Annotated in this window: 109 protein-coding genes and 3 pseudogenes (1 of these 112 running past the window's edge); 42 read left to right on the top strand and 70 right to left on the bottom strand. The window is 56.6% G+C overall.

The window, feature by feature from the left end:
• Nucleotides 1–857 (bottom strand): annotated as a pseudogene (locus ACY65G_RS28330) (hypothetical protein); its annotated part reaches 142 nt to the left of the window's first position; the annotation flags it as partial.
• 75 nt (nt 858–932) lie between these two features.
• Here ACY65G_RS28330 and ACY65G_RS28325 point away from each other — a divergent pair.
• The 8 genes from ACY65G_RS28325 to ACY65G_RS28290 all read left to right on the top strand — a co-directional run bounded on the left by ACY65G_RS28325 (nt 933) and on the right by ACY65G_RS28290 (nt 5,462).
• On the top strand, nt 933–1,166 hold the full coding sequence (locus tag ACY65G_RS28325; RefSeq protein ID WP_465000622.1) for a hypothetical protein: 234 nt from the start codon (nt 933–935) through the stop codon (nt 1,164–1,166).
• Nucleotides 1,167–1,400: 234 nt separating this feature from the next.
• Entirely contained in the window at nt 1,401–1,952 is a 552-nt protein-coding gene (locus ACY65G_RS28320) for a hypothetical protein (protein WP_465000621.1), read from the top strand.
• 200 nt (nt 1,953–2,152) lie between these two features.
• Entirely contained in the window at nt 2,153–2,551 is a 399-nt protein-coding gene (locus ACY65G_RS28315; RefSeq protein ID WP_465000620.1) for a hypothetical protein, read from the top strand.
• A 107-nt stretch (nt 2,552–2,658) separates the two neighbouring features.
• Nucleotides 2,659–3,141 (top strand): hypothetical protein, encoded by a 483-nt coding sequence (locus tag ACY65G_RS28310; RefSeq protein WP_465000619.1) that lies wholly within the window; start codon nt 2,659–2,661, stop codon nt 3,139–3,141.
• A 96-nt stretch (nt 3,142–3,237) separates the two neighbouring features.
• Complete coding sequence (locus tag ACY65G_RS28305) at nt 3,238–3,600, top strand: hypothetical protein (RefSeq protein ID WP_465000618.1); 363 nt, start codon at nt 3,238–3,240, stop codon at nt 3,598–3,600.
• Between the two features lie 870 nt (nt 3,601–4,470).
• A complete protein-coding gene (locus ACY65G_RS28300; protein ID WP_465000617.1) occupies nt 4,471–4,788 on the top strand; it encodes a hypothetical protein in 318 nt (105 codons plus the stop codon).
• A 107-nt stretch (nt 4,789–4,895) separates the two neighbouring features.
• Complete coding sequence (locus tag ACY65G_RS28295; RefSeq protein ID WP_465000616.1) at nt 4,896–5,231, top strand: hypothetical protein; 336 nt, start codon at nt 4,896–4,898, stop codon at nt 5,229–5,231.
• 15 nt (nt 5,232–5,246) lie between these two features.
• The gene (locus ACY65G_RS28290) at nt 5,247–5,462 is read left to right on the top strand and encodes a hypothetical protein (RefSeq protein ID WP_465000615.1); all 216 of its coding nucleotides are present in this window, start codon (nt 5,247–5,249) and stop codon (nt 5,460–5,462) included.
• 628 nt (nt 5,463–6,090) lie between these two features.
• Here the strand turns inward: ACY65G_RS28290 and ACY65G_RS28285 are convergent.
• Nucleotides 6,091–6,507, bottom strand: a complete 417-nt coding sequence (locus ACY65G_RS28285; protein ID WP_465000614.1) for a hypothetical protein — start codon at nt 6,505–6,507, stop codon at nt 6,091–6,093.
• Between the two features lies 1 nt (nt 6,508).
• Between ACY65G_RS28285 and ACY65G_RS28280 the strand changes: the two genes are divergently transcribed.
• From ACY65G_RS28280 to ACY65G_RS28245, 8 genes are all read left to right on the top strand, one after another.
• On the top strand, nt 6,509–6,847 hold the full coding sequence (locus tag ACY65G_RS28280; protein WP_465000613.1) for a hypothetical protein: 339 nt from the start codon (nt 6,509–6,511) through the stop codon (nt 6,845–6,847).
• Nucleotides 6,848–7,541: 694 nt separating this feature from the next.
• On the top strand, nt 7,542–8,219 hold the full coding sequence (locus ACY65G_RS28275) for an STY4526/YPO1902 family pathogenicity island replication protein (protein ID WP_465000612.1): 678 nt from the start codon (nt 7,542–7,544) through the stop codon (nt 8,217–8,219).
• A gap of 36 nt (nt 8,220–8,255) precedes the next feature.
• On the top strand, nt 8,256–9,419 hold the full coding sequence (locus ACY65G_RS28270) for a PFL_4669 family integrating conjugative element protein (RefSeq protein ID WP_465000611.1): 1,164 nt from the start codon (nt 8,256–8,258) through the stop codon (nt 9,417–9,419).
• A gap of 41 nt (nt 9,420–9,460) precedes the next feature.
• Nucleotides 9,461–10,066, top strand: a complete 606-nt coding sequence (locus ACY65G_RS28265; RefSeq protein ID WP_465000610.1) for a hypothetical protein — start codon at nt 9,461–9,463, stop codon at nt 10,064–10,066.
• A gap of 75 nt (nt 10,067–10,141) precedes the next feature.
• The gene (locus ACY65G_RS28260) at nt 10,142–10,588 is read left to right on the top strand and encodes a single-stranded DNA-binding protein (protein ID WP_465000609.1); all 447 of its coding nucleotides are present in this window, start codon (nt 10,142–10,144) and stop codon (nt 10,586–10,588) included.
• Between the two features lie 51 nt (nt 10,589–10,639).
• Nucleotides 10,640–11,212 carry a hypothetical protein gene (locus ACY65G_RS28255; protein ID WP_465000608.1) on the top strand — a complete coding sequence of 191 codons (573 nt, stop codon included), beginning with the start codon at nt 10,640–10,642 and terminating at the stop codon, nt 11,210–11,212.
• Between the two features lie 5 nt (nt 11,213–11,217).
• The gene (locus tag ACY65G_RS28250; protein ID WP_465000607.1) at nt 11,218–13,188 is read left to right on the top strand and encodes a DEAD/DEAH box helicase; all 1,971 of its coding nucleotides are present in this window, start codon (nt 11,218–11,220) and stop codon (nt 13,186–13,188) included.
• Nucleotides 13,189–13,447: 259 nt separating this feature from the next.
• The gene (locus ACY65G_RS28245) at nt 13,448–14,122 is read left to right on the top strand and encodes a hypothetical protein (protein WP_465000606.1); all 675 of its coding nucleotides are present in this window, start codon (nt 13,448–13,450) and stop codon (nt 14,120–14,122) included.
• Nucleotides 14,123–14,140: 18 nt separating this feature from the next.
• Here the strand turns inward: ACY65G_RS28245 and ACY65G_RS28240 are convergent, their stop codons facing one another.
• The gene (locus ACY65G_RS28240; RefSeq protein ID WP_465000605.1) at nt 14,141–15,628 is read right to left on the bottom strand and encodes an ATP-dependent nuclease; all 1,488 of its coding nucleotides are present in this window, start codon (nt 15,626–15,628) and stop codon (nt 14,141–14,143) included.
• A gap of 956 nt (nt 15,629–16,584) precedes the next feature.
• On the opposite strand from ACY65G_RS28240, the gene ACY65G_RS28235 reads away from it, so the two are divergent.
• Nucleotides 16,585–17,013: a hypothetical protein gene (locus tag ACY65G_RS28235; protein WP_465000604.1), complete on the top strand. Its 429-nt coding sequence runs from the start codon at nt 16,585–16,587 to the stop codon at nt 17,011–17,013.
• A gap of 517 nt (nt 17,014–17,530) precedes the next feature.
• On the opposite strand, the gene ACY65G_RS28230 is transcribed toward ACY65G_RS28235, so the two are convergent.
• The 13 genes and pseudogenes from ACY65G_RS28230 to imuA all read right to left on the bottom strand — a co-directional run bounded on the left by ACY65G_RS28230 (nt 17,531) and on the right by imuA (nt 30,217).
• A complete protein-coding gene (locus tag ACY65G_RS28230; protein ID WP_465000603.1) occupies nt 17,531–18,016 on the bottom strand; it encodes a hypothetical protein in 486 nt (161 codons plus the stop codon).
• Nucleotides 18,013–18,609 carry a hypothetical protein gene (locus ACY65G_RS28225; protein WP_465000602.1) on the bottom strand — a complete coding sequence of 199 codons (597 nt, stop codon included), beginning with the start codon at nt 18,607–18,609 and terminating at the stop codon, nt 18,013–18,015. The genes ACY65G_RS28230 and ACY65G_RS28225 overlap by 4 nt, the downstream gene beginning before the upstream one ends.
• Nucleotides 18,610–18,628: 19 nt before the next feature.
• Nucleotides 18,629–20,266: a hypothetical protein gene (locus ACY65G_RS28220; RefSeq protein WP_465000601.1), complete on the bottom strand. Its 1,638-nt coding sequence runs from the start codon at nt 20,264–20,266 to the stop codon at nt 18,629–18,631.
• Between the two features lie 154 nt (nt 20,267–20,420).
• On the bottom strand, nt 20,421–20,936 hold the full coding sequence (locus ACY65G_RS28215; RefSeq protein WP_465000600.1) for a hypothetical protein: 516 nt from the start codon (nt 20,934–20,936) through the stop codon (nt 20,421–20,423).
• Nucleotides 20,937–20,965: 29 nt separating this feature from the next.
• Nucleotides 20,966–22,350 (bottom strand): annotated as a pseudogene (locus ACY65G_RS28210) (replicative DNA helicase).
• A gap of 19 nt (nt 22,351–22,369) precedes the next feature.
• Nucleotides 22,370–22,768: a hypothetical protein gene (locus ACY65G_RS28205; RefSeq protein ID WP_465000599.1), complete on the bottom strand. Its 399-nt coding sequence runs from the start codon at nt 22,766–22,768 to the stop codon at nt 22,370–22,372.
• A 328-nt stretch (nt 22,769–23,096) separates the two neighbouring features.
• Complete coding sequence (locus tag ACY65G_RS28200; protein ID WP_465000598.1) at nt 23,097–23,336, bottom strand: hypothetical protein; 240 nt, start codon at nt 23,334–23,336, stop codon at nt 23,097–23,099.
• Nucleotides 23,333–23,608, bottom strand: a complete 276-nt coding sequence (locus ACY65G_RS28195) for a hypothetical protein (RefSeq protein WP_465000597.1) — start codon at nt 23,606–23,608, stop codon at nt 23,333–23,335. The genes ACY65G_RS28200 and ACY65G_RS28195 overlap by 4 nt, the downstream gene beginning before the upstream one ends.
• 11 nt (nt 23,609–23,619) lie before the next feature.
• A complete protein-coding gene (locus ACY65G_RS28190; RefSeq protein WP_465000596.1) occupies nt 23,620–23,859 on the bottom strand; it encodes a hypothetical protein in 240 nt (79 codons plus the stop codon).
• Between the two features lie 558 nt (nt 23,860–24,417).
• Nucleotides 24,418–24,729 carry a hypothetical protein gene (locus ACY65G_RS28185; RefSeq protein WP_465000595.1) on the bottom strand — a complete coding sequence of 104 codons (312 nt, stop codon included), beginning with the start codon at nt 24,727–24,729 and terminating at the stop codon, nt 24,418–24,420.
• A gap of 178 nt (nt 24,730–24,907) precedes the next feature.
• A complete protein-coding gene (locus ACY65G_RS28180; RefSeq protein ID WP_465000594.1) occupies nt 24,908–28,057 on the bottom strand; it encodes an error-prone DNA polymerase in 3,150 nt (1,049 codons plus the stop codon).
• Nucleotides 28,054–29,523 carry a Y-family DNA polymerase gene (locus ACY65G_RS28175; RefSeq protein ID WP_465000593.1) on the bottom strand — a complete coding sequence of 490 codons (1,470 nt, stop codon included), beginning with the start codon at nt 29,521–29,523 and terminating at the stop codon, nt 28,054–28,056. Before ACY65G_RS28175 ends, ACY65G_RS28180 begins: the two co-directional genes overlap by 4 nt.
• Nucleotides 29,456–30,217: a translesion DNA synthesis-associated protein ImuA gene (gene imuA / locus ACY65G_RS28170; RefSeq protein WP_465000592.1), complete on the bottom strand. Its 762-nt coding sequence runs from the start codon at nt 30,215–30,217 to the stop codon at nt 29,456–29,458. The genes ACY65G_RS28175 and imuA overlap by 68 nt, the downstream gene beginning before the upstream one ends.
• Before the next feature lie 673 nt (nt 30,218–30,890).
• On the opposite strand from imuA, the gene ACY65G_RS28165 reads away from it, so the two are divergent.
• The 5 genes from ACY65G_RS28165 to ACY65G_RS28145 all read left to right on the top strand — a co-directional run bounded on the left by ACY65G_RS28165 (nt 30,891) and on the right by ACY65G_RS28145 (nt 36,030).
• Nucleotides 30,891–31,676 carry a DUF3800 domain-containing protein gene (locus ACY65G_RS28165; RefSeq protein ID WP_465000591.1) on the top strand — a complete coding sequence of 262 codons (786 nt, stop codon included), beginning with the start codon at nt 30,891–30,893 and terminating at the stop codon, nt 31,674–31,676.
• Between the two features lie 218 nt (nt 31,677–31,894).
• Nucleotides 31,895–32,218, top strand: a complete 324-nt coding sequence (locus ACY65G_RS28160; RefSeq protein WP_465000590.1) for a GIY-YIG nuclease family protein — start codon at nt 31,895–31,897, stop codon at nt 32,216–32,218.
• Entirely contained in the window at nt 32,211–33,164 is a 954-nt protein-coding gene (locus tag ACY65G_RS28155; protein WP_465000589.1) for a tyrosine-type recombinase/integrase, read from the top strand. Before ACY65G_RS28160 ends, ACY65G_RS28155 begins: the two co-directional genes overlap by 8 nt.
• Nucleotides 33,165–33,284: 120 nt before the next feature.
• Complete coding sequence (locus ACY65G_RS28150; RefSeq protein ID WP_465000588.1) at nt 33,285–34,250, top strand: hypothetical protein; 966 nt, start codon at nt 33,285–33,287, stop codon at nt 34,248–34,250.
• 691 nt (nt 34,251–34,941) lie between these two features.
• The gene (locus ACY65G_RS28145; protein WP_465000587.1) at nt 34,942–36,030 is read left to right on the top strand and encodes a ComEC/Rec2 family competence protein; all 1,089 of its coding nucleotides are present in this window, start codon (nt 34,942–34,944) and stop codon (nt 36,028–36,030) included.
• Nucleotides 36,031–36,037: 7 nt separating this feature from the next.
• On the opposite strand, the gene ACY65G_RS28140 is transcribed toward ACY65G_RS28145, so the two are convergent.
• The 3 genes from ACY65G_RS28140 to ACY65G_RS28130 form a co-directional block, all read right to left on the bottom strand.
• Nucleotides 36,038–36,811, bottom strand: coding sequence for a DUF2971 domain-containing protein (locus ACY65G_RS28140; protein ID WP_465000586.1), 774 nt, complete (start codon nt 36,809–36,811; stop codon nt 36,038–36,040).
• A gap of 57 nt (nt 36,812–36,868) precedes the next feature.
• Nucleotides 36,869–37,309, bottom strand: a complete 441-nt coding sequence (locus ACY65G_RS28135) for a hypothetical protein (RefSeq protein ID WP_465000585.1) — start codon at nt 37,307–37,309, stop codon at nt 36,869–36,871.
• A gap of 498 nt (nt 37,310–37,807) precedes the next feature.
• The gene (locus ACY65G_RS28130) at nt 37,808–38,701 is read right to left on the bottom strand and encodes a LysR family transcriptional regulator (protein WP_465000584.1); all 894 of its coding nucleotides are present in this window, start codon (nt 38,699–38,701) and stop codon (nt 37,808–37,810) included.
• Nucleotides 38,702–38,830: 129 nt separating this feature from the next.
• On the opposite strand from ACY65G_RS28130, the gene ACY65G_RS28125 reads away from it, so the two are divergent.
• From ACY65G_RS28125 to ACY65G_RS28090, 8 genes are all read left to right on the top strand, one after another.
• Nucleotides 38,831–39,811, top strand: a complete 981-nt coding sequence (locus ACY65G_RS28125; protein WP_465000583.1) for an aldo/keto reductase — start codon at nt 38,831–38,833, stop codon at nt 39,809–39,811.
• A gap of 75 nt (nt 39,812–39,886) precedes the next feature.
• Nucleotides 39,887–40,660 carry an SDR family NAD(P)-dependent oxidoreductase gene (locus tag ACY65G_RS28120; protein ID WP_465000582.1) on the top strand — a complete coding sequence of 258 codons (774 nt, stop codon included), beginning with the start codon at nt 39,887–39,889 and terminating at the stop codon, nt 40,658–40,660.
• A gap of 10 nt (nt 40,661–40,670) precedes the next feature.
• A complete protein-coding gene (locus ACY65G_RS28115) occupies nt 40,671–40,982 on the top strand; it encodes a putative quinol monooxygenase (protein ID WP_465000581.1) in 312 nt (103 codons plus the stop codon).
• Nucleotides 40,983–41,135: 153 nt separating this feature from the next.
• Nucleotides 41,136–43,343: an aldehyde oxidoreductase molybdenum-binding subunit PaoC gene (gene paoC / locus ACY65G_RS28110; protein ID WP_465000624.1), complete on the top strand. Its 2,208-nt coding sequence runs from the start codon at nt 41,136–41,138 to the stop codon at nt 43,341–43,343.
• Nucleotides 43,344–43,379: 36 nt separating this feature from the next.
• Nucleotides 43,380–44,045, top strand: coding sequence for an aldehyde dehydrogenase iron-sulfur subunit PaoA (paoA, locus tag ACY65G_RS28105; RefSeq protein ID WP_465000580.1), 666 nt, complete (start codon nt 43,380–43,382; stop codon nt 44,043–44,045).
• Nucleotides 44,042–44,995 carry an FAD binding domain-containing protein gene (locus ACY65G_RS28100; RefSeq protein WP_465000579.1) on the top strand — a complete coding sequence of 318 codons (954 nt, stop codon included), beginning with the start codon at nt 44,042–44,044 and terminating at the stop codon, nt 44,993–44,995. The genes paoA and ACY65G_RS28100 overlap by 4 nt, the downstream gene beginning before the upstream one ends.
• Before the next feature lie 50 nt (nt 44,996–45,045).
• Nucleotides 45,046–45,759, top strand: a complete 714-nt coding sequence (locus tag ACY65G_RS28095) for an isochorismatase family protein (RefSeq protein WP_465000578.1) — start codon at nt 45,046–45,048, stop codon at nt 45,757–45,759.
• A gap of 227 nt (nt 45,760–45,986) precedes the next feature.
• Entirely contained in the window at nt 45,987–46,652 is a 666-nt protein-coding gene (locus ACY65G_RS28090; RefSeq protein WP_465000623.1) for a carboxymuconolactone decarboxylase family protein, read from the top strand.
• A 552-nt stretch (nt 46,653–47,204) separates the two neighbouring features.
• On the opposite strand, the gene ACY65G_RS28085 is transcribed toward ACY65G_RS28090, so the two are convergent.
• The 7 genes from ACY65G_RS28085 to ACY65G_RS28055 all read right to left on the bottom strand — a co-directional run bounded on the left by ACY65G_RS28085 (nt 47,205) and on the right by ACY65G_RS28055 (nt 54,919).
• Entirely contained in the window at nt 47,205–48,491 is a 1,287-nt protein-coding gene (locus ACY65G_RS28085; RefSeq protein WP_465000577.1) for a hypothetical protein, read from the bottom strand.
• A 368-nt stretch (nt 48,492–48,859) separates the two neighbouring features.
• Nucleotides 48,860–49,153: an H-NS histone family protein gene (locus ACY65G_RS28080; RefSeq protein WP_465000576.1), complete on the bottom strand. Its 294-nt coding sequence runs from the start codon at nt 49,151–49,153 to the stop codon at nt 48,860–48,862.
• Between the two features lie 893 nt (nt 49,154–50,046).
• A complete protein-coding gene (locus ACY65G_RS28075; protein WP_465000575.1) occupies nt 50,047–51,723 on the bottom strand; it encodes a DUF2326 domain-containing protein in 1,677 nt (558 codons plus the stop codon).
• Between the two features lie 4 nt (nt 51,724–51,727).
• Complete coding sequence (locus tag ACY65G_RS28070; RefSeq protein ID WP_465000574.1) at nt 51,728–51,952, bottom strand: ABC-three component system middle component 6; 225 nt, start codon at nt 51,950–51,952, stop codon at nt 51,728–51,730.
• On the bottom strand, nt 51,942–52,499 hold the full coding sequence (locus tag ACY65G_RS28065) for a hypothetical protein (protein WP_465000573.1): 558 nt from the start codon (nt 52,497–52,499) through the stop codon (nt 51,942–51,944). Before ACY65G_RS28065 ends, ACY65G_RS28070 begins: the two co-directional genes overlap by 11 nt.
• A 12-nt stretch (nt 52,500–52,511) precedes the next feature.
• Nucleotides 52,512–52,769: a hypothetical protein gene (locus ACY65G_RS28060; protein ID WP_465000572.1), complete on the bottom strand. Its 258-nt coding sequence runs from the start codon at nt 52,767–52,769 to the stop codon at nt 52,512–52,514.
• Nucleotides 52,770–53,911: 1,142 nt separating this feature from the next.
• Nucleotides 53,912–54,919 carry a hypothetical protein gene (locus ACY65G_RS28055; protein ID WP_465000571.1) on the bottom strand — a complete coding sequence of 336 codons (1,008 nt, stop codon included), beginning with the start codon at nt 54,917–54,919 and terminating at the stop codon, nt 53,912–53,914.
• Between the two features lie 102 nt (nt 54,920–55,021).
• Between ACY65G_RS28055 and ACY65G_RS28050 the strand changes: the two genes are divergently transcribed.
• The 5 genes from ACY65G_RS28050 to ACY65G_RS28030 all read left to right on the top strand — a co-directional run bounded on the left by ACY65G_RS28050 (nt 55,022) and on the right by ACY65G_RS28030 (nt 59,716).
• Nucleotides 55,022–55,465, top strand: coding sequence for a hypothetical protein (locus ACY65G_RS28050; RefSeq protein ID WP_465000570.1), 444 nt, complete (start codon nt 55,022–55,024; stop codon nt 55,463–55,465).
• 495 nt (nt 55,466–55,960) lie between these two features.
• Nucleotides 55,961–56,101, top strand: coding sequence for a hypothetical protein (locus tag ACY65G_RS28045; RefSeq protein ID WP_465000569.1), 141 nt, complete (start codon nt 55,961–55,963; stop codon nt 56,099–56,101).
• A 67-nt stretch (nt 56,102–56,168) separates the two neighbouring features.
• Nucleotides 56,169–57,080 (top strand): TraB/GumN family protein, encoded by a 912-nt coding sequence (locus tag ACY65G_RS28040; protein WP_465000568.1) that lies wholly within the window; start codon nt 56,169–56,171, stop codon nt 57,078–57,080.
• Between the two features lie 433 nt (nt 57,081–57,513).
• Nucleotides 57,514–59,004 (top strand): zinc-ribbon domain-containing protein, encoded by a 1,491-nt coding sequence (locus tag ACY65G_RS28035; protein ID WP_465000567.1) that lies wholly within the window; start codon nt 57,514–57,516, stop codon nt 59,002–59,004.
• A 142-nt stretch (nt 59,005–59,146) separates the two neighbouring features.
• Entirely contained in the window at nt 59,147–59,716 is a 570-nt protein-coding gene (locus ACY65G_RS28030) for a hypothetical protein (RefSeq protein WP_465000566.1), read from the top strand.
• A gap of 100 nt (nt 59,717–59,816) precedes the next feature.
• Here ACY65G_RS28030 and ACY65G_RS28025 read toward each other — a convergent pair whose 3' ends face one another.
• The 4 genes from ACY65G_RS28025 to ACY65G_RS28010 all read right to left on the bottom strand — a co-directional run bounded on the left by ACY65G_RS28025 (nt 59,817) and on the right by ACY65G_RS28010 (nt 64,593).
• On the bottom strand, nt 59,817–61,610 hold the full coding sequence (locus ACY65G_RS28025; protein WP_465000565.1) for a phage integrase family protein: 1,794 nt from the start codon (nt 61,608–61,610) through the stop codon (nt 59,817–59,819).
• Nucleotides 61,611–61,614: 4 nt separating this feature from the next.
• Complete coding sequence (locus ACY65G_RS28020) at nt 61,615–62,148, bottom strand: hypothetical protein (protein ID WP_465000564.1); 534 nt, start codon at nt 62,146–62,148, stop codon at nt 61,615–61,617.
• The gene (locus tag ACY65G_RS28015) at nt 62,145–63,968 is read right to left on the bottom strand and encodes a DUF4209 domain-containing protein (protein ID WP_465000563.1); all 1,824 of its coding nucleotides are present in this window, start codon (nt 63,966–63,968) and stop codon (nt 62,145–62,147) included. The genes ACY65G_RS28020 and ACY65G_RS28015 overlap by 4 nt, the downstream gene beginning before the upstream one ends.
• Before the next feature lie 307 nt (nt 63,969–64,275).
• A complete protein-coding gene (locus tag ACY65G_RS28010; protein ID WP_465000562.1) occupies nt 64,276–64,593 on the bottom strand; it encodes a hypothetical protein in 318 nt (105 codons plus the stop codon).
• A 303-nt stretch (nt 64,594–64,896) separates the two neighbouring features.
• Here ACY65G_RS28010 and ACY65G_RS28005 point away from each other — a divergent pair, with 303 nt between their 5' ends.
• Nucleotides 64,897–65,316 (top strand): hypothetical protein, encoded by a 420-nt coding sequence (locus ACY65G_RS28005; protein WP_465000561.1) that lies wholly within the window; start codon nt 64,897–64,899, stop codon nt 65,314–65,316.
• A gap of 721 nt (nt 65,317–66,037) precedes the next feature.
• On the opposite strand, the gene ACY65G_RS28000 is transcribed toward ACY65G_RS28005, so the two are convergent.
• Both ACY65G_RS28000 and ACY65G_RS27995 read right to left on the bottom strand, forming a co-directional pair.
• Nucleotides 66,038–66,574 carry a hypothetical protein gene (locus ACY65G_RS28000; protein ID WP_465000560.1) on the bottom strand — a complete coding sequence of 179 codons (537 nt, stop codon included), beginning with the start codon at nt 66,572–66,574 and terminating at the stop codon, nt 66,038–66,040.
• 40 nt (nt 66,575–66,614) lie between these two features.
• Nucleotides 66,615–67,034, bottom strand: a complete 420-nt coding sequence (locus ACY65G_RS27995) for a hypothetical protein (RefSeq protein ID WP_465000559.1) — start codon at nt 67,032–67,034, stop codon at nt 66,615–66,617.
• 1,870 nt (nt 67,035–68,904) lie between these two features.
• On the opposite strand from ACY65G_RS27995, the gene ACY65G_RS27990 reads away from it, so the two are divergent.
• A complete protein-coding gene (locus ACY65G_RS27990; RefSeq protein WP_465000558.1) occupies nt 68,905–70,152 on the top strand; it encodes a hypothetical protein in 1,248 nt (415 codons plus the stop codon).
• A gap of 91 nt (nt 70,153–70,243) precedes the next feature.
• Here the strand turns inward: ACY65G_RS27990 and ACY65G_RS27985 are convergent, their stop codons facing one another.
• The 14 genes from ACY65G_RS27985 to ACY65G_RS27920 form a co-directional block, all read right to left on the bottom strand.
• Complete coding sequence (locus tag ACY65G_RS27985; protein ID WP_465000557.1) at nt 70,244–71,332, bottom strand: ParB/RepB/Spo0J family partition protein; 1,089 nt, start codon at nt 71,330–71,332, stop codon at nt 70,244–70,246.
• On the bottom strand, nt 71,329–72,036 hold the full coding sequence (locus tag ACY65G_RS27980; protein WP_465000556.1) for a nucleotide-binding protein: 708 nt from the start codon (nt 72,034–72,036) through the stop codon (nt 71,329–71,331). The genes ACY65G_RS27985 and ACY65G_RS27980 overlap by 4 nt, the downstream gene beginning before the upstream one ends.
• A 235-nt stretch (nt 72,037–72,271) precedes the next feature.
• The gene (locus ACY65G_RS27975; RefSeq protein ID WP_465000555.1) at nt 72,272–73,033 is read right to left on the bottom strand and encodes a hypothetical protein; all 762 of its coding nucleotides are present in this window, start codon (nt 73,031–73,033) and stop codon (nt 72,272–72,274) included.
• A gap of 147 nt (nt 73,034–73,180) precedes the next feature.
• On the bottom strand, nt 73,181–73,939 hold the full coding sequence (locus ACY65G_RS27970) for a DNA methyltransferase (RefSeq protein ID WP_465000554.1): 759 nt from the start codon (nt 73,937–73,939) through the stop codon (nt 73,181–73,183).
• Nucleotides 73,940–75,797: 1,858 nt separating this feature from the next.
• Nucleotides 75,798–77,381 (bottom strand): UvrD-helicase domain-containing protein, encoded by a 1,584-nt coding sequence (locus ACY65G_RS27965; protein ID WP_465000553.1) that lies wholly within the window; start codon nt 77,379–77,381, stop codon nt 75,798–75,800.
• 95 nt (nt 77,382–77,476) lie between these two features.
• On the bottom strand, nt 77,477–77,878 hold the full coding sequence (locus ACY65G_RS27960; RefSeq protein ID WP_465000552.1) for a hypothetical protein: 402 nt from the start codon (nt 77,876–77,878) through the stop codon (nt 77,477–77,479).
• A 181-nt stretch (nt 77,879–78,059) separates the two neighbouring features.
• Complete coding sequence (locus tag ACY65G_RS27955; RefSeq protein ID WP_465000551.1) at nt 78,060–78,353, bottom strand: hypothetical protein; 294 nt, start codon at nt 78,351–78,353, stop codon at nt 78,060–78,062.
• A gap of 400 nt (nt 78,354–78,753) precedes the next feature.
• On the bottom strand, nt 78,754–79,248 hold the full coding sequence (locus ACY65G_RS27950; protein ID WP_465000550.1) for a hypothetical protein: 495 nt from the start codon (nt 79,246–79,248) through the stop codon (nt 78,754–78,756).
• A 423-nt stretch (nt 79,249–79,671) separates the two neighbouring features.
• On the bottom strand, nt 79,672–80,946 hold the full coding sequence (locus ACY65G_RS27945) for a replication initiation protein (protein WP_465000549.1): 1,275 nt from the start codon (nt 80,944–80,946) through the stop codon (nt 79,672–79,674).
• A 205-nt stretch (nt 80,947–81,151) separates the two neighbouring features.
• Nucleotides 81,152–81,481 carry a hypothetical protein gene (locus ACY65G_RS27940; protein WP_465000548.1) on the bottom strand — a complete coding sequence of 110 codons (330 nt, stop codon included), beginning with the start codon at nt 81,479–81,481 and terminating at the stop codon, nt 81,152–81,154.
• An 884-nt stretch (nt 81,482–82,365) separates the two neighbouring features.
• Nucleotides 82,366–82,725 carry a hypothetical protein gene (locus ACY65G_RS27935; RefSeq protein ID WP_465000547.1) on the bottom strand — a complete coding sequence of 120 codons (360 nt, stop codon included), beginning with the start codon at nt 82,723–82,725 and terminating at the stop codon, nt 82,366–82,368.
• Between the two features lie 18 nt (nt 82,726–82,743).
• Nucleotides 82,744–83,466 (bottom strand): DUF3577 domain-containing protein, encoded by a 723-nt coding sequence (locus ACY65G_RS27930; protein WP_465000546.1) that lies wholly within the window; start codon nt 83,464–83,466, stop codon nt 82,744–82,746.
• Between the two features lie 230 nt (nt 83,467–83,696).
• Nucleotides 83,697–84,665 carry an ArdC family protein gene (locus tag ACY65G_RS27925; RefSeq protein WP_465000545.1) on the bottom strand — a complete coding sequence of 323 codons (969 nt, stop codon included), beginning with the start codon at nt 84,663–84,665 and terminating at the stop codon, nt 83,697–83,699.
• Nucleotides 84,666–85,576: 911 nt separating this feature from the next.
• Nucleotides 85,577–85,966: a hypothetical protein gene (locus tag ACY65G_RS27920; protein WP_465000544.1), complete on the bottom strand. Its 390-nt coding sequence runs from the start codon at nt 85,964–85,966 to the stop codon at nt 85,577–85,579.
• A 474-nt stretch (nt 85,967–86,440) separates the two neighbouring features.
• On the opposite strand from ACY65G_RS27920, the gene ACY65G_RS27915 reads away from it, so the two are divergent.
• The gene (locus ACY65G_RS27915; RefSeq protein WP_465000543.1) at nt 86,441–86,728 is read left to right on the top strand and encodes a hypothetical protein; all 288 of its coding nucleotides are present in this window, start codon (nt 86,441–86,443) and stop codon (nt 86,726–86,728) included.
• Between the two features lie 186 nt (nt 86,729–86,914).
• On the opposite strand, the gene ACY65G_RS27910 is transcribed toward ACY65G_RS27915, so the two are convergent.
• The 24 genes and pseudogenes from ACY65G_RS27910 to pilL2 form a co-directional block, all read right to left on the bottom strand.
• A complete protein-coding gene (locus ACY65G_RS27910; RefSeq protein WP_465000542.1) occupies nt 86,915–87,844 on the bottom strand; it encodes a hypothetical protein in 930 nt (309 codons plus the stop codon).
• Between the two features lie 508 nt (nt 87,845–88,352).
• Nucleotides 88,353–89,093 (bottom strand): DsbC family protein, encoded by a 741-nt coding sequence (locus ACY65G_RS27905; RefSeq protein WP_465000541.1) that lies wholly within the window; start codon nt 89,091–89,093, stop codon nt 88,353–88,355.
• Between the two features lie 16 nt (nt 89,094–89,109).
• A complete protein-coding gene (locus ACY65G_RS27900) occupies nt 89,110–89,595 on the bottom strand; it encodes a PH domain-containing protein (RefSeq protein WP_465000540.1) in 486 nt (161 codons plus the stop codon).
• 287 nt (nt 89,596–89,882) lie between these two features.
• Nucleotides 89,883–91,472 (bottom strand): conjugal transfer protein TraG N-terminal domain-containing protein, encoded by a 1,590-nt coding sequence (locus tag ACY65G_RS27895; RefSeq protein ID WP_465000539.1) that lies wholly within the window; start codon nt 91,470–91,472, stop codon nt 89,883–89,885.
• A gap of 16 nt (nt 91,473–91,488) precedes the next feature.
• On the bottom strand, nt 91,489–91,869 hold the full coding sequence (locus ACY65G_RS27890; protein ID WP_465000538.1) for a hypothetical protein: 381 nt from the start codon (nt 91,867–91,869) through the stop codon (nt 91,489–91,491).
• 12 nt (nt 91,870–91,881) lie between these two features.
• Complete coding sequence (locus tag ACY65G_RS27885) at nt 91,882–93,225, bottom strand: integrating conjugative element protein (RefSeq protein ID WP_465000537.1); 1,344 nt, start codon at nt 93,223–93,225, stop codon at nt 91,882–91,884.
• 10 nt (nt 93,226–93,235) lie between these two features.
• Nucleotides 93,236–94,453 (bottom strand): TraU family protein, encoded by a 1,218-nt coding sequence (locus tag ACY65G_RS27880; protein WP_465000536.1) that lies wholly within the window; start codon nt 94,451–94,453, stop codon nt 93,236–93,238.
• Nucleotides 94,454–94,491: 38 nt separating this feature from the next.
• Nucleotides 94,492–95,010: a TIGR03757 family integrating conjugative element protein gene (locus ACY65G_RS27875; protein WP_465000535.1), complete on the bottom strand. Its 519-nt coding sequence runs from the start codon at nt 95,008–95,010 to the stop codon at nt 94,492–94,494.
• Between the two features lie 604 nt (nt 95,011–95,614).
• Entirely contained in the window at nt 95,615–98,515 is a 2,901-nt protein-coding gene (locus ACY65G_RS27870) for a conjugative transfer ATPase (protein WP_465000534.1), read from the bottom strand.
• Between the two features lie 304 nt (nt 98,516–98,819).
• A pseudogene (locus ACY65G_RS27865) lies at nt 98,820–99,200 on the bottom strand (TIGR03751 family conjugal transfer lipoprotein); the annotation flags it as partial.
• A gap of 21 nt (nt 99,201–99,221) precedes the next feature.
• Nucleotides 99,222–100,835, bottom strand: coding sequence for a TIGR03752 family integrating conjugative element protein (locus ACY65G_RS27860; RefSeq protein ID WP_465000533.1), 1,614 nt, complete (start codon nt 100,833–100,835; stop codon nt 99,222–99,224).
• A 9-nt stretch (nt 100,836–100,844) separates the two neighbouring features.
• Nucleotides 100,845–101,591: a TIGR03749 family integrating conjugative element protein gene (locus ACY65G_RS27855; protein WP_465000532.1), complete on the bottom strand. Its 747-nt coding sequence runs from the start codon at nt 101,589–101,591 to the stop codon at nt 100,845–100,847.
• 301 nt (nt 101,592–101,892) lie between these two features.
• Nucleotides 101,893–102,741: a PFL_4703 family integrating conjugative element protein gene (locus tag ACY65G_RS27850; RefSeq protein WP_465000531.1), complete on the bottom strand. Its 849-nt coding sequence runs from the start codon at nt 102,739–102,741 to the stop codon at nt 101,893–101,895.
• Between the two features lie 29 nt (nt 102,742–102,770).
• Entirely contained in the window at nt 102,771–103,175 is a 405-nt protein-coding gene (locus tag ACY65G_RS27845) for a TIGR03750 family conjugal transfer protein (protein ID WP_465000530.1), read from the bottom strand.
• A 28-nt stretch (nt 103,176–103,203) separates the two neighbouring features.
• A complete protein-coding gene (locus tag ACY65G_RS27840; protein WP_465000529.1) occupies nt 103,204–103,593 on the bottom strand; it encodes a TIGR03745 family integrating conjugative element membrane protein in 390 nt (129 codons plus the stop codon).
• 113 nt (nt 103,594–103,706) lie between these two features.
• On the bottom strand, nt 103,707–103,937 hold the full coding sequence (locus ACY65G_RS27835; RefSeq protein WP_465000528.1) for a hypothetical protein: 231 nt from the start codon (nt 103,935–103,937) through the stop codon (nt 103,707–103,709).
• 18 nt (nt 103,938–103,955) lie between these two features.
• Nucleotides 103,956–104,285: an integrative conjugative element protein, RAQPRD family gene (locus tag ACY65G_RS27830; RefSeq protein ID WP_465000527.1), complete on the bottom strand. Its 330-nt coding sequence runs from the start codon at nt 104,283–104,285 to the stop codon at nt 103,956–103,958.
• A gap of 11 nt (nt 104,286–104,296) precedes the next feature.
• Nucleotides 104,297–105,046, bottom strand: coding sequence for a TIGR03747 family integrating conjugative element membrane protein (locus ACY65G_RS27825; RefSeq protein ID WP_465000526.1), 750 nt, complete (start codon nt 105,044–105,046; stop codon nt 104,297–104,299).
• Complete coding sequence (gene traD, locus ACY65G_RS27820) at nt 105,043–107,376, bottom strand: type IV conjugative transfer system coupling protein TraD (protein WP_465000525.1); 2,334 nt, start codon at nt 107,374–107,376, stop codon at nt 105,043–105,045. The genes ACY65G_RS27825 and traD overlap by 4 nt, the downstream gene beginning before the upstream one ends.
• On the bottom strand, nt 107,373–107,927 hold the full coding sequence (locus ACY65G_RS27815; RefSeq protein WP_465000524.1) for a PFL_4695 family integrating conjugative element protein: 555 nt from the start codon (nt 107,925–107,927) through the stop codon (nt 107,373–107,375). Before ACY65G_RS27815 ends, traD begins: the two co-directional genes overlap by 4 nt.
• On the bottom strand, nt 107,920–108,309 hold the full coding sequence (locus tag ACY65G_RS27810) for a transglycosylase SLT domain-containing protein (protein ID WP_465000523.1): 390 nt from the start codon (nt 108,307–108,309) through the stop codon (nt 107,920–107,922). Before ACY65G_RS27810 ends, ACY65G_RS27815 begins: the two co-directional genes overlap by 8 nt.
• Before the next feature lie 185 nt (nt 108,310–108,494).
• Nucleotides 108,495–108,878, bottom strand: coding sequence for an integrating conjugative element protein (locus ACY65G_RS27805; protein WP_465000522.1), 384 nt, complete (start codon nt 108,876–108,878; stop codon nt 108,495–108,497).
• A 143-nt stretch (nt 108,879–109,021) separates the two neighbouring features.
• A complete protein-coding gene (locus tag ACY65G_RS27800) occupies nt 109,022–109,804 on the bottom strand; it encodes a hypothetical protein (protein ID WP_465000521.1) in 783 nt (260 codons plus the stop codon).
• 37 nt (nt 109,805–109,841) lie between these two features.
• A complete protein-coding gene (gene pilL2, locus ACY65G_RS27795) occupies nt 109,842–110,396 on the bottom strand; it encodes a PFGI-1 class ICE element type IV pilus protein PilL2 (RefSeq protein ID WP_465000520.1) in 555 nt (184 codons plus the stop codon).
• A 587-nt stretch (nt 110,397–110,983) separates the two neighbouring features.
• On the opposite strand from pilL2, the gene ACY65G_RS27790 reads away from it, so the two are divergent.
• The 4 genes from ACY65G_RS27790 to ACY65G_RS27775 all read left to right on the top strand — a co-directional run.
• Complete coding sequence (locus ACY65G_RS27790) at nt 110,984–111,496, top strand: hypothetical protein (protein ID WP_465000519.1); 513 nt, start codon at nt 110,984–110,986, stop codon at nt 111,494–111,496.
• Between the two features lie 20 nt (nt 111,497–111,516).
• Nucleotides 111,517–113,799, top strand: a complete 2,283-nt coding sequence (mobH, locus tag ACY65G_RS27785) for a MobH family relaxase (RefSeq protein WP_465000518.1) — start codon at nt 111,517–111,519, stop codon at nt 113,797–113,799.
• Nucleotides 113,800–113,925: 126 nt separating this feature from the next.
• Nucleotides 113,926–114,207, top strand: a complete 282-nt coding sequence (locus ACY65G_RS27780) for an H-NS histone family protein (protein WP_465000517.1) — start codon at nt 113,926–113,928, stop codon at nt 114,205–114,207.
• 502 nt (nt 114,208–114,709) lie between these two features.
• Nucleotides 114,710–115,343: hypothetical protein (locus ACY65G_RS27775; protein WP_465000516.1), on the top strand; the 634-nt coding region annotated here is incomplete at its 3' end.

Below are 115,343 nucleotides of genomic sequence, written 5' to 3'. Positions count from 1 at the left end.
TCCTTCCAGCTGCTCGATGCTGCTTTGCCGGCGCCGCGGCACCACCAGGTGCTGGCAACGGCACGCGCGGGCCGCGCAGCTAGCGACGGCGGCGCCGATCGTCGGCGCCCGGGCATGGCCTGCAGCACAGCGCGCGGCGCCGGCCGCGCCCTTCCAGCTGCTCGATGCTGCTTTCGCGCCACCGCGTGCCACCAGATGCTGGCCACGGCACGCCGGCCGCGCAACTGGTCGACACCGTGCGCGGTCGCCGGCGCCCGGGCCTGGCCTGCAGCACACCGCGCGGCGCCCGCCGCGTCCTTCCAGCTGCTCGATGCTGCTTTGCCGGCGCCGCGGCACCACCAGGTGCTGGCAACGGCACGCGCGGGCCGCGCAGCTGGCGACGGCGGCGCCGATCGCCGGCGCCCGGGCATGGCCTGCAGCACAGCGCGCGGCGCCGGCCGCGCCCTTCCAGCTGCTCGATGCTGCTTTCGCGCCACCGCGTGCCACCAGGTGCTGGCCACGGCACGCCGGCCCGGCAGCTGGTCGACGCCGCGCGTGATCGCCGGCGCCCGGGCCTGGCCTGCAGCACACCGCGCGGCGCCCGCCGCGCCCTTCCAGCTGCTCGATGCTGCTTTCGCGCCACCGCGTGCCACCAGGTGCTGGCCACGGCACGCCGGCCCGGCAGCTGGTCGACGCCGCGCGCGATCGCCGGCGCCCGGGCCTGGCCTGCAGCACACCGCGCGGCGCCCGCCGCGTCCTTCCAGCTGCTCGATGCTGCTTTGCCGGCGCCGCGGCACCACTAGGTGCTGGGCACGGCACGCGCGGACCGCGCAGCTGGCGACGGCGGCGCCGATCACTGGCGGCCTGGCCTGCAGCATATATTTCCGACCGTACCTTGATGTAGGTCAAAAGCGGTTACTGGACATGTATGCTACCGTGCTACGATGGTGCACATGAACACCAATAACGACCCGAACAATGACCGCTTGCGTGCCCTCATCGAAGATGCAGGGTTGGCCCAAGCCGCTGCACTCGCTCTCTTTAATCGTGGCCTCATCAAACCCTATTCACTATCTGCATGGAAGGCTTTCCTGGCGGATCCAAATGCGGCCAGATGGCGCCGGTTCGATGATGTTCTCCTTTCGCACGCAGAAAAAGTACTCGGGAAGTTGAAAAAGACTGTTTGACATGGTGCACAAGTGCACCTACGATGTAGTTAAGGTAGTGCCTGACGGCGCGGTGGATAGCCTGCAGGGACAATGCGGTGCCGCCGGCGTCCCGTCGGCGTGGCAACACGTTCCACTGTGAGTCGGCAGGGGCAGAGGTATGTCCGCAGCCGCGATCGCAGCATATAGGGCCGCTGAAATGCGTTGCGGCGATTCGCCGATAACGTGTACGTCCGATAAGCGGCTACAGCAAAAGTGATCGACGTCGACGCCCAGCTCGGCCCGCACAACCGAACGAACCGCGCCCAGGCGGCGCTCGCAGCTGGCCGGTGCCGGCGCAAGGAAAAGCCTACGCCGAGCGAACTGCATGACGAGCTGGCCAAGATCGGCGCGGCCTGGTTGAAGCGCAACGGGTTCGCCGTTGTCGCCACCGATCTGACCGCGCTGGGATGCCGGGAGCGTGCCGACGTGGTCGGGTTTCGCTCGCAGTGTTCCGCGACCATCGAGTCTAAGGTAAGCCGGGCCGACTTCTTGGCCGACCGGAAGAAGTCACATCGAGAGTCGGGCGGGGTCGGGCTGTACCGCTTCTACATCTGCCCGGCCGGCCTGATCGCCGCTCACGAACTGCCGGCGCGGTGGGGGTTGCTACACGTCGACGGGAACCGCGTTACCGAAATCGCCAGGCCGCACGGGAACATCTGGCCGGGCCCGAAAGCAAACATCGCCGGCCGGGCAGAATGGCAGCACGAGACGGACAACGATGCGGAGCGCAGCGTGTTGCCCTTCATGGCGCAACTGTTGATCTAGGAGAATTTTATGAATGAGCTGGTACTGCTGATTGCTGGCACTCTACTTTCGATTGCCATCCCTACATTGGTATATCCCCGTTCGAGTTCGCGGTCTGCGTCTCCCCCAGTCGCGATGATGGGTGTTTGTGCGCTGTTCGCCATAGCTTGCGTAGTTCGCATTGCAATCCTGCTTATCGATTAAGAGTCATCGGAAAACGCATGGCCGCCACCGCGAAAGATAGCACTGCGTGCAAATGCGAGAGCAGCAGCAGCCCGCGCGTAGAGGCCTGCATCGCGGAGGTTATGGCGTGTCATCCTGGCACCACGCCAGCGGCGCAGGCCCGTTACTTCGAGGCCGTGCACCAGGAGTTGGCGCCGATGGCGCGCCAACTGGAGTTGGAACTGAACACGAAGATGGGTCACGCGGGTGCCGTGCTAGAGCGGCTGCAAGCGCAGGTGGACGAATGGCGCAATCGCGCGCTGGCTGCCGAGCGGCGCACGAACTGGCTGCTTGATCACCCGCTTGTGGTTCTCGACGTCACGAGGCGCTGGGACCCGGCGCAGGGCACTCTGATGGCATATCTGGAACACCGCGTGCGCCTGGAGCTTGGGGAATAGGAAAAAAAGGAAGCCAGATGCTGGCTGCGGCACGCCGGCCGCGCAGCTGGTCGGCCTCGGCACCGATCGCCGGCGCCCGTATCAAGGAACCAATATAGGAGAACGACATGGCACAAACGGCTTACGCCACAGGCGAATTTCGGGCGAGCCTGCTCATCGTGTCGCTGGTAGCGGCAGTGCTCTGCCTATGCATTACCGCAGCGATGTATGGCCTCAAGGAAGGATTCACGAGCTTGCGGATGCTGTCTACCAATGAGCATCTCGCGCTGGTGCTCGCAGACGAAGCACAGCGTGCCGGTGTGCTTGATCCGAACATGAGAGCAGTGTCGTGTGAGGCTGCAAGGCCAAATGGTTCGAGACTGTGCGGCGTGACTTTCAGCGACAGCCTGCCAGGGCTCCCTGTGGAGGTTGCTGTACTAAAGGATGTACCTATGTTTCCAGAACGGTTCACTCTATCGAAAAGCTGGTGGTCGGGGCGCTATGTGTTGAATACCGAGTATGACGGTTCTAGTTTTTCGATCATGGACTCCAACATTGGTTTGAATAGAACAGTACGCGAGGCGTTCTATCTCGCGGCCAGTCAAAGGTGACGGAAAGCACACCGCAGTGTTCACGGCCCGCGCGACGGGCCTGGCGCATTGGGAGGCCTGGCATGGTGCTTGGCCAAGTACAGAAAGGGAATCACCATGTTGAAGTGGATTTTCATAATCGCTATGGCTGTCGGGATGGTGAGTTGTGCTGTATCGCAGCATAGTGAGGCTGAGCGACAGCTTGCGCGAAACAAGGAACAAAGCATCCTGCTCGAAGGGCTAGAAAGCGCTAATACTCCAGTTGTCTCTCAGCTTGTCGATGACTGGCGAATGGCCTATCCAGAGCCGTCGGAGGAGAAGCTGACAGAATTGCGTGTCATCTCTCAGCGCGTCAAAGCCAACCCTACTTCTGCCGCTGAATTCACTCATAAAGCCAAACAGAAGAGTGCTGACAGGATAAACGAACATTTCACGCCACTTTTTGGCGGCAAGTTCAAGGCGGACGGGCCTGGCATCTGACGCCGGCAGCACCGCGGCCACCAATACAGCCCCAAGGCGCGTCGTGTTTCTGTTCGATGTGACCAGGAGACAGGGATGAACTACAAACGCGTACAACCTATCGCATATTGCATCGGCTGTGGTTGCCATGATTTCCATGCATGCGATGGCGGTTGTTGGTGGATTCGCGTCGACTACGCCGCGTTGGTTGGTGTCTGCAGCGAGTGTGAAAACGACGCGGCCCGATGGGATGCTGGTGACAGAAACGTGGCCCGAAACGTGTCCCCCGAGGACGAAGTGGTCAGCGAAGCTAGAGACTGCTTTCATTCCCTCGGCTAGTCGCACAAGCTTGAGCGAGGAAGGAAACCACATATTTCCTTGTCACTGGCGTACATGGCGAAGAGCACGCGCGCCTCTACTGGTAAGACCTGGCCGACTTGAGCAGGACATGCGTACCAAGAATCATCCATGGGCTACAACGATGCTACGCGTGAAGCAGATGCCTGGGACAACAGATGAGCGCAAACACGGGGGAACGCATGTGCAAAGATCGGCCAATTTTGTTTTCGGCACCCATGGTTCAGGCGCTCCTAGGCGGCACGAAGACGCAGACGCGGCGTGCACTGCGCGATCAGCCGATAGATGGCCGGCGGGTTTTCATGAAGGACGGTATGAGCTACATCAAGAACCCACATGGCACCGACATCCCACACTGCCATTGCCCTTACGGCCGGCCCGGCGACAGACTGTGGGTTCGGGAGACGCACCGGGCGATCTGGGGCCAGACCAGGTTACCTGATCGGGGTTGACTACCAGGCGGACCCGCGCGAGAAGTGGGCAAGGCTGGGCGACGAGATCGGCACGCCCACCAGATGGACACCCAGCATCCACATGAAGCGCGAGTACAGCCGAATCCTGTTAGAGGTCGTCAGCGTGCGGGTGGAGCGCTTGAACGAGATCAGCGAGAGCGATGCTGTTGCCGAAGGGGTTGGGATTGTGCAGGATCGATTGAAATCGGACCATGTCTACGGCTTGTATTGCTGCGGAATGCCCGATGGGAAATTGCACTACCGCGACAGCGCCTACGAGCTGTATCGTCAGTTGTGGGAGCAGATCAACGGCCCTGGAAGTTGGGATGCTAACCCATTTGTATGGGCAGTCGGATTCAAACGGGTTGAGATAGCGGCAGAGGTCGCGCTCACGGCATAAGGGGCACCAGAGCATCAGCCCGGTATAAGAGGAAAAGAAGATACGACTATCGTTATCTTCGAGACGTTCGCACATTGCGGGCAGATACACGAGAGGGAGGGGACGTGATGAAGTGGCTGAAGAGCTGGTACGACGGTGAAGGCCTGCTTGGCATGAAAGCCCGAAGAGCAATCTGGAGCGCATTAAAGCTACCAGAATCGGACTGGGTCAACGAGATTCTCGACCAACAGGATCAGATACACAACAGCCTGGCCCGGAAAACCGAGCGAGCAAACTATCGTAGACAATTCGTCGGCACGACATTGCCGCTCATACTGGCGGCTGCCGCTGGCCTGAGCTTTGCGATAACGGAGTGTGCCCCTAATTTGATCGGGCTTCCTGTCGCGATGGCGATTTTTCTGGTACTTGGCTTGGTTCTTTCGGCCTTATTCTGGCCAAATTAATCGAAAAGGAAAACGATGCTCTGGAAAAAGCTAGTTTCAAACAATTCATATCCAACCTATGTTGCTGTTCTGGAAGCTCATGAGGTGAACTCAGAAAAGCAAGCATACGGGCGCCGTGAGTTCCGTCTAAAGCTCGCCGACGGCACGCATGTTTATCATACCTTCGAGGCCGAGGAATATCGAAAATGGTGGTCATCCTTCCTCAAAGGCGGTCAGGTAGTCAATCCATAGTAACAACATGCCTGAGTCGTCGATGTAAGACATCATGGTCTAACGGACAACCATGCACCCTTTTTCGAGGACTACCGCCTTTGCGCTCTGCGCTGCCGCCGGTCTCGCTTGCGCGGCCCCTGGCCGTGACAAATTTCAGGTGCTTCCAAACGGAGACGCGGTGGTGGGGGTGGTGGTCGTGAACGAGCGGTATTGCGCCCGCGACGGAGCCTGTGCGTTGAAGTTCACTGTCGGTGGCAAAATGGGTGCGGTAGTTTATGCGCATGGCGACGTGGAAGCAGTGAAGCCCTGCGGGCGGGAGATGTTTAACATTGCGTGGAGCATTCAGGACGGGAAGCGGATCGAAGCACGCGGGCGATATCGCGATACTGGCGCCTTGCACGAAATCGACATATGCGCGACCGCAGATGCGTTCCTTCGGCCAATGCCTTGAACATTAGAGGCAGGAGAATGCATCATGAGGATCAAACCGAAAAGATAGCCTCACCGGCGGGGACCACTGGACCGTGATTACCACGTCGAAGCGGATCGCGACAGGCAATGGCCCTTGGGACGGGTATCGCTCAGCGGCTGCGCAGTTAGACGAAACGTTCCAGCTGCTCGATGCTGCTTTGCCGGCACCGCGGCACTACCAGGTGCTGGCCACGGCACGCCGGTCGCGCGGCCGGTCGGCGCCGATCGCCGGCGCCCGGCCTGACCTGCAGCACACCGCGCGGCGCCGGCCGCGCCCTTCCAGCTGCTCGATGCTGCTTTGCCAGCACCGCGCCACCACCAGGTGCTGGCCACGGCACGCCGGCCGCACAGCTGGCCGACGCCAGCGCCGATCGCCGGCGCCCAGGCCTGCAGCACACCGCGCGGCGACAGCCGCGCCCTTCCAGCTGCTCGATGCTGCTTTGCCAGCACCGCGCCACCACCAGGTGCTGGCCACGGCACGCCGGCCGCACAGCTGGCCGACGCCAGCGCCGATCGCCGGCGCCCAGGCCTGCAGCACACCGCGCGGCGCCCGCCGCGCCCTTCCAGCTGCTCGATGCTGCTTTGCCAGCACCGTGCCACCACCAGGTGCTGGCCACGGCACGCCGGCCGCACAGCTGGCCGACACCACCGCCGATCGCCGGCGCCCGGGCCTGGCCTGCAGCACACCGCGCGGCGCCGGCCGCGCCCTTCCAGCTGCTCGATGCTGCTTTGGCGCCACCGCGTGCCACCAGGTGCTGACCATGGCACGCCGGCCACGCAGCTGGTCGACGCCGTGCGCGATCGCCGGCGCCCGGGCCTGGCCTGCAGCACACCGCGCGGCGCCGGCCGCGCCCTTCCAGCTGCTCGACGCTGCTTTCCCGGCACCGCGCCACCACCAGGTGCTGGCCACGGCACGCCGGCCACGCAGCTAGTCGACGTCTGACAACGGTATGTCAACAGTTTTTCTTGCAAATCACTGACGGCTACGTGTCGCACTCCAGCGACGCTTTCATCTCACTATCCGCTCGCGATAACCTGAGTTCGTTCGTGCAAAGCGCGGGCCACTAGTCGGATACTCTCTGTTCGCACTCGGCCCGGTAACCATCATCAATTTCCATTATGTAATAAGTGTAAAACCACCGAATATATCTTTGCGTTAACTCAGTAACTTCATGTGACAAAAATATGTTGACATGACAAAGATTGTGCTAAATTGACCGTGCGGGGTTGGTCGGTGATTTACTCTTTTTGGCTTGCGATAAGCACGTTACGTTATCGCGCCTTCACATTTTCGTATACTGCGGCCAACTCCTCATGTTCATGAGGAGTTACGATGCTCAACATTAACCGCAATAGCTTACCGTGTGGCAGTCGGGCACACCCCGTGCCTGGTCACCATATTGCTGGGCTAACCCATCCCATCTCATCGCATTTCCGATCTGCTTTGCCCGGATGCTCCACGCATGCCGCGTACGAGCATTATCCATGCCGCCTGTCCCCGCCAAATCTTGTGCCTACAGCCATCGCTGACTCACAAGGCCAAATGCCACTTAATGCTCCTGCCATCAACGCTGCATGCGTTCTGGGGTTTAATTCCAATGTAATTCCCAGGAAGGGAGAACCAACATGATAAAGCTCGAGATAAAAGACCCGATAATCAAAACGCTAATCATGGAGGAACTTCTTCATCAGGCGGAGATCAACTCTCATGCACTCGTTCAAGGTGGCATCAATGGAGAGTGGTTGCGCACTAACCTCGGCCAAGAATCCCGAGATCTAATTCGTGCGAACTTGCGTTCCACGCAATACTCGGACGTCGAGTTCACGGTTACGATCAGCGAAGCGCAAATCAGCCATGCGATGACTCGAGCGGCCGACGAGAAACGGGTCAAACACATGATGGAGTATTTCGTCCGCCACGGCGCATCCATTAATTTACTGCGGAAAATGTTCAAGATGGGCAAGCACGAAGTCCAGGCCGCAAAAAACCTTCTCTCTTCCGAACACAAACTGGGCCGGCCCCAAATGCCTGCACCCATCGTTAGGGAGTCGATTCACCAAGAAATGCACAAGATTTGCAAGGCAAACCCGAGCGCACACATTCGCGAGCATTTGTACATGCTGCATCAGGCATTTTCGCAGTACAGCTTAGCTACGCTGTGGCAGGTCATCAACGAGTTCGGGCCTGTAGACGGCACCCTGATACCAACTAACGCCGGTACCCCTTCCCAACATACGACGTGGCAAGGCGGTAGCTGCGTGCATAAACAGTCACGAGCAAAAACTAAAATTACGAATGTGTAATCATACTCATAGTGAGAAATCCTGGGGGAGCTAAAAATGAAACGTACCGAAAAACAGCAGTTTGACTCAGGCGGTAGCAAAAATCTCTCGTCGCAGAATCTGCCAACAATAGCGGACGTGTATTCATCGATACCAGCGCCTTTCTCAACATCGAAGGCAGTGCATTTTGAAACAGACGATGATTCTCCGTTCCCTGACAGATATGCAATAGAAAAGGAACGTGCCGCTCTTGAGGATCTGATTGCTTCAGTCGATCCTGATCCTTCGGATCCGCGTTATCCGAGGTATATGCTTTACCTGGACCGTAGTTCCGAGATCCAGGCAATGCAGGATGAATACAATAACCGCGGTGGAGCGGAAAGTGTGGTCACTAGTCAAGAAGCGACCGGGATGAAATCGTTGGGATCCCTGATCAACTCAGGGGAGGACACGATGACACTCCACACAAAGGAAGCATTTCGTCTATTTATGGGTCGAGCAAAAGACCCGAACGGCCAATATCCGCATATCGTTGGCGGAAAGCGAGTAGCCGCGGCCTTGAAGACTCTATGGCTCTTATCGGGCGCGGACAATCCGTATGCAGACTGGGCGCTATTAAGGCATGAGGAACTCATGGCCGATATCGATCGAAAACTTGGGCACGAGGTAGGTAGACTGAAACAGAAGTTGGACGCCCAACGTGCCAAAGGCCTGGAGTATTCAATACTGCGTTCCGCGGATCCCAAAATTTTGCTACTCGGCTTCAAGAGTCCGTATGGGTACGCCATTAGTGATCTGGTCGTTCAGTTTGACTATTATGTACGAACAGTCAAGACGCTTGTCCGGAAAGATCAAATGAGTGATGACCAAGGGCGACAAAGTATCCGGGAGCTGACACGATCGATACGCGCGGCCTTCATCGAAACCGCTCGGTTTGAGCGCCTACTCGTGCGCCCAGAATTGCGAGACCTCTGTCGTGCCGATTTCGTTCCTGGCGCTTCAGGCGAAGCCGCAAGTCGTCAAGCAGCAGTATTAGAACTTCTTGGCCCCATTCCCCCCGATATTTATAGCGGGCGCCTACAGCCGCGACATTCGCGTAGGCGCATCAATCTCGGGCCGCAAGAGAAGGCCCTGTTGGCACATGTCAGTGCTGAATTGGGACGCCAGCAGTCATCGAAAATGGACCACGATGACGATGCCTCAATGCGCGGTCTTTTATAACACGTCATTATTTGGCAGTATCCCCAAGTTTGGAGTGATCAATGCTACTCAAACGGAACAAGGATGCACGGCAATCCCAGCATGCTGCTGAGCCACTAAATGGCGCGTTTCCCCTTGCTCCAGTGCCTATCAAGCTTAAACGGGGTGGTCCAAAAGCCCGCGCGAACGGTCTGGCGGATGGCACAACTGTCATGTCAACGTCGGGGGATGGGGCAGGGATCGGGGCTCGTCAACATCGGGTTGACCGAAAGGCCTTTAAGGGTAGGGGCGCAGCGCGCGAGCTGATGAAGGCCAGACAGGCTGTTGACAAGGTCCATGAGGACATGCGCAACCTGGCTGAAGCAACGAAGTCCATCAAAGGGCGAACCTTCTACCTCTCGCTACACGCCCGGGCCGCGACAGGTCAGCTGTCGCTGCGGTGGCGCAAGGCTGGCGCCACTGATACTAGCCATATCCCTTGGGACACCCTAGAGGAATACTTCAGCAAATTGCCCGATGAGCTTGTGCATTGGTATCAAACCGTTAATCAGGTCGCCATATCGTTAAATGCGCAAGAAAAGCTCAATCGGTCAGTTTTCAAGTATGCCGCTGAAACAGCACAAATCAATTCGCCGACCAATCACCCGGCCCCCAAATCTACAAGTTAGCCATTCGATTTCTCGCGAAGGCTGGCCGGCGCGCAGCCTTATGCGATCAGATCAATCGCGCCATTGGAGATTGTCATGCCAAATAAGTTTGAAGGTGTCGGCAACTTGGCCGACGCGCCGGCTATCAAAAACTGCATTGCCGGCAATGGCCGTAAGTTCAAAGCGGCCGAAATGCGAATTTTCTTTGACGACTACGCGCGCGACGACGATGGGAATTACTCCCAGACCGGTGGTATCTGGATGAGAGTTACCGCCTACGATCATAATGCCGAAAGCTGCGCTCGGCTTTTGCAGAAAGGTGCACGCGTCAAAGTCGAAGGCCGCCTCGTTCAGTTTCCGGCGCGAGATGAAGGTGGTAACGAGGTTGACGTTTCCGCCGTTGAAGCAAGCCATGTTTATCTATCCATGGCGCGGGTGGGCAATATTGAATTTGCGGCGCCCAGGGGGCGAGCAGCAGGATCGAACGCTGACGATCAGTCTCGCCAACATCCTGAGTATCACGAGCCTGAACCACAATTCTAATTGGCGTTCGCCGGGCCTGTTCGTCAGGCTCGGCGAAAGAGAGGAAATACCATGCGCAGAATCATACTCATTTTTTCATCATGCCTGGCAGCCGGCACGTTTGCCGGGTGCACAACGGTTGATCCCACTCTGGGCGGTATTCTAAAAATCGAATCCAACGGTGAGCAGATAAGCAAGGGGGGCGCCAACCAACGTCAACCTGTGGAATACACTTCCACTAGTAGCAAAAGAACCGCAGAGGCTGGTTGCTACTTCGTTGATGGTTTGAAAAAGTCTGTCGATGTTGATACGTTGTATGGCCGCGCTATGCGCACTTTCGCTTTCAAGTCTCCGGAACAAGTTGCTATCCATAAGAAAACAATCGACCGTACCTACACGCTCGACAACGGATATAAGCACGAGAAACAAGCGGGATCGTATTACCATCTCGCGCAGACGGTTCGATACGAGCTTTCGCCAGGACAAGCACGGCCCATTTGGCTTGAACTTCAGTTTACGAAGAATGGTACCGGCGCTGATGTGGTGGCAGAGTACTGTGTGAATCCGGCAGACTCAACGGTCAATAACACGACAGTTCGGCAAAAAATCCAAGAGAAGATCAGAAGTGCATTGTTTACTGGCTAATCGCAATGTTCACTCCTACGCCAGTTTCGCTCGCAAAACAACAGGTCCTGCAACGATGCGTTTCTGATGGTATGCGGATTGGCTTAGGGCTGCCGTTTGTAGAAGGATTGACCGGGAAATTGAAACACGCAGGTGCGAGCTGGTGTGCATCACGTAGGCTTTGGGTTTTGCCCATACAGCCGGTCTTCGCAATCTCTCGCATAATCAAATCCGTCTATGCCGAATACTCTTCATTTTTTGAATTGGATGACCTCGATCACCGCATCGCGCTGCTCTCAAAAGATACTGTTCCAACCTATTTCGTTGAAGTGCTAGACGTCCAGATATTTCCGCTGACGGACGGTGGTTTTGCCGTCGGATCCCGGTTTGATTCCTTGATGGTCCAAGCAATGCGGCGGATCGGCGCTATTTTTCAGAAGCATGCTAACGCTTGGTCAACCTCAGCAAATCTTGAGAAGATCAAGTCTGCATTGGCACAGATCGCAGGCGTTAACGCTGAACATATTTTTGTCCATGAGCAGGTCTTGCTGCTTGAAGATCTCGGGGCAGTAAGATCAGGCCCGTCACCGATCCAAATTCCGGCCGCTCCACCGCCGGTTTTCGGTCAAGCGGCTGATGATGATTCGAGCGGCGATGGCTTTCTGTCTTCTGTGCTCGCGGACAGTGCGAGAGTAACAATCGACGAAGCATTGCTGAGGCGTATTGCTGTTTCGACTGGATTGCGTGATTATCAGATCGAGGGTGTGCGATTTTTAGTTTCGCGCGTTGGCGCGCTGCTGGGTGACGATATGGGCCTTGGCAAAACCCGCCAGTCGATAGTGGCTGCTCGATTCGCCGCCGGATTCGATAAACCGCCTCGTATTCTCGTGCTCTGCCCGGCTTCCTTACGCCTGAACTGGGAACGTGAGATCCATGCGGTGTTCCGCGACGAAGTAGTGGGACTGGTTGGAGAGGACAGAATTGCAACGCTTTACGGCTGTCACTGGGTCATTGCAAACTATGAGAGGCTTGGCGGGCTGGTCAAAGAGCAAAATCTTCAGTTCGACGTGATGTTGGTCGACGAAGCTCATAATTTGAAGGAACACCATGCGGGCCGGACGCGCAATGCCTTCATTTTAGCGGCCCGGATAAATCGACGATATCTAATCTCCGGTACGCCGCTGCTCAATCGAACAGTTGAATTGCACACGCTACTTCGCCTGACGGGCCATGCTCTTGGTCGGATGACACTCAACGATTTCCGAAAGGAATTCACCGGAACAAAGGAACGTAGCGGCGCGCTGGCGAAACGACTGTCGAATTGGATGATTCGACGTCGCAAAGATGTGCTCACTGGACTAGGGGTCAAGCACCGGCAGCTTCGCTACCTATCGCCCCCAGAAGGCTTAAGTAATTACAATGCCATTCTTCGGGACAATACGCTTACGGTGATGCCCAAGATAGTGAAGCTGCGGCAGAGCTTGGAAGAGGTAAAACTGGATTTCGTTATCGAAACTATTTTTTCGCTGGGGCCAGACGACAAAGTCATTGTGTTCGCCGAATATATGTCAACCGTTGAGGCCTTGAAGTCGGCACTCGTGGCGGCCGGAATTCATCATGTATCGCTGGTTGGCTCGGACAGTGTTCGCAACCGTCAGCGTGCAGTTGACGAATTCGAGGGTAATCGTGAATGTCGGGCCTTCATCACCACTCGCGCAGCAGGCGGCGTGGGGATTACCCTAGTTTCGGCCAATTATGTCCTCTTCGCCTCAATGCCATGGAATCCCGCTTTACTTCGCCAGGCGGAGGATCGAGCCTATCGGCTCGGCCAGACGCGCGATGTGTATGTAATCATTCCGATCATTCCTCATACGATTGATGAACAGGTTTGGGAGCTTCTTGGATCGAAACAAGTGCTTGAAGAGGATGTCATTGAGGCGTCGATCCACGAAGAAGAAGTTGTCGAGTCCGTGGCCGCGGTGCTTCAGGCCGCGTGATCAAACCGGTGCAGGACAAGTCCGCGATTTTCGTCAAAACCGGGTGCTGATTACAAAGGATTTTTCACTATCCTCGACACTCCGGAGGTGGTGAAATGACCAAGAAAGTGAAAATTTTCGGCTGAATTGACCTAGATACTGAAGAATTCGGATGGATTGCCATAAATATCGGCAGACTGCTTACGTATCAATGCTAAATTGCTTCCTGCACACTTCTAGCCTCGCATAAAATGGCAAATCGATTGCATATAGGACAATCATGGAAAATATCCCACAACAAACGCCAAACGTTCAAACGCTGTTGTCCAAACTTGATACTGATGGAGAGGTCTTACTCGATTACTACAAGTCAGGCCATGCCCAGACCGGTGGCAAGCTTTACGCGATGGACATGTTCGTCCTCGGCGTGGTGAAGCGGACCCTTAGCTCGAACCAGGCGATGCAGCTTTTGGTTCGGAATTGGAACCTCGTTACGGCACGGACATTACTGCGAACTCACATCGACACTGGATTGAGGTTGTCAGCTGCATGGCTGGTTGATGACCCTCAGGACTTTGCGAAGAAAGTATTGAGCGGCACTCAAATTAACCGAATGAACCACGGTAGAGAACAGATGAATGACAATTATCTCATCGGTAGACTTTCGGGCGATTATCCGTGGCTCAAAGAGGTATATGACAACCTCTCAGGGTACATACACTTCTCTAGTTCCCACATTACATTATCGTTACATAACACACGAGACGATGGAAAATTTGTTTCTCGTATTTCTGCGTATGATTTCGATTATCCAGAATCCAGTTGGATCGAAGTGTTGGAGTGCTTCCGCGAAATTACCGGAATGTTAATCCTACGTCTTGCGGGATACTCCATGACAAAAAGCATGAGTGCGGCTGAACTGATGGCCGCTCACAATTCGTCTACGGTCGTTTAAATAAAGTTGGGACAAGGTTTATGCAGCTTCCGGCCCCTGAATTAGCTCACGTATGCGTATCGCCAAAGCGTTGCAAAAATCAGGATTATTTCTCACCCAGATGGCGAAGAACGCCCCTCTGACGATTACTTCAGATACAAAACCAATCTTCAGACCTAACTGAACGTAAAGTAAGTGCGGGTCTCTATTTGTTCTCACAATTTCCTCCATGGCCGCCCTGACTTCCGTTTGCGCTTCCGGAGGACGCTGGCAAGATACGGTTAGGACCGCGATATCTCGTTCAATGTTGGACAAAATACTGTCGTAAACACTTATCTCAGGTTGATCGCCAGGCAGTCGGATAATGCCACTTTCGGGGTCATTATCACCTTGCTGCTCAGAGTCGCCATCGATGACGCAAAGTGACTTGAAGGAAATTGCAGGGTTACGGATATGGCTCCTGTGCGTACTGACTGCGGTACCGTCACCAGCAACTGCATGAATTTCCACTTGCTCAAACTCAGCGCCGAGCTTTTCTCGAAGAATAGCTTCTACCCAATGTTTTGCAAAATCATCCTCGACAAAAATAGCAAGTTTTCTATCAACACGGCCCGATACAGCTCTCAAGGCCTGCACCGATAATTTTCCCTGCTTTAGTTTGCCTGAGATGCATGCCCAAATTGCCTCATTGGGCAGAGGAGAAAGCGCATAATCGCTATGCGTTGTGAAAACCGTTTGCACCGATTTTCGCTCAGCAACATCTATTAAATACTCCACCATGCGGCGTGTAGCGACTGGATGCAGACCGTTTTCAATTTCCTCAATTATAATGAGGGAGTTTGAGGGAGCTTGTTCGATCTCACTAATCATTCTAATAATCGAGGACTCGCCAGCGCCGAAATGAAACTCCGAGTACTGCTGATCGCCATTTTTCCCGATTAAGAACAGTTCGTCTTGCCCAACATCTGTGATACGAAAATCAGTTACGTCTTTTCCAAGAACGTGCTCGACTTGAGTCGCGACTTCTGCGTCCAGGGCGAGGAGTTCGGCTTTGTGTACATAAGATGACTTAGTCAGCTTTTTAAATCGGTTTTTTTCTCCCGCAGGTACGGTGCGCTCAATTCCGAAAAAAAGAACAACTCGATCCGCAACCTCCGCTCTAACCCATTTGGCTTGCCTGAAATTGCTGTTCCGTTTGACCAATTGTCGTGGATTGAGTGCTTTGTCTACGAGTTCGTATTCGGCTCGCCAGCCAGACATAGATTCATCACCGACGGCGCTTTTAGGAAAGAAATAGCTCGGCTTAATCGGTTTGTATGCGCAACCTGCGACCCCCAAAACGGAAGACTTTCCGCTACCGTTAGGCCCAATGAGTGCTGTGACTGGAAATTCAAATGTAATATCCTCACCGGAAAACCCTCTGATCCGCTGGATGCTTGCTTTATACAAGTACTTTCCATAGTCGTGTTCACGAACTTTCTTTAGCAAAGCGAGCTTTCTTGATTCTCTTATTTCACTGCGTTCCATTGTATAGCCTCATTGTGTTTCCTAATGGTCGTCTACCTAGTCCGCTTTGGCAAAAAGCGAAAGTTCGACCAGTGTACGGTAGCTATTGCGTGCTTGGCAATAAATTACTCTGCGTGAACGATTCTTCCAGTTAGTGCATTAGGCGGATTTCATTAACTTGACGCATTTTCAGGTTCTGTGTCACCCGACACTGGCCACGGCACGTGCTGGCCGCGTCGGCGATCGACGCCGGCGCCGATCGCCGACGCGCGGGCCTGGCCCGCAGCACGTTGCGCGGCGTTCACCGCGCCCTTTCAGCCCCCACTATGCTGCTTTCCCGGCGCCGCGGCACCGCCAGGTGCTGCCACGGCACGCCGGCCGCGCAGATGGTCGACGTCGGCGTCGGCGCCGATCGCCGGCCCCGGAGCCTGGCCGTCAGCACACGTGCGGCGCCGGCCGCGCCCTCCCGGATGCTCGATGCTGCTTTCGCGCCACCGCGCACCACCAGCTGCTGGCCACGGCACGCGCGGGCCGCGCATATGGTCGACGCTAGCGGCGATCGCCGGCGCCCGGGCAGGGCCTAGCCTCCAGCACACCCCACGGCGCCGACGACGCCCTTCCAGCTCCGCGATGCTGCAATCACGCCGGAGCGCACCACCAGCTGCTGGTCGGCCCGCCCCGGCGGCGCAGCCAGTCGGCGCCCTGCGCGGTCGACGGGACCTTGGCCCAGCCGGCACCACAACGCGGCGCCGGCCCGCGGCCCAGCCGGTGTCGTCGTCGCGGCAATCCGTGTGCGATCGCCGGCGCTTGGCTGAGGTCATCCTGTCGCGCCCCTGTACGCGTGCGGGAGGTGGGCATGCCGCCGGCCAGCAACGTGAGCTCACCGGCCTGCCGACCCTCCATTCGCCGGTCCGGTAGGGCTACCGGCCGGCACGCTTCCTGGCACGGTCATCAGAACTGGCTTAACCGGGGTTGGCATGGGCGCCACATTGTTTGGTCCGATGATTCCCCAGGTACCAACGTTATTGACAGTGGACGAACCGTTCGCGTCTGGTGACGTCGAGCAGCCGCGGGAATTGGTGATACTGGTAGTGCCAAGACTCATTGCCGGGGCCCAGTTGTCGATCGTCCCCTGCTGCGTCGTTGTGCCGGACCTACCGATCGTGGCGCTCGGCTTGCAATGCGGCACGACGAGCGGTAATGCCATGCCTCTGGTGCTGCTGATGTCGGGCACGCTTAGCGTGCCTGCACTTCCAGTATTGAATTGGTTGTTGAGCTGGGAATTGGGCTGGCCATCCAAGTGCGGGCTTGCCGGTTGCGTAGGGTTGGAAGCCGATCCGCACGCAAGGGCGGCAAGCAGCAGGCAGGTTGCGTTCGTATGCATGACGAAGTCCGTAGGCAGATGAAGGCCTGAGGCACGCTGCGAGGCAAGTCTGTGATTTGCGGCACGAGCCCAGTTGCCCGACTGTGCTGGTACCTGCGGTAAGCTGCCTACCGCGTGCGATCGCCGACATCCGGACACAACTGCTGCGCGTCCGCGTTACCAGACGCGGCCTTCCCGCTGTAAGGAGAACGCATCATGACGATATCGCGAAACCGGTCTTCGACGCCACCGTCATCTACGACGGCTAGGAACTGTTCAAGGGGCAGAGCGCCGCCAGCCTATGGGCCGAGAAGGCGGCCGCGGAACTGGAAACGCCCGTCACGGTCGAGAAGATCGGCACGGGAGGGGCGCTGTGCGGGACCGTCGATGGTGTCGCGGTCAGATCAGGGATTCTAAGGCAGCGGCTGAAGCGGCTGGAGTGACGGAAGCTGATTTATCGTCGTCCCGGATTGTTTGGCCGGGCCGTGGCGCCGCCGTCGGCGCAGTGGCAGGGCGCATCAATATGCGTGCCCGTCTGGGCGCGCGGTCGTTCCGATCGCTCATGTGCGATGCGACAGCATCCGTGTAAACACAAGCCCCAACAGGAAAACGCCCAGCAGCAGGCCGTAGTACTGGATGGCGAGGGCGGCGCCGAGCCGCGACTGGAACGGGTCGAAGACGCCTTCGATCGTCATCTGCAGCACGGTAATATGGCCCAGGTAGACGCCGTACAACGAGGCCGCCGCGGCGAGCAGCGCGCCAACGATGGCCGCGGCGTCGTACGGGCCCCAATGCACGCTCCACTCGCGGCCCTTGATGACGAGCGCGCCGCAGCCGCCGACGAGGGCCGTGGCCAGCCCGCCGACCACCTTGCTGATCTCGGCGAAATAGTCGAGCGACGCCTTGACGCCGTCGGGCAGCGTATACGTTCCATCCGTGGCGCCTTCCGGCACGAAGCGCGATGCGCAGTACAGCACCGCCGTGCCGAGTAAATACAGCACGGTAGGGGATTGCAACGCACGCCACACGCGGCGCAGCCGGGTCACGGGCGCCCCGCCGCGCACGTATAACGGTGCTCCCGGCCGGCGAGCAGCGTGAGGTTATCGCTGCACACCGGCTTGCCGTTCCGGATACCCTGCACCACCACCTGCCCTGGCGGCACGAAGAGCACCCCCCGCTTCGGGAACGTGTCGGCGCCGACCTGGAACGCATCCACTTCCTGCTCGTAACGGATGACGAGCCGCGCTCCGCGCTTGAGTACGGGCCGCGACAAGCCCGCCGCGCCCAGCTCCGCACGCAACAGGGCCCCGGCCGTCGGCCGCTGGTTTGTCTCGTCCGCCTCCTTATCCAGGATCTTGCGCAGCACCTTGCCACTGAGCTGGTCGACCTGTTCGTTCGACAGCCCCTTTTCCTTGGCCACCTTAACCGCCTCCGCACAGTATTCGGTTAGTATGCCGCGCAAGAAGCCGGGCGATGCGGCGAATGCGGCACTCCGCCATGCTTCGGCCGCCGCGGCGGCCTCCGGATACGGATAGCGGGCCGGATCGGTACACGCCGCGGCGGGCGTGTCCGCGGACGCCGCGCGGCTGCTCAGCGCGACAAGGAAGGTGGCCGCCACGAGGTGGTATGGGCGTGTCATGGTTTCCTCTTCAGGTGGCTCAACGTGTGGGCGCCGGCGAGCGGTTGCGCATGGGTCGCCGCAAGCCCTTGCCTTCGCGGACGCGGTATCCCCAGCGCATGTCGGCCGCGTTATTGAGCATCATCAGGCTGACGCCGGAAACGCAAGGCCGGCCCGCGCCATAGGTCTCGGCCATGATGTCCGGGCCTGGCAAGCCCGTCGTCTCGAAGTGAGGGACGCCGAACCAGTGCCCGACTTCGTGCAGGATGACAGCACGCAGATCGATGGCCAGCGCCGCATCGGCGCTGCCGAGCGTCAGCGGTGGCTGCGCGCCGCTCAGTTCGAAGCGGTCCATGGCGATCGAGATCTCGATGTCGCGGTCGGGCAGGCCGCATGCGAGGAAGTCGCTGGCCGGGCCGCACTGGGTGGGACCCGGGAGCAGCCGCAGCACGGGCTGGATGCGCGGCACGCCCCCCCATGAGCGACCGCAGACGCCCGCCTGCAGCGCAGCCACCCACGGGGCACCGTTCTCGAGACCGGGCGCGCACGCGCCACGGGTCAACGCGGTATCGCCGGTGACCTGTTCGAAGCCGAAGATCGCACTGCGGGGTATGACGATGGAGGGCGGCGTGCGGCGTGCCATTTCGTCCGGCACCTTCCGGTTCAGGTCGAGGGGAGGGTTGCCGGCGGCGGCGCGCAGCCGGCTGGCGATGCGGCTATCGACCCACGTCATCGTGCCGACCGTCAGTACGGACATCGCATTCTGGTCGCAGCGTTCGCACCCGGCCTTCCACGTGGTGATGGCTTCCGCGAACGCGATCCCCAGGGAACGGGCGCAGGTGGCCCCGCAAACGCCCGCGCGGTCTTCCAGCCGGACGGAAACGGCCGGTACGGTCGCTGTCGCGGCCAGCGCGGCTTGTTTCGTGGCGTCCGGCTCGACGAATGTCGCACGCCCCCAGTTGAACATGCCCACGGGCCCGTCGAAGCGGATTTCGCCGCTGTTGAAACAGAACGACGCGTCCGGTGGATCGAGCCTGCCGAACGACGCGTGCGCGGCAGCGCTGCCGGACAATGCCAGCGGTACCCGGCTTCCCCGGGCGACGGTCACGGTGCCGCCGCGCTCGGTGGTGCCCTCTACGACACTGATCCGGTAGGTGCCGGGCAGCAGGATCACCGTTCCCGCCGCGCGTCCGATCCTGGCCTTGCCCGCCGCACTGGAGAGCAGGACCGTGCCGGCGCGCGCGTCATCGGGCAGCAGGACGACGCCCGTGTCGTTCGGCAAGTCCGACAGATCGCCGGCGCTGGCGAGGTCCTGGCCGATCGCGAGCGCCAGGCTTGCGGCGACACGCCGCAGGGTGGGGCTGCCTTGCTGGAGTTGACCCAGGTGCCGTGCCACGTCGGCACGGACGCGGGACGCCGTGAGCCCTTCGCGGCACTGGCGCAGCTGCTCCGGGCTGACGCAGAACACGCTCATCATCGTGTCTCCTTCGCCGACGATGCGCTTGCGCAGCGCGGGGTCGAGGGCCAGCGCTCGTTCCCCGGCCACCTGGTCCACCGCCGCCGCGAGGGAGCGATGCAGCCAGCGCTCATCATCCGTCTGCGCACGGAATGGCGTGCCGTACAACGCGGCCAGCAAAGTCGCCATCGCGGCCAATATCCGGATGAGAATCGCATTCATCGCAATCGCCCCCAGCTGATCCGGGCTCGTCGACCCGGTACTGGACAGTGTGCGCCCATTTGCCGCGATCATGTATGCATGCGCCGACCTATTTCGCCGCCTGTCGCGGCCCGCCAACATGGCGCCGCGGGCAAGCGGGCGACGCACGGCGAAATCAATCGTCGGGTCCGGAGCCACAGCCTGCCGGGCAGCAGCCCAACTGGATTCCATGGTTGCAATAGCCATCATAGCTGTCCCAGCGACCGGCTTCTGCGCGAGCATCAACTGTCTCATAGCCGTAATGGATGGCAATATCTATCGCCTCTGCATGATGTATCGGCGCCAGTCTCTCTAAAGCGTAATCAACCGCGTTACATAGTCGTTCGCTGAAAAGATCATAGGACAGCCCGCAGCCATGGTTCGCCGATGTTGCCCACTTATCGCAATTCTCAGCCCATTTCTCAGCGTCGAAGTGCGTGTAGCGATGGTGTCCCTCTATCCATTTTTGCACAAGGCTAGGCTCGTCCGCAAACATCAGCGGTACCGTGTGATAGCCGTTTGCGGCATCAATCCAGCCGTCAGCCTCCGCCTGCTTCCTTACCCGGTCCATCTGCTCGTTCGCTGCTGCGGCATCCACCAAGAACAGGATTCGCGTTCGTGCCAACAATACCCGTGTGTCGAGTCCGCGCATTGCCTCTCCCGAAAAAGCTCATCTGACAGTCAATCACCCTGGTAAATCGGCAGGTTGCCAGTGTAGTTTCCGAATTTCGTGTACATCCCCATCCACGTAAGGCGCATCGCACCGATCGGGCCGTTACGCTGTTTGCCGATGATGACTTCTGCCGTGCCCTTGTCCGGCGAATCAGGGTTGTAGACCTCATCGCGGTACAAGAAAATGATCACGTCTGCATCCTGTTCGATAGCGCCGGATTCACGCAGGTCGGACATCACTGGTCGCTTGTTCGACCGTTGTTCAAGCGAACGATTCAGTTGGGATAATGCGATAACAGGACACTGCAACTCCTTCGCAAGTCCTTTCAGAGAACGAGAAATCTCCGACACCTCTGCGGCTCGGTTGTCACTCGGCTGCGATCCCTGCATCAGCTGGAGATAGTCGACGATGATTAGCCCCAGCTTGCCGCATGTGCGGGCGAGGCGCCGAGCACGCGCGCGCATCTCGATCGGGTTCAGTGCCGGTGTCTCGTCAATGTACAGTTGGGCGTCGTTCATCTTCTGGATTGCGTGCGTCAGCCGCGGCCAGTCTGCGTCGTTCAGCCTCCCTGTACGCAACCGATGCTGATCGAGTTGACCAACGGAGCCAAGCATACGCATCGCAAGCTGTGTTCCGCCCATCTCCATAGAATAAATCGCCACCGGCAGGCCAGCTTCTATCGCGACATGCTCGCCAATATTCACTGCGAATGCTGTCTTGCCCATGGAGGGTCGACCGGCCACGATAATGAGATCACCCGGTTGAAGACCAGATGTCATACGGTCCAAGTCAGCGAAACCGGTGGGCACGCCTGTAATGTCGCTTCTGCCCTCACGGCTGTACAGCTCGTCCACGCGCTCGATGACCTGCGTGAGCAGCGGCTGAACTGCGGTCCAACCGGCGGAACCTCGAGCGCCCTGCTCCGCGATGGCGAAGATCTTCGACTCTGCTTCGTCAAGCATCTGCTTGACTTCCTTGCCTTGTGGGCTGAACGCATTACCGGAGATTTCGTCGGCCACCGTGATCAGCTTGCGCAGTACGCCACGGTCCCGCACGATTTCCGCGTAGCGCCGGATATTCGCTGCGGACGGCGTATTTTGCGCCATGGCGTTCAGGTATTGGAGGCCTCCGACATCATCAGCTTGGCCCAGCGTGGTGAGCGCTTCATATACTGTGATCACGTCCGCCGGTTTGCCAGCGTTGATGAGACGGACCACCTGTTCGAAGATGGTCCGGTGATCATACCGATAGAAATCGTCCGCATGAATGAAGTCGGCAATCCGATCCCACGCGGCGTTGTCGCGGAGCAGACCTCCAATCACTGACTGTTCTGCTTCGATCGAATGGGGGGGACACGAAGAGAATCGACCTGGAGATCCGCTAGAGCATTCATGGTATGCCATCCTCGCTGGTCACCGAGACGTTGTGTGCAACGTATGGTCTCTTACAGCTTTCCAAACAGCGGCATCAGACTGGACATGTGCTCTGTCCACGCGATCGAGTTCTGCCAGGATGAATGCTCCTGCAATCACTAGCGCTTGGCGGCGGTCTGCCGGTTTCCACCACTTGCCGTCCCATGGCCAGTGGATTTGAATCTGCTCTGGCGCAGCCGCGGCTGCGGTCAGCGCGTAGCACGCGGCTGCTTCCGCTAGTTCAGCTCCATCATGCGCATCTTCAAATTCGGGGCTGCAGCCATCTTCCTCGATCTGCCGATGCCTTTCGGCCAAAACATCACGTATGCCTTTGCTCATTTCCGAATGCACCGGCACTGTCGTCGCTTCGTGACGGCGGTTACGTTCCAAAGCTCCCATTGCTAGTCTCCTGGTACGAGTCAGCTTCCGGCCGACACGGGCGCCTCAAGCGCGATGTGATTCGTCGATTTCGATTACACGCATACGAGCTGCCGGACCATGCCGTGGGTGCGCGTTCTCGCCCGCGATAGGTCACTGAGCGAAGTCGTTTCACGGTCGAAGTAGTACATCTCGCCGCAGCATTGGCACTTTCGCTGTTCGATTTCGACACCGGCGAGCGAAACGGGGTCTCCAACTATCGCGTCAGGTGAATCGCAAGCGGGGCATCCAGGTATCGTGGTCATCGCATTCTCCCTTCATCCGAAATGTGTACTGGTCAGTAATGCTGTCAATGAAGCGTGTAAAACTGCGGTGCGGCGCCATATTTCAGCCCTTTCGTCAGGTACTTGGTGGCTTGCTCCAGGCAGGCGTATTCGGGATCGTTGCCGTCGTCGGACGCCTGCATCGCGAGCGTCTTGCTGGCCATACCGAGGGCAGTTACAGCCTCGTCCCACGTCAGGCCCGAGGCATCCACCAGGGTCATCACCTCATCAACAAACGTTTCCATGCTGCTGGTTGTTGCGTTCATTTCTCTGCTCCGTTATCAAACTGTTTGGGATAGATCCAGGATGGGTCAGTGGCGAACATTGCCAACTGCCTCTTCGCATCGCCGTCGTCAATCCGGCGCTTGAGTTTGGCGGCTGCTTCACACAGCCGGTTGTACGCCTCGACGGTCCCCAACTGCTGCTCCAACTCGTACACCGCGCGATTGAGCGTTTGGTCACACGGGCGAATGATCCTATTTGGGACGGGCCGGCTCGAGCTCGTCTCTACCTGAAGCTGATGAACGTTGGACATCACGAGGCCCCTCCTTATGCCAGCTTCGGCAGTGCATCGACCGCTTGCCGAATGCGTTCAGCTGCGGCCACGCTTACATTTGCGCTGGTGCCTGGTTCCACCAGCCACCAGACCTGAGCAGCGAGGCCATCCTCACCATCTGATTGAAGTACGCCTGCTAGAGAGGCGATGAATGCCCGTGCGCGTTCGCGCGATTTGCGCAGATGCGCGACTTGGGCGAACGCACGTTGGATTTGCCGTTCAGATCCGTTCATGATCTTCTCCCTGTCACCAACCACCCCCCAGTATAGTATGTTAAACAGTACATTCAAGCGGTATTTGTACTGTTTAATATACTACGGCGCACTTGCGTCAACCTGGGTGCTTCGTCACCTCGATCGTGGGCTGTACGCCAATGAACAGCGCCAATTCGGCGCGTTAAAAAGGTAGGGCAAGCCTGTACGGGACGGATGCTGGTCGAATGGACGTGCTTGCACCGGCCAGTCCAATAGAGGCTCGTTTTATCGGTGCAATGGGGAAGTGCCTGGCGAAGTAGACCGGAACCCAGCGTAGCCGGTCAGCCCAAAGAGGGCGGAAAATTACAGGAGCTCTGACCTGGTGTGTGCAGGTCCTACGAGGTTTCGAGAGCGTGCCTCGCTAGCCAGCCGAACCAACTGATGGCGGCATGATGAACTTTAGTCTGTAAGACATCATCCGTCAAATTACCCTGTCGGCTTGGTCCAACATCGTCAATGTCTGTCCGCCGCAGTACTCGGTATCAGTGCGTTTCCGCGCAGCGGTCGTAGCGCAACCACTTGAGAACGCTCCGCCGTCTAGTCACGATGAAGAAGCTCGTCGATATGGGCGTGTAACGCTGCCTTCTTCAGCACCCCCCAAGAAGCAAGATGGAATGCCGGGCCGCGCCGCTCAAGGAGCACGCCAAACTCGCCGCACAGTTTGTCGACTGCATGTTGGACTTCGGACCTCGCGCATCCAGCCTGCTCTGCCACGCGATGCAGCGTAGCCTCACCCTTTGGCATGCTTGCGATCGCCAATAGAATAACAAAATAGCGCCGCGCGTCTCCTTTGGGAAAATCCTTGTACTGCTTCCTGGGACCGTTTTCGATATGTGGGGCTGGTGACATGCGTTATGGTCCTGTTCGTATCTTCTGCATTATTTACAACCTCGACGTTACGCTCGAATGTTAGAGACGGCAAGGTGATCGCCCAGCGATCATAGCCAGCAGCACCCGTGGATCATGTTACTTGGTGCCCGTCCTTCGAACAATTTCGGGAACAATCGAGGCATCGTATATGCCGCGTTCAGTGGAAATCCCGGCTCTTCGTTTCCAACTCTCCCAACAGGTGGGACAAATCGACGAGACGCTTGGCGACCAAGTGGCGAACGTTGTTCTGACACTGCCACTGGCCATACACCCCGAGCAGCGCGGCGCTCATCACCTCGCGCCGCTGTTGCTCCACTAGTCCGGACCAGACAATCACGTTGACGTTGCCGGTCTCATCCTCCAACGTGAGGAACACGACCCCCTTGGCGGTTTCCGGTCGCTGACGCACCGTAACGATGCCGCACCCGCGGGCCAGTTGCCCGTCTTCAAAATGCCGCAAATTTTCGGCCGTGATGAAACGCTGGCGATGCAGCCGATCGCGAAGAAACGTCAACGGATGCGCACCCAGCGTCAGACCTATATGACGGTAGTCGGCGAGAACCCCCTCGGCTTCGCTCGGTGCCGGCAACTGCAACTGCTGTTCTTCGATCGCGGCGGACCGTAAAATCCCTTTGCCTGGTGCACCGCCAGCAGCGCTCCATAGCGCCTCACGCCGATTGCCAGTTAATGATGCCAGTGCATCGGCGCTGGCCAGCAACGTGAGTTCGCGTTGCGCCAGGTTCGCGCGCAGGGCCAGGTCGTGCATGTCGCTGAATGACTGAACTGAACGCGCTTCCTCGATACGCCATGCAGCCTCCCGCTCGAGGCCGCGGACTTGGTTCAGCCCGAGACGGACGACCGGACTAGCGTCCCGCGGCGGCTCCAGGGTCGCCTCCCAGCTGCTGACAGCAACGTCGACCGGCAGCACGACAACGCCATGGCGCCGGCTGTCCTGCACCAGCTGCGACGCGCTGTAGAACCCCATTGGCTGACTGTTTAGGAGCGCCGCCAGGAATGCCGCCGGCTCGTGGCACTTCAACCAGCTCGATGCATATGCCAGCAGGGCGAAGCTGGCTGCATGCGATTCGGGAAATCCATACTCGGCGAATCCACGAATCTGTCCGACGATCGAGGTGGCAAACTCCTCGTCATAACCGCGTGCCGCCATGCCGGCCTTGAGCTGCTCTTCGAATTGTTCCAGCCCCCCTTTGCGTTTCCATGCTGCCATCGCGCGGCGCAACGCGTCGGCCTGGCCTGCCGAAAAGCCAGCGGCCACCATTGCGATCTGCATGACCTGCTCCTGGAAAATCGGAATGCCCAGCGTCCGGCTCAACACGCTTTCCATAGCCGTGCTCGGATAAATGACGGGATCGGTACCCTCGCGCCGGCGCAGGTAGGGGTGAATCATGCCCCCCTGGATCGGGCCCGGGCGGATGATTGCCACCTCGATCACCAGATCGTAGAACGTCCGTGGCCGCAGCCGGGGCAGCATCGACATCTGCGCACGGCTCTCGATCTGGAAAACGCCGACCGTATCGGCCTGGCAGATCATCTCGTAGGTAGCCGGATCCTCGTGGGGCACGTCGGCCAGTTCAAACGGCCGGCCGCGGCGCTCGGCGACCAGGGCCAGCGTGCGCCGGATCGCCGACAGCATACCGAGCGCCAGAATGTCGATCTTCAGCAGCCCCACGGCGTCCAGATCGTCCTTGTCCCACTGGACAATTGTTCGATCGGCCATCGAGGCGTTTTCGACCGGTACGAGCCGCGAGAGCTTTGAATGCGAAATGACGAAACCGCCCGGGTGCTGGGACATATGCCGCGGGAAGCTCATCATACGTTCGGCCAACATCGCCCACTTGTCAGCGATCGGCGAGTCCGGCGCTAGGCCGCAGCTGATCATGCGCGCGCGTAACTCGGCGCGCGGTGCCCAGCTACTGCCGGCCTTCGCCACCGCGTCGACGATCGACAGGTCGACGCCCAGCGCGGTACCAACGTCGCGCAGCACGCTTTTGGCGCGGTAGCTGATCACCACCGCCGTCAGTGCCGCGCGCTGGCGCCCGTATTTGCGATAGATGTACTGGATCACTTCCTCGCGCCGCTGGTGTTCGAAGTCGATGTCAATATCGGGCGGCTCGTTGCGCTCTTTCGAAATAAATCGCTCGAACAGCAGGGTACCGCGGGCAGGGTCAACTTCGGTGACGCCGAGGCAGAAACACACCGCGCTATTGGCCGCCGAGCCGCGGCCCTGGCACAGGATTTTGTTCGCCCTGGCGAACCGCACGATGTCGTAGACGGTCAGGAAATACGATTCGTACGCCATCTCGGCGATGAGCGCGAGCTCGCGTTCCAGCAGGTCCTGCACGCTGGCCGGCACGCCCTGTGGGTACCGCCAGTACGCCCCCAGATAGGCCTCCCGCCGCAAGTAGGTCGTGGCGGTCTCCCCCTCCGGTACCAGCTCGTGCGGATATTCATAACGCAGTTCATCGAGCGAGAACGTGCACTGCTGAGCGACACGCAGTGTCTCGGCCAGCGCCGCACGTGAGTACAGGTTGCCGAGACGCACCCGGGAACGCAAATGCTGCTCGGCGTTCGGTGCCAGTTTCCAGCCGCACCGCGCAACCGGAATACCGTGACGGATCGCTGTCATGGTGTCTTGCAGCGGTTTGCAGGAGCGCAGATGCATTACCACGTCGCCGGTGGCCACCACTGGCAGGCCGTACTGTGTTGCGATCGCGTCGACGTGGGCCCGGTGCACATCATCCTGCGATCGGAAGTGCAGGGTCAGCGCGATGCGGGCACGCCCCGGCGCCTGGTGCAACAGCCAGGCGGCAGGTCGGGCCAGCTCCTCGATCGGTGCGCCATAGTGTGGCAGCAGGATTAGTTGGCAACCGGGCAGCCCGCGCAGCGCAGCGAGGTCTGCCGGCGGTGCGGCGATATCGTCCGGTCGAACCAGATATTCACCCTTGTCGGCGCGCCTGCGAGCCAGTGTAACCAGCTCACTCAGATTGCCGTAGCCGTCGCGGTTCATCGCCAGCACGAGCAGATTGAACGGCGGGCTGCCATCCTCCGGCGTCACCGTCATCTGGCTTCCAATCAGCAGATGCAGGCCAGCCTCCTTCGCGGCGATATGGGCTTTGACCACGCCGGCAAGCGTGCATTCGTCGGCGATCGCCAGCGCGCGATAGCCCAGTGCCACGGCGCGTTCGACCAGCTCCTCCGGTGCGGATGCGCCGCGCAGGAACGTAAAATGCGACAGGCACTGTAACTCCGCATAGTCGGGCAGGCTCGGGCGCGTGCCAGGGTTCATGCGAACAATCCGTGCAGGTACCACTGCAGCTCGCCCGTGCGCTCTTGGTAAATCCAGAAGCAGCTGGCGTCGCTTCCCTGAGCGATGTAATAGTCCCTCGCTGCGGTGCTGTCGTCCCACCAGCCGCCCTCCAGCCGCTCGGGCCCGCGGATAAGCGTCAGCGGACTACCATAGAACGGGCGCTGGTCTCGCATCAACAACTTAATCGGCCGCTTGAACAGCCAGAACGGCCGCGCAGGCGTGTCGCCGTCGGCCGGGAACGAGGGGGGCTTCAACGTCGCCGGCGTCCAGCGGTTGCAGATTTCCGGACGGTAATCGGCCTCGGGCGCGGGAGCGAGCACGCGCTCCGGTCCCAGCCGCGCCGTCAGCAGTTCCATCAGCCGCAGCATGTCGGCTTGGCTGCCACCTGGCTCGGGAAACAAGGTCAGGTTGGGTGGCGCCATTGGCTGCAGCTGCGTGGCGTCGAGCCGCAGCCCAATCACTGGGGCCCTTAGCTCGACCTTGGCTAAGCGCTCTTTCAACAAACGCAGCAGATGATCCTCCTGCCAAGCCGGTTCGGCCAGCAGAATCACCAACGGTGTCGGCGCGATCGCCGCGCGGCCGCGCTCGTGCACCAGCTGCAGTGTGAACGTCAACACGGCCAGCTGGCGGACGGTCAACCACCCGGTTAGCTGGAGCACCAGGCGCGACGCCCCATCGAGCAGGGCCTCGGCGTGCTCGACACGCTCGTAGGTCTCGATCGCGGCACTGAACGTCTCCGGTACGCTGAGCCAGCGGTGCAGCTCTGGTGTCGTGCCATAAGCGCGATCGAGAGCGTCGGCCAGCTGCGTACTGGTACGGCGGATCAGGCCCGCGCGCGGCAGGCGTCGCAGTGCGCCCAAGTCCCGGGCGCCCACGCCCGTTAGCCATTCGCTGTGTGGCTGGGCCGCCGGCAGCAGGGCACATGGCACGCGATCGAGCTCGCGGTGCAACGTGCGCTGCTGCAGCACGCGTGCGTAATGGATGGCATGCTTGGAGCGACTGCGCCGCGCCAGCAGCCAAGCACCGGCGGCCGTGGGAGCAACGCCCAGCTGCATGGTCAGGCCCAGCCGGCCAAGCGCCTCGCGCACGAGAAGCGATAACGGGCGTACCCCATTAAACAGGTTTAGGCTCGGGCCCACGTCCAGCAGCAGACCAAAATCTGGCTCCAGTGCTATATCCGGCGTAAACCGATATAAGGCCAACACGGCCGCGTCGAGAGCCGCCTTCTCCCGTTGCTCGTCGCGATCCAGCAGCAGGGCATCTGGGGCCAGCGCTGCTACGCCGCCCGCGCGCATGGCTGGCTGTACCCCCATCGCAAGCGCGTCGGCCGAGGCAACCAACACGCGCTCCCGATCGAGCACCACGTGCGGACCCGGTTCAGACCAGGACGGGCGCAACGCCTGCAACGGCAGCAGGGGCAAATATAGGCTGAACAGCAGGTGCATGATCGGTCTCGACAGGATGGCGGCGGCTCGGCATGTCGGGCAGCGGGATAAAAATCGGCTCGTCTGCGAGCGGGCCGCGTCGCTTAATGATCTCGACAAGGGTGCCACCGTACGCCGGGCGCAGTGCCAGGCGCAGTGGTGCCGGTGATGGCTCTATCGCGCTGGCCAATGGCCGGAGTAGCCAGAACCACGTTTCCGCCCCTTGCGCAGCCAAGTGCAGCCGGCGCAGGTGCTCACTTCGAACCTCCCGTTGCCATAGCAGTACCGCACCACACCCTCCTGCTCGCAGCAGCTGCTCGGCCGACCAGAGCGCATCCGCCGTACACTCGGGCTCAATCCAGATCAGGCGCGACGGATCGATGCCCCAAGCCAGCGCGGCCCGCGCATGCGGAACGTACGGTGGCTGGACCAGAGCGATGCGTCGGTGTTGTGACAGCGCTGCCAGGACAGGCTTGAGCAACTGTAGCTCGCCGATCCCGGGCTGCTGCAGCAGGAGTTCGTTCAGCACCGAGCGAGGCCAGCCACCGTCCGGCAGTTCCGTGTCGAGATCAGCGTGCCCAGTAGGCACGCTGGGCAGGCGCGCCCGCGCTAATTCGCTGGCGCGCCAGACATTCGGCAGGGCCGCAGGAGCAATGCCGCTGGCATGAAATGCTTGCAATGACGGGACCGAGGCTGCGCACATGATTGTTGTCAACTTATACTGTGTTTTTATACAGTATAAGTGATCAACGCAGGAAACCCAAGAAGAAGATGTTTCCGTGCGGCCAGTATTGTGGTGCGTTTATGATCCATAATCAATCATGCGCACCAAATGGTACTCCGAGCAAAATCCATGCGTGGGTCGGACACAGACACATTGAAGGCACCCTACTAAATCACCTGCAGAAGCGCAATCTTATCGCCATAAGTCGCTGATTTTAAAGGGAAATTCCTGTATAATGAGAGCTATTACCAGCTCATGTAGGAGTACGAGAATGAAACACAGGAACGGTGTGATGAAGCGTACAAAACTGCGCAAAAATCGGGCAAGACCTGGGCATGCTACCCTCACTGCGCCTCGTTTGCTGCGTGTCCTGAAAGGCGCAGTGAGGGTAGCATGCCCAGCGGCAACTGTCAATATATACAGCATTCCTCTCAAGCACTGTTCCTCAGCAACATCCGTCCACCCGCGATTTCAGGCTGTTTCATCTTCCTTCGTTCTGTGATATGATGTTCCCAGGTTGAGTAAGTCCATTGAAGTAACCGGAGGGACGAGCGAGAGCTTGGCTGTCCTAAGCGCGGTCTAAACGCGCGGGCTTTTTGGCATAACCCCTTACACCTAAAATGACCTTCAACACTGAAGGTCATTTTTTTTGCCCGGATGACACATGGCTTCTTCAGCAATGGCTTACCTTGACGAAAGTGGAGACTTGGGCTGGAAGCTGGATGCGCCCTATGGTGATGGCGGGTCCGCACGATACTTTGTCATCGCTATCGCCGTGGGGCTGAATAACGCGTACCGCCGCGTGGGCAAGGTGGTCGAGACACTCCACAAAGCCCAGGGGTGGACCTCGAAACACGAGAAGAAGTGGGCGACCATCAGTCCAGGCGCGCGCGAGGCATTCTGCCAGCTGGCTGCCGCGGAGTTGGTCGGCAATGATCAGATAAAGGTCATGCTGGCTGTCTATCACAAGGAGCATGCGCCTGACTTCTTGCGCGGGCTCGATGTCAGAGCCGCGCATCCCAACGCGACGGAGGCTGACATCGCCTCGCTGGAAGCGAAGTACAAAGGCCGGGCACACCTGGTGTATGCCATGATGGTCGCAGAGACACTGGCCGAGCATTTGCCAGCGATGGACACCTTTACGTTTTGTCCTGATGAACTCAACGAGGGGCAACGGGCGCTGGATCATATTCTGACATATCGCCTGCTCATACAGCAGCAGCGCAACCTGGAGCTCAAACGTGTCGATCGCGTCGCCGCGATGCAACGTGGCCTCGATTTTGCAGATATGTGCGCGGGAGCAGCGTTCGAGGCATACCAGCGTAACGACGCCAAGTATCTCGACATTCTTCGGCCCTATGTGATCATCAAAGACTTCACCAACCTAGTCCCGACGGAGCAACCGATCTTTCTCGACACCTCCCCACCTGTCCGAGTCGCCGGCTTATAAGCGCTCGTTGCGGGCGCACCGCCGGTGATACCCCTTCCACGCTACCGGCGCAGCAATAGCTCGCCGCCGCCCCCTGTCAAGCAGGGCTGGCGACGCAGCGCTAGGTACGCTGGATACTAGTCGTCGCTGGCCTATACCGTGGTGGGAGCGCCCTTTTGATACTCTTGATAAAACATGTTATCAAGAGTAAAGTCTCCAGCTCGACCGGAGAACGCGACATGGGCAAACGGCAACGGAAGCATATCTTCTTGTACGTGCTGCGCCTTGAAGGCGATAAGTTCTACGTCGGCCAGTCGAGAAACCTAACTGATCGACTTAAAAAGCACTTCGAGGGACGAGGCTCTTCATGGACGCGGCTGCATAGACCGGTGGAAGTTATCAGCACGGTCGAGTTGGGCACGGCAAGCTGGATCACGGCGACCCGAGCCGAGACTTACCTGACGCTCGACCTCATGAAAATATACGGTACGGATAATGTTCGAGGTGGCGCGTACACTGCTTGCATCCTGCCCTCCGCGCCCATTACAAGTTCCTATGAATGAATCCATAACGACATCCGGCACCGCTCTCACGACTTTACAGTTTCACCAACTGGCCGACGTGCCGCCGGCGATCGCCTGGTTCGCTAACCTCGACAACCCGCAGACCCGTCGCGCGTACGAGGCTGATCTCCGCGAATTCATGGCGTTCACGGGCATCGCCGCGCCGGCGCAACTGCGTGAAGTGACGCGTGGCCATGTGCTGGCGTGGCGACGCGACCTCGAACGCAGGGCCCTGGCCGGATCCACCATCCGTCGCAAACTCGCCGCCCTATCGTCGCTATTCGACTCCCTGTGTGAAGCACAGGCGGTTGTCGGCAACCCCGTCGACGGCGTGCGGCGCCCGCGGGCGGTGACGACCGAAGGAGTAACACCCGCGCTTGGCGACGACCAGGCGCGCGCGCTGCTAGAGGCTGGAGATCCCACGACACTGGCCGGTCTGCGCGATCGCGCACTCCTGGCCACCCTCCTCTATCACGGGCTGCGCCGCGCCGAATTGTGCTCGCTGCGCGTTGCCGACCTGCAGCGACGCCGCGGCGTCGAGCACCTGCAGGTGCAGGGCAAAGGCGACAAGCTGCGCTACGTGCCGCTGCACCCGGAGGCGGGGGCCGCGATCGCCGCTTACCTGCGCATGGCCGGCCATGGCGGCGACCGCCAGGGAGCGCTGTTTCGGCCCACCAGTAACAACACCCGTGGGAGCACCCAGGGCATTACGCCGGATGGTGTGTACCGAGCACTTCGCCGCCACCTTTACGCGTTGAACATTGGGGCAGAACGAGTCGGGCCGCATGCATTGCGGGCCACAGCAGCCACAAACGCCCTCGAGAACGGCGCCGATATCGCCCAGGTGCAGGCCTGGCTAGGGCACGCGAATATTGCCACCACCAAGGTCTACGATCGCCGGCTTACTCGTGCCGACATTAGCCCCTGTGTGAAGGTCGCTTACTAAGCTGGGTGCGAAGTAGTCCCGCGCAATGCATCATTGGAGTTTCGCGCACCAAAGTCAGCAGACCAATTAAGTGCCATCCAGCACCCCGCTTACGGCCGGCAGCCGTTAAAGGATTCACTGATGGGACAAGCAAAACTGCGTGGCAGTAGGGAACAACGTATCGCGCAAGCCACCGGTCATGGGGGCGCGATGACAGCTGGGACTAGCAATTCTATGTCCACAGACCAAACATTCTTCGCACCACAAGGCACCCGCTTGACGTGGGATCTGAGTAACGAAAGCAAGGCGCAAAAGCTGCAATCGAAATTTGCAGCGCTGGACATTCATTGCGACACTCCAGGATTCTGCGATTCTGAAGCGTTTCTGAGGGCTGAGCAGCACAATCCGACAATCATGGCAGATTACGCCAGGTACGTCGAAGCCCGTGGCTACAGCGATGCGTACTTGGAGGAGGCTACTCGAAACATTGCGCGCGCCGCCGAAGCTGTACGACGTGCTGTTGAGGCGGACGGTAGGGAAGGAGCGTGTGTCCATGCGTCGGGGATGCTTGGCCGGATGCTCGACAAGATGGGTATTTGGAACTACGTGGCGAAATCCACGTTGACCATCACGTATCCCGCCACCGCACGTATTCCCAAGTCCTATTTTTGGGCGCTGGACCAGCGCGCAGCTACCGCGCCACATGCCGTCGTAGTCGCGCCACCGTTTGGGGTAATTGACGTCACCGTACGCTATCAGCCGCATTCCCCCCGAACTAAGCGGTACCTGCCGCACGCCATTCTAGCTGCCCAAATGGAGCCCGCCAGCTGGGAGGCAGATGACATCGCCAGTGAAGAGTGGCGCGCGTCGCGGGCGGCCATACGCATCCCGTTTTCAGAATACTTCAAACAACGCCATCCAGATATGGCTGCCATTGTTGAGGATTTACCAGCACGCCAGGTCGTGGTCAATGGTACAACCCTCAAATATGTAATAGTCGCGGTAGGCGGCTTCACCGAGCAGCTGGAGGATGTTCTCGGGTACCGTCCGGGCGGGCGTACCGCGCTGGAGATTTATCGCGCCGAGGTTGAACCTCATATCACATAATGTGGTATGGGCTGGGATACGATATAAACGATTTTCAGTGGATGCGAGGAGTCGGGAGAAGGCCCACGGCCAGTGTATGTGTTCCAGCACCTCCGGTGCAACGAGCAACTAGTCACGCAGCAGCACCCACCGATTGAATCCGCCCAGAGATGCTATCGAAGTGATCGCACGCATGGATTCTCCGAAAACACTCATTTACGCTGACCCGCCTTACTGTCACAGTACGAGATCAGGAATGACCGGCCGCACTCGAGGCACACATGGCTATCGTCATGAGATGACAGACGACGATCACCGGGCCATGGCAACGGTCTTGCACCAATGCCGCGGCATGGTTGTACTGAGCGGTTATCCAAGCGAGCTATACGACGGTGAGCTGTTCCGGGATGGGTACGGCATGAGCGCAGGCATGTCGCCGATGGCGGCCGCTTTCGCACCGAAGTAGTCTGGCTGAACGAAGCGTGCGCTGAAGCCCTGGATCGCCAGTCAGCTCAGATGACGTTCTTCGAATAACCACGTACCCGTGACACCATCGAAAAAACAGCATACCCGCCCGATGCGCCAGCCAATGCTGCACCGATATCCATTCCACAGCGCGGACGCGAAGCTGTTTCGCCGTGACAATCGGTGACAATTTAACGCTTCCCGGCGAGGCAAAATACCTGAACCGCAGCTCATCCGAGGCACGCTAATGTCCAACTCCCGCCATGTGTTTGCCATCGTCGCCGCCACGCTGCTGGCGGGGTGCGCAGGCCAGCAGCCTTCGCTTAATACCAAAGCTGCAAAAGCCGGAGTCCATCTGTCACACATTTGGGACGTAGGTGCAACCGGAACCCTGGACGTGTGGCTGCTTGACGTCGGCCAAGGAAGCTGCACGTACATCGCGTGTCCGGACCAGCATAGCGCGCTTCTGATCGATTGCGGCAGTAGCGCGGCTGGTGGCACACCCTTGAGTGCAGTGCGCGATTGGCTCAACTCGAAGATATCGCAGTCATCGACGACCGTAGTGGTGTCGCACCCGGACAAGGACCATATGTCCCTTTTAGCCGACGACGAGGTGGCTGCGGAACCTGTCGCTGCGTTGTTGATCGGGCGGACGCTGGAACACTATCCTTCAGCGTTTCGCACATGGGCAGAGAAGGTGAAGACCGCCACCCAGACCTTTAACGCCTCCGAGGTGGTGGGCAACGACGATCGCTTCGCGTGCAGCCCGGCTCAGGTTGACCTGCTGACCGCCAACTCCACAATGGATCCGGCCACTGGCGATTTCGGTGGAAGCAAGAATGCCGACAGTATCGTGATGCGTGTGCGATGGGGTACCTCCTCCGTCATCGTCACGGGAGACGCCGAAGGAAGTACCGAGCAGCGCGCCATGGATAACGCTGCGGGACAACAGATTGGTCTAACCGACACGTCACTGCTTCTTGGCTCGCATCACGGGGCACGGACACACGGAAGCAACGGCCAAGCGTGGCTAGACACGACACGGCCGCGCGCCGTGGCATACAGCGCCCGTCTGGCGTCAAGCTATCATCATCCTCAATGCGAGGCAGTTCAGCGCGCATCTGAGCTCGCAGAATCACTGACTGAAGCGTTCGATTTCGGCTGCGGCATCGGGAATGCGGATGTGTCATTTCAACGCGTCGGCGCGCGGCTCTTAGGTACCCACATTAATGGGCACGTCCTGGTCCGGTACAGTCAGACCAGCGTGCGATATCTCTGCCAGCACGTGACACCGGCCTGCGATGAAGCACTGCCGGAAGAACTTGTGCCCCACTGATACTGATTTACGCGATAATCAATTCGAATTTGGTTGAACTAACTGATGCGCGATAAACATTAATGGGCACACTTCTTTCTTGAACCCACGAAGTGACCAAATCGATTGTCGTCCTTGATGAGAGCGCCCCTAAGATTATTCCGGTGAGATTTGCAGGACGGAACCGAACCACTCCAGGTCCTCCGTTATAACGAAGTAAACGCCATTCGGATTCATATGCCCAGTGATTAGATTTTACCAATAAGGATTTTTCCATCATCACGTCATGATCATCGCTATAAGGATTGATTGCCACTCGCTCATCAGAATATTGAATTTTTTGAGCATGGCTCATGAAAGACGCCGTGCCATCGAACTCTAAGCATATTCCGCGGTGTGAATCGCCGTAGTGCGACCACATCAGGATGTCGTCACTCTTGGTTGAAACACAAAGGACTCCGACATTTGTCGTGACGTGATGATTGTGTATAGTCTGAATCGTAGCGGTAGTATTGCTGATCTCCCCAATACTCATGGACGTCGCCATAATCTTGTCAGCTTCGGATTGCCTTTCTTCCTCAGTCAACTCAGGCTCAAACTTTCTTGACATTCGCAAAAAATCCTCGCGCTGTTTCACCGGAGTTGCCGCTAGCGAGAATGACGGCCTAAGATCAAACGGGTCATTAAAACTTGAAGCAGATGCAAAGTAAATTTCGTCATACAACACCGTACGTTCTACCCATTTTTCGGCACCACCACTCATGGATCTGTATTTATAGAATTTGGAGAGAAATTCGCTCATAACTATAATCAATATTCTATGACCATCATTTGCTGCTTGTGACCGTGTGCAGCAGTCCTATGGAATCTTTTCACACATCGGGCGCAGCTCTGCTTCCATTTCTCTAGATGAGACTTTGGACGCATATAGGCTATCCACAGATTTATGCCATGGCTGTTTATCAGCCTCCTCTACCTTAATCTTTGCTAGAATTTCCTCAATGTTACGATGCGCGCGCTGAAGTGGCACTTGGTTGTCTCGCCAAAGTGGAACAATTGAAATCGCCGCGGTAATCAAGTTGCATTTCTGTCTATTCTCAGAAAATTCTGAAGGATTTAAGTACCTTCTGTTTTGAGGCGGCTCTGCTCCAAACACCGCCTCCGAAACGAGTACGATTGCGGCCAAAATAATGAATTCATCACCAGTTATCCCTCTTCGGTTTGCAAGCGAATAGCGGCTATAGACCAAAAGCTGCAGCTCGGAATGGTTCAGTGTACGGTTTTGTTGCTCCCCCGGCAAGCCGCGCTGTGAAGGCGCCGGCCGCACTCGGTTGTTAAAGCAGACTTTTAAGTGTGTGGCGGACCTTAGTATTTTGTGGCGAACTTTATTAGCGCTCCATGACAGGCTAGTCTTTTGCACTCGCGTAGCACAGCGCTGCTTCTTCGGCAATGTGCTTTTCCCGGCTCTTACTGTACAAGTTACCCCGAGGTGCGTCCGCGGGCACTTGCAACCGTTGCTAATTCAAGCACAAGTAGCATACGCAGAGCAGCTATCCTCGGCTGTGCGTTGCAGCGAGCAAAAAAGTGTAGACAAATAATATATTTTGTCACAAGTTCCTCTATGAGATAGACCGCTTTTGTCACATTTTTTCGCGCAGCGAATGATTGTCACAGACGCTCGACGAGCCCGTCTCGATCGGGAGCTCGCAACAATAAAGTTTGCTTCAGCTTGCTGCGTACGTGCGTCGTGCGAAAGTCTGCTTCCAACCCAGAACCCGATGTTCTCCATTTCACCTCATCAAGGTCTCAAGCGCAGCGCCCCTAGCACAAGCAAAAATGCGGGCGACGCATTGCGCCGGCTGGGATAGTACAAATGGTAGCCGGGATAGGTCGGACGCCAATCCTCGAGCACCTGCACCAGGTGGCCGGCTGCGATGTGCCGGTCGGCCACGTCCTGAGGTATATAGGCCAAGCCATAGCCTTCCAGCGCAGCTGTCACTATTTCCGGCGACGTGTTCAGGATAACCTGGCCTTGCACGTGTACGCTCAGCTCCTGGCCTTCTTTCTCGAACTCCCATGCATACAATCCACCGTGCGTCGGTAGCCGCAAGTTGATGCAACTATGTTCCGTTAGGTCTTGCGGGACTACCGGCACTTTGCGCGCCGAGAAATACGAAGGTGAGCCGACCACGGTCATATTGAAATCCGGGCTAATACGCATCGCAATCATGTCCTTGGCCACCTGGTCGCCCACGCGCACACCTGCATCGAATCGTTCGGCGACGATGTCAATCAGGCCGTAGTGGATCGAAAACTCGACTTTCAGGTCAGGGTATTTAGGGAGAAGCCTGGACAGCTTCGGCCAGAGAATCGTTCGGACCGCGTGGTCGTGCGAACTGATCCTGATCGTGCCGGCTGGCTTGTCGCGCTCCTCGCTGAGCGACGCAAGTTCTGCCTCGATGCCTTCGCAGTAGGGGCCGACCGTAGCCAGCAGGCGCTCCCCGGCCTCGGTGGGCGACACGCCGCGTGTCGTCCGGGTCAGCAAGCGCATCCCTAGCTTCGCTTCCAGCGCGCTAATTGTATGGCTCAAGGAAGATTGGGATAAACCGAGCTGGGCGGCCGCCCGAGTAAAGCTGCGCTCCCGCGCCACGACGACAAACGCTGCCACATTGTTGAGATTGATTCGTTCCATTTATCGAAATTCTGCATATCGGTATTCGGAGTATATGGCTTCTCGCAGTAACACTGCGCGCCTATAGTTCGTCAACAGGTTCCGCTGGCTGCCTCAAACATCCTTAGCCGGCGCTTTTGGGAGCACAGCATGCAAGAACGTAAATTGGGAAATAGTGGTCTGGAAGTATCGGCAATCGGACTCGGCTGCATGGGTTTGACGTTTGGCTACGGCCCGGCCACCGACAAGAGCGATGGTATCGCCTTGATCCGCGCTGCCTACGAGCGTGGCGTGACCTTGTTCGACTCTGCCGAAGCCTATGGCCAATCCAATGAAGAGATGGTTGGCGAAGCGGTCGCACCGTTCCGCGACAAGATCGTCATCGCCACCAAATTCGGGTTCAAGGATGGCGATGCAAAAGCGGGTCTCGACAGCCGTCCCGAACGTATCCGCCAGGTCGCGGAACAGTCGCTCAAGCGCTTGAAAACGGATCGTATCGATCTCTTCTACCAGCACCGTGTCGATCCGAATGTGCCGATGGAAGACGTGGCCGGCGCCGTGCGCGACCTGATTGCCGAAGGCAAGGTCAAGTATTTCGGCATGTGCGAAGCCGGCGTCGAGGCCATTACCCGCGCTCATGCCGTGCAGCCGCTGTCGGCCCTGCAAAGCGAATACTCGATGTTCACCCGCGAGCCCGAGCAGGAAATCCTGCCGCTGTTGGAAAAGCTGGGAATCGGTTTCATTCCGTTCAGCCCGCTCGGCAAAGGTTTCTTGACCGGCAAGATCGACGCCGGTACAAGCTTCGCGGCAGGCGATATTCGTAATAGCTTGCCACGCTTTGCCGACGAAGCCCGTGAAGCCAACCACAACCTGGTTGCCCTGATCGGCGAAGTCGCAGCCCGCAAGAACGCCACGCCGGCCCAGGTGGCACTGGCCTGGCTGCTGGCCCAGAAGCCGTGGATTGCGCCGATCCCCGGTACGACCAAGCTGCACCGCCTGGAAGAAAACGTCGGCGGCGCCGATGTTGTCCTGACATCGGAGGACCTTCAAGCGCTGGCGGACGTTCTGGCACGGGTGCCAGTACAAGGTGAGCGTTACAACGCGCAGCAGATGAAGACCGTCAACCGCTAAGGCTTTGAATTTTTTGCGCGCCTGTCCGGTAGTACTGACCGACGCGCACCATTCGCTTCCATTCTGGAAAATATCATGACTACAAATACCCTCGACGGCCGGATCGCGCTCGTCACCGGCGGCACGACCGGCCTTGGCTTCGGTACGGCCCAGTGCCTGATCGAAGCGGGCGCGACCGTCTATATCACCGGCCGCCGCCGCGAAGTGCTCGATGCCGCCATCGAAAAACTGGGCAAGGGTGCCATCGGCCTGCAAGCAGATGTATCCGTCAAGGCAGACATGCAGCGCGTGGCCGACACCATCAAACAGGCGCACGGCCAGCTCGACATCCTGTTCGCCAACGCTGGCGGCGGTCATGCCACCCCATTGGAGCAATTGACGGAAGAGCAGATCGACAGCGAGCTGTCGATCAACGTTAAAGGCGTCGTGCTGACGGTGCAGACCGCCTTGTCGGTCCTGCGCGACGGCGCTTCGATCATCCTGAACGCATCCATCACAGCCGACATGGGTTTGAAAGGCTTCGGTGTCTATGCCGCCACCAAGGCAGCGGTACGCTCGCTTGCGCGCAGCTGGACCACGGACTTGCGCGAGCGTGACATCCGCGTCAACACCGTCAGCCCTGGCGTTGTGCCGACGGAAGGCTATGGCAAGGAACAAAAGATGAGCGACCAGGACGTGGCCGATTACGTGACCCGCGTCTCCAAAGAGATTCCGGCGGGACGCGTCGGCACCGCGCACGATATCGGCAATGCCGTCGTGTTCTTGGCTTCCGATGCGAGCAACTACATTCGCGGCATCGACCTGATCGTTGACGGCGGCATGACGCGGGTCTACGCCGGCAAAAATTGAGGAGCACACCATGAACAATGCCAAGACGAACGAACGCCACATCATTTGCGAATTGCGCTGCGACTCGAAAGACCGCGAGCGAGCCCGTGATCTGATCTTGCAATTCGTGCTGCCGGCACGCGCGGAACCGGGCTGCCTGTACTACGACCTGTACCAGCGCGTCGATGCGCCCGACACTTTCTTCATCTTGGACGGCTGGGTCGACCAGGCGGCCGTCGACAGCCACGCTGCGCAGCCCCATGTCGCCGAAGTAATGAAGGAACTCGGGCCGCTACTGACGTTTGGGCCGTCGATCACATTGAACACGCGCGCTAGCGACTAATCATTCAAGAGCGGTGGAATGTCATTGCCAGATGTTTGCAATCCCGCCTCGGATCTGATGCTCCAGCAGCACTGAAAAGCCAAGGAGCTCCCTATCATGCTATTCGCCAAGTTTCTCCGGCGACGCAGCTTTAGACGCAAGGATGGTGCAATAGTGAAATTTGATAAACCAGCTTATCGCAATCCCATTGACCGTCTGAGCGTGGTCAGCAAGCCCACTTCGCGCATCGAAGGGCAGCTCAAGACTACCGGTACTGCAACATATGCCTACGAGCATCATGCTCCGGTGCCAAATGCTGCTTATGGTTACATAGTGGGTGCGGCGATTGCCAAGGGGCGCATTGTTTCGATCGACTTGGCGCAGGCAAAGACCGCATCGGGCGTGATTGGGATCGTTACTGCCGAAAATGCCGGCAAACTCGGCGTGGGTGAATTCAATATCGCAAGGGCTCTCGGCGGTCCGGAAATCCAGCATTATCACCAGGCGGTTGCCATCGTTGTGGCGGAAAGTTTCGAGCAGGCTCGCGCTGCTGCGCAGCTGGTGCAGGTTAAGTACGTGCGTTCCGAGGGGAGTTACGACCTGGCGCAGGCGCGAAGCAGACTTCCCGAACAACAATCCGCGCAACCGCATCCGACTCTTGACACTGCCACAGGGAATTTCGAGTCCGCTTTTGCAAGTGCTCCGGTAACCTTGGACGAGACTTATACAACGCCTGACCACTCTCACGCAATGATGGAGCCCCATGCAACTATCGCAGCATGGCAGGGGAAAAAGCTTACATTGTGGACAGCCATCCAACTTGTAGGTTGGGGAATACGCGATGTGTCGCTCACGTTCGGCATTCCTCCCGAGAACGTGCGCATTGTTTCGCCCTATATCGGCGGTGGCTTCGGCGGCAAGGGATCGATCCTATCTGACGTGGTCCTCGCGGCGCTCGCGGCCCGCCTGGTGGGTCGGCCGGTCAAGGTGACCCTTCAACGCCAGCTCATGTTCAATAACACGACCCACCGCCCTGCGACCATCCAGCGCATCCGAATCGGCGTCAATGGGGACGGGAAGATTATGGCGATTGGCCATGAGAGCTGGTCTGGTAACTTGGGAACCCGGCCCGAAAACGCAACATTTCCGACGCGTTTGCTGTACGCCGGCGCCAATCGCGTAACCCGGCTGCGCGTGGCACATCTCGACCTACCAGAAGGCAGTGCAATGCGCGCGCCCGGCGAAACTCCCGGCATGATGGCGCTCGAAGTTGCAATGGACGAGATGGCGGAAAAACTGGGTCTGGATCCAATCGTCTTCCGGATACGCAACGACACACAAGTCGATCCTGAGTCACCGGATAAGCCGTTTTCCTTGCGTCAGCTGGTGCAGTGCATGGAAACCGGAGCGGAGCGCTTTGGGTGGAAGCAACGCAATGCCAAGCCTGCTACCCGGCGCGAAGGGGAGTGGCTGATCGGTATCGGGATGGCTGCGGCGATTCGAGGAGCGCCTGTAACGAAGTCTGCAGCTCGGGTGCGTCTTGACCGAAAGGGGCGCGTCACCGTGGAGACGGACATGACAGATATTGGCACCGGCAGCTATACGATCATCGCGCAAACTGCGGCTGAAATGATGGGGGTAAGTCTAAATCGAGTCACGGTGCTGCTGGGAGACTCGACCTATCCGCGAGGCGCTGGCTCCGGGGGACAGTGGGGTGCGGCCTCGTCCACCGCTGGGGTCTATGCTGCGTGCGCCAAACTGCGCGAAATGGTAGCGAAACGTCTGAACATGACCTCGCCCGCCATCGAATTTTCCGGTGGCCGCGTGCGAGCTGGTGGCCTCAGCAGGCCGTTGACAGATGCGGTCGCCAGCGGCGAGCTGACAGCGGAAGATGCGATGGAATACGGAGATCTCAGTAAGCGATTCGCTCAGCAGTCCTTTGGTGCGCATTTCGCCGAAGTTGCCGTCCATGCGGCGACTGGCGAAACACGCGTTCGCCGCATGCTAACCGTGTGCGCCGCTGGCCGCATCATCAACCCGACCGCCGCACGCAGCCAGATCATCGGCGCCATGACGATGGGAGTTGGCGCCGCGCTGATGGAAGACCTGGTGGTCGACAAGCGTGCAGGGTTCTTTGTAAACCACGATCTCGCAAATTACGAAGTTCCAGTTCACGCCGACATTCCTCATCTGGATGTCATCTTCTTGGACGAGGTCGATCCCACTGCAGGACCGCTGAAGGCCAAGGGCGTAGGTGAGCTTGGCATCAGCGGCGCTCCGGCAGCGGTGGCGAATGCGGTCTACAACGCTACGGGAATTCGCGTCCGCGATTATCCAATCACGTTGGACAAGCTTCTGGCCAGGTTGCCGCCGTTAGCGTAGGTCAGCTGGTTAACCGGATCAAAAAGAAAGACTGCTATGAGTGAAAGTGATGTGAGAAATCTGAATGATCCCGGCCTCTCCCGGCGGGAATTTTTGATAACCGGATCGGCAGCCGTCGCAGTGGCCGCGGCCCCAATCACCGTCGCTGCGAAGCCCGAAGTGGCGCCATCGGCGCCGGCGGCCAAGGCAACCTTGACCAAGCTGCCGCTTTTAGTGAATGGTCAGCGACGAGAAATCGCGGTGGACACGCGCATGACCTTGCTCGATACGTTGCGCGAGCACTTGCATTTGACTGGCACCAAAAAAGGCTGCGATCAGGGACAGTGCGGAGCATGCACGGTGTTGATTAATGGTCGCCGCGTCAATTCCTGCTTGACCTTGGCTGTGATGCATGAAGGAGACGCCATCACCACGATCGAAGGATTGGGTCAGCCCGAACACCTTCATCCGATGCAGGCAGCTTTCATCAAGCACGATGGCTACCAGTGCGGCTACTGCACGCCAGGACAGATTTGTTCGGCCGTTGGGATGCTGGCTGAAATTGAGGCCGGTATTCCCAGCCATGTCAGCGCTGATCTCGGTGCTCGACCTTTGCTGAGCGCAGATGAACTGCGTGAACGCATGAGTGGCAACATTTGCCGCTGCGGTGCCTATTCCAACATCATCGAGGCAATAACCGAGGTCGCGGGGGGGACTGCATGAAGGCATTTACCTATGAGCGCGCCCAGTCGCCGGCTCAAGCCGCAGCATCGATCGAAAGCCATCCGAACGCAAAGTTCATTGCCGGTGGCACGAATTTGCTGGACTTGATGAAACTGGAAATCGAAACTCCGACCCATCTGGTTGATGTCAATGGTTTAGGCCTCGACCAGATTGCCCTGACGCCTGATGGGGGTTTGCGCATTGGCGCACTGGTCCGCAATTCAGACCTGGCAGCGGACAGGCAGGTGCGTACTCACTATTCTCTACTATCGCGCGCTCTGCTTTCCGGTGCGTCGGGGCAGCTACGCAATAAGGCAACAACGGCAGGCAACCTGTTGCAGCGCACCCGGTGCCCATATTTTTATGATACGAATCAGCCGTGTAACAAACGTCAGCCCGGCAGCGGTTGTTCGGCAATCGGGGGCTTTAGTCGCCCGCATGCCATTGTCGGCGTTAGCAGTGCCTGCATTGCAACGCACCCTAGCGACATGGCCGTGGCCATGCGGGTACTCGACGCGACGATCGAAACGGTCAAGGCAAGCGGCGCAACACGCCATATTCCCATCGCCGATTTTTACCGGCTGCCCGGCAATACACCGCATATCGAGAATAGTTTGCAGCCCGGAGAACTGATTACTGCCGTGACATTGCCGGCGCCTCCCGGCGGCACCCACGCTTATCACAAAGTACGTGACCGATCGTCATATGCATTCGCCCTGGTGTCGGTGGCCAGCATCGTGCATGCGGATGGCGGCGGTCGCGTGGCACTGGGAGGCGTGGCCCACGTGCCTTGGCGCATGGAGGCGGCCGATGCCGAGATGCGCCGCGGAGCCAAGTTAGTGACGGACCGCCTGCTGGCCGATGCCCAACCGACGCCGGAGAATGCCTTCAAGCTAACGCTGGTCGAGCGCACGCTTTCTGCAACGCTAGCGCGGGCGACAAGCACCTGAGCATTAGTTTTGACATACGTCGTCGTCCAATTTTCCATAAAGACCCAGCCATGAAAAATCGCCTGAACTTAGACTCAGCCACCCGACGCGGCATGCTATTAAATGGCGGAATGGCGCTAGGCGGCGCCATGTTGACGCTGACGAACGCCTCCGCACTGGCACGGGCCGTCTCGGGCGGCCGTGCGCCGAAGGACGCCAAGTCACACCTTGATCCCGCCGAATGCCAAGTACTTTTCATCGACCTGCAAGCATCGCTCGTTGCACGAAGCACGACGGCAGAACCGGCAGCGATCGCCCTCGCGTCTGGCGCAATGGCAGAAGTGGCAGCCATCTTGAAGCTGCCAACACTATTCAGCGTCGTTCTCGAAGGCGAGAAGGCGCCGGTCCTGCTTGATTCGCTCAAGCCCTACAGCAAGCCACAAAACACGCTGCTGCGCAAGGTAGCGGGCGCATTGACAGACTCCGCTACTTTGAACGCCCTAGCTAGGAACAAGCGCAAGAAACTGATTGTTGGAGGCTTCATCGCCGAGGTCGCGGTCCTACAGGCCGTACTTGATGCGATCACTGACGGCTATGAAGTCTACTATCTGGTCGACTGCATTGGCAGCTTCTCTGCACGGGCAGAAGCTGCCGCATTTCGTGCCATTGAACAAGCAGGCGCTATCCCTACGTCGGTGGTCAGCTTGATGACTCGCCTTGCGCCAGACTTCTACAATTCGCCGGGAAAAGAAGCATTCGCGGCGATCATACCATTACTAAAATGATAACTTTATATTGCCATAACGATATCTATCAAAAGGGCATAACAGGGTTCTTTGAAATGGGAACGGCACGCTGAAGGGGGGCTTCGTCCATGAGGGACGACAAGTCACCGATCTGAGTGGCTGATAGACACGGCAAAATATCCGCCATAACAATGCGCATGACCATGGCACTCGGCTTAATCACCCGATTTCGTCAGACTGCTCTACTTACAATGGAATCAAGAAAAATGAATACTACTCAAGCTACCTCCCAAACTCTGTCGCCCCAACAACAGGTAATCGCACCCATTGCAGCGCTCGCTGCTATTGGAAACATAAACGGCCTGAACAAAGCCTTGGAGCACGCGCTTGACGCCGGCCTGACGATTAGCGAGGCAAAGGAGATATTGGTTCAGCTCTATGCCTACGCCGGCTTTCCACGATGCCTGAATGCGCTGAGCGAGCTGATGAAGGTCGTGCAGAAGCGGCGAGACCGCGGAATGCAGGACGCAGAAGGTGTGGCGCCGGTGAAAGCAATTCCAAAAGGAGATGCGCTATTGGCTGCAGGCACCGCCAACCAGACCAAGTTGGTCGGAGCGGTAGTGAAGGGAGCGCTGTTCGACTTTGCGCCGGCTGCCGACGAATATCTGAAAACCCATCTATTCGGCGACATTTTCGAGCGTGATAACCTCGACTGGAGGAGCCGCGAAATTGCCACCGTCGGTATGTTAGCGGGTCTGGCCGGCGTCGAACCGCAACTGCAATCGCATATTCGCATCAGCATGAACGTTGGTCTCACGGTGGCCCAGTTGCAACAGGTCGGCCAAGTCCTAACAGACCAAGTAAACGCCGATGCTGGACAACGCGTTCGCGACGCTATTGCACAGGTGACCGACGCTGGGAAAGTCGGCTGAGTTGCCGAACCTTTGGTCGAGACCATCTTTACGAAAGGTTTCGGCCAAAGGTATTTATGTTTGATAACGGCACTCACTTAAGTGTCACAAGAAACTTGCGGCGAATGTTAGGCGGCATCGGTTGAAGTCACTCCGCGATGCGGCCGCTGGCCGCACCCGCGCTAGACGTGTAGCTGCGACCAACTTTATTCGCACCCGACCAACTTTATCAGCATTTGAACGGCTGCCCCCCTTTGATGGGTGCAATGTCGAGCGATTTTTCGCGCGCGAAAGTTATCCGAAGCTGTGTCCGCGGGCACTCTTGACCCTTGCTAGTGCAAGTACAGGTAGCATGCGCAGCGCAGCAACCCTCGGCTGTGGGGTGCAAAGGGTAATAAAGCGATGTCAACAGCGAAAATTGGGGGAGATCGCTACACTGGCCGAAGCTCTCATCTATCCCACTTAATGGCTGCTAAGTGGGATACATGCGGATGTTGTTCATGCTTAATCTACTTCTTGGAATGCTCATGCCAGACGATGAGTAACGTGCGCTGGCTAACGTGTTCGCCCGACCTAACGGACGAATCCATGCCGACGCAAGAAGTCAAAGATGTTGGCCAGTGGGATTTTCTCATGCATGATAAATGCAAACTCCATCGGCGCCGGCAGCTTTCCGCGGTGTTCAAAGAGGGTATCAAGCAGCAGCAATTCGTCCTTTTGTGACCTGCTGAGCCATTTTGTTACCGCTGCCTTTACTGTTTCGTATTCTGGCCACGTTTCCGCCCACTCGACCTTTGATGGCTCGGACAGGGCGCGCTCCAGGTTATTGAGTCGGCGACGCAGATCCGGCGTCGCGTCGCCTCCGGATGGGCGTGCCGCTTGTGGCTTAGACGTGAATGGTCTTAGTTCGTTGTGCTCGACCACATAGGTAAAATTCCCGTGATGTGGAAATCCGTACCTGAGAAAACCGCAGCCTTTCAGATCTGCCAGAAAGGCGTGAATCGCCCGCGATGCTTCGAGTCCCGGCACGCGTGTCCTGCCGAACCAGTCGTCGACGAACCTGATGACGTCGAGTGTCTGAAATCGGTAGCTGAGGGGCTGGCCAAACACAAACCGTTTGAAGACCCCGGCTTGCCAGAGTCGATGTGGCGCGGCGATCGCATCATTGTCGGCATGTGTCCTGTCTAAATAGTGTGGCCAGGCTGACTCGATCGATAGGCCAGTGCGCAGCGCCCTTTCTTTCTCGACGAGCGGCTTGGCGCGGTACGCCTGGAACTTGGCGGCCTCGAGTGCGCGCGCAGTATTCTCGGCGTCGAGCCGCTTGAGCTGCATCTGGTACGCCCGTGCACCTAATTCTGCTGCCCGCAAGCGTTGTTCCTCTTTCTGCTGGTCCAGGATCTGGTTGAGACGGTCGACCTCCTGCTCAGCCGCCATGCTCAGTTCCTTACGAACTGCATCGGTCCCTGGAAAGTGCAGCCAGTGCTTATGTGCGGTGCCGTAAAGCAGCTGGTGCTCCAGGGCGTGAATGCCGCTGTCTACTCCTACATCGCCTACGTAGATTTCGATCGTCGGGCGTCCGTAACTTCGCACCTTCGCGAGCTTCTCGGCATCGACAGCGTGCGTGTAGCACACTTCGAGCAGCAATTCTTTTTCGTTCCTGTAGCCGACTACGTCCGGCCGCATTGTTCCCCATTCTGTGCTGGAGATTGTAACTTCCGGGCGGCAAGTATCGAAGCGCACCACCTTTTGTGCGCACAGTTCGCGCGTCATGATGACGGCTGTTCCACCACGCGAGTAGCGTTTGACCGTGACGACCATGGCCGGCACTGTTAACCAGCATGCCTCTAGCAGCACCTGCATGGCGGCCGCGTGGATCGATCGCTCAACGCACCGGTCCGCCCCGGACGCACCATGGTGTGCAAAATGGCGTCGTTTCCTGCCCTGCCTGATCATTAGCTTAGCGCCGCAACCGGGGCATGTGCAGCAGCATGCCAGTCCGGTCTCTTCGACGTCGGCCGGGGAAACGAGCTTGCCGTCCCGGCGTCCGAATGGAACTCTCAGACCATTCGGCGCAGGCGCGCTATCGGCCATCCAAGCGAGCCATAGTTACAATGCGGGAATTCGGTTTTGTTGATTGCTGTCCCATGTCGAAAGCCGCCATTGTAAGTGCTAAGCAGCCGGCATCCGATATCACTTTGATCAGTCTTTGCTTGGCTGGTCGACCAGCTTTACAGCTTGATCAGAAACTCGTCTTTACTTCGACCATTTAACCACAGAGGGGCACGACCGCGGCCAGTCCAGGTCGCGCCAGACACTGGATCACGATACTTGGCCGCGACAGGTGAATGGTCCTTCTTCGGTCGTTTTTTGGTACCGTCTTCCAAGTCTTGCAGAGACAATCCGTGATTCTGCATCAATTCACGAATTTTCTGGATTGCCCCATCTCGCTCGGAACGGCGTAACTCTTCCGCCTGGCGTTCCAATTCGGCGATCTTCGCTTTGATTTCCTGATAACTTGCCATTTAACTTCCTTTGCCAGTTTGATTTGACTAATTTACCATCTGTTCAGCAGTTTGGCCACACTTTAGAGCCGGGCTAATTAGCATTGACCACTATATGCTCAAATCGTACTCGCAACACCGCAGGCGGCATAGGTGCTGGATTCAAGGAATTTTAGTCTACTTTCCACAGAAAATGTGGATAACCGTTACCGCTAGAACCTCCATGAAACCTGACGTTAGCTGAAGTGCTGGTTATTACTCGCCCATCGGATATTTATTTGTATCGACGTACTCTAGTCACCGACCTTAGTATTATGTGCATCGAGGGCTGCTTTCCAAGCCTGGCACTCGTTTTGGGCAATTGCTAGCCTAGGACTTAATTCGCTAAAGTCTGATAAAACAACAAAGACCACTTCTCCTGTAGTGCGTACGTATCGTCGAGATCTGCAACCCGGATAGCAAATCGCAATGATATCCCTGATTGATTTCAAATGACTTTCGCAATCGTCATGTTCACCACATGAGGAGGTAAGGTCGAACCATCTAAGTTCTTGCGTCCCAAGGTCAAACTGCCAGGACTGGCGCGTGGACTGGATCTTCAGTAGTTGTCTCATAGCATCCATTGCCAGCGCGAGCTTGATGTCATCTCTTACCAAAAAAGGCATCCTCACCTCCGATATGTTCGTAGTCGGTATTGTGGCGTGCTTGTGGCTATCTGCATATGGTTAAACGTCGCGAATGTTATTTCGAAAGCGCACAATCGCATGAGTCGCGTCCATTTGAGATAACGCATCTTATACAAAGTCTTGTACTTCGCGCATATCATGAATTTTGGTTGCTTCCTGCAGGAGCAGATGTTTCCGATCAAGCTAAACTCAAAAACTCACTTAAAGCAATTAAAAAATTTTCAGTTTTTATTTTATAGCGAAAAACATATCTTCGTCAGAGAGCAATAATATGGTATTCTTCAGATTTTGGTTATAAAATTCTTTTTCAAGTTTATCGGAGAGCAATGATATTATTTGTTGACCTGGTAGATTTTCGGCTAATTTCAAAATATCAGCGATCTGCTTTTGATCAATATCTTCGATACCGTCGTGAAAGACGAATGATGGCCGCTTCGCACCAATCTCAGCTACAGTGAGGATGTAGGCCATATCGAATGCCATGACTTCTGCTTTCTTTTTCCCGCCTTCAGGATTAGGAGCAGAATTATTGATATCGACCTCACAAGCACCTGTTTCATCATCAAATTTAAGCGAAAATAGGTAAGGATCGGCATGTATTACCTTTGTCAGGGCTGCGAAATGCTTATTAAAAACGACAATAAATTTCTCAACGGAAGCTAATTCTTGAGAAATAGCCCCCAAGGTCTCTTGCAATTTTAGGTTAGCCGTTCGAAAGCCTTCTGCAGCAGTCTTCTGTTGGTCAAGAAGCCCTTCAAGCTTCCCAAGTTCTACTTTTAGTCTACCAAGTTCTTTGATATTTTCAGTAATCTTATCAATGTTTTCCGAAGAACGGATCCTAGAAAACACCTCCGCCTTTTGGCTGTTTATAACGTCTAGTTCAGTCCGTGATTCCTTCTGAGCCCTATGAAGTTCAGGAATATCCTCTGAGATAAACTGCAACTTCTTCGCTACCAATTTATCGTGAAAAGCCAGCACCTCCTCAAAATTGCGCAGTGCCGTTTCAACCGAAACGCCTGCAAACTGGTATATTGCTCTGACTTCATTTAACAGATGATTGCCGCCTTCGTCGTTAAGAATACTAACCGTTCTCTCAACATTGACTAAGCGGCGATGAATATTGAGCGTCCTCTCAGTAATTCTGTTTTCTTCATCTTGGAGTTCGGTCAATCGCCTAACAGGATTAACATCATTTGGCGAATATTCAAATCGCAATATATCCTCCTCTAACTCCGACGCTTGCTTCCTATATTTAACGACCTCTGCTGATGGTTTCTGCTCTTTTATAATGGCATTTAATGCGGCACCTTGTTTCTTCCGGCGAGCTGCTAAATTTCCTTGCTCTCGCTTTTCAGTCAGTAATTGAGTATTTGCAAATCCAAAGAGATATAAAAAAAGCTCGCTATAGTCCTTTGCTGCAGAGCGTGGATCCAAGAATTTGGTCGTGTTAAGCATCTTGTGATTATCATTCCGAATGAACTTTGGAGCAACAAATCTGATCGACGGTCGCCTAGTGCGAATCTGAAAGAAAAATAATTGAAGTGCTTCTTCATAGTTGGCCTCACTAACTTCTTTTCCATCGATATAGAATGACCTTATTTCTTTATCAATCGAAAGATTCCTTGACGCTCTATGCAATAATCCGTCGAGCGCTACAAAGTCGAGCTGAGCCTCTACTACTGAGTTCTTGAATAAATCCTCTATTTTTTGATTAGCTTTTCCAAATTCTTCATCAATATAAATGGGATCAATAGGTCCCATAAATAAGAAGTCGACAATACGAGATAAGGTTGATTTGCCAACGCTATTACCAGATCTACCAACTCCGCGACGGTTCATAACCAAATTCAATCCTCGCCGAAACTCAACAATTCTTATTGTTTCGCCGTTGCGAATGATACGCAAGCATTTAAGCTCCATTAATCTTTACCTTGTCATCAATAAGGTCTACAGCAGAAATTATGAAAAGCCAGTCCAAGGCAAGTATTGCATGATCTAACGAAACATTAAAAAAACTAGCAGTTTCCCGTAGTATTTTTGAAATCTCAACAGGTGAGTTTCTAATGCCGTAGAGAATATGGGCACCCATTCGAATAACATTTATGCGCGGGTCGCAGCCTGGATCAGGTAGCATTATTAGGATTTTCAAAAATAATGCATTCAATAAACGCATGTGCGACGATAACATTAATTCCCTGATCTATCATCTCTTTGATGCCCAAGCTGTTCTTAGATTCAAAAGCGTAACTTCGAAGTTTTCCAATGATGAAGTCCACTATAAACGTCGAGTTTTCGCGAACTAAAATTACATCAACTTCATCACACATGTATTCTATCCCACATGCATCTAGAGCAGCGAAGTACAAATCATTCAGATTTCTGAGTACAATCTGTTCCCCAAAGGGGATTACTGAATCAATTCCTTTATACGCCACCTCAATGGCTGCGGAATAGTCCATGTACTGCTTTATAATATATTGGCGACCTTGCAGTTGATTGAACTGGATCTTCGCTAAAGTTGATGCAGGCGGGCGTCGTCGAATCTGCTGAAAAACAAACGGCTGCTGTGCTAATCCTAGTAGTAGCTCGTTTATTGCAGAATTGACCTGATATTCAGGTGAATCGCCAATGTGAACGTTTCCCGCTACGTTTTCAATATTTACCGTTTTATTGGCGAGCATAATCGACTCGACTTACATATTAATTGTCATACCGCCGGAATTTCGGCCTGTATGTACATTCTTTTCTCCATTCTGCGTTACTTCACTTTTGCTTGCATCCACTTTTGTTTTATTCAAGGAGTTTTGCAAATTCGCGACTTGATTCTGAGTCTGATGTAACTCTGTACGTAACTTAATGTTTGCGTTTCTTTGGAAAATACTGTAAACAAAACCGGCTACGCCACAGATCCAAGCAATCGCAATGCCAAGTTCAGAATTAAAGAAAGACATATTATTCCCCTCAAAGATGGTGTTCCTATTAGCAATAAGTGTAGCTTTTTGGCGGGCATGCGTCCATAATTTATTGCTGCTGTCGTGGAGGAAGGCAAATTTGTCTGCAAATTTCTAAGGCCTTGCCCCCTGCTCGTATGCTTTTTCAGACAAATTCTCCCTCGTCCACAGGAAGGCATTTTTGTCTACAAAGAGCATAAGAAGGTCATATTCTCTACTCGCAGCTTTTGACCGTCGGAGCACGGCGTAAGTTGTTGAGACCATGAGTGAAAATCGCTTCCTGTCTGCAGTTTCGAGCACCCGACCACGTGGCACCCGCGTGATCGAGATGTTTAGTCCGAAGCTGGGCCGACGACTACAGTGTTTTGGTGAGCAGCTCTTCGAACAGTGGGTTGGCCTAGAAGCGGATCCGACGAGTCAGACATTTTGCGAACGCCCCGTTTTTCTGGACTGGGTCGGTATGCGACTCGCCGACTTTTGGGTAATGCAAGAAGACGAGGAAGCTCTGCTCATTGTTGATGCCTGGAGCACAGTATCGACGCTCGCGCACGATGGTGTCGAACTGCCAGTTCGAGCGTACCGGGCCCCGAACTGGCAGCCGCGCGCACCTGGGTCGATAATTGGAAACGCATGCTGTCTGTGATCGTTTCCTGCCGTTCCAAGTTGACGCCCCCTTTTTTGCAGTCGATCGTACATTTCATTTCCGAGCCAATGCAACTCTCCCGCATTGAGGACCAGTTCACCAAAGGCGATCTCGCACTAACGCGGGCCGCTATCTTCACGCTGCTCCATGCTGGGAGCCTGCAAGCTCCGCGACTACATACTGAACAGCTTTCATTTTTGATTCGTTTTCATCCTGTGGGGGCGAACCATGGATCGTCGTCGTGCTGACCTATGACCGTCGTAAAAGCACGGTGATGACAGCCCTACCTTCGCCATCACTTACTGACTGCGGTAAGGGCGCGGACACCCGGGGTTGCAACGACGTCGGCAGTCGTCCTCACAATGCCTGCGCTCGGCGCGACAGTCATCGCAGTCCGAAAAGATCCAGGAACGTGCTCTAGTCTAATGGATTCTTAACGCATCACTGTTACGACGCCGGCAGGGTAAATTAGCAGGTTCTTTAGCCCTGCCTAACGGTTTCAATTTTGAATAGTTGTGAGAATTCCATTGCTGAAATATAAAAAATTTCCATCTCCGTACACCCACTGTTCAAATGTTCCGGTTGCCGTGGTCGTGCGATTGACACTATCTGGTTTTCCCCAATTCGAAGCGAGTACGCGTTTCTTGCTCATTCCGATTGCAACACCGCCTTTGCGTTTATTTTCTGCGACACGCTTTGCCGCAGCAACTGCCAGCACGGCCTCTTGCTTGGCTCGCTCCTTCTCAACGGCTATGGCAAGCTCTCTTTTTTCGGCGTCGTACCGTTGTTGCAATACAATGGGTGACTCCGAATATAGAGGATTAGCGTACGGTTCTGCAATGTACTTCTCCGTCAGTGTTACTCGCGTCCTTGCAGAATGATAATAGAAAATATCCCCACTGACATAGGCGTCCGTACCATCATCCAGCCGAACTTGGTACGCGTGTGTTTCTTGATTGCGCCTATCTTTTTCGACGATGTAGCGGATAGGAACGAAACTGAATACTGCAGGCATCACGGAAATGATCTTCTTTAGGTCCACGCCATATTGGTTAATCTCATAACCACGATAGAAGTAACGCGTTGAGATTGGCAAACCACCTGACTCTTGAATCCAAACTCGCAAACCGATCGCACTTTCATGAAATGTTCTTTTTGCGTTCGCCGCCGGCTGAGAAACAGCGCGAATTTTCATATCCGTATCCTGCGTGCTTTCGTTCGCAGGTGTTTCCGAGCACCGCTTTTCGACGAGTTTGCCGACCTCCACCCCTGCAATATCTACTAAGCTAGTATCCGTCCAGATTCCGTCAGCGGATCGGCCTGATTCATCACCTTTTCGATCCAAAACAGTCAGTGCTTGAGACTGCGAATATCCAATTGATCGCAATTCTGCGAGTTTTCGAGCAAATAAGCCGTCTTCGACGCATGTGCCGAACACTGGAGAGGAAAACGCCAGGGGAGATATACATAGTGCCGTTGCAAAAACATGGAGCGTTGAAATTTTCATCTTATTGTTCAGTATGCTTTTTTAAGGTAAATTGACTGCAGCACTGGCTTGCTCATCCTGGCAGGTCAAGTTCAATCGGTAAATCAACCATGAAGGTGTTTAATGACCGCTATATACAACGGTTTGCAATTCAAAACGCAACTTGAAGCCCAATGGGCAGCATTTTTTGATTTGGCGGAATGGGAATGGTACGTCAATCCCGTTCCAGTCGGCAACTGGGCTCCGGACTTTCGCGTCACCTTCCCGTGCCGCCACTCTGAATGCGGGGGTTCGCATACCCTACTGATTGCTGTGTTGCCGCTGTCAAAAAGTGAGAATTTCGAAGGTCATCCTTGTCTCAGCCATTCTTATGGCATCAACGAAGCCAACGTTGATGACTACGAAGGATTGGGCATCTCCATCGCCGCGGGTGCGGCCTTTGGCACTTCGCCAACGGCGACGATATGGGAAATGTCTCATGGGTCCGGGGGGGGAATCGAAGACGTGAACGCATGGGTAGAACATGCGAGCGATTTATGGGAAAAAGCTAAAGATCTCGTGAAGTGATCGGCAGACCGGTTAGACGGCGCGCACTTTTGGGTGCGCAATACGCAGCTACATCGGCCGCAGCGCTCGGCAGAACGACGTCAGGAATTCACCACATTTACGGCGATCACGGGACGCGAGCCCGTGGCCACGTGCTGACGCCGTTCCCCCGAATGCCGGGCCCTGGTCGGAACTGCTTTCGTTTGCAAATTCACGATTGTGTCGTCACTGGTCGATTCCCTGTGCGACGCCCTCGGGCGGTGAAGACCGAAGGAATTACGCCGGCGCTTGACGACGACCAGGCCCGCGCTGCTGGCCCCCTCCTCCCCTTTTCGGAGCCGGTATCTCTGTGCGCTGTGGGATGGGAACGCTTGGAAGACCGATCACTTCACAAGGGGTGAGATCCATATCGATGATGAGCCTATGTATCAAGTGGGGAAGAAGGCAGCTGGCCGCCAGCTGGACGGCTCGCAGCACGACGGCTTTCCCGTCATACCCCACTAACGAAAGGACACCATGAAAATCAACAGCTCGGACGAAGCACGGCAGTACGTGCTGACGTTCATGTGCGAACGCTTTATCGACAAAGCGTTTCGCGAAGGCCGCAAGCCGCGCGCTCCGTGGACCATTAGAAATTGTCGGCTACGAGCTGCGTGACCGAATGCGCACCCGGTGCCGCGTGCGTTATGCTGATCGCTCCAAACGTGATGTGGAGAGTTACACCATGCCTTTCAAGATTGTTGTCGTAATGGTGTTTGCCGCGACCTGCTCCGGATTTGCCTCTGCTACAAAACCTGTCAATGGTGTCCCAGCCCTGCAGGTGATCGCACCAAATGGAGCTATCAGTACGTTGCTGGGTACGATGCATGTGGGGTACACAGGACTTCGCCAGCCTGCCCTGTCGTTGTTAGATAGAGCGCGAACACTGGTGATTGAGCATTCACTGGATAACGCACCGCAAGACCTCGACTATGCACCAGAAGCTTTCGCTGCATTGCAAGCCACGGGGAAGTGGGGCCGTGCGAACTGGGCAAAGAGTCTTGACGACAAGCAGCTCGAACGCATTCGAACGAACCTAACGTGTATAACGAAGCAGTCAATCACGCCTGATGAATTTGATTCGTTTCTCATTGCTCGTGCTCCCCGCCTGATGTCTGCAGTTGCGTTCTGGCCTTGCCCCAGCTCCCCGGGGCGTGACGCGCTACTCATCGATGCCGCACGGAAGCGAAGCGTGGCGATTGTTGAGTTGGAGTCCCAGGAGGAGATCGCGGCACGCAGGCGAGCGATCCCTGATCACATGTATGTCCAACAGCTGCGGTACGGCCTGAAAACAGATCTAGATAACCTGTACCGGGAACTCGTGCGTGCATTGAACCAGGGCGACTACACCGCGATCGCCCATACTGTGGCGACGAGCTTCGATAACCGTGCCGACGCTGCGCTTTCGCACCGCATCCTCGTGAGTGAACGGAATGCCGCCTGGATGCCTCGACTCATTGCGGAGCTGGACGCTGGCGACGCAGTGGTTGCGGTCGGCGCGGCGCACCTGCCCGGCAGCGACGGTCTCGTTACTCTGTTGACCAATGCAGGATACAAAGTAAAGCCGATTGTGGTACCGGGTCAAACAACTCAGTAACCTAGCTGCAGTAGACCTGCTGTGTCTCGAACGAAAGTCCGAATCAGCGTGGCCGAGCGTTGAATGCAATGCTGCACAGATCAATGTCGGCCGTCCCTTACATTTGACTTGCCAAGAAGAAATTAGTATAGTTTTCACACCCATCCATAGTCCGGCCGGGGCTGACGCGGATCCTGCACGGTAGCTGGTCGCTGATACCCAACTTCTGCAGTCAGCGTCGCAATTCATGCCCCTGAAGCAAACTCTCGAAGACCTGCAAATCCTAGCCCGAAGTCGGGGCGGAGACTGTACATCTGATACCTATTCCGGAGCAAATGTACACCACCAGTGGAGGTGTCACGCCGGACATTTATGGAGCGCTCGACCTGGAGAAGTCAAAGCGGGTACTTGGTGTCCTTCCTGTGCGGGCCGCGGTCGATACACAGCAAAGTTCGTGCAGGAAGCGGCCTCCGCGCGAGGCGGACGGCTTGTCACAGACAAGCCCAAGTTCCAAGTCGAAGACGAGGCCGTATTTGAATGCGCAGAGGGTCACCAATGGTCGGCGCAGGTTGGCCGCGTAGCAAAAGGCAAAAGCTGGTGCCGAACATGCGGCTATGACCAGGTGAGTAAGAAGCTTAGCGGCAGCCTGGATGAACTGCAGAAACTGGCGCAGGATCGAGGTGGCCAGTGCCTGTCCACCGTGTATCCGCGGCGCGGCCAAAAAGCCCGTTGGAAGTGCATCAACGGCCACGAGTGGGACGCCCAGGTCGCAGCAGTCAAACACGGGGGCACCTGGTGTCCGTCATGTACGCAGCCGCTCATATCAGAGAGCTTCTGCCGTGCTCTCATCGAGGCACAGCTTGGAAAATCGTTTCCAAAGGCTAGGCCCGCCTGGCTGAAACCAGAGAACGGGCGACGCTTGGAACTTGATGGCTACTGCCGTGAGCTGGCTCTAGCTTTCGAATATCAGGGTGAGCATCACTACCACGCGTACAGCTACACGGGCGGGCCAGAGGCCTTGGCGCGACGGCAAAGCAATGACGCCTTGAAGCGTGTTCTCTGTGTACTTAACGACGTCCGCCTGGTGGAGATCCCCTACACCATGTCGCAACAGGAAATCGTCGACTTCCTGGCCACCACATTCACCGAGTGGGGTTTAGGCGAAATGCTGCGCACGGACGTCGCCCTCTCCCAGCTCAAGTATTACCCGTCATCCCGGCTGGACGAGATGGAGGCCATTGCGCAGGGATTCGGTGGCACCTGCCTGGCCGATCGATATGTCTCCGTGAGGGAGCCAGTGCGATGGCGATGTGGACGTGAGCACGAATGGTTGTCAGCCTTCCACGAGGTAAAGAACAAGGGCCACTGGTGCCTAGAGTGCAGCGGCAGCCGGAAGCTGACGTTGGACGAAATACAAGCAGTTGCCGCGTCTCGCGGCGGTCGATGCCTCGCGACCGAGTACACATCGGTTGAGTCTCCTCTCGAGTGGGAATGCGGCGCAGGTCATCGATGGATTGCCACGCCCAACATGATACGCAACGCGAAAAGCTGGTGCCCTCATTGCGCCGGGACCGCGCGATTGTCGCTTAGCGACGCGGTCGACTACGCGCGGTCTAAAGGCGGCGAGTGCCTTTCGACGTCGTATGTAAATGGCAGAACCAAAATGCACTGGACATGCTCGAATGGGCACGTGTGGGAGGCCGCTTTCGGTTCGATGAAGAACGGGAATCAGTGGTGTCGCCAATGTAGCGGTAAAGCTCCTTTAACCTTGGTCGAAATGCGCTCAATGGCGGCCGAGCGAGGGGGAGAATGTCTGTCCTTCTCGTACGTCAACCTGGCCACTCCTTTGGAATGGCGGTGTGGGCAGGGACATATCTTTCGCGCTACGCCCAATGCGGTCCGGCACGGGAAGACCTGGTGTGCTATCTGCCGCGCATCGAAGTAGCGGTGCACCATCCTATGTCTTTAGAGGAACGTTGCGTATTTTTATACACAGCGTTCGGTATTGCCGGTAGTGGCCAGGAAAAATTGTACTATCGCAGCGTTTCCACATCAATCCGAACTGACATCAGGAACTGCGATAAATCATGAGCCATCTCGAACAACTAATTGCCGAGTTTTTTGACTGGCAAGGCTATCTCGTCAAGCGCAACGTCAAGGTCGGCAAACGGGCTGCAGGCGGCTGGGAAATGGAGCTCGACATTGTTGCATTCCATCCCCAACTGCTACGGCTAGTGCACATCGAGGCCTCGCTGGACGCACAATCATGGAAACTGCGCGAAGAGCGATACCGCAAAAAATTTACCCTAGGTGAAAAATACATCTTGCTGCACGTTTTTGCCTGGCTTCCGGCCGAGACGCCAATCGAACGCATTGCCATCTTCCCGTCCGTTCCAGCGGACCGACGCGATCTCGCCGGCGCCCGCTTGCAGTCGATCGACGACTTCGTCGCGCAAGTCGCGGGCACCGTCGCACAGGGCAAGACGATGGCGAAGGGAGCGATCCCCGAACAATACCCGTTGCTGCGCACAATGCAGTTGACATTACTGGGTTACCACCGGCGCTCTCAGCGTCCTGCCAAGGCAGCCACCGTTTCCGCGACTGACATGGGCGAGAGCGGGCAAGGTTCAACGGATCAGGCATCACTGACTCACTAAAGCGGCACAGGGACCTCCGACCTGATGAATGGGTCGAACCAGCCGCGGCTACGCTGCGAGTACACACGAGGTGGCAGAATTATTGCAGAGGCGACATAGGCTAGTCTTTTGCACTCGCATAGAACAGCGCGGCTTCCTCAGCAATATGTTTTTCTCGGCTCTTGCTGTACAACTTGGTGGTCGACGAATCTGCATGACCCAGCACGTCTTGCAGTACACCCTCGGCCATGCCGCGTTCGGCCGCCTCCACGCCGAACGTGTGCCGGAAGGCGTGGGGGCTCGTCCTAGCCAGCTGCTCCAGGTCCTCCACGGTGATCTCGGGCGCCGTCCCAGCCGGATCCATGGCGGACAAGACAACGCTTACGCGCTTTAGCGCGGCTTTCACAAGCCGATACATCGCATCGGCCGTATAGCCCGGGATCACACCCGGGTCGATCTGGCGGTGTCGGGCAACCGCAGCCCGGGTGGCAGGGAGCTTGACCGGCACCAGCAGCGGGCGCCGCGGATCGCTCGGGTCGTATAGATCGACGTCGTGATCGAGCCCATGCCGGCGCAGCGCCGCGACCGTGCGCGCACTGACGGGCACTAGGCGCTGTTTGTTGCGCTTGCCCAGCGCGGTCAGCATCCAGACGCCCTGCACGTGCACGCTGGGAACGAGATCGCCGCGCGTGAGGCGGACAACCTCTCCGCGGCGCAGGCCGGAGTCCCCCATGAGCAGGATGGCCGCCAGCGCGACGCGGTCCTGCTGGTTGCTGGCCACCTCGCCGCGCTGCCGCAAGACTTTTACTACCATCTCCCAAAGCAACGAAGGCAATGCCCGCTCTACCTGGATCGGTTTGATCCGCTGGATCGTCAGCGGGTCGCGCACCGCCTGCCATGGATTGCCGGCGAGGTAGCGCACACGCACCAGATAGTCGAACGCGGCGCGAATGACCTTGATGGCGTATTTCTGCGACTCGACCGACATGGGCTGCAGGCTGAACGGGCGCCACAGCGCACTGCCGCGCTGCGCGTTCACTCCGCAGAAGGCCGGTGCCGGCGCCGCGAGAAACCGTTTATACGATTCGCAGTCATCCACCAGCAGTGACGCCATGGGTTTTCGCGCCACGTGCACACTCCACAAGACCAGTCGCTCCAGCTCGCGCCGGTAGGCGCGCAGCGTGTGCGGCTGATGGTCGAACCGGGCCAGGTAGCAGTCGATCGCGGCCAGGTCGTCCGGCGCGCTGATGAACGGGAACATGCTCGATCGGTTCACACCGAACTGGCCGTCGTACATCGCCGGCAAGCAGAAGCGGCCAAGTGGCAAGAGCGCGCTGCTGCGCTCGGGGTCCAGCAGCTCGTACCCCGGTGTGGCGTCGAGCCGGCGCGGCGCCAGCACGACGTCGCCCAAGGCTGGGTGCAGGCGCAGCCAGCGCACCAGCACTGCGGCTCGCGCGGCGCCGATGCGCGGTACCGACCGCCACCAGGCCGCGCCGCGCGCATTGATGAAGCCGACCAGGTCGCCAAGGGTGGCAATCCCTTCACCCTGCAGCGCCCGCACGGTGCGCGGGCGCAGCCATCGGCTAATAGGATCCGCCGGCGCCGGAACTGGCTTCGGGAGATCGGCCGCCTGGATCAGCACGCCCAGCGCCTTGGCCGATATCTGTCCGGTCTTACGGGCGTGCGTCAGGGCCTCGGCGAAAGCCGGCTGATTAGCGATCGCCCGCTCGACCAGGGTGTCGCGCATGCGGATCAGGTGGCGCTCGAGCCCCTGTTGCATCGCGGGGCAGTCCTCGGTGTAGTACAGATCGGCGATACGCTCGATCGGCAGGCGCAGGCAGTACGCGCGCAGCGCCGTGTAGTCCGCGCGCGTGTACGCTTCGTCCGGTAGGAAGATATTCGTGTTCTGAGCCACGGGATCACGCCTCCGGTGGCGTGGCGGCGGCCATTTGCGAAAAGTCCCCCACGCCAACACCTCGATCCGATTGGCTCTTCGGGCGGCGGCCCGTATCCACAGTTGCGAAGACATGCCGGCTGCCGGGACATTGCACCAGGTAGCTTCCGCATCGTGCATATTTGGCCATCTCTGCATCGATCTCGCTGACGGAGGTGTGCAGAGTGGTCAGGGCGAAGCGTTTGTCGGTCAACAGCCAATACATCAAGAACGCTTCGTACGAATTGAAGTCCTTCGTGAGCTTACTGAATGTGCCTGCAGCACAACGGTTCCAATGCCCTGCAGCCATCTCTTCCCGAACGAACTTGCGCGTCTTTCCTGCGTACCTTGCCAGCCATGCCGAGCCATAACGCCAGATAAACCTGTCGTTTAACTCTGCATGGAGTGCATACATCGCGTCGTCACACTCGGCGGGGATTCTCGCCTCCGCGCCTTCGCCGGCGTTGCCGTACTGGTCCCGGCCGTTGCGACGCAGGAGGACGTCGGTAGCCCGGCTCACGGCACCTCCGCCGTTGGAAGCCCCTCCAGTGTCGACGCGAACGTCTCCACGACCAGCTGTAACACCAGCCACCACGCATAGAGCGCAAAGGCGGATTCGCACAGCGCTTCGTCGGCCAGGCCATGGGCGACGTCGTTACGCAGGTTCGACCCGGCGCGGTCGCACATGATCGCGTGAATGGCCAGCGTCAGACCGTCGCCAAACTCCTCCGCCATTTGTGGCCGATCGATAAGGGAGGCCAACGCAACTTCCATGTCCAGGCCGTCCTTGTCATGCTGGGCGGTAAAGGCGCCTGCGCCACGCAGTACATGGCGCACGATGTGCTCGAATTGTGGCATCAGCACGTGCAAGGCGTGGACCATATCGCCGCGATAGCCTGCATGGAGCGCCTGGCCCACAATCCCGGCTCGGTCGGTGGGCACGACGGGAGAGCGCTGAGCCAGCGCGACGAATACGTCCAGGCGGTAATCCTGTTCAGTGCGTAACTGGTCGCGCGCAGGCAAGATCTTCGCCAGCGCTGTCTTGGCAGCGTGATCGCGGAACAGTGCTCGCGAGCGCGCCGCCACTTGGGCCTCCCAACCTTTATCACCCCCTAGGTTCTCGACCTGGCGGCCGTCCGCCGCCAGCACACCGCCAGAAATCAGGGTCTGCAGCGGGGTAGCCCGTAGCGAGGCATCAGCGATAGCATTGAGCTGTGGCACATCCGGCGGGCTGTCTAGGCCGCAGAACGCCAACAGCGCCTCGAGCGGTGCACGTCCTTTCACGTGCTCAATCGACGACTGCACCAGGTCCGTGACGTCAAGTCGTGGACCGTGCACCATGACCATCTCCCCCACCGTGGCGTGGCCGGCGGCCTCGCGCTTGCGCCGCACTGTCTCGATCGCGGCATCGACGCCCAGCTGCTCGCGGAAACGGCCAGGCACACGTCGATAGGCTTCGATCGCCTTGCCCAGCCAGGTGTGCTCAATGATGGCGCCGTCGCCCTGTTCGGCCTGCAGCACGAGCGCTGCAGCGGCGTGCGCCAGGTTCACCGCCTGCTGCTCCGGATCGCGGGCCCATTCGAACCAGTCGGCTGCCGCTTCAAAATAGGCTTGCGCTTCGAAGGGCCTACTGGCCCCGAGCATCCTGTCGCCAATCCTGGCCAGCTGATCGGCGACATCGCATGCGCGCCCACCACTGCGGCGCTCTGCTCGCAGTGGTTTGAGGTATCCGAGCGGTTCGTAGTCTTGCGCGTCGGCCGCGCCGAAGAAGGCATCCAGCAGCTGCCCCTCGATGCCGGCAATCTGGTCGTCTGCACGCAGTTGCACGGCCAACTGCAGCGCGCGGTGCCAGCTCACACGCCCCTCTCGAAGCCATGTGTCGCGCGATATCGGCCGCTTGCGGTAGCCCGAAATCGCCAGCTGGGCGAACTGAGCGCCGCGACGCTTCTCCTGCAGCCACACCAGATCGGCCATGCGGGCACGCAGCGCCGCGTTCGGTACGTCACCGGCAAGGCTGGCCAGCAGCTCGATCATGGCGGGCGACAGGTGCGCTGGCGCCATGCTCGTGCCACCGTCATGCCACGTCACCATCGGCCGGTAGACGACCGTCGGTTCCTCCGGCACCAAATACATCGAGCACACACCGGCCGCGAGCTCCAGGGCACGGCGCGGGCCGTCCTCCAACGCTTCTCTGGCCGCCCAGAACACCTTGTTCAGGGCATGGCAATCATCATTGGGGTGGCTGGCCACGAGCTCGGCGAAGCCGGCAGCGTGGAAGTCCGCCAGCGTGAGCGCTGGCGGTGCGGCAGGCGGCTCAGCCCGCGCGTTCGGATCGGTCATATCGGGGCTTTCTCATGGCACAAAAGGCTAGGATAACGCGTTCCACGGTCGAAAACCACCAAAAATGCTTACCTGATAATTGGGATTATCATGTAAGGCGCGGGATGGACTGGCCTGCCGATTGTGTTGCCAACACGACACAGACCGGCTCCGTAACAACGTGCTTGCCTGTAAGCTACAGCGGTTGGGATGAGGGACAGACAGGTAAGGTAACGCCGGCCTACCAAGTACAGTTATTTATAGGGAAAATCCGAAACGAACCAAAAACAGGAGGTACTGCGCCAACAAAGCGGTTGGCGGTATGGTCTTAGATGTCGATGCAGCGGACAATTTCCCAGTTCAAGAAGCCGTGCACGTAGGCCGGTTCATCCCCGGTGTAGGCGCGGCCCAGCGTGGCTTCCGCGCACTTGGGCACGCTGGCCTCCCAGCAGTTCAGCAGCGCGGGCAGGTTATCGTTGAAGCGCGCGTACACCCGGTCCGACACTTCGTCTGCCCAGGTCAGGACGATGCTGGGGCCGAAGGCGTGGACCGGCAGGGGGTATCCAGCGGCGTCGAGGTCGTCGCAGAACCGCTGCAGACACCGCTCGTCGCCGGACACGAGTTGGATGCTCAATCTATGAATCATTTTTTCTCCTTAGGAAAGCGTTTCATTGGTTGTGGGCGTGGAAAATCCACACCCTTCTAAACCTTCAAATCTTCAAAGAACTATGAAACGCTGAAAAAAGTATAAAGAAAAAATTGAGAAAAAAATTTGACATGTTGATCGACGGGTAAGGCCACCGCTCCGACCCGGCGTGTTGCTTTTGCTCCACATAAATTTCGTAGGTGAAAATTTATGGTAGAGTGCCTAGGTTGGCTAGGTTACCTAGGTTAGGTAGGCGATCTAGGCCAGAGACACACCACCACTAAATTCACACAGGGAAATACCATGCGCAAATACCATCAGCTTGCCCGCACCTTCGACGACGTCGCACAGAACGCAGCAAGGTTCGCGAAGGACCTTCAGGACCCGGAGATCGGCCCGGAGCTGCAACGCAGGCTCACCCTGGTAACCCATTGGTACGCGTTCAAGGATGAGACCGGTTACCACTACGTCAGCTCGAAATTCGGGGGCTACCGTGACATGACGGGCAAGATCTACCTGGCCTGCTACAACCTGCCAAAGGCTGAAGGAGGGCTACACGGCGCCGAGACTCAGGCCAGCCTTCAGGAGCTCGCAACTTTGATCGATGAGGACGACGAGGGTATGGCAGAGTACGGTCGCCAGCTTGAACAGTGGCTGGGCCACACGTTCGGCAAGCGGAGGCGCAAGAACTCGACCATCTCGGTACTTAAGGGCTCGGCGTAAGGTGTATTGGCAGCTAAGTTCCACATTGTTGCCGCTCGAAGCTGCAGCGATAGCGTACAACTGCAGCGTGGCATGCGCCATGCAACACCAACAACGGCGCAGTTACCGCCCTGGCGCCGCGGCGCCGCTTGGCCACAGCAGTATGGGCTTAAAGCGCAACATCTCGCTGGCCAACGTCGGGTAGCCCAACTCGGCGGCGATCAACGCAAACACCGGCTGCGAGTGGCTCAGCAGCAGGGCGAGCGTCAGCAACCACGCGCACGCGCGGCGGGTTAGCAGTCGGGGGATTGTCAAGCGCCGAGGGGCGCGCGGGGGAGAACGGCGGGAAGAACGGCGACTCGATCTTTCCCTGCGGCGATCCGGCCCTTCGCCGCTAGTTACTACCTTTGATCGCGGGCTCGAGCACAGCGGCCCTAATGAATCCTTATCCGGCGCGGAGGTCGTGATGTCTAATGACAAACATGTGACGGGATATCTGTTTTGATGATAAACGGTATCGCTAGAATAAATTGGCCTTGCAATTTATTGAATGAGAGGATGCACATGTCTCCTCTAGCTCCTCCAAAGAACTAGATTCAGCCGGCCTAGAGCCGGCTATTTTTTTGCCAGGAAAGCCCTCGCGTCAGACGTGGAAAAGCCGCCCAAACGAGCGAGCGGCAGGACGTTCGATCCTAGACTGCGTGGAGCTCATTAGAAGACAGTTCCGGCAGCCGAACCGGCTCTAGGAAACATTAATTTTGACGTACGCAATTATCTCATCCATCAAGTCAAGTATTTTCATGCGCGTTAGAAATCCTGCCATATGAAGCTCTTTATTGTTCATCGACGCGGAAAGAATCAAACCAGACCATTCGATAGGAAGAACTTTCAGGTCGTGCTCGTTGAACTTCAAAAAGAAATCGTGCGAGAGGCTATTCCTAATCATACGCAAGAATTGGTACCAAGGTGCCTTACGCATATTGCTCATCTGATCCGTCTGCGTCCCGTAGAGCTTCACAACCTCAAACATTTCCTTGATACAGTTCCTTAAGACCGATTTCCTCAGTTGATTAGTTGAGAGGGCTAATAATTTATCGTTTTCTAGAACATATCGTATATATAAGATCCTGCTTAATTCTGCATGGTTTGCGAAAGGAGCTGAATATTCGTCGAATTTTGTCACCGCGTCTGGCTGGGCCAGGCACATAATTCCAGCCTGAACAAGAGCGTAGTTATTCTTTATGGTCTGTAACTTTCCTAGAAATTCTTCTTTAAGCATAGTCTTATGATTATTTGCTTCAGTGGACGAAGGTTCGACCTTAGTTTTCAATAGCGGGACTGTCTGAAGTCATGACGTGGTAGACCCACAGATCACACTGGGTTTCGAACGATTGCGGCCACTTATGAAGTGCATGGGCCACTTCATGTAGGACTAGGTGTTGAAGAAACAACAGTGAAGAATCAGCTGACTGGAGCTTATCGGCGTGATTCGATAGTTCAGGATATGCATCGACATGCCCTCGCATGCTAAGTGCAAGTAGCGAGTCGTCGATGTCCTTCCTGCTGATATGTCGAGCAATTTGGATGAGCGGACGCGTTCGATAGGCACTCCAGTCCGCACGGCCAAGATAGCCATTCAGTTCTCTGTAATGATCCACCACTTGAACATCTGCATCTAAATGTTCGGAAACCCAACCTCGAATTTTTTCGATGTGTCCTTGGCAATCAATGTCGTCCATAATTTTTCTTGGCTAGTCTGTTTTACCGGCAGTGGGCGACTGTTCCCTTCTGGCCTATTGTGTCAAAAAACTCACTTTAGTTCTCGTTGGTAATGAAAGATCGATAACTCGACTTTCCAGGCCCGTGTGGCTATTGCCGCTCGGCGCCGACGCGTCGAGCGGGTAAGTGCAGCCGCGCCCCTGAGTCTCGCGACAGACAAAAATACTAGGGAGGGTTGTCTCGGGCGCGGACAATGTCTGTCCGTTCTCGGGACTACAAAGACGACGAACTCGTCGCGGGAAAGCAGTTTTACGGGTGAGCAGTCTCATATTTGTTCAGAAGCCAGATTATAATCTAAAAATAATACCCGTGATCTAGAGGCTACTCGTTATGACTAGTATATGTAAATTATGTCTTAGGCCGACATCCGTCGTAGGGAAACTTCGGAATTCCCATATCATTCCTAAATTCATGCTCAAGCACTCAAAAAACAGGAAGGACGGTAAAGCTATCGTTTTCGAGGGAGGGCAAGCACCGAGGGAAGGTCAATTTGATTGGAAGCAGCGAATGTTTTGTTCATCCTGCGAGGAACGATTCAAGTTTTACGAGGACTACATGCAGGAAACGTTCTTCCTCCACAGGAAAAATACAATTCTCTCTGAAAACGAATCCTCAGTTACTTATCTTGGCGATAACCATATCGTAGCTCTTGCTTTCCTTGGCATCCTTTGGCGCGCTACACAGACCAACAAAACCGAGCTTCCACAGTTCAGATTCATGATGTTGCCGGAGTACCTGTCAGTAAGCATGCGAGAATGGATTATAAGCAGGACATTGCCAGTGAACTGGGAGAAAATATTTCTAATCAAAATCTCGAAAATATATGATTATGAAGGAAATTGCATCCGGTTCACTATAACTCCGAGAGTCCGGCAATCGCCAGGAAAATTTGAGTACATTTTCGTTTTCGCTGGCTATGTTGTCGAGTTCGAAATACCCCCGGGCGCTATCAGATTGCCGGGCCGTTTTATGTTACGTCAGGGCTCAAAGTTTGTAAGAGTGAAAAAAATTCACTATAGTTCCGTGCCGGAAATACGGCGTTTTTTAGAAAACCACACCACTGTTTAGGCGTGCCACCCTGCACTGGTCATAAAAATGCTGCGCTCTGGCCAGTGTTGTGGATGCATATTTCGTAAATCCTGTGCAATCGCGCCGTAGAAAAATCACCGATACCGGCAGCCCAAGCCGCACTTTGTCGCCTAAGGAGTAGTCGCCGAATATCCCGGTCCCTCCTGCTGATGCCGGTCCGCCAAGACTTGTACTTCGGCTTCCACCGCGGCGTACTCTTCGTCCAGCAAGAAGGCATGGAAGGCGCCGAAAGGCGAATTCGTAGCGTCGAGCTCATGCCAGTACGCTCGTTCGGCATCGTTCAGATTCGCCCACCAAGTGGCCGCAGCAGCCGGCTCAGCTGGGTCAACTGGCGGTACAGCGAGCACCTAGCGTACACCACGTCACCCCGGTCACGAGCGGCGACCGGGTCGTTTCCTTCTGTTGGGCGAACAGTTGAAACTGTTGCGCGGGGTGTGCTCTTTTTAGCTGACGTTACAACTACTGAGTATCTGCGTATGCCGGTGGGTGTAATGTACGTGAAAGACATAACAAGCCAGCGGGGGTGTCATGCGTCTCCTTAAGATCTTGTCCCTACTGCCCATAGCGCTATCGGGATGTGCCAGCTGGACTACCTATAACAAGCAGCGCTCGTTCGAAGACACCGGTGCCAGCGCCGTGTTTGTCGACGCCAAACAGCGGGCAATATTGTCGAACGTCGTACCCCTCACACCGGGCGCCGTGCCCGGGCCGCGTGGCGTGGGCGTCACATCCGATACGGTCATGGACGGTTCCCTGCCCCAGTATTCGGCGACGGGTACGTCAGGCGCGTCTGTCTTGCGGCGCTTCTGTGCGGAGCCCAGTCCAGATGCGCTGTCGGCATTCAGTTCCCGGGCCGGGCTGGACCTGGCCATTGCCTCTAAGGGCGACCTTGGTTATCAACAAGCTTTTAGTGAAGGTGCCGCGAGCATCGGCTTGCGCACGCAAAGCATACAACTGCTACGGGACATTATGTTCAGGAACTGCGAAGCGTTCTTGAACAATGGCGTCACCGAGTTCGGTTTGGAGACACTGCAGCGCCGCTTCCAAAGTACCCTGGTCGGTGTGCTCGCTATCGAGCAATTGACTGGGGCGATCAGGGCACCATCGGTCGTAATTGGCAGTGCAACGTCCACCAACAATGCACAGGTCCTGGCTGATGCCATTGCATTGGTCGATTCCGCTGGCAGTGGGCTGGAGACGGCACGCAAGGACCAGGCCAGCAAGGATGCAGCGGCTACAGCGGACCGGGCGGCGTTGGATACTTTTAAAGCGGGCCACACAGGCGATACGACCAGCGACGACTACAAGGCAGCCAAGGATAAGGCCGACAAGTCGGCCGCGGCCGCAAAAGCGGCCGCTCAGGTCACTGAGACGCGCAGCGCCGATCTAGCTGAGGCGAAGAAGGTCCGGGCTGCCGCGACCGAGGCTGGCGGAACGACCGACGTGACCGGCAGAGCGGAGGCGGTGCCGTCCGGTTTCAGTGAGGCGAATGCGGCAGCCGTCAGCCAGGCAATCGTTCAGATTGTCGATTCAGTACTAGGCCTGGGATTTGGACGCGAGCTCTGCGCTACGGTGCTGGGACAGCAATCACGTGCTTATGCTCGCGTGGGAAAGGCCAATAAGCACGTGGATCCATTTGTCGCGGAGTGCGTGACCTACCTGAAAGAAGACGTAAAGCTGGCCCAGGCGATCAACAATCGCTATACAGAGGAGGACAAGAATGCAGCAAAGGTGCTTGAAATGAGCGCAGACCTTATCAAGCTCGTTCAGGCCGGAAAGATGAAGGGAGATGCGGCGGCGCAAATTATTGCCGCGTTGCATGGTTATGCTCCTGTGGCAAAAGATCAGATATCGGCGCCGCCACCAAAGAAATTGCAAGCTGCTTCGGCAATGGACCGCGCACAGTCGTACTTTGGTGCCAAAGTTACGCCGGGCCAAATCCCGCCCGGCGCGCTCGACGCATTGATCAATCAGAAACCGGGCAAATAGTTTGGGAAAATTACTTTTCTGTTCAGATTGCTGCACGGTGATGGACCATACCCGAGCAGATAGCTACTGTGAAGTACTCAGCCGTGTGACATTATTTAAGATAATTGGCGACTGCATCGTGTAGTGCCTTGGCTAGCACATCCATTGGCACTTCGGGATGTAGCCCTTCCAACTCGAATACCATCCGACGTCCAGCATCAAACTGTTTAAGGGTAGCGTGCCCCTTCTCAAATCTGTGGTTTTGTATTTCGCTCCGCTCTCTGGTTTTCTTCTCCCTTGATTTATTCAGCCGACGCGCGTCGACATCTCGTGCTGCGAGACCATCGCGCTCGATATCAATAATCAACGCTTCCGTCGACGACTCACCAAACGCGTCGCAGTATTGGCGCAGCGCATCCAACATCCGAAGATTCTCAAGCAGATCGGGATGCATACCCAGCATTTCCACTACCCGCGCCGGGAGCGTATTGAGATTTCGGACTCGGGACATCGTTGTCTCGCTGATGCCCAGTTCGCGGGACAGTTCTACCTGACTGGCAAATACGCCGTCTTTCAACAATAAATCCCAAGCCAATGCGTCATCTATCGGCGATTGGTTCCCGCGCTCAACGTTTGCCGCACGCGATTTCAGGTAGAGCTCACGATTGTGTGCAGGCGGCTCACGCAGTTCGATGCGCAATTTAGTTCCTGTCAAGGTCGCCAGAACCCGACGAACATGACCGTCAAATAGATGAATTCTAGTGTCTGGCGTCTGATAGGCCAAAAGCGGAACAAGTTGGCCATCCGTTTGCCAGGACTTCAGCCGTTTATCTAACTGCCCTTTTGTCGGCGGAGTTCTACGCGCATTGTACGGATTCTCAATGACCTCGGACGGCTGTGCTTCAACGACCGTTCCAACCTCATACATCGTGCCGAATTCGTATTCGATCGTCCCTCGAGTATGCCCCGGGTTGACTTGGGTATTTTCAGCCCCGGGTTCAGCAACATCTACCGGGACATTTATCTCCCCTTGCGCCGGCGCAACGGGAGATTTTGTTTCGGCCGGTGGTGCAACTGCTGTAACCGAGGCGGCAGGCATCCCCTTTGCCATTGCTTCGCCGGCCGCTACCAAAGTGGGGTCTTGTACGACAGTTTCGCGGATTGCCCGCTCGGCTTCGGAAATTCGCTTGAACGGTTTCATGACGCCACCTCGTTTACAGCAGATTGATTATTGGCTAACGACTGCCCTGTCGCCAGCGCGACAGTTTCATCGTAAATTGCACGCATTTCCGCTGCAGCCTTAAGGTCCCGTTCTTTGCCCGTCAGTTCATGTACGGCCATTCCAGCGCGCCGAGCATTTCTCCATGAGGCTCGATGACATAAACGTGATTTAAACACCGGGATCCCATAGTCCTCGAAATACTGTCGAGTAGCGGCCTCCTCCTTCGACGCTTTCACTGTAGGCATTTGATTCAACACCACGTATGCCGGAAAACGGCCGGAACGGTGTTTGGCATCGTGAGCGCGAAAATCTTGGAACAATTCGGTCGTTTTCTCTACTTCGAGCTGATCAGGGCCACACGGCACCAAAATGAGATCAGCAACTGATGCGTATTGCATAGTCTCGACGAAACTTTCTGCTCCCATGTCGACAACAACCAAGTCGTATTTGGATGCTTCGCCCAACAGCTCCTGACCAGGCTGATCAGTGCCAGCCTTCAAGGGGATGTACGGCTTGATGTCTCCCTCATTGCGGATCCTCGTCCAGGCTCGGGCGCCGCCTCGGCTCAACTGTCCATCGATCAGTTCGGCATCGACGCCGTCCGACACGGCGATCGTCACGAAGTTGGTTGACGTCAAGGTTTTACCTACGCCCCCCTTTGGATTAGTGAACAATATGATCATTGATAGTCCTTATTACTGTCGAATATCAGAATCATAGCAGCGGAGCTAAACATTACAAGTTTTAATGGGAAAAATGTTTGGCTTGTTCACGCCTAAGTGGTCAAGTTCCACTGGACCGTATTTCGCCCTCCAGGTTGGTCCGAGCGAGGCTTGGTTTAAAACGAGCGGCGTCCTTTCGGCCGCACTGCGCTTTGGGCGGGCGCAAACGTCTCATTAAGCTGCGTCCTCGTAGTCTTCAGCTTGTCCTGGCTGCGGCCAAGCATTTCATCGACTGGGCCGTTGATGGGGCGGGATTGGGCATGGCGTGGGCATAAGGCTCCATCGGGTCGCGGCCGTCGCTGACCCTGAGCTGCGCCTTGCGCCGGCGCAAGGCTTTCAGCAGGCCGCGGCCGTCGTTGGTCCTGAGTTGCCCCTTACGCCGGCGCAAGGCTTTCACGAGGCCGCGGCCGTTGCTGGTCCTGAGTTGCCCCTGGCGCCGGCGCAAGGCTTTCACGAGGCTGCGGTCGTCGCTGGTCCTGAGCTGCGCCTTGCGCCGGCGCAAGGCTTTCACCAGGTCGCGGCCGTCGCTGGTCCTGAGCCGCGCCTTGCGCCGGCGCAAGGCGTCCAACAGGCCGCGGCCGTTGCTGGTCCTGAGTTGCCCCTGGCGCCGGCGCAAGGCTTTCACCAGGCCGCGGCCGTCGTTGGTCCTGGGCTGCGCCTTGCGCCGGCGCAAGGCTTTCACGAGGCCGCGGCCGTCGCTGCTCCTGAGTTGCCCCTTGCGCCGGCGCAAGGCGTCCACCAGGCCGCGGCCGTCGCTGCTCCTGAGTTGCCCCTTGCGCCGGCGCAAGGCGTCCACCAGGCCGCGGCCGTCGTTGGTCCTGGGCTGCGCCTTGCGCCGGCGCAAGGCTTTCACCAGGCCGCGGCCGTCGCTGGTCCTGAGTTGCCCCTTGCGCCGGCGCAAGGCGTCCACCAGGCCGCGGCCGTCGTTGGTCCTGGGCTGCGCCTTGCGCCGGCGCAAGGGTTACATTAAGCAGCGGCCGTCGCTAGCCGCCGAGCTACCCCTAACATCCGCAAGCGGCTTCGCATGCACAGACATGGTACCTGTAGCCCCCGAGAAGGCGCTGGCAGTCCGAAAAAATCGGATGCCAACGCCACCATCCTAAAGCTAAACGTTAGCTCCGGAACGAACGATTTGACTTAAACGATCCGTAGCAATACGCACGTTGTCCTCCATAAGTTCGATTCCTAATGCCCGCCGGCCTGATAGGATTGCCGCCGCTAGGGTAGACCCCGAGCCAGCAAAGGGATCGAGGACCAAATCGTCAGGCTGCGAAAATGACTCAATAATAGGAGTCAGGATTGAGAGCGGCTTCTGCGTCGGATGTAGCTTGTTACCGGTGTAATCTATCCAGTCTATAACGTCACCGATCACATGCTCCGGTGGAGAAGGGTACCCCTTTGCAAGAAGATACGCAGACTCGTGCTGATACCTGAGCAGGCGAACGGTCGACGTATAGCGTTTCGGGAATGTGATGTGTCCAACCACCCGGAACCCAGCAGATTTCCACGCGTCGAAAAACAGGTCGGTATGGGTCCAACCGTAAAAGCTAACGCAGAAACTATTACTCCTGAGTACACGATACATTTCTCGAAACGCAGGTTCAAGCCAAGCATTATTGTCATCGTTCTGGACTGTGCGGCCGCTACGGTCGCGATAGCGTGCAAGGTAGGGTGGATCGGTAACAATAAGGTCAACACTACGGCTAGCAACGTCCAGTAGAAGCTCTGTGCAATCACCTTGCAGAATCTCAAACTTCTCCGTCCCACGTTCCGGCGACGTGATGTCCTCGCGAGTGGATAACGGATAGGAATTCCCGACAACCCTACGAGCCCCAGATTTCATGTTCACGTTAAAACGTTTCATTTCGTTCTCCTAAGTCGAGTGAAGTAAAGCCACCGCGCCTTGCGTGCTGATGGCGACAAGAGGAAATTTCATCCTCTCGCTCGTTCTCTCTCGCTCCCGCCCTGGGGCGGGCGGGGGGTGGGGAAGGCCCTTCCCTCAGGGAAGGGTGGGGATGGGTGGCGTCAATGAGGTTGGCCACATGAGAGTTGCCCGCATTCCTCATCCCCCCACAAGCCCCCCTCACCCGAGCAGGGGGGGCTTGTGGGGGGATGAGGAATGCGAAGCGGGCCAACAGCAAAATAGCGACAGGGGCCGGGTTTAAGCGCAAGCGGCGGCTCAAGCGGCGTGCCAGATTTATCTGGCGCGTTGCTTGAATCCCTGTCGCGCTCAATGGTCGAAAGAATGAAAGCTGCACCACCCACTTCAGTCGCCATCAGGCAGAGCGAACGCACTGCGTCCAATGCCACCGAAGCAGTTGCCATTGCGCGTTTGATGGGTCTTGGCCATCACCGGTCAGGCTGCACGCCGCCGCGCGGAGATGGTCATTTCCTTCCGGCTTCAGCGTACCGCTTCAGCCGCAGCGCATAACTAGACAAGCCAGAAGCCCTTGCTGACCTGCAGGTTCACGCCGGCGCTCGATCGCTGGGGTCAGGCCACGCTCACCCAACGGCGCGAGCCGCCGGCCGCGCCGCTCCAGCTCCAAAACGCCGCAAGCCTGCCAACTCGCACAACCAGCGCTGGCAGGCGAGGCTGGGCGCTCAGTAGGTCAACGTCAGCGCGCGATCGCCTGCGCCTGCCTGGCCTGCAGCACACTGCGGCGCCAACCGCGCATTTCCAGTTCCTGGATGCTGCTATCGCTCCAGCGCGAACCACCAAGTGCTGGCCCAAAACCACGGCCGCGCAGCTGGTCGACGTCGGCGCGTGATCGCCGGCGCCTGGGCCTAGCCTGCAGCACAACGCGGCACCGACCGCGCTTTTCATGTTCCTGGATGCTGCTATCACTCGAGCGCACACCACTGGGTACTGGCCGGGCGCGCCGGCAGCCTAAATCCAGATCCAGGACGCTGCTTTCGCGCGAGCAGGCACCGCCAAGTGCTGGTCACGGCACATCGGTCGCGCAGCTGCTCGATGTCGTCGCCGATCGCCAGCGCCCGGTCCTGGCCTGCAGAACGCTGCGCGGCGCCCGCCGGCCCTTCCAGCTCCTCGACGCTGCTTTGCCGGCGCCACGGCGCCGCCAGCTGCTGGCCAGCCCGCGCGGGCCGCGCAGCTGGTCTACCCGGCGCCGATCGCCGGCGCCAGGGCCTGGCCAGCGGCCCGCTGCGCGGTACCCGCCGCCCCCTTTCAGCCCCACCATGCTGCTTTGCCGGCGCCACCAGTTGCTGGCCAGCCCGCGCGGGCCGCGCAGCTGATCTACCCGGCGCCGATCGCCGGCGCCTGGGCCTGGCCCGCAGCACGCTGCGCGGTACCAGCCGCGCCCATTCAGCCCCACGATGCTGCTTTGCCGGCGCCGCGGCACCACCAGTTGCTGGCCAGCCCGCGCGGGCCGCGCAGTTGGTCGAAGCCAGAGCCGATCGCCGGCACCCGGGCCTGGCCTGAAGCACGCCGCGCGGCGCCGGCCGCGCCCTTTTAGCTCCTCGATGCTGCTTTCACTCCAGCGCGAACCAGACGCGCCGGCGCGCTGCCGGCGAGCTGGTCGACGCCAACGCGATCGCTGACCCTCTGCACGCCGCGGCGCCAAGCAACACGGGCACCGTCGTTAGCACCTCCCGCGCGGCAGCGCCTCACCTGGCACGGGCCATGCCCATACGTGGGAGTCAGCCGAAAAAAAAGCCTCCGAAGAGGCTAAAGGGGGTTACTAGTTACTACGCAAAACATCTCGCTAACCATGTCGTGCGGATCCATTCCTCGTACCGATCCGCTCATAATCCAGCCTGGCAAGCAAGAATTCAATTGCTTCGCGCGCATCACCTTGAAACTTATTGAGACCATTCCTGATTACAGTTTCCGGATCGGCATCAGCAAGCTGTACAACTGTCGACGGATTTGAGCCGACCTTCAAATCAGTACGACCAGCGACCGTACTATCAACCGCCAACCATTCAACAACAGAAACAGGAAGCCGAACAGCACGGATAGCACGCGTGATCGCAACATACAACAGGTTTATCTCCTCAGGGTCGTAGTCCTCCTTGGGCGGCACCTCAATGAAATCATCGTCGACGAACACCTGGTCAAACTCCAATCCCTTGGCACGGTGGCCAGTTGAGTACGAAACGCGGGCATCACTAACTTCAGAAACCTCAGCAGCCTTAATTGCTTCGTATATCCGTGGTATCTGGTCTCCGAATGCTTCGACTGTCTTGACCAAAGCGCTTATCTCGGCATCGCCAGCTTCGATACCATATTCTTTAAAAGCACGAAACGTCATAAAACGAGATACGTTCGGATTTTTGATGCGGTGCTGCTCCCCGTGCCACAGATAGTAAGCATCCAAAACGTTGCCGAACAAGTAGCTATTAAAACCACCAACAAAATGCATTTGGTTAACGCCGGCCAGAACAGCATGAGCAGCGCGGGAGAACAATCCTGCATTCGTCCGGCCGATCACGATGTAGTGCTTGGTGTCGTCAATTTCCCAAGCGGCACTGATATCGGAACGACCTTTGATGGTATTAGTTTCTCCCTTGAACTCAGCCAAAAGCCTTGTCGCGATTTTGGCGACATCGTCGCTGAATCGAAACGACTGAGTCAAGGAAAGCCTACATTCGGCATCGACAGCTTCCATAGCATTTACTGCCTTACGAAAGCCATAAATACCCTGGTGACGATCGCCCACTAACACTTTTTGGCACTCCTGACGCAAGAACACATCCAATGTCACCGGATTGGTATCTTGCGCTTCGTCGAGCAGAACGATGTCGTAGTTCAATTTAGGTCTGCTTAATGCCCACAACTTCAAATATCCATCATGAGGCATCTTGACCTGACCACGTACGTCTTTCATCGATTTCCAAATATTGCGCGCAAGCTTAAGTGCCTCCTGACCTGAAGGCGTGGCGGGCAGCACTCCCGGATCCAGATGGTCTTCAGAAACTTCATCATCAGCAGAACAGAACCAATTATTCAAAGCGGTTAACGCGTCCTTCGCGCGCTTGTTATTGCAGTTGAAGAGTTCAGTCAGCTCCCACACTTGCGGGTTACCCAATTTAGCTGAGTACCGTTTTCCCACAGCAGCATATGCTAATGCGTGCGTAGTTTTGCATTTTACGTTCTCCGGAAATCGATTCTGCGCCTCCGAAGCAACCGAACGATTGAAGGCGATATAAAGAATTCGATATCCAGGCCGTGCGTACGTATACTCGACCAAAGTAAAGGTTTTACCGGATCCTGCAAAGGCCTCAACAGCCAGCAAATCGGCATCGCAGTCAACGACTCGTTGTTGTTCATCCGTGATAGTGGACATGGCATTCTCCTAGAAGTTTACAAAACGGAGCCGTTCACCGACCCATCGGGCGATTGCGGCCCGACGGGGGGTGAAATGAAACAACAACCAGACTATTAGAACCGTAGAACCTCAATCTTAAAAACTATCCAACCAAATCCATCGCGCATTGGCAGGACCTGGAACATCGAGCGAGGTGTGATTCCGCATCGCTTTAGAATGTCCAACACGACGTCAGAATACGCATCCAGGCTGATGATTACTGCACCTGCCTGGTTACAGTCAGATTCAAACCATTCTCGTAACGACTCAACATGCTCCAATCCATCAACACCGCACTGACGCATTTTTCCAAGTAACGCGGCACCAATGTTTTGGCCCAGCTCACTTTCGGAATCGCACCAGTCAAGTTGCTCCAGAAATCTGACCGTGACACCCAACCATTCACTATTGGCTCGCAAAACTTGTTCGCGATCGAGACCAGGGCGAACAAAAAACGCAGACGTAAATCGGATCATAAATCCTCCACTGGGATCTAAAATTGAAGAGAAGCCGATCAAAAGCGAATAGCCGAGGACCGGTTGAACGGGCTCAGTTATTAGCTTTGAACGGCAGAATTGAACAGGGTGGCCGAATGGCCAAGATTAGGCAGGCAAAGACAGGAATTGCCTAGAAGACTTGCGACCGTGGGGTCGAAGATTAGAACAACTTGAAGAGCACAGTAATCTGCAGGGTAATGCACAGACCAACCATCCACTTTAACAGGGTGGTGTCAGCGCGAACCTTCTCGATTTCCGCCAGCATTTTCAGCTGCATGGTCTCAACCTTTTGATTTACATTACTTTCCAACTTTACCAAATCACTCGGGAAAGCAACTGAGTTCGACAAGATATCAGCCCAAATTCTTGCTTGAGCTGCAGCTTGTGCTTCTGGAACGCCAGCTTCCTTCAACATTTCAGCGCACTTCAGAGAGTCAAACGAAAGACCCGCCATGATCTTGCTCCTTGGTTCACAAAAACTCCGGAGCAGATCCCCACGGGATTTGCCCGCGGAGCGTGGTTTAACAATGACCCTGGGCATTATGCCGTGCTAGTTACAAGGGTTGACTAGCTTCAATCAGGCGTTGCACCTGACTCATATTGCACTTTAAGTCTAGCGCAGCGTGCCTTGATTGTCTACATTGATCCGGACACCGCAACGGTCCAAGAACTGATCACGTATGGCTACCTCACCTAGACTTGCCGGCCGATAGTTGGGACAACAATGAACCTTGCGAAAAAACAAAAATCGGCCGCTTTCAGTAAGCGAACAATGCACTAGGCCAACAATAAGATGCTGAGGATACAGCTTAAGCTCAGCTAACCGGGTGCAGCCCAGACACTGGCCGCCCATCTTAAGCTCCTGGGGTGATTCGAATAGACGCCGGCGTCGAGCCAGGATCCAGTAGCGCAGCGGCCGTCAAAGCTGGAAAGCGATCGAAGAGCAAGGCTTCGGCAAGATCGACCTGGCACGGTACCGAGTCCCAGCGTCGAATTTGGACCCTCAGATCAGTACATACGGTACCGTCCTCATCTCTAGGCTGCGTGCCCACAGCCCAGAGACCGCCAGGATATCGTCTGCTCCAGACACGATAAATCCGGCCTTGCGCAGTTAAAAATTGCAAGTAGCGAGCCAGTTCACGAAGTCCCAAGCAAACCTCTGCCGCGACATCCGCTCCCACCGCCTGCTGCCGATCCCGTATGAACGTGTCGATACGTTGCAGTACTTTCAGGTCAAGAAAAGTGCTTTTTCGGCAGACCAGCTCATCCGCCGGCGAAAGAGGAATGTCGCTGACGACATCGTCACGAATGCTTACTGCTGCCTCAATTTGCCTCAGCCCGGCCATCATCGTCTCCCCGAGCTCACGCTTGCAATCAGTTTCCATCCCAGCTGCCGACGAATTTCAGCGGGACTAGGGACAGGTGATTTTGACTGCCCGCGCTCGAACATCCACTGCCTTACTTGCTCCTTCGATGGATGGGAACACAGTTCGAAAACCGAAGTTTCGGCCGAATGTTTCGAAGATGCCATGATTTATCTCCAATCTACAGTTCTCACTTCGAGTAATGGCTGTGGTTAGCCAACGTTACGATTTCTCAACCATTCCGCGGGGCGGCTGCATTTGGCGGCCTATGGCCTTAAAAACAAAACACCAAACCCGCTAACGCCAGCGTAAGAAAGAAAACGTTCCAAAACCCTCGAAAAAAATCACTGTGAATGGGCTGTACTTACTTGCCTCCACAACCGGACAGTGTTAGCAAAAACTCAGATGTCAGCTCGAATCCACTCCATCATCTGTTTGGTGAATACCAGTCCCTTGTCCATCTAAGAACGTCTCGCCGTAAGTAACTACATTACAGCCGCCTGTGGTGCACTGCGAGGCCCCAGTTATCTTATATGCAGCAAACTTAACATCGCTCGCTGCTGCTACGGTCTCTACCAATGGGGGGGCATCCGCCGGCCGGGCAGCAGCTGCGTCACATAGAAGTGCCTGGTACTTGGCGACGGTCTGACGACTCAGCCTTGCCAAGCGACCGACCGCGACCTGGGTCACTTTTTCCCCGGCCTTCATCAGCTGCGCGCACGCAAAGCGGATCCTTTCCACGGTCTTACTGGACTTTTCGGTGTGTGTGCGTGCGGCAGCCAGCTGCTGCTTCTCACGGAGCGGGAGATCGTCTGGCAACTGCATTACCCCGCGGTTGCAGCGACTGTCGCCCGTGTAGTAGTCCCAGGTCCACCTGGCCACCGATTTGACGACAGCCTTTGTTTCTGACTGCCGAAGATTGCCTTTGGGTTCTCTGGTTTTGAGGTCGATAAATCCACGGCGAGCGAAATCGTTTATTTGCTCGCCATATGCATTAACTTTGGAATAAAAGGCTTCGAACGTTCCGGTGCTTCGCGCGTCTGAGACGATGCTGTACGCGAAAAACCTTAATTGCTCGAAGAATGTCAACGTGCGCGAGTGACCTACCGAATCGAGGTCCGGGCCTTTGCTGAACCGCGGCTTTGTGGAAGGTAACTCGATATACTCGTGCAGTTCGCCCAGCGAGTATTCGTAGGAGTGGAATTCAATTGTATGCCACCAGGGATGGCCAGGCGTCTTGCAAACGGGCCCACCATGGTAATTCTCATCTGCTTCAAGCAAACACCGCATTTGCTCGTAAATGGCCTTCATATAGGCGATTGGATGCGAACGAGCTTTCTTGGACGTGCAAACAGGCGTAATGGCATAGAACGCGTGATAGCCCATCACAACGCCATTTTTTCGGCTTGCAACAATCATGTTGGGGGCGGGTAATCCGACCTTTTCCCAACGATAGACGTCAGAGTGATCGCAGTCGAAGATCAGCCAGCTGACGAAGTCGCGGCGATTGATCTGCATGTTCGGCCAACGAATGGCGTATTCCGCCGGACGCGACAATTCCGCGCTTTTGTTCGCGCTGACACGAGGGAAATAGGGGGCTTCCGCCAGTACGCGCTGTAGCGCCGTGCCAGGTGTCTGATAACGCAGGCTGAGTGCGTTGTTTTTTACCGCTGATTCGGGCATATCTTTCCCCGCTCAAACCGTATAGGCGAGCAAACGCTTGCGTGCTGGGGGAAAGATAGATACAATCGAGGCATCACCTGCTTGATTGCAATTCGTAAAGCTCGCTCTGCAAAGCGATCCTTACGCTAACTTGGGCTCCCAGCCCACTCCAATTTTTGCTAAGGCCCACGTCTGCAAACGTGGGCTTTTGCTTATGTAGATCCGGTCAAACTTCCGCGCTAGGCGCTCCTTCCTCTTTCGTTGTGTCGGTCTTGCGTTTTGCTCGAGTGGCCGGGTTCGGCACCCAGCCGGACGTGTTGCATTCGAAGCGCGTAATGCCAAAGCCCTGCAAGACATTGGCAGCACCGTCGAGAGATTGGAACACTCTCATCTCACCAGGCCGACGAGCGGCCCCCAACACACCCTCAAACGTGCCGAGCTCAAGCGTTACGACCAAGCCATCGCGATGAGGCACGACACGAACCACAGGCACGCCTTTCTCCACCAGCCCTTTGATCACGCTGGGCGCAACAACGACAGCGGTCTCGGGATTCATTTGGCAGGCCTCCTGGGGAAAAATAACAATATTTCCGTGACTATAGCAAAGGTCGCGGCATACGTTAAGCGTTAACGTAAACTATTATCTGTTCCTGTGCCACTTTAGGTGCTGTTTACGTCACGCTAAGTAGCAAAGTGCAATGAAAAGGCCTAGCTGCTTCTCAAAGGCGACGCCCGTCCCCTTTGGGAACCATCCAGGTTCCAGCGATTTGACAGTGCCCTCTCCGCAGCGGCCAGTGCCGGCGCCGGGATCTTGGTCAGGACCTCGGTGCGCTGTGCGACGGTGCTTCTCGGGGACACCCGTGACTGAGGGCCGAGGGTGCCAATTGGTGTGCGCTGGCGAAGTGGCCAGCAGCAAAGGCTACAGCTCTGCTGGGCGGCTGCTGCCCTGGTTCCAGTTACCCGCGTGTCACGGGCCTTTCGTTTGGCGTCAGGAATCCATGCCAAACGAAAGGCCCGTCACGCCAGGCAATTGGGAGGAGGGGTCCGGATGATCCGGTAGGAGAGAAAAGTGCTGCGGAGCGCAACTGAAGGGAGAAGGGCAGCCAGTACGAGGACTGGCTGCAGGTGTAGACCAGGTCCTAAGCTTTCCGACTAAGGACGAACGGTTCAAGCCGTCAACTTTGCGGGGTTGGCCAGTGTGAACCGCGTATTTCTACAATGACCCCAGGCCTCGAAAGACCGGTCGCGTTTCAGGGGTTGACGCGCTGCCATGTCCAGATTTTAGTTACCGTCAAAAACTGGAAAAGACGTGGAGAAACCGGATAAGCTCTTTCCATAGAGTTCCAAGCAGAGCGCTATGGAAAGAGTCCCTCGTATGAGGGACTCTTGTTGGATCCGATGTGTCAAGAATACACGACTATTCGGACGTTGATGAGGATTTCACGATTGCGTAGCAACAGCTTCAGTGATGCTTCGTGCCTGCACGTTGCTAACCGCAAGCAACCACATGTCACGCTGGACCAGTAGATGGAAGAGATCATCACATTCGAAACAGAGCGCGTCATTCTTGTGGTGACGAAACTTTTCAGTAATGAACTCGCGAAAGGTCATTTTATCGTCCCATCTCCGGTAAGAACGGGGGCATACCACGTACATCGGGGGTGTGTCATCCCACTCTCGAGGAAAGCGCCACCGTTGAACAATACTGGAGGCCAGTCGGCGAAGCCATAAGTTACGGTACTCAGCAAAAACCTGGTCGAAACCAGGGGAATGGACATAGTCGCTATTAATCTCGATCATGATCTATCCCCTGTTTACTTACACAGCGCGAGACGGACGGTTACCAGACTTCCCACGTGCTTGAGTGGGAGGAATCACCGGACGACTTGCTTGCTTCGGCTCCCGAACTTTACGCTGACGCGGTGCCACCTCTTCTTGCGGAGCATCTTCTACAGCTTCACCATCGAACTGACCAGAATCGGTGTCAGCACCAGTGTGATCGCCATCTTCTTGAGTCGATTCATCCGACAAAGCCTCTGCACCATCGGTTTCTTCGTTATCAAGCTCGGCATTTTGCTCACGCTGATAGAACACCTGGTCGTCGATCTTCACGTAGGTGAGCAGCAGCAAACGTCCTTTAATGATGGCGTTGATTTCTTCTTCGCCGGTTTCACGACCTTTACCGTCCTTTGCGGGGCGGGTATAGGCATGGGCATAAATATCGCCAACAACGAAGGAAACGAAAATCTTCCTTTTTTTGCTGGAAGCGTCCTCGAGTTGAGCAACGAGCTCCTTGGCTTCATCGCCGGAAACGATAAGATCCATGTAGCTGTAGTTCGGATCGTCTACGCTTCCGTGGACAGCATTAATTGCGCAAGCAAGGAACTCATTATTACGACGCCCCTGACGAGGTGAAACCCACCGAACACGGCTCATATATCCACACCCGCGAGCGTGAAAGTCATAGAAGCCCGATACCTCTTGCGTGTCGTCACGCGAAACGGAACGATTTTGGGAAGGGGTGTTGGTTTTTGCAGACATGATGATCTCCTAAACAAAAAAAACGAAAGGGAGACCATCCAAACCCCATAAGGGATCGAGAAGTGGTCTTCCCGATCGGGGGTTTAAAGTAACTACAGAGACTCTAATCCTGTTGCCAGGATAGGTGGGGTTTCAAGAGTGTTCCCCACTTCAATGCTCAGACCGAGCCATTCAGAACCAAAGATAGGCCCAAAAAAACAACTTGTCAACTTCACGAAGCTATTGCTTCATCACCGCGTCACAACGGGATGCGTGGGCCGCATTTGATGCAGCTGCGAAGGTTGATCCGAGCGTTCGATAGCGCTCACTTCGGCGGTATCGAACTGCATAATAAACGACTGGATTTTCTCAGCGGTTGCTGCCGCCTTGAATATCACCAATGGATCTTCCTGCACAGCTTTAATCCAGGATCCCACGTACGCTGCATGTTGACTTGGATCATGACCAAGGCTTAACGTGTCGCCTAGCATCATGCTCGCTATCTCCGCACATAGTTCTTCAATGGCATATTTCTCGCTACCGAATGGATGGGCAAGATCCCGGTTGAGCCTGGTAGGGTGCCCGGTCCAGTGCCCGAGCTCATGAAGGGCAACGGCATAGTACTTTGCCGCCGAGCTGAACTGGTAGCGCTGAGGTAGATGGATGCTATCCCGGCGCATCGAGTAAAAGGCACGGTCATCCTGGTCGTGGAGCACCTTTGCGCCCGATCGCACTAGAATTTTCTCTGCTCTCTCGACTGGATCCCAGTCCCGCTTTTCAAATGCGATAGGTCGAACCCCTAGTATCTGCTCGGCATTATATACAGTCGAGAAAAGGAGAAGAGGGCGCTCCAATTGAACATGGCATTTGACGGCTCTGCCGTTTTCATCGATTACAGGATCGCCATTTTCATCCAACTCATTCTCTTCGCGATCAAACACCCAACGTTGGATGGCAGAACCGCGCCTTTCCTGACCTTTCTTGATACTGAACCCATTTCTTGCAGCCTGTCTCGCCGTCATCCACCTGGGATCACGAAAAGACCTGGACATTAAGTTGATAGAGTTTATACCTCGATACCGCTGTTTAGTGGTGATGTTAAAAGGGAGACTGCTCGGCATGTATGGTTCCCAAGGCCTCTGCCAAGGCGCATGACCCATACGAATCAACTCGACAATCTTTTTTGCAATTGCAATGCAATAGGGCGACCTTTTCTGCATGATTACCTCAGAAAAAATTGACCATCTAGTGGTCATGATTGGATTGAATGCGCGCAAGCAACCTTAGGTCAGTTACTGACGAAAGATGGCATGGCAGTGGAAACGAATGAGCTGGACGAGAGCTCGAGCGGAATGGACGAATCTCCCAACGCGGACGCGCGTGCAAGGGAACAGCGGGAGCTACTTGCACTGATCGAAGGATCGATTCGATCTTAGCCTCAATTTTCGATGGACGTCAACCTGGTCTAGGATACGAACGCGTCGCGACCGCCTGCGCCCCGGCCTGCCGCGAAGCACCTCGCGCGGCGCTGCGAGCGCCCTTCCAGCCCCACGATGCTGCTGTCGCGCCAGCGCGCTGCAGGTACTGGCCGCGGCCGCCGGCCTCGCAGGTAGCCGACACAGCGCCGATCGCCAGCGCCCGCGAGCGCCCAGACCGGGCCTGCAGCACGCTGCGCGGCACCGGCTGCGTCTTTCCAGCTTCAAGATGCTGCTTTCCCGGCGCCTTGGCACCACCAATTGCTGGGCAGCCCGCGCTGGCGGCGCAGCCGGTCGACACCGTGCGATCGCCGGCGCCCGGGCCTGGCCTGCAGCACACCGCACGGCGCCGGCCGCGCCGATCCAGCTCCTCGATGCTGCTTTGCCGGCGCCGCGGCACCACCAAGTGCTGGCCACGGCACGCCGGACGCGCAGCTGGTCGACGTCGGCGCCGATCGCCGGCGCCTGGGCTTGGCCTGCAGCACACCACGTGGCGCCCGCCGCGTCTTCCGGCTTCAAGATGCTGCTTTGCCGGCAGCGCGGCACCACCAGGTGCTGGCCAGCCAGCGCCTGCGGCGCAGCTGGTCGACGGCGCGCGTGATCGCCAGCGCCCGGACCTCGCCTGCAGCAAACCGCGCGGCGCCCGCCCCGCCCTTTCAGTTCCACGATGCTGCCTTGCCGGCACTGCGGAACCACCACGTGCTGTCCAGCCCACGCCGGCGCCGCAGCTGGTCGAGGTCGGCACCGATCGCCGGCGCCCGGGCCTGGCCTGCAGCACGCCACGCGGCGCCCGCCGCGCCCTTCCAGCTCCACGATGCTGCTTTGTCGGCGCCGCGGCACCACCAGGTCCTGGCCGGCCCGCGCCGGCGGCGCAGCTGGTCGACCGCGCGGGCGATCGCCGGCGCAGCGCGGCGGGGCCGCGCCCTTTCAGCTCCACGATGCTGCTTTGCCGGCGCCGTGGCACCACCAGGTGCTGGCCACGGCACGCCGACCGCGCAGCTGGTCGACGCCAGTGCCGATCCGGCGCCGGGCCTGGCCTGCAGCACACCGCACGGCGCCGGCCGCGCCCTGCCAGCTCCACGATGCTGCTTTGCCGCACCCAGGCACCACCAAACCCTGGCCGGCCCGCGGCGGCGTCGCAGCTGGTCGACGCCGCCCGTGATCGCCGGCGTCCGGGCCTGGCCTGCAGCACACCGCGTGGCGCCGGCCTCGTCTTTCCGGCTTCAAGATGCTGCTTTGCCGGCACCGCGGCACCACCAAGTGCTGGCCAGACCATACTGGCTCCGGAGCTGGTCGACGGCGCACGCTATCGCCGGCGCCCGGGCCGAGCCTGCAGCACGCTACGCGGCGCTGCCGCGCCCTTCCAGTTTGAGGATGTGCTTGGCTGGCACCGCGGTACCACCAGATCCTGGCCAGCCCGCGCCGGCGGTGCTGCTGGTTGACGACGCGCGCGATCGCCTGCGCCCGGGCCTGGCCTGCAGCACGCCGCGCGGCGCCGGCTGCGTCCGCCCAGCTCGAGGATGCTGCTTTGTCGGCGCGCCCTGGCACCACCAGGTCCTGGCCGGCCCGCGGCGGCGGCGCTGCTGGTCACGCCGCGCGTGATCGCCGGTGCCCGCGGCCTGGCCTGCAGCACGCTGCGCGGCGCCGGCCGCGCCCTTCCAGATCGAGGATGCTGCTTTGCCGGCGCCGCCGCACCACCAGGTGCTGGCCGGTCCACGGTGGCGCCGCAGCTGGTCGACGCCGCGCGTGATCGCCGGCGCCCGGGGCCTGGCCTGCAGCACGCTGCGCGGCACCGGAGGCGCAGCTAGTCGACGGCGCGCGCGATCGCCGGCGCACGGGCCTGGCCTACAGCGCGCCACAGCGCGGGCCATTGCCCGCCTCTGCGCCGCAGCTGGTCGAAGCCGTACGCGGTCACCGAGGTTCTGGCCACCTTGCTGCAGGCCTCGCGAATACGTACTCCGCTTCCGCCTGGCCGAAGTGTGACCGCTTTTACGCTATCGGATAAGCCACAGGAAAATTACGAGTACCACGATTATTCGCACGCCTGACTTCCCGACATGGAACACAGCTCTACGTCCATCAAAATAGGCTCGAGACGAGCTGTAAAAGAGGTATCCGGCCCACGCACAAATGAGTGCTCCGACACATAGCCGGAAAAATTCGCCAACTTCGAACATGCTGTAGCCACTTGTCGCAGCAAAAGCTTCCTCGGAATTCGAGAAGGTCGGAGGAGTTGGCAACCCTGGAAGGGGTCCAGTTGGGCCGGTACCAGGACCGGTTCCGGGTGTCACGGGTACGGATCCCGAAGGTGTTGCTCCGAGGACATCGGCGTAGGTTGGTGCCGAAGAGGAGATCGAGTATCCTCCGAACTGGGCGATATAATCGGTTATGGGGACGTTGTTGCCATCACGGGGGATAACAGATCCACCGCTCTCCAAGTACTGTTTTAACGATCCGATACCAACAAGGTGGGCGCCGGCAAGTATCCCAGACATGGTAATCTCGACCCCATTGATTGTCTGGCCAATATAACGGCCTAATCCAAAACTGCTGATGTATCCCTGCACCTTGATGTAGTAAGCCGTGACCGCTTTCACTTGAAGATCCGGACTTGCTTTGAATTGTGCCAAACTGGTCAGGCCATCCTTGCCGGTGAATACTCCCCCCCAACTGTTTACACCAGTGCCCATCGGACGATAGTACCCTGCGTCAGTCATCGCCAATGTACCCATCTGGAAGAGGCCGATATGTCCATTGAGTTCAGCAGCGGGATTCATGCTGCTTTCACGCTGCGCGAGCGCTTTCAAAAAATCTGTAAACGCGGTGCCAGCGATGGCCAGCCCAACCATCCCAAAAAACAGCCAGAAAACGGCCGCCGATTTTAAGGACGCGCCCTTAGCACGTACCCAATGTCGAGTAATCATTACCGTTCTCCCGCTGCATCAAGGTTTTGCGCACAGATCAGTGCTGGCGCAATATCGTCGGGTACAACCTGCATGGCCGCCGAGCCCGGTATAGGTGCCCCTAGTTCAGTTACATGAGGGCCCACGAGTACCCGTGCACCCCAGATACCAGATCCTTCAAGGTACCCAATGTAAGCCCGCGACGATCCGCAGCTTTTTGGGTCGCAGACTTTGATGACTACAATCGGCAGTTTCCCCCCTATATACGCTCGATTGGGGGACGAGGCTCCATCCAGCGACATAAACCAGCCGGGATACCCCTGCGTGAATTTTCGATGAGCTTCCGAGAATCTGGATATTTGCAGAAGGCGACTAGCGCTCCCGCTGTACGGCTCCTGAGCAGGGACAAGCCGATGAGCGGCGTCGCAGCGACCAAGGCCGGCGGTAACCGTTTCGGCCAAGCAGGAAGAATACGCAGAGACGCCGAATACAAATAGCAGGAGATTGATTGCTTTCATGTCTGGCTCTCTCACCGAATTTCGTCGATGGCTTTTATAACCTGATCGGGTGGTACCGCCCCAACCAGACGTCGCCCGTTTGATAAAAAGACCGTGGGGGTACCCGTGATACGAAGGACATCACCGAGCTCGAGAACAGTTTGCAGGTCCTTCATATCGCAATTCTTGTTCGGTTCCGGTCGGGCGCCGTCCATAATCGCTTTCCATTGTTTTCTTCGATCACGCGAGCACCACGCAGTCTGGGCTAACGGGAGTGCATCAGGCGAGGCGATCGGGTAAGGGAAGGTATAAACCGTCAGATTGGGAATCTGCGCGATGAACTTGTGTAGAACTTTGCAAACCCCACAGGTTGGATCCTCGAAGACTGCTATCGCGCGGTCACCCTTGCCTTGCACAGTCTTGAACGCAAGATGCAAAGGCAACCTATTGAAATCGATGCTAGTTATACGATCGAGCGTGCGTTGAGTGAGGTCGTCCTTGTTTCTTAAGTCGACCAAGCGGCCGTCAACAAATGCATACTTGCCGGTCGAGTCACTATAAAAAACCTCATCCCCCGATACGATTTCATAAATCCCTGGGATTGGCGTTCCAGATACCGCGTCCACCGAAACCTGGCCCTGGGAATGCCGAGCGATCTCGCTCTTTAATTTTTGCACCATATCAAGCGACACCTTAGTTTCGGCGGCACTGCATACGGGCGACGTTAAGATCGCGGCTGCTGCAAGGATCAGCTGTTTAATTGCTCGCATCATGATCGACATCCTTTATTTAATCGATTTCCCTAACACCTTTTGCTACGCGGCACTGCTCAACCGATCGTCGGATGAGGTCCGCCACAGCAATCGGGTTCGGTATGGCACTCAACAAAATCGTTGGTGTTGTCCGGTCGGACGTCACCAGGACTACCTCGCCACGTCCCAACAGCCGTTGCAGTAATGGCTGCTGCACAGATATGTCCTTAACTCTGTAGAGCTCAAGCTCCTCAACATTCCGTGAGAAAACCCCGGCCTGTTCGCGTAAGCGCTGACCGGTCAACGCATAGGAGTGACACCGCGTTACTATCATTTTCCAAACGGTTACGAGTAGGGGAAAGACAAGCCAAAATCCGAAGAAGGTAAAAATTATCCAGCCGGCATTGACAACTTGCCCCTCGGAAGCCTGCCATAACACTTGCCCCTCGTAACCGTTTTCATCTACCGACGTGCCAGGAGGCATCTCATCGGAAATACTGGGATCAATTCGTTTCGTTGCCACAACATCCTCCTGTATTTTTGTTGCGTTAAGGGCTTTACACCTGGTCAAACTGCTTTATTCTGAAATATCACTTCCGATTCGTTTGGAGAATTTCATGCGTGCACTAGCAGCACTACTTCAAATCGTGTTGATACTCACGGCTGGGCTCGGCCGGGTACTGATCGAGGTACTGGCGCTATTCGCTGGTGGATCAGATACCGCGAAGCCTAAGACTGCGTATGAACGTAGAGCAACCTGGGAGCGCGACGGGTATTCATGGGAAGGTCGGCCTGACGACCTTCGCTAAGTCACCGCCGGCTCAACCCTTTCGCCACTGTTGCCGCTATCTGAGCGCCGCTAGCACCTGCGTTGCGTCCTGCAGTTACCATATCGCCCATCATGCGGTTAATTCCGGCGGAAACATTGATGCCAATCCAAGCCATCATTCCGCTGAATAGCACAGGCAGTCCAATATAGAGCAGCATGAGCGCCATATTCAGTACCATCCGCTTGGAAGTATTCTCAGTAGCACCACTATCCAACATGAATTCAATAATTGCGTTGCCGCTTGCGCCGGGGTACATCGAGGCAATCAAATGATCGTCCATCCAGCGAGCGATATACCACATCACTATCCAGAATTTGACGGTAAAGATGGCTATCGCACCAAGAAACATGACAGAAAGGTTGTAGCGACTGAATACGATTATAATGGGCAAGAAACAGTAAATCGCCATCAGGATAAGCGGTTGTCCAATCGTCATAAAATAGATCAATGGTTTCATGGAAGCGGAGGCTTGGAATGCTTGCCATCCCGTGCCGACTGCTCCAGCGATATTTGCAGGGAGCCGCGCCAATTTAGCGAAGAAGCCTTGCTCGTTACCGATGCCGTTCGTTAGAGATTCACTGTCGACATATGTCGGCGCAGTTTTCTGGTATGCCATCCTTGCGAACGTATCCTTGTGCATTTCTCCTGACAGACCTGGCAGCAACGTCTGAACTTTCAGGCCAAGGTCGCCGAACGTTGTGAGGGGCGCCGCCAGTTGGTCTCTCAGACCGACAGTTCCAGTCTCCCACCATTCTTTGCAACTCGGCCGCCCAAGCGCTGGGCTCCCGGCTGCCGTGTTCACATCCGCATCACGGGTTGGATTGAATGCGAAACCCGGGACATCAGAGCGTGCATACAAATCGGCATACAGCATGGGATCATCCCTGAATGCGTGGCTTCCGATCCAGTCCGGGTCAGCCTGGCCATACGTCACGATCGCGGCTGTAGCGGGGGCCGAAGGCGTGCCAGCTGTCAGGAAACGGGATCGGGCAGGCACAAAGCACTCGTTATAGAAGCGCTGGATCATCGATCGCACCTGCGGATCCTCGATCGTGGCAATGCGTGCCAGGTCTTCCAACTGGCGAATGTCGCGAATACCGCCTTGGATGCCCGTTCGGGTAGCGGCGTTGATCCCGCTGCTTAGCCCCATAACCGTGTACCACCAGGGCGGCACGGCTGCGGTGCCTGGGACAGTCGATCCGAACACGTCAGCGCTGCCGTAAGTACTGTCGGGAGAGGCTACCGTTGCCTTCGCCGGGCTGGGCTCAAGAACGGTAGGAGTCGGCGCGTAGTACAGCTTCACGCTCGACAGCGAAGTGACAGGCGAGGGCACCAGGCATAGGGAAAAAACGACAATGGCGGAGAATATCTCTACCTCCATTCGTCGAATCATCCAAGCGGCGCCTTGCGCCTCATCCTCCATCTCATGCCCTTCGCGCCATACTTGAACGATCGTGATCAAGAATGGAAGATAAATGATTCCTGTCGCGGAAAGCACTCCCCATATCACGCTGCTGAAATGCCAACCGTACAGTGTGGTGAACAGTTCCAGATAGCTGTCGACGCCCATGATGTCACTCGAAAAGTTAATGTGGGATTGCGGACAAGAGCAAGATCAATTCGAAAGCGATCAGCACACCGGTCCATTTGTGTCTTTTCGCGAGCAATATATCTTTGGCGTCTAATGTAATGAATTCCTTTTCGGCGGCCTTACGCAAGATATGCGGCCAAGACAACCAAAGAACGAATATGGAAACAATCTGTACGCCGTATCCAATGAAACGAAACTGCCGCAATTTATCTACAGAGATCGTACTAAGTGCGGCACTTGATAACAGAACGTTTCCGAGGATGGTGAGGGCAACGGTCACGATGAAAAAAGCCAGCGTGAAGAACGCGATACGTTTCAGGATTCCGAAACCTGAACGACGGCCGCGGCCTTCTCGCTTCATGTGGTGTAGGGACATGGTGCGCTCAGCTCAGGGCTTGACTCGGCCGTTAGACATCGCGTTTCGATCAGCAGGTTGCTGCGTCGGTACCGGCGTCGAGAGCGCTCGACGAGCCTGGTAAGCCTGGAGCAGCGATCCAGCTGTGTCAGAAACCATTTCCTTGCGGACGCGGCTTTCGAACAACAAATCATTAATGAAGTTGCTTAGTTGGTCGATCTTCGCTTTGGCGATCTCCATCGCCGGATCGTATTTCTGAACCTCCGGGAGGGACATACCCGATATCAGGATCGATCGGACAGCCAGCGCCTTATCCACCGTCCGGGCCAACGCGATCTCCTTCGCGAGGCGCTGCGCGCTGATCGTCTGCATATCCGGTGGAAGTTCCCTGATTGCACGAACGACATCCGCGGCGATTGCCACGTCTGGCGCTCCCGCAGCACTCAATGAGGCGTAGGTCGGGTTACTGGAACTGATCGCGGTCGTAATTTGATTCAAAGCGCTGGGAATTTCGGCCTCGTATTTTGGTTGGAGACCGAGAGCGGTGGACGCCCCCTTCGCCGCGCAAGAGGGCTCATCGCAGGTGGAGATTAATTGGTCGCCGAGCACAGAAACGGCGAAATCAGCTGCATCCTTGGGTTTCGGAAATATCTTGCTTAATGGTGTCCCATTTGTAGAGTAATCGATCGTATTCGATGCAGTTACCGGCTGCATCATTGTGATGTTATATCCGGCCACCGCGATATCGTTGATCGGTTGGATTGATTTCTGGGTAAAACCTCCGGCCAAGACGTTCCCGATCCAGGTAACTCCTTTTCGCCCATTATCGGTCTCGACATTAGCCTTCGCGCTAACGACGTCTCCATTAGTATTCCCTTCCGTATTCCAACCTTCGCCTTTTGCCAAACCAATCCACTTGGCATAGGGATCCTTCCCTTGTTTGATCTGGGCCTCCATCTGCTCGCAGCTTTCGAGCGCAGTAGAAACGACCAGATCAGCTTTCTTTGAATATGTCTGGAACAGCTCATAGAGGCCTGGCGAGGCTCTCTGAAGGACATATAAAGGTAGGGCGGCGATGCCCGACCTCACAGCCCCCGTGATTTGTGTTCCAAGCTGACTAAACCCGTTCATCATATTCGACCAGCTGAGACCGATATCGAATTTCCCGCAAGTATAGTTTGCACGCAGCTTTACGCCGAACCCTAGCTTGAGCGCCAGGGCGCCCGGATTTTGTGCCCTTGCTGCAGGCGAACTTCCCCCGATGCGGTAATACAATTGTTGCTGGGAGCGGGGAACGTCCTGCATTTGAGCATGAGCCGGCAGGCACATAGCGGCAACAAATCCTAATGCGAGAACTCCGCGAGTTGTCTTTCCCATGATGCTTCTCCTAATATGCGACCGATCCGATGAATACGCCCTCGACCTTGCAACACTCGAGGCGCCGCCATAGGTTCCAGCTATACCCTTCCTCTGCGGTGCTATTTCCATCGCCCCACGAGATCGGTGATACGCTATCGTTGGCCCCGAAAACTTGGCAGGATCTCTCGGCATTTGGGTATAGCCGCTGCCATTTTGAGTTTTGTGGGTCATTTGGCTTTACCGTCATCGGGTTGAAATACCTGTAACCACTCTTCTTTTGCAGCGCGGTATAGATATGCGGCTGACCGGACTGCGATATGATGTTGGCGACGCGTTGCGCAATGACCGCCGAGGCTTTAATAGGGATTTGCTGAGTCACGCCTCCGTGCCTCGGATATAAGCTTCCCCAAGTGTTAAAGGGGAAATTTCCTATTTCTTGGATTCCCGGAATCCAGCTTTGCGGGTAAAGGAGTTCAGCACCCACAAATGACCGCCAGACATAGGTGTCCAGGTAGGAGTGGAAATGCAGCTGGAATGCAGTTGCCGTCGACGGGCACATCATGTTGTTGCCTGAGGCTGAGGGCGCACCGAACGATAGCGACGCGCCGCGCGCAGCGGCTGCCTGTCTCAGGTTCCCGGTCGCCGAGGTCTGCGTCCGGAGGACCTGATGCAGCGCGCCTGCTCTACTCGCGTGGCGCCGCACACCTTCCGATAGTCCCGTTAGCGCTCTTAGCTTCTCCGCTGGCGTCGTAGTACGTCCTCCAAGTCCGGGGTCTGCGGCGGCCGCCGCGATGAATGCCTGCATCTCCGCAGTACCTGGAATCCCCCCCGCAGTCATGGACCCGCCGTTGGCCAGGGTGGTGGGGTTACCGATCGCGTCAGCATCGCGGTAGATTTCGTTCCTGTTTGTTCGATCGGCCGAGAAGTTTGTACCCGCCGAATCTATCGCCAGACCGGCCATACCACTCGCCGGCCCGGTTAATGCGAGCGCAACGGTCTTCCCGTAGTCCGCCCAAGGATGTATTGCACCCTCGTGCCAGGTGCTTACGACCACTTCGGGCGAAAAGTGTGAGACACGAAGGTTGGTGATCACTTGGCAGCTTGGCGGGAACGGCGTGCAGCGCAGCCAGAAACACACACCCGTCACCATGTAGTTTGCGCAGCTGGGGGCGGCACTCAGGGTGTTGGACACGATTTCTGCGGTTGTCGTGCCGGCCGTCGTATTGGATATGAACGTCAACTGCATGCCCAGCGCGATCGCGGCCGCCATCGGGTGGAGGTGTCTCATCTTGCCCCCCCAACCACTCGATCTGCTTGCCGGCGGTATCGCGCGCGGGCGAGATCAATGTCGCGTTCCCCGTACACCACTGCATGGCCATCGAACACCACCGCTGGCACCCTATCGACCCCGTAATTTGCCGCGCGCACAATCCCTTCGGCAGCGCCTTTGGTACGTTGTTGAAGCGCCGTAGCGCCAATCCGGGTCAGGCGCTGCTGCACAATCTGCTGGGCTGCCTGTTCGTTTGTCGGCAATCCGGCGGACAATTCTGAGCTGATCTGCTCCAACCCATCGAGCAGATACACTCGCGCATCTCGGGCATTCGTCAGGAGGATTGCGGAGTTTGTGAAGACCTCTACTGTAGCCTCACGGCCCTTGTTTTGGTCGAGCCTTGAAACGGAACGTGTATCGATAACGCCTGTGCGCGTCGCGGCGCTTCCAACGAAGTTTTGCGCGTGTACATTCCCAGCAACGAGCAGCACCTCTACAAGCACGCTGAAGCAAAGGGCATATATACGTCTCATAAACTCGTCCTCCTAAATTCTGATAATCAGTTCTGACAGGATTCAACATTACGCAAACGCTCGACCTGAATAGTTTCAGTGACCATGGATCCACATTCGATAGCATCGACCAGTTTCCGCGAGGCAGAGGTTAGAATAACAACGGTCTGCCTTCGAAATAGACAACTTTCCACAAACCTTTTCAATCGAAACGGCATTACGGCTAACATATGTTCCGGGCAGTCCAACACCACGACCTGAAAATCCTCGAACGATTGACATGCTCTGTCTGCAAGGTCTGTCAAATAGCTGTTCATCCCTCGTGCAATGCACCTCGCAGGCTTGTCGGGATGGCCCATAAGATCAATGTAAATATCAGCCTTCTCAGGAAATATCTGGATGCACGGGCCAGATTTCGCGGCCTGATTCGAAAACAATGTCGCGAGTGCAGATTGCGAACTATGGCTAGTACGCTCCAGTACAAGTAACTGGGCGTACTTTAATGACTTAGTAACACTAGCCACGACGGTGGAATCCAATGTCTCGATAACGCGCGACGCCTTGTCCGGGAACCTAATGAGTTGCATGGTGGGGTCCTAAAAGAGAGTAGGAATCCAGGATGTACTTAGATTCGCCGCTCGGCGAGCTTCCTCGCGACAGCGATAGCAGCTTGCATTTCCGTGCAGCCGGTATCTTCCATAATTCTCCGTCGCTGAGCCTTTTCATGCCCTTCCGTCATCGCCAGGGAAATTGCAATCGGTGGGGGAACGTTCCTGAATAGGGCACGATGCTCACTACTGAGAAGCACGCCCTCGGTGTACTTCGGCGGCTCTTTTTTGGTCGAGAGCATCATGAGCTTCTCATCATCGGTCAGCGATTTAAACCGAGCTACCTGCTTGACCTCTTCAGGTTCCATCGTCAATAGCAGCCAGAACTCGCACATATTCAACACGCGACTCATCGACTCCGGGAAATCTTTCATATCCTGAGTTGCGAGCCAGAACCAGATGTGCAACTTCCTCCACATCTTCGTGCCCTTGACGATTTTTGGGCCCAACAAGGGATTTGTCGTCACCAGGTGGCCTTCATCGGTCAGGAAAATGTTCTGCCTGCCTTCGTGCTGGTTCGCCTCACCAGTTGCATGGACGTGATCGAGCAAGCCGGTGTACGCAACAGCGAGCGCATCTTCGTACCCATCCTTTACCAAGGTACCCAGCTCCACTAGAGTGACATCCGCCTCGGGCCACCGCTGACCATACCGATTGAACAACTTGCCGCGGAGGTCGAGGGTGTAGACCAACATCGATTCACCCATCTGGTATGCGCGGTGCCGGCGTTCTGCAGGGAGGCTATCGTCGCTATTCATGTCCATCAATGCCCGGGCAACGTCCTGGGTCAGTGGATGAGGTTTCCCAGCCTTGTGGGCGTCTAACGAAGCCTTGATGATTGCCCGGCTGACCACGTAGCGATCGGCCCGGCTCATCTTGTCGAGTTCCTTTTGCTCCCCGCCCGTGATCATCATGATTGCGGTGATAGTCATCTCGCCGAGATAGTCACGTTTTTCTTCTTCATCGTCGTCACTCTCGGAGGCAGTACTGTTCGGATCGGTGTCGTCCTCCTCCACATTTCCTATTACCGACGTGCTCTTCTCGATTTCAGCCTCCATGCGCAATTTAGCCTCGCGCGATGACTCAGCCGCAGTGTATGCAGCGATGACGTCCTCGTCTCTGGCTAATTTCGCGCCTAATGCAAATGGTGGAAGTGAAATATCATTATGCGGAGTCAATTCGACATAATGGGTTGTCAATCCCATCGACTCGAAATACTCTTTTAGAAGCTTGAATGACTTACCAGCATCGGCGATGGTCAATCTCGGATAATGGATCGCCATCATGAAAAGCAGTAGAAAGTTGAGAGTTGCCGATTTACCGGCCCCTGTCGGGCCCATCGTCAACATGTGCGCGTTCTTTTTCCTATCCCGTGGATTCAGTGGATCTAACCACAATGGCTCACCGCCGCGGTTCCAAAGTGGGAAACCAGGATGGCCCGTTCCACGCTGCCGCCCGTACACGGGAAGCAGGGCCGAGATCTGCGACGCGAACAGCAACCTGCTTCTCTTCAGGTGCTTGGCGTCGAAATTGGGGTCGAAACACATTGGCAGGGCGCGGACGAAAGCATCCAATGCAGTCAAATCTAGCTCAGGTTCAAGAAAACGCATTCCGGAGGTCCCCAGCTTCGCGTTGACCTGCGCGATATCGTGTCGCAATTCCTTATCAGATTTGCCCGAAAGATATAACACCACGAAAGCCGGGTACAGTTTGTCGCCCTTCTGCATATGCTTCAGTATTCGTGCGCACTCCTTAAAAGTTGTCGCAGCCTCTGGACTTTTCGCTTTTGACCTGTCTCGAATGGTTTCAACGTGGTCTCTGACTTTGTCCTGTGCCCTGATAATGATTGTAATTGAAAGCATTGCATTCTCAGGCAAGCGGTCGAACCTCGCGAATACATTCTTCGCATGTTTGCGCTCTGCCGTGAGGTGCCCAATTTCCGGATTTGCTGTTATTTGTTGGAGGGTCAGTGCACGCACGAGCTTGTCGCCGAATCGGAAGCCCCCCGATTCAGGTTCAGACTTGGGCTTAGCCAAGTTCATCAACGAAGCGAGATCACTTCCGACCACCGGCGGCTCCGTTGCATTGTTGTCGTCCTCATCTCCTGGATACGGAAATGCTTTAAGAAGCTCCGACGGCGTTGCAAACTCGGAATTGCTGCTGAAGAATGGGAATAACCATTCGTACAGATCACGACCGTTGCAGCGACGGATTTTTGTCCCTGCCTCTTCCAGATTTGCCACCAGGCTGTCGGCGGCTCGGTTCAGTGTTACGGTAGGCGACTCAGCTCCGGGCGCAGTAACCGCGCCTGGCTTGAAGACCCGGTAAAGACAGCAACGTACCCGCCGGATCTGGCCTCGCCAGGTGTGTCCCGAAACCTGTGTGTCCTCGAACAGCCCGCCCTCTCTGGACATAGTGGAAAGATGCATCGAAAACTCGTCGATAACAGCTTTTGTGAGCTTCGACTGTTTAATCTTTGCAGCTTTACCCGGATTTCCGGCATGGACCTCATCGATATATGACTCAAGCAGGTGCGAAAGATGGTCGATATTCCTGTCGTCATTGACGAAGAACTGAACGATCCATTCAGGATTTTCAGCCTCGGGCATGGTCTGCAACGCAGCCTGTACCTTACGGGCGCAATCCTCGAGGTAGCTTAATGGCTGTGCTTCCGTTGGAATTGGCGTGATCTCGAACAGAGCCCCAACGCTGATTCCGTCGTTCAAAGGAAAGACCTCGTCCTTTGGATCGTACGATGTCCATGGCAACAGCTCCGTGAAGGATGGCGGCCGCCTGGCCATGCTCCTTCTGGTCGCCGTGGTCAGATGCTGAAAATCATCCTCACTGGCACCTTGTCCATCCTTGACAAACTTGCTCGTTCCTGAGATTTGCTCAGCCTTTTTGAACCAGTTGAACATGTCAGCTCCGATAGCTCTACTTTTGATTCGGGGCACACAGTGCCGTTGAGCGCACCTTGAGATAGCGCTGTTCGCTCTCCTGGAGCGCTCGAATCCTTTGAGCTAACTCGGTGGCCGCCCCTTGCGACTTCGCACTGAGCACGGCGGTACGTAGCTCGCTGTAACTCAAAGCCTTGCCGCACTGGGCACGCAGGTCGTCGCGGTACTCGAGCGCTGCGCGCGTCCACGCATCCGATCGGCCCTCCGTATTGGCGGACTTCATCAGCGGTGCCGGCTGCACCGCAGTTTCGGATCGGACACGCATTTCACCTGGCATTGCATACTGCACCGATTCATACATTGGAAAAACGGTGACGTAGCCGGGAACCGGGTATTTGCCACCAGCTAAATGAGGGTAGACATGCATTTCCAGATCAGGGTTAGGCAACCTGGCGAACCTATTGTTCAATGGATTCGACGTCGTATCACGAAAGGGAATTGATTCGATGCTTTCAGCCGGATCAAACCGCCTTTGCTCACTTGAAACCCCGTCTACGTCCTGGCGCAAATGGTTGTTATAGATATCGATCATTGTTGGCCCTGTTTTCGGGAGCGGACTTTCCCGAGGACCAGCAACCGAACATGCGGAAAGAAATACAGCTGCCACAATCGTTAAAACAGCAGGTGATAGATTGAAGTGCGTCATTATTGACCCCGCTTGCGAAGGTTAGTCGAGTATCTGGCGTGCAGATAGGCGACTGCGATTTGCCGAATACTCGAGCTTTTTACTGTCCGGCCCTTTATCGAGAACAATTTCGCGTTCAAAATGAACGACGACACGACCGCCGGCTGGAGTGATTACTGCGTCAAAGGAATTATTTAGCCTTCGCATGAGCCAATTGCTGACCTCGTTAATGCTTGAACTCGCGGCCTGTCCCATAATAAATTTGTTTTTGTTTCCGGTCACGGAGGTGCTTGACCCTAACGCGCTGTCCCGGGTGGTTGTCTCAGATATAGCCATAGCCTGTGCTGCAATACTCGCTGTATTCAGCAATGTGGTGTCAGTCAGATATGCGGGGGCGTTGGTTACAAACTTTCCGGTAATACACGGGTTTCCGTACTCATCCGAAATCCAAGCGAGTTTATTGGATTGGGAGACGGAGGGAGTCTGACCGCCGCCGCTTGTTCCTCCAGTGCCGTTGCCAAATCCAATCGATGCCCCGTCATTTTTCATCGACACGGTCTTTATGCTTCCGTCGTCAAACACGAATGTAAGAGACTGGATCAGGCCTTCCGAGCAACTCAATGCCATGTCCCCGACGGCAATGCCTGAGATGACCATACCGGCGATGACGTCTGGTACCTTTTGTCCATTGGCTGCCAGGTTTTCACGGCCGATCAGCAATTTGAACTGCATTGGATCCTGCACTTTCCCGTCGATCGGAACGCGGCCCACCAGTGAGGTCATCAGCGTTCCCCGGGTCAGTGTTGCGTTCTCAGGGATCGTATAGAAGGGCGTGGCCTGCTGATCCGCGGGTGCGGCGGCCTGGGCACTGGCAGCTTGTGATGCGGTGCTGTTTTGCCGCGTGTTCGGGTTTCGAGTCGCCAGTGGTACGCCGCGATGGTCGACCATTGTCGGGGTACCATCAGCGGATTTGCTGTCCTTGACGCCGACTGGAAGGATGCGAACGTACGTTTGTTGGGTAGCTGTTGGCGCGTGCGCTTGATTGCCGTTCTGGGAGTCGAACCCCAAGCCGCTAGGCATCCCGTTGGATCCCAACGATTTGATCATCGGTCTATATCCGTCTGTTGCAGCGCCGACGAGCTCGCTCAGTCCCCCAGACGACGGAGCCGTTGACGCTGATGCTGCACCTGCGGCGTCCTGGCGACTCGTCGTCGGGCCGCCAGCTGCAGCCGGAATCCCCTGCTGCGCTGGCCCTATGCGCTCGGTGACCTGTGCCATCACTTCTTGAACGATGTCCGAGCGATTGTTTCTCAGCTTTGCATTCTCTTCGCGCAACGCAGTGTTGGCATCGATGATCTCTTGAACTTTCTGACGAACCTCGTTATTGCTTGCCGTGACTGTTTTCAACGTCTCGCTCGGACTATCTGCATCTGCGGTACGCTCGGGGGAAGCCCGCAAGGAGCCAAGTCCCAGCAGCCCGCCCTGGTCATCAGCTGGCTTCGGTCCCGTTGTTGCAGGAACCTCTGTCAGATCGGGCCCGGACTTTACGGTGGCTGGTTCGCCCGACGAGAAGTGTGCGTACATAACGTACGCGGCAATAATCACAACGCAGATCACCAGGATCGGCGTCAGCTTGTTTTGAGTGACGACAGGCATGGCTCGTCCTTATCGGCAAGTGTGGAAAGGTTGGCCACAGACCAGGTAAACGGTAGTGGTATCGCGCTCCGAACCGGCCTGCTGGAGCGTCTTGTTCTGGAGCGTGGCGGCCAGCCAGGCTCCACGAATCTGGTCAGGCTGTAGTGCCACAGCCGTCCGCTCCAAATTGGTGAGCTGCACTGCGGTAACGTAAAGCTCGCCGGATCGCCACTGTTGTAGGGGTAGCGCATCAATGCGCGGCCCACGGTAAAGCCCAGCCAGTTTTTTCCGATCCATGGGTATGGCATGAACCAAGGGATGGGACGGAATCAGCCGCTTCGGAGCGTAAGTAGACTGCGCGGCAAAACGTGTGAGCTGGACCATATCCAAGGGTTCCTGCACGGGGGACGTCTCATCGTTAGCGGGGTCGGATTCGTCGTCGCCGCCGGCGTAAGAGATCAGGACTTCTTCTGGCAGCACAGATTTCTCGCCGGCCGGCATGATGTCGATTGGAATTAAATGTCCAGTGACCAGGTCTTCGGCAATCACCCTGAACTTCTCGAACGTGCTGGCGGCGCTGACGTACACGGTCCGCCCAATATTCTGTGTGCTGATCTTCCCGGCCATATGGTTTGGGAGATCGAACGCTACCGGGTTTGGAAAGGTGATCAAGCGCTCGGATGAGGACACTGCGATGCGAAGCGGCCGCCGTTCGAACAGCAAGCGCTCAGACCGGCTCTTTTGTGCTCCGCTGTACTCGGCGATGTCACTGTCCACCTGTCTCTTTTGCTTACTCCCTGAGGTCGGCTTCTTCGGTGCATCACCGCCTCTGGCTAGTACCGCCCTTGGAACGGGCGCTGCGCGAGCATCTTGCTCACCGCCCGAGACCTGTGCCGCTGGTCCAGCCGGCTGTAAAGCAGGGCCTACCTGCGCTGCATCCGGTTGCACGCCTGCAGGCGAACCCAAGTCCAAGCGAGCGGTACCGGAGGAAACATCCGCTCCTGGAGCAGCAAGCGTCTGCGAAGTCTGGGCAAAAGACAGATCGCATAGCAACATCGAGAGGATCAACACCGTTACTCTATTCATTTCGCTTCCCCTGCTCATTAGACTTCGCTGCTGGCAGTGTCGACGGCGCCAATGCTGGCAGCGGACCTGCTGGATCGGGCGTGTTCAATGGTCCTTTTACTGCCGCGCTCGGACCCACAACTCGATCAACACCAGCTCCTATCGACTGTTTGGCATAGGCTTCGGTATTTGTGACCAGCCCGCCGCTATTCGTAATCGCGACTTCAACCGCTTTGGGATCTAAGCGCTCGGGTGGCGTTCCTGCCACATAGCAATCAATGCCGAGTTGCCATGGATTTCGTTCACGGTCAATATCAAATCTCACAACGTGAATCGGATACCTGATATAGATGTCCTTTACGGTAACGCCTCGGGACGTCTCCTGTACTAAGGCATCCATATATACGTTCCACGAACCGTCCGACAATTTCTTCACGCGTCCATCGGCAAATCCTAGACCCGGTATTTCACTAATCGAACGTGTACGTTGATCCAACTCACCTTTTCCGTCGCGGGATTTTTGATCATTGATCAGTTGTTCACGGCACGCTGGCGTAAAGAACGCTTGCAGCTTGAAGATCTGGTTGCCGTAGTCCGTCTTGCCGTTCTCAGTCCACCGATTGACCTGCTGCCAGATGTAGAAGGCAAAAAGGTACACGTTGGGGTCTGGAACTTCATTTCTCCCGACATTAACTTGCGCACCATTCACTAAGCTCGGCGGAACATGCATCGTCATATCCGTCGGCGCATTACGCCAGCCTGTCATCGCGTAAAACGCCATGACTAAAGACCCTGCAGTAATACCAAACATGCATTTGTTGACCCAACGTGACTGGGCTAGTGCGTCTACAAACTTTGTCATTGTCGTGCCTCATTTCCTATACATCGACGTCAACGCTTAAGCTTTCGCATATTTGCTTCCCGGCCCAGCTCCCAATATCCATAATGGTTAATTAATACACTTTTTCGTAACCCGTTTTTCGCGAGCCAAAAATTCGCACGGTGCAAATAATAGTAATCCGGCTTATTACGCTTTATCCTCGCCAACCAACCGGCCAATATCCACACAGTTAGCATCGGCCCAAGCGATGCAACAAGAACTGCAATTGCCCAAATCTCTGTGGCAAAAGCTACTACGGCGCCTATCAATAGCCAAAAAGGCGTGACGAACCAGATCGCGACTTTCGCTTCGGAATAACTTAGTCCTCGAAGGATCGCCGGCTCAGTATTACAACGATCCGTAATCGGGACACTGCTATCCTCGGACTCGAGCAGCTCATCTGATTCGTCAGCCATATCATTTCCTAAGTTGGGAACCGCGTTATTACATGATGCCGTTCGCCGTGGTCAGCAGGTAGATGACCGTCACCAGCATGACGACGGCAACGAAGAAGAACGACTTCAGGTCGCTGAGCTCCGCCTTACCCATGCGCCACTCGCCGAATTTCTCGATGGCCCCGGCGGCCGTCTGGTAGAACCCATACGACGCGATCATTAGTACGATGACTGCAATACCTTGCTTCCAGTACTGCTGAAGCAAAGCGATATAGTCGCCGGCGGCTGCACCCTGTGCTGGCGCCACAGCGGCCGGCAGTGCAGCCATGGCAGGTTGGATCGCTGAGAGCAGCATTGCTGCAGCTGCTACCAGAGCGATCCGTTGACGCAAAGCGGCGCGCCGGGGAGCCGCTACCGAGACAAAATTGAAGCGGAACATAGAACCTCCTCAAGACATTACGAACACCATCAAACAACGAAGAAACCGCCAAATGTAAACTTTGAACGAATTAAGGCGGGCGAATTTGCGGCAATACGAAATCTGCCGCGAAACTAGGAAAGGACATAAATGATCACCATAACAATCATCAGGACACGGATTACAAGAAATCCATTTTTCAACAGCAGCTTCGGTTGCTGCATCAGTTGACTCAAAATTGCACGAGTAGCATTTCCTCCCCAGGTCACTACAATCGCTGCAACGATCAGCGCAATCGCTAGGGATATCGTGCCAGCCGGGATACCGGCGGCCTCGATGAATGCCGCGCCCATCGAAGGGTTCACAGTGATCTCCTGCTTGATCTAATTGCGATAATCGCCGCTCAATGGCGGCGCGCTACGAGGCTGCGCCGGTGCCGCGAGATGATCTTCAATACCTTGTTCGATCAAGTCGATATCCCGGCTCAGTAGGTCGTAACGAAAGCGGATCCGCCCTTTTTGCTCTGATTGCTTCGAGGCATCTGCAACCATCAGCCGAAGTAGCTGCAGCTCGTGGCTGATCCGCGCAAGTTTCTCGCGCTCAGAGTCTTCGTCCGCATATGTCGTGTTGATTGCCAATGTCGCAGCGCAAGCTACCGCTAAGCAGGCGAGATTTCTCAGCATTCGCTGGCGGCCGAAAATCATGTTTTTCATACCGATCCTTTCTACAAATATTTCTTGAACGTACTTACGTACAGAGAGAGCGCACAAGCCGTCATGACCGTGAAAACAAGAACCATATATGCCGGATTGAATCCCCCGAATGGCCACGCCAGGTAGAAACCGAATCCACCGAATGCCGAGTACTTGGTCCAGTTCTTAGCGCGGTGGTAGACAAAGCTGGATTCCCGGCCGCCCCCCCATCTGCGAAGATCCCTGCGCACCAATCCATCCACCACGCCGAGCAGGCAGGCCAACACAAAAGCGGGGAGGGCAAACACAATTACGAAAAGTCGCATAGCGGTATCGATCGCGATATACATCGATGTCATCAAGAACGTTGCAAGCTCGCGTCGAAGAATTCCTGTAGTCCGATCGAGGTTATCCGGGTTCTTAGGCAGTGGTTGAAGCGCACGTTCGTAGTATTTTGGGATGCCGACCAAAACGAATGGGCGTGCCACAAAACGAATCACAGATTTTTCAAACGCAACAGTGTCTTTAATGATGACCGACCGAGGATATTCAGCCACATACCTGAGATTTTCCTCCACTAAGCCTTTTGGATGGTCAAGTCCTTTATCGGCCCACAATGCGTCGAATTGCATTCCCGCATAGGAAAGCACTGCACCCAATCCCCATGAGAAAATCGTAGTGAGCACGCCACCAAATACAAAAAGAACTAACGTTGCGACGGGGCCTCGTTCGACGGGCCCCACACTACTTGTCTGGGCGCGAGGTTGACGTGCTGCGGTCATTGATCACCCTCCTCATGTCCCATGTATTCCTTGGCGTCGGCCTGGTCATGTACCGCCAGGCCGGCCAAGGATGCGAGGTTTGCCGCAGCGAACGCCCCTTGCGCTTCGTCCAGCTCCGATGTGGAAGCGACAGTGGCGGGTTGCGCGCATACCTCATCTGGGACAAAGATCGGAGTGGCGATCGGCAGCGGAATTGATTGATTGGGTAACCAATCGTTTTCTCGCCACCATTGATCCGATGTGCGATATCGGCTCTTCATGTCCTCGCACACGGCGCGCAGCGAATCCGGAATATGTATGTCCTGCTTGGTATCAGCGAGCGGAATCCGTAGTTTGAACAGGCGGTTGCCTTCCAATAAGGCAAACGCCTGACCGGTCGGGAGCTGCATGATGTCCGATGCTTCAATCATCGGTACGTCTTTGGTTGCAACCCGATCCTGGTTGTTCGAGATGAAATCTATGCCGTCACCCTCGGCGGCTTTATCGGTCACGCCAGATACGAGGGTGAGTGTTGCAACTTCAACCTTGGGGAGCTGATTTGCGAAGAATTCTGCACTTCCCAGGTCTTTAACGCGAAGCGTGACGACGTGATTGAAATTCCCCAGCAATTGCTGGGCCTTCGCCGCATCACGAAGTCTTGCCTGAAGGTCAGGGATCGTCTGTGTATAGGCTGTAATTCCCATACCGGCGCCGCCCATCCGGTTAACCATAGGGATGAACTCGTCGCCAAGGATGGCTTCCACCTCATCGAAATGCCCGCGGATGCTGGGAAGAATAATTTTTCCGTCAACTCGGTCTGGTTCGAGCCCATGTTTGTATAGCTTGCCGCCGACCGATACCAAGTCAGCCAGCATCGAATTACCAACCGCCCCAGCAATAACCGGGTCAGATAGCGCGTCGAGCCCGGCATAAACGATGCCTTTTTGTCGAATGACTTGCATCCAGTCGAAAACAGGCCTTGGATCGTTCACATTGAAATAATCGGGACTGATCAACTTGCCGATGGCACCCGTAGTCAGTTTTTCCAGGAATGGACCAAGCGACGCGATGATTTTTTCGAAGAATGATTTTTCATAGCTGACGGCGGTGGACAACCCGTCTAGGATTGGATCTTCCAGCTCTCGATGCCACTTCTTGGCTAGGATAATGGTTGCAGCAAGTACAGGCTGCCGATCCTGCAACGATCTAGGCACCGCGAACTTTTTCCTTTCTATTTCTGTTGCAGTATTTGCGACGACGTTTTCCCATCCCCGGATTTTTCCCGCTCTTTCAGCCTTATCAAGAATGAGCTTCGAATAGGTGAGGAAAAGCGGTTCAATGTTGGTGATATCTCGCAGCAGCCCGTTATACGTGGGTACCTGCCCAAGAGCGACCTGCGCCTGCGCCACCAGATTGGTGAACCGCCACGAGAATTCTTTGAAAGCCGCGGAGTTCCCGCTGGATGGCAGCCCATTTGTCGTGCGCGTTGCGATCTCCGTAATCCTGGAGAAATTGCCGATACCGTTGTAACGGGCCGAAAAGTCTGGATAACCCAGGTGGAACAGATATAGGCCGTCCAGCCGACCTGCTCGCGAGGCCTCGGCATAAACTCGCATCATCAGCTCGGCGTCACCTTTGGGGTCGATGATGATTACGACATAGCCATCATGTATGTCCTGTGTTGCAAGGACCTCAAGGAACCGAGTTTTGCCGCATCGCGTGGTTCCTTCTACGAGCATATGTCCTGTCCGCGCAGATTGGCGGAGGTACACAGGCTTTTCGTTTGGCTCAACTCCATGAAGAACTCGCGATCCCCCCAGATCAATCAGTGGGCCGACCGGATTGAATTTTGAATCACTGCTGGTGGCACGAGCAATTGCAGCGGCGATCGAGGTCTTTTGCCCGGCCTCCTTCGTTGGAGCGGAATTTACCCAGCGCTCATAGCCGCGGAACACCTTGTCGACCGCGACCCGCACGGGGGGCACGCGGAGGAAGGGTTCGGCCTCCGGCCGGCTGGCGTCCAATTTGCGTTGTGTGTGCTTTTGCGTCCAACGGAACCCCTCGCCAAGATAGAGGGAGTCTTTGGACCGTTTGATCCTGTGAATTTGGGTCCTGGTGACCTTGTAGTAGCGCATACCGTGCTGATATCGCTTGATTTCCCAGGCCTGCTTGAACCGGCCGGCAGCGAAGGTAAATGCCAGTGCACCTGCCGCATTTCCAAGGTAGGTTGGTAGCATCAGGGCCCAGGGCGCGTATAACGCAACTGCACCACACGCCGACGCGACCGCCGCACTCTGAAATTCGATCGGTGGTCGCAGGAGAGGCTCAAGAACGTAGTTGTTCTTGCTCATTGGACCTCCTGCATACCGTGCGCGTGACGGAGCTGCGACAAGTCCTGGAGGACACTTCCGTTCTCCATCAGAAGAATCGGAAATTGCCGCACCCCGATCGCGTTGAGCCTGCGCAGGATCGAGGCAGCCTCGTGGGGCACCAAGGATAGCGCGGTCGATCGCCGCAATCTCTTGAATGTCTGGACGTCCGGAACCTGGACTACGACACCGATGGCCCCCAGAGTCAGCAGCAGGGTTTCATTTTTCTTGATCCAATTTGCAGACTCGGTGTCGTCACCAACAAAAAATATCGGCCTCGTGAGCCAAGGTGCGATAGGAAGGGGCGACGGTTGGGAATGCATCACCCCCGGCTGCATCAACGATGTAGTGATGGGAAAGGTAACGAGTGGCGTTTCATCATCGGTGTCGGGGCCGTACAGTGCATGGACCAGGTGGTGCATGGACGGCACCGTTTCACCGCTGTCGCTGACGACATTGGCTTGGCCTGGCGCCTGCATAGGTGCGAGGGTCAATGCGGCGAGGACCGCACTTGTGGCGAGCCGATTACCCACGGTGCGCTCCCGCGGAAGTGGCCGGTATCCGAGCAAGATGTTTGAAAACGGAACGTGCGTAGGGTGTGCCAATTTCCAAGTTTGCGTTGTGATAGCGACCTACAGCTGCGAACCAGTCGTTGGTCTTGTCGTAGTGCTCGCGCAGAAGGGCCGCGCCGACTTCCATGTTCGGGTATGGGTCCAGCGCACGCGCGGCATTGCCAAGACGATGGTTGTGGTACTTCCAATGGATCTGCATCAATCCGCAGTCGACTTCGGTCACGCCAAGCTGCAGGCAACGCTGCAGATGCGCGACGGCTTGCTCATAGGTCGGGAACCGCTTGGGCACGCGCCGAACGTTGAGTGTCCAGGGGTAGGGAAGCGCGAGGTCTCCAAAACGCATGATCGACTCTTGAAGTGCCACAGCAAAAAGCACCGACGGCGGCACCCCTTTGCGCCGCCCCACGACGACATAACCTTGTGGGACAGGGGGGAGCACTGGGGCGCGACGTCGGCGTGTCGCCCCAACCGCGACCGAGGGATGGAGCAGAGGCGCCGCCATCGCTACCAATATTTGTCTGCGCGAGATCATGGACGTGGAGGCCTGGTCGGGCGAACCAAGGTTTTCGGAACATTCGCAGCGGCCGCGGCCCCTAGCGATACGTTCGCCGGAGGGACGTTGGTGTAGTCGACGACCCGCTGGCCCGGATAGAGCCGCTGCACCGCAGCTTGATAAGCCTGCTCCCACGCCAGTACCCGCTCAGTATCGTCATGGGCGGCCTTTGCAAACTTCTCGGCATATTTCCGACGCTCCGCTTCGGTTCGTGCGTGGATGCCGAGTGCTTCAACCGGGGACAGATTGGGTATGGAAAATGCCGCACGAGGTCCTTTAAGGAGCAGCTTGGCGCGCTGCAATTCATCAGGCGTCAATCCCCACACTTCGAGCGCGAGACGATCCGCAGTATCGATCATGGTCGGCTGCTTGCTGGCCGAAGTTGTCGTTACCTGAGTTGTACGTTCAGCAGTGCGGACCGTCGATGGCGCAGTGTTCTGTGCATGTACGCCTGTCGTAGCGATCAGTGTGCATAAGAGGACGATTCTCATTGCCAGCCTCACTACTCGCCTTTGGAGAGGACCACGTCGCCCTTATCGGTCGCGATGACAGCACGCTGCGAACCAATATCAGCTCGTTTTACGGTCACGCGTCCTTGCTTCTCGCCTTCGTTCAAGAACGCGATCTCGGCGTCCCGCCCCGGGCCGCGAGCAACGACAATCGATGGCTTCCCAGCCCAGAGATCGACTGACAGCAACTGAGCGGCATCTTCGTCACCGGCCTTCGGTGCCGATGCGCGCGCTGCCTTCGGTGGTACCTTGTTTGCCGTTGAAGGACGCCGCTGCGTCTTGGCGAGATCGCTGAGCTGCGTCTTCAATTCCGCGATATCTCGCGACAGAACGTCCAGCCGGTCCAATTGTTCTCGCTGGCCAGACCTGATTTCGTCAGCCATGGCGGCAGAGAGCGATGGCGTACGGTCGCCCTCGGCCGCAGCCGCGACTGCCGGCGCAAGTTGCCCACTCGCATTGGGCGCTCGATCGGGTGCACCACCCGCCGGCGGAATCGGTTGATCGGGCTCCTGCGCCAGGACCGGTGCCGCTTTTTGTGGCTTGCCCGGTACAGGTACTACTTCCGATGCGGGCGCCGGATCAGGTAGACCTGGCGTCGTTGTCGGCGCGCGGTTCCGGATCACCAGGAAGAGGGCGCCGATGATCAAAAACGTGGCAGCTAGCCATAGCAGGGGAGTTCGACGCTTCGATGTCGGCGCGGTCATTGTTGGCGCGATTCCTTGTGCCGGCGGAGTGCCATCGTCGGCCACATCCTTTTGAACGGTATTTGGTTGCATGTCTGGTCCTGAGAACGATGGGGGAAGGCGGGCAGTATCAATTCGTGGCAGGGGCCGTCGGCTGCGCAGGGCCGGAGCCGGCTTCGTCTCCTGGCGTGGCCGCTACTTTGGGCGAGAGTTCTACCCTCGGCACGTACGAGATCTGGCGAGCGATGTGATCCACACGAAGGGAAAAGGGATCCCCCAGAAGCACGCCTAACATCGTCTCGACGGAATAAATCCCAAGCTCGCGCTGCGAGTCAGGTAGACGTTTCGAGAGGACGTTGACGACCTGCGGGTCGAGCTTGCTGGAGGGGACCAGGTCGTATCCGGTACGGATGAGCAAATACCGCACAGCATCCCCAACCGTTGAGACCTTCGCGCGCGGAAAGGTAATCTTTGCCGCAACCGCGATCGGGTTGTAGTCTTCATCTGCAGGGGCGAGTGAAATCGACGTGTAACGACTGGCCATTACTTCACGGTTCGGGTTGGCTCGATCCAACAACGGAGATGCGGAAGAGCTGACGGTTACGACACCGAGGGCGGCCACGGTGGTCGGCAGCAAGAATGCTCGCCGAAGGCTATGCAAACGGGAGACCAGATACGAACGCATTCCATCACTCCTGTGTCTGACGCGGAAACTTGTTGTCAGGGCCGAGGATAGGTGGCTGGGTGCAATTGATCCCGTCGAAAGTAGACCTGAGCACTTCGATTAAAAACTTGCAACACCAAATCGATTATGCTAACCCGTGACGATTAATTCCTAGCGGTATCGAAAGATGCCGATCAGTAGGTAAAACAGGAAGGTGGGATTCAAATTGAAAGGCAGCGCCGGCAGATGATGCCGTAGGGTAAAATGCAGCCGCTACTGTCAGAGCGGGGATGGTAAATGGACGCCGCGCTGGGCGCGGCTACGGGCAAATGGATCACGGGTTAAGGGCCCAATCCAAAGGGTGCCGCCCGCCGCTGAAAATATGCGGCGGGCGGCAAATGGTTTACTGGTACAAAACCGCGTACAGGTAACCGTGCTCCCGTTTGGACGGGACCACGGCAAAAAGGCTGTCGAAGGGTAGAGCTCGGATCGCTCACGCTAGCATATTCTGCACACTGCCACAAGCGAAAAGGGATTCCGAGCAGGGGCGATATATTTCAAAAATAGGCGACCGAAAATTGTAAAGTCGCATATCAAAAGAACAGAAAATGATACATGATCCTGATCGCGGCGATTTGATCATTGCACGAGGCAGCAGGGGGGAGATAGTTCCTGCAACAGATTCGCGGATGCGCATTATTTACGATATTGCCTGCGAACTGGACTTTTTAGAACAAGCAAGATGGACGCATCCAATTATCTTATTCCTTAAAACTTATCGCGGTATTGAGGAATATGCGACTGATGATGATCCACTGCCCGCGACATTGCAAGCCATAAGAAATTTACGGCTGAAGAATGTTCCAGTCAAATCTGGTGTGATCGCGGATTGTCTTTGCTCACTCGGCATTTTATTGTATCGCGCGGAGAGGCGAGTAATCGATACGGAAAAGCTGGTTGAGATCTGGGATCCAATGGCACTGCCATTCGCCGACTTTATTGCGAGACAGCAGCCCGGGACTGAGTGGGTACTCTGGCGATGCGCTATTGCTACGCCTGGCATCGATGTCGTGAGAAATAATCTGTTAGCGGATTACGTACGCGTTAATGGTTTCACCTGATAGCTACCGAAAGGAGTTGTGTGGTGACAGGATGGGCTCTGTTTTTTCTATGCGCTGGCTTCATCACAGCAGCCGCAGCATTTGGCATCGTCGAGCTACACTGGACCAAGATCCCACAGCCTGGCCCGGTGCTTGCGCGTTGGCTACGGGCCATCTCTGCACGATTAGACTCACCGCCCTCTCGCGCTTCAGCCAAGGCTGTTCCTGTCCAAGCGTCGACAATTCCCCAAACGCTAAATGTTTCATCAAACCCAACAAAAGTGGAGTATCGCGGATCCGAAACCGGATGGTACCGCGTCCTGACAGCCGACGAGCTATTCCAATGCCTCGACGCAACGCAGGTGATCCGAAGGATTGCTACGGCCTCACGCCTCTCGCTTCCTGTCTTTGAACGAGACCTTCTTCCAGCTATCCGGAATTACGCGGAGTTCGTGCAACTTATGCCAGCTTCCGAATCCCACCATCACGCCAATCCGGGGGGGTTGCTAGCGCATACGCTGGAGACAGTGCTCCATGCAGCGACATTTCGTGCAGGGTGGCTACTGCCGCAGGGACAGGGCGCAGAGGTCATCGCTGCCGAACGTGACTATTGGACCTATGCTGTAATCCTGGGAGCACTACTACACGACGCTGGCAAGCCTATCTCAGACCTGCAAATCCGTATGCGCCGAAGCAGTAATTCTGAACCAGTTATATGGACTCCCTTTGCTGGATCGCTAAATAATTGCCAAGCGATGCAATATCACGTTGGCTTCAAGAAAAAGGCCGAACGGAACTATGCCTCACATTCAAAACTTGGAATTACGCTATTACAGCGGTTTGTTCCAACTTCAGCACTCACAAACCTTTCGCAAGCCCCTCCAGTTTTAACGGAGTTAAATAGCTATCTGAGCGGGGATAACGTAAGCTGCCCCATCTCTGAAATTGTAAAGAAGGCGGATCAGGAGTCAGTTCGCCGCAACCTTTCCGACGGCTCGAGGGCCAGGTTTGACACAGCCCGCTCTATTCCGCTCATCGAAAGGTTGATGCAGGCTTTGAAATCTATGCTGGACCAGGGCGGCCATCTTCCGCTTAATCGAGATGGTGCTGCTGGTTGGGTATATGACGACAGCGTTTGGTTTGTCGCCAAGCGCCTTGCCGACACCGTGCGAGAGCACATAATTAAACATGCTGATGCCGACGATCCTGGAATCCCAAGTCAGGAAAAAAATGACAGGTTGTTTGATACTTGGCAAGAATATAATATGATCCGGACAAATCCAGATACCCAGCAAGCTATCTGGCATGTAATCGTCAAGGGGCATACGACGGGCGGGCAAGAGGCTTACGAGCATACGTTGAGCGTCTTGCGGTTTCCAATGGAAAAACTTTGGGATGATCCAACGAGTTATCCCAAGCCTATGAATGGAACCATTGAGGTAACTGCGAAACAACAGCGAACCAAGCTAGCGCCAGAGACGAGCGACCACGAAGCAGATGATACCTTGCCCCAAGAATTTTCTTCAAGTTCTCAGGTATCGGAAAAAAATAGCAAACCTGCCAGCGCTGCTAGGAGTCAAATTCCACAAGACGCCTTGAAGGTTCCAGCGCCGAAATTCTCAGCATCGAGCTCGAAACGAACTCGGTCCATTTTGGAAAGCGACGACCTTTTGGATGAAGCCGATACCGCAAAGGCCGAGGCTAGGGCAGCCAAGCAAGGATCAGAGGCGCGGCAGAAGGTTAAGGAAGAGAAGGCACACCAATTCGACGGTCAAGATGCAGATAGAGCACCGCAGGGCACTTCTAACGACGAGGTGCACGCTCCAGGCGGCGCCGTCCATTTGACCCCAGATCGGCCTCCAACGCTCTCATCCACGAAGAAAAAAGCTCCCTCGCCATTAGCGATCCAGTTTATGCAATGGGTTCAAGCCGGTTTAGCAGGAGGTACGATCAAGTATAACGAAGCTGGCGCCCACGTTCACTTCATTGAATTTGGAATGGCTTTAGTCTCCCCGTTGATCTTCAAGCAGTTTTCAGGCGTCGTAATGGAGACGTCGGGTATCCCGAATGGGCAGAGCACAGATGATTTCGCAATGGAAGCGCAACGCGAACTGGTGAAAGCGCAATGGCACCTGCCAGCTCCGGGCGGAAAGAATGTCTGGTCCTTATTCGTCGTGAAAAAAGGAGCTGCATCATCGAGTAGGCTTGCTGCTGTGGTGTTGAAAGATCCTCATTTATGGGTTAAACCCGTCCCTCCACCGAATCCTTACATATCAGCCACAGACCCACTGAAAGCGCCTAAAGACGACAATAACACGACGTGACGATGTACCCCGATTTTTTATGAGCCATTTCTGCTGGTAGTTTCTAGATGACACAGCTATACTACGTCTTTCGATAGACTGTGAACTGTTCCAATTGAGCGGAACCTTTTAAGGAGAGCATGTTAGATGAGTACTTACACCGAGTATATGCAACAGATTGCCGATCTGCAGAAGAAAGCCGAGGAAGCCCGGGGGGCCGAAATAGCCCAAGCTAAGGCAGAGATCGCGGAACTGATGCAAAAGGCTGGTCTTACTCTGGCAGATTTTGAAGATTCCAAACCGTCTCGGAAGGTTTCCGCACCGGTAGCAGCGAAATATCGTGATCCAGTTTCAGGGCAGACCTGGTCTGGTCGGGGAAGGGCACCGAAGTGGTTGAATGGTCGGAATAAGGAAGACTTTTCTATCTGACGTAAGTACGGCGGCATTCGTCAATGGGGCCGCTTGCTTTTAAGTATGTGTTGCTGGTGCCACTTTGTTGCTGCCCATTCGCTGACAAGATGAACTGTTAGCATGGATATCATGATGAATAGGGAAGCTCCGGCTGCAACAAGAAACACACCAAAGAGATCTTTGGCAATCGCAGAGCGTCGAAGGCTCTTCAACTTGGGCAATTTCTGAAGCATCTTGTCTCTCCGTTTGATGGTGACCCATGCGATTCCAGCGAAGAGATTAGTAGCTCCCTGATTGTGTTTCTCTCCAATATTCGCTATCTATGACGCTCGTTGTTGGTTGCGATTTCTTTCGAAGGATGCTATTGCGTCCCGGCTTTGCTGAGATCAAGTGTTAGCCGGAACCCCAGGTCAACGGCCTAGCTCGTCAGCGCCCGGGCTTGGCTTGCAGCACACCGCACTGCGCCCGCCGCGTCCTTCCAGCTGCTCGATGCTGCTTTCGCGCCACCGCGTGCCACCAGATGCTGGCCACGGCACGCCGGCCGCGCAACTGGTCGACACCGTGCGCGGTCGCCGGCGCCCGGGCCTGGCCTGCAGCACACCGCACGGCGCCCGCCGCGTCCTTCCAGCTGCTCGATGCTGCTTTGCCGGCGCCGCGGCACCACCAGGTGCTGGCAACGGCACGCGCGGGCCGCGCAGCTAGCGACGGCGGCGCCGATCGTCGGCGCCCGGGCATGGCCTGCAGCACAGCGCGCGGCGCCGGCCGCGCCCTTCCAGCTGCTCGATGCTGCTTTCGCGCCACCGCGTGCCACCAGATGCTGGCCACGGCACGCCGGCCGCGCAACTGGTCGACACCGTGCGCGGTCGCCGGCGCCCGGGCCTGGCCTGCAGCACACCGCGCGGCGCCCGCCGCGTCCTTCCAGCTGCTCGATGCTGCTTTGCCGGCGCCGCGGCACCACCAGGTGCTGGCAACGGCACGCGCGGGCCGCGCAGCTGGCGACGGCGGCGCCGATCGCCGGCGCCCGGGCATGGCCTGCAGCACAGCGCGCGGCGCCGGCCGCGCCCTTCCAGCTGCTCGATGCTGCTTTCGCGCCACCGCGTGCCACCAGGTGCTGGCCACGGCACGCCGGCCCGGCAGCTGGTCGACGCCGCGCG

Source organism: Pseudoduganella sp. jia 12, from assembly GCF_055502675.1.
Note: the sequence above shows the minus strand (reverse complement) of the source record. Positions and strands in the feature narration are given on the sequence as shown.

Bases quoted from the DNA above. Each gene is read 5' to 3' on its own strand.
- ACY65G_RS28325 (WP_465000622.1), top strand. From the start codon at position 933: ATGAACACCAATAACGACCCGAACAATGACCGCTTGCGTGCCCTCATC.
- ACY65G_RS28315 (WP_465000620.1), top strand. From the start codon at position 2,153: ATGGCCGCCACCGCGAAAGATAGCACTGCGTGCAAATGCGAGAGCAGC.
- ACY65G_RS28310 (WP_465000619.1), top strand. From the start codon at position 2,659: ATGGCACAAACGGCTTACGCCACAGGCGAATTTCGGGCGAGCCTGCTC.
- ACY65G_RS28305 (WP_465000618.1), top strand. From the start codon at position 3,238: ATGTTGAAGTGGATTTTCATAATCGCTATGGCTGTCGGGATGGTGAGT.
- ACY65G_RS28300 (WP_465000617.1), top strand. From the start codon at position 4,471: ATGAAGCGCGAGTACAGCCGAATCCTGTTAGAGGTCGTCAGCGTGCGG.
- ACY65G_RS28295 (WP_465000616.1), top strand. From the start codon at position 4,896: ATGAAGTGGCTGAAGAGCTGGTACGACGGTGAAGGCCTGCTTGGCATG.
- ACY65G_RS28290 (WP_465000615.1), top strand. From the start codon at position 5,247: ATGCTCTGGAAAAAGCTAGTTTCAAACAATTCATATCCAACCTATGTT.
- ACY65G_RS28275 (WP_465000612.1), top strand. From the start codon at position 7,542: ATGATAAAGCTCGAGATAAAAGACCCGATAATCAAAACGCTAATCATG.
- ACY65G_RS28270 (WP_465000611.1), top strand. From the start codon at position 8,256: ATGAAACGTACCGAAAAACAGCAGTTTGACTCAGGCGGTAGCAAAAAT.
- ACY65G_RS28265 (WP_465000610.1), top strand. From the start codon at position 9,461: ATGCTACTCAAACGGAACAAGGATGCACGGCAATCCCAGCATGCTGCT.
- ACY65G_RS28260 (WP_465000609.1), top strand. From the start codon at position 10,142: ATGCCAAATAAGTTTGAAGGTGTCGGCAACTTGGCCGACGCGCCGGCT.
- ACY65G_RS28255 (WP_465000608.1), top strand. From the start codon at position 10,640: ATGCGCAGAATCATACTCATTTTTTCATCATGCCTGGCAGCCGGCACG.
- ACY65G_RS28250 (WP_465000607.1), top strand. From the start codon at position 11,218: ATGTTCACTCCTACGCCAGTTTCGCTCGCAAAACAACAGGTCCTGCAA.
- ACY65G_RS28245 (WP_465000606.1), top strand. From the start codon at position 13,448: ATGGAAAATATCCCACAACAAACGCCAAACGTTCAAACGCTGTTGTCC.
- ACY65G_RS28240 (WP_465000605.1), bottom strand. From the start codon at position 15,628: ATGGAACGCAGTGAAATAAGAGAATCAAGAAAGCTCGCTTTGCTAAAG.
- ACY65G_RS28235 (WP_465000604.1), top strand. From the start codon at position 16,585: ATGGGCGCCACATTGTTTGGTCCGATGATTCCCCAGGTACCAACGTTA.
- ACY65G_RS28225 (WP_465000602.1), bottom strand. From the start codon at position 18,609: ATGACACGCCCATACCACCTCGTGGCGGCCACCTTCCTTGTCGCGCTG.
- ACY65G_RS28220 (WP_465000601.1), bottom strand. From the start codon at position 20,266: ATGAATGCGATTCTCATCCGGATATTGGCCGCGATGGCGACTTTGCTG.
- ACY65G_RS28215 (WP_465000600.1), bottom strand. From the start codon at position 20,936: ATGCGCGGACTCGACACACGGGTATTGTTGGCACGAACGCGAATCCTG.
- ACY65G_RS28205 (WP_465000599.1), bottom strand. From the start codon at position 22,768: ATGGGAGCTTTGGAACGTAACCGCCGTCACGAAGCGACGACAGTGCCG.
- ACY65G_RS28200 (WP_465000598.1), bottom strand. From the start codon at position 23,336: ATGAACGCAACAACCAGCAGCATGGAAACGTTTGTTGATGAGGTGATG.
- ACY65G_RS28190 (WP_465000596.1), bottom strand. From the start codon at position 23,859: ATGAACGGATCTGAACGGCAAATCCAACGTGCGTTCGCCCAAGTCGCG.
- ACY65G_RS28185 (WP_465000595.1), bottom strand. From the start codon at position 24,729: ATGTCACCAGCCCCACATATCGAAAACGGTCCCAGGAAGCAGTACAAG.
- ACY65G_RS28180 (WP_465000594.1), bottom strand. From the start codon at position 28,057: ATGAACCCTGGCACGCGCCCGAGCCTGCCCGACTATGCGGAGTTACAG.
- ACY65G_RS28175 (WP_465000593.1), bottom strand. From the start codon at position 29,523: ATGCACCTGCTGTTCAGCCTATATTTGCCCCTGCTGCCGTTGCAGGCG.
- ACY65G_RS28165 (WP_465000591.1), top strand. From the start codon at position 30,891: ATGGCTTCTTCAGCAATGGCTTACCTTGACGAAAGTGGAGACTTGGGC.
- ACY65G_RS28160 (WP_465000590.1), top strand. From the start codon at position 31,895: ATGGGCAAACGGCAACGGAAGCATATCTTCTTGTACGTGCTGCGCCTT.
- ACY65G_RS28155 (WP_465000589.1), top strand. From the start codon at position 32,211: ATGAATGAATCCATAACGACATCCGGCACCGCTCTCACGACTTTACAG.
- ACY65G_RS28150 (WP_465000588.1), top strand. From the start codon at position 33,285: ATGGGACAAGCAAAACTGCGTGGCAGTAGGGAACAACGTATCGCGCAA.
- ACY65G_RS28145 (WP_465000587.1), top strand. From the start codon at position 34,942: ATGTCCAACTCCCGCCATGTGTTTGCCATCGTCGCCGCCACGCTGCTG.
- ACY65G_RS28140 (WP_465000586.1), bottom strand. From the start codon at position 36,811: ATGAGCGAATTTCTCTCCAAATTCTATAAATACAGATCCATGAGTGGT.
- ACY65G_RS28130 (WP_465000584.1), bottom strand. From the start codon at position 38,701: ATGGAACGAATCAATCTCAACAATGTGGCAGCGTTTGTCGTCGTGGCG.
- ACY65G_RS28125 (WP_465000583.1), top strand. From the start codon at position 38,831: ATGCAAGAACGTAAATTGGGAAATAGTGGTCTGGAAGTATCGGCAATC.
- ACY65G_RS28120 (WP_465000582.1), top strand. From the start codon at position 39,887: ATGACTACAAATACCCTCGACGGCCGGATCGCGCTCGTCACCGGCGGC.
- ACY65G_RS28115 (WP_465000581.1), top strand. From the start codon at position 40,671: ATGAACAATGCCAAGACGAACGAACGCCACATCATTTGCGAATTGCGC.
- paoA (WP_465000580.1), top strand. From the start codon at position 43,380: ATGAGTGAAAGTGATGTGAGAAATCTGAATGATCCCGGCCTCTCCCGG.
- ACY65G_RS28100 (WP_465000579.1), top strand. From the start codon at position 44,042: ATGAAGGCATTTACCTATGAGCGCGCCCAGTCGCCGGCTCAAGCCGCA.
- ACY65G_RS28095 (WP_465000578.1), top strand. From the start codon at position 45,046: ATGAAAAATCGCCTGAACTTAGACTCAGCCACCCGACGCGGCATGCTA.
- ACY65G_RS28090 (WP_465000623.1), top strand. From the start codon at position 45,987: ATGAATACTACTCAAGCTACCTCCCAAACTCTGTCGCCCCAACAACAG.
- ACY65G_RS28085 (WP_465000577.1), bottom strand. From the start codon at position 48,491: ATGCAGGTGCTGCTAGAGGCATGCTGGTTAACAGTGCCGGCCATGGTC.
- ACY65G_RS28080 (WP_465000576.1), bottom strand. From the start codon at position 49,153: ATGGCAAGTTATCAGGAAATCAAAGCGAAGATCGCCGAATTGGAACGC.
- ACY65G_RS28070 (WP_465000574.1), bottom strand. From the start codon at position 51,952: ATGCTACCTGATCCAGGCTGCGACCCGCGCATAAATGTTATTCGAATG.
- ACY65G_RS28065 (WP_465000573.1), bottom strand. From the start codon at position 52,499: ATGCTCGCCAATAAAACGGTAAATATTGAAAACGTAGCGGGAAACGTT.
- ACY65G_RS28060 (WP_465000572.1), bottom strand. From the start codon at position 52,769: ATGTCTTTCTTTAATTCTGAACTTGGCATTGCGATTGCTTGGATCTGT.
- ACY65G_RS28055 (WP_465000571.1), bottom strand. From the start codon at position 54,919: ATGAAAATTTCAACGCTCCATGTTTTTGCAACGGCACTATGTATATCT.
- ACY65G_RS28050 (WP_465000570.1), top strand. From the start codon at position 55,022: ATGACCGCTATATACAACGGTTTGCAATTCAAAACGCAACTTGAAGCC.
- ACY65G_RS28045 (WP_465000569.1), top strand. From the start codon at position 55,961: ATGAAAATCAACAGCTCGGACGAAGCACGGCAGTACGTGCTGACGTTC.
- ACY65G_RS28040 (WP_465000568.1), top strand. From the start codon at position 56,169: ATGCCTTTCAAGATTGTTGTCGTAATGGTGTTTGCCGCGACCTGCTCC.
- ACY65G_RS28030 (WP_465000566.1), top strand. From the start codon at position 59,147: ATGAGCCATCTCGAACAACTAATTGCCGAGTTTTTTGACTGGCAAGGC.
- ACY65G_RS28015 (WP_465000563.1), bottom strand. From the start codon at position 63,968: ATGACCGATCCGAACGCGCGGGCTGAGCCGCCTGCCGCACCGCCAGCG.
- ACY65G_RS28010 (WP_465000562.1), bottom strand. From the start codon at position 64,593: ATGATTCATAGATTGAGCATCCAACTCGTGTCCGGCGACGAGCGGTGT.
- ACY65G_RS28005 (WP_465000561.1), top strand. From the start codon at position 64,897: ATGCGCAAATACCATCAGCTTGCCCGCACCTTCGACGACGTCGCACAG.
- ACY65G_RS28000 (WP_465000560.1), bottom strand. From the start codon at position 66,574: ATGCTTAAAGAAGAATTTCTAGGAAAGTTACAGACCATAAAGAATAAC.
- ACY65G_RS27995 (WP_465000559.1), bottom strand. From the start codon at position 67,034: ATGGACGACATTGATTGCCAAGGACACATCGAAAAAATTCGAGGTTGG.
- ACY65G_RS27990 (WP_465000558.1), top strand. From the start codon at position 68,905: ATGGACGGTTCCCTGCCCCAGTATTCGGCGACGGGTACGTCAGGCGCG.
- ACY65G_RS27985 (WP_465000557.1), bottom strand. From the start codon at position 71,332: ATGAAACCGTTCAAGCGAATTTCCGAAGCCGAGCGGGCAATCCGCGAA.
- ACY65G_RS27980 (WP_465000556.1), bottom strand. From the start codon at position 72,036: ATGATCATATTGTTCACTAATCCAAAGGGGGGCGTAGGTAAAACCTTG.
- ACY65G_RS27970 (WP_465000554.1), bottom strand. From the start codon at position 73,939: ATGAAACGTTTTAACGTGAACATGAAATCTGGGGCTCGTAGGGTTGTC.
- ACY65G_RS27965 (WP_465000553.1), bottom strand. From the start codon at position 77,381: ATGTCCACTATCACGGATGAACAACAACGAGTCGTTGACTGCGATGCC.
- ACY65G_RS27960 (WP_465000552.1), bottom strand. From the start codon at position 77,878: ATGATCCGATTTACGTCTGCGTTTTTTGTTCGCCCTGGTCTCGATCGC.
- ACY65G_RS27955 (WP_465000551.1), bottom strand. From the start codon at position 78,353: ATGGCGGGTCTTTCGTTTGACTCTCTGAAGTGCGCTGAAATGTTGAAG.
- ACY65G_RS27950 (WP_465000550.1), bottom strand. From the start codon at position 79,248: ATGATGGCCGGGCTGAGGCAAATTGAGGCAGCAGTAAGCATTCGTGAC.
- ACY65G_RS27945 (WP_465000549.1), bottom strand. From the start codon at position 80,946: ATGCCCGAATCAGCGGTAAAAAACAACGCACTCAGCCTGCGTTATCAG.
- ACY65G_RS27940 (WP_465000548.1), bottom strand. From the start codon at position 81,481: ATGAATCCCGAGACCGCTGTCGTTGTTGCGCCCAGCGTGATCAAAGGG.
- ACY65G_RS27935 (WP_465000547.1), bottom strand. From the start codon at position 82,725: ATGATCGAGATTAATAGCGACTATGTCCATTCCCCTGGTTTCGACCAG.
- ACY65G_RS27930 (WP_465000546.1), bottom strand. From the start codon at position 83,466: ATGTCTGCAAAAACCAACACCCCTTCCCAAAATCGTTCCGTTTCGCGT.
- ACY65G_RS27925 (WP_465000545.1), bottom strand. From the start codon at position 84,665: ATGCAGAAAAGGTCGCCCTATTGCATTGCAATTGCAAAAAAGATTGTC.
- ACY65G_RS27915 (WP_465000543.1), top strand. From the start codon at position 86,441: ATGCTGCTTTGTCGGCGCGCCCTGGCACCACCAGGTCCTGGCCGGCCC.
- ACY65G_RS27910 (WP_465000542.1), bottom strand. From the start codon at position 87,844: ATGATTACTCGACATTGGGTACGTGCTAAGGGCGCGTCCTTAAAATCG.
- ACY65G_RS27905 (WP_465000541.1), bottom strand. From the start codon at position 89,093: ATGATGCGAGCAATTAAACAGCTGATCCTTGCAGCAGCCGCGATCTTA.
- ACY65G_RS27895 (WP_465000539.1), bottom strand. From the start codon at position 91,472: ATGGGCGTCGACAGCTATCTGGAACTGTTCACCACACTGTACGGTTGG.
- ACY65G_RS27890 (WP_465000538.1), bottom strand. From the start codon at position 91,869: ATGTCCCTACACCACATGAAGCGAGAAGGCCGCGGCCGTCGTTCAGGT.
- ACY65G_RS27885 (WP_465000537.1), bottom strand. From the start codon at position 93,225: ATGGGAAAGACAACTCGCGGAGTTCTCGCATTAGGATTTGTTGCCGCT.
- ACY65G_RS27880 (WP_465000536.1), bottom strand. From the start codon at position 94,453: ATGCAGTTGACGTTCATATCCAATACGACGGCCGGCACGACAACCGCA.
- ACY65G_RS27875 (WP_465000535.1), bottom strand. From the start codon at position 95,010: ATGAGACGTATATATGCCCTTTGCTTCAGCGTGCTTGTAGAGGTGCTG.
- ACY65G_RS27870 (WP_465000534.1), bottom strand. From the start codon at position 98,515: ATGTTCAACTGGTTCAAAAAGGCTGAGCAAATCTCAGGAACGAGCAAG.
- ACY65G_RS27860 (WP_465000533.1), bottom strand. From the start codon at position 100,835: ATGCCTGTCGTCACTCAAAACAAGCTGACGCCGATCCTGGTGATCTGC.
- ACY65G_RS27850 (WP_465000531.1), bottom strand. From the start codon at position 102,741: ATGACAAAGTTTGTAGACGCACTAGCCCAGTCACGTTGGGTCAACAAA.
- ACY65G_RS27845 (WP_465000530.1), bottom strand. From the start codon at position 103,175: ATGGCTGACGAATCAGATGAGCTGCTCGAGTCCGAGGATAGCAGTGTC.
- ACY65G_RS27840 (WP_465000529.1), bottom strand. From the start codon at position 103,593: ATGTTCCGCTTCAATTTTGTCTCGGTAGCGGCTCCCCGGCGCGCCGCT.
- ACY65G_RS27830 (WP_465000527.1), bottom strand. From the start codon at position 104,285: ATGAAAAACATGATTTTCGGCCGCCAGCGAATGCTGAGAAATCTCGCC.
- ACY65G_RS27825 (WP_465000526.1), bottom strand. From the start codon at position 105,046: ATGACCGCAGCACGTCAACCTCGCGCCCAGACAAGTAGTGTGGGGCCC.
- traD (WP_465000525.1), bottom strand. From the start codon at position 107,376: ATGAGCAAGAACAACTACGTTCTTGAGCCTCTCCTGCGACCACCGATC.
- ACY65G_RS27810 (WP_465000523.1), bottom strand. From the start codon at position 108,309: ATGCGTTTTGGAGACCTCGCGCTTCCCTACCCCTGGACACTCAACGTT.
- ACY65G_RS27805 (WP_465000522.1), bottom strand. From the start codon at position 108,878: ATGATCGATACTGCGGATCGTCTCGCGCTCGAAGTGTGGGGATTGACG.
- ACY65G_RS27800 (WP_465000521.1), bottom strand. From the start codon at position 109,804: ATGCAACCAAATACCGTTCAAAAGGATGTGGCCGACGATGGCACTCCG.
- pilL2 (WP_465000520.1), bottom strand. From the start codon at position 110,396: ATGCGTTCGTATCTGGTCTCCCGTTTGCATAGCCTTCGGCGAGCATTC.
- ACY65G_RS27790 (WP_465000519.1), top strand. From the start codon at position 110,984: ATGATACATGATCCTGATCGCGGCGATTTGATCATTGCACGAGGCAGC.
- ACY65G_RS27780 (WP_465000517.1), top strand. From the start codon at position 113,926: ATGAGTACTTACACCGAGTATATGCAACAGATTGCCGATCTGCAGAAG.